Origin of the sequence: Desulforhopalus sp., assembly GCA_030247675.1 — a bacterium.
GTDB lineage: Bacteria > Desulfobacterota > Desulfobulbia > Desulfobulbales > Desulfocapsaceae > Desulforhopalus_A.
The window spans coordinates 980,416-1,095,758 of record JAOTRX010000002.1 but is presented as its reverse complement, the minus strand read 5'-3'; the positions used below and the strand labels follow the sequence as shown (position 1 = coordinate 1,095,758).

The following is a 115,343-nucleotide window of genomic DNA, read 5'->3' as shown; positions in this document are numbered from 1 at the left end:
GGACCGAGATTGCCCTGGTCCCCGATGGTCTGCAGATAGCTGACGGCGATGGCGCTTCCCTGAGCGGGTACAGCGCCGCTTTGTCCGTCGCCGAAAATCAGGGTGGAGATGTCGAGGGCGTCCAGGTCGGCCATGAAATGGCGGCTGTCGGCCAGGCTGTCCTGGAAGTGATCGACCTCGCTCCAGGCGTCGTCCCCCACCGTAACGGTGATGGTGCCCTGGGCGATGACGTCGCCGGTCAGGCGGATGCGCTGGAATGGCAGCCCCGTCGAAGTGAAGGTCTCGGTGCGGCGCACGCCTTGCCGGGCCGGGATGTCCACCGAGAGTAGGCCTCGCGGGAGCAGGCCGTCCTCGACCGTCTCGAAATCCGCCTCGCCGTCACTCAGCAAGGCGCGGCAGGCCGTTCCCGCCGGAATGGTCAGATCCTTGCCGAGCGGGGCGGAGAGCCGGAAACGCAGCGTGGTGGTGGAGGCCACCGGCGAATCCAGCCGGTAGCCGATGAGCTTGCAGAGGTTGATGACGTTCTGGCGCTGGCGGGCCGTGGGCAGAAAGGCCTCGGCCGCCTGGCCGTCCAGGTAGTAGGCCAGCATGTCGCCCACGCCGCAGAACAGATCGAGCAGGACGACGCCGAGATCGGAGTGGTTGAAATCGGTCCAGCGGTCGGTGAGCTGCGGGATCTTCGCCAGCAGCTCCTGACGGATCGATTCGTAATCCTTGTTGATGTATCCGATGCTTGCGCGGCCCATGGTCTCTCCGGTTTTCGGCGGTTATGCGAGAGCGCCTGATGCTCTCGCCACGCCGGTTACTTACCGGAAGGGGCCTGGATGTGTCGGAGGCGGGATGCCTCAGAGCGGGCCGCGCAGTTGCCAGACGGGATTGGGCTGCCCGGATGTGTTGTTGAGGTAGTGGGATTCCTTCTTGCCCTCGAAATAGAACAGACCGATGCGGCCCGGCTCCAACGTGGTGATCCGGTGAACGGTGCCAGCGGCGTTGTCTTCCGCCTGGCTCTGGGTGTCGAAGCCTAGACCGCTCGCGGCCAGATAGAGGGCGTGCTCGGCCTGGGGCGCTTCTGTTTCTGGCGCTCCCTCGAACGTCAGGTAATGGCCGTGGTTGTCACCCGGATCGCTGACGATCCACTTGCCGTTGCGGTCCTGAAAGGCTCCCTCGATGTAGGCGACTTCGTATTCCCCGGCTGGCCAGATCAAGGAGTCGTCCGGATCGGGGCTCATCTCGGCCGCGTCGAACCAGAGCAGATTGAACAGCGTGCGCACGTCCGGCGACAGGCGCACGCTGCGCACCGGCGGCGGTTCTGGCTCGGGCTCCGGCTGGGGATAGCTGGGCGCGGGATTGTTCGGGTCTTCTCTGTAGAAGGGATAGACCAGGTTGCCGTCCACCTGGCTCTGGATCACCCGGTAGGCGATATGCACCAGCAGCAGGTTGCCGTCGATGTTCAGCGGCCGGTCGTCGAAGTGTACCTCCGTGATGATCACCCGCTTTTCCCAGCGCTTGATGGCGTCGATCACGTAATGGCGCAGCAGGCCCTTGAGCACCTCGTCGTTCTGTTCGAACACCAGATCCTTCAGCCGGGAGCCGAACTCCGGATTCATGAACCGTTCGCCGATCCGGGTGCCGAGGATCTGCAGGATGCTTTCGCGGATATGCTCGTGCTCCCGCGAGGTGGCGGTCGAGACCTGGGTGCCGCCGGATACCGACTGAAACCGGAACGGGTAACGCAGCCCCTTGCCGAGAAAGTCGTAGCTCATCAGGTACGCTCCTCGCAGTCGAGGCCGCACTGTCCCGAGCAGCCATTTTCCGGTGCGCCGTCGTCGATGGCTTTTCCCTGGAACCGGACCACCAGATCTAGACCGCTCTTGAGTCCCAGATGGATGGTTCCGTCCGCCTCGATCAGCCCGCCGTGGTCGGACTGGCCGCACTGGAATCCTTTGGCTCCGCCGGAGAGCAGACGGACAGCGATGGTTTCGCCGATGCCCTCGATGCGGCCGATGCCGATGATGTCGATAGGTCCGGCTGGATTGATGAGGGTGATGAACCGCTCCCGGTGATCGACGTCGAGACGGATGCCCTCGGGTAGATCCACCGCGAAGCGTTCCGCGCCCATGGCGGTCGGCTCGATCCCGGCGGGCAGTCCGCTGATACCGGCTGCCTCCTGGGTCGCGCTCAGATAGGACTCGACCAGGGTGTAAAGGCGTCCCGGGGCCACCTCTATGGCCGTGCCGGGTCCGGGGGTGATGACCTGCTGTTCCCCGCCGTCGATAACGCAAATTCGCTGGTCGTCCGTGGTCCGCAGGATCATGCCGTCGGGCAAGGTGAAGAGCCGGTTGCCATCCGGCAGATCCCGGGGTTCGGTGCCCGCTGGCAGTTCGACAAAGGGATAGAAATCGGGCTCCGGCTCGATCTGTACCTGCTCCAGGTACTCCTGGGTCCTGGCCTGCTGGGCTTCCAGATAGACCTGGGCCTGGCCGCGCATCACCTCAGAGGCGGCGTGACCGGCCTCCAGCAGCGTGCGGATGCCGGAAAGCTCCTCACGAATGCCTGACAGGTGATCGCAGAGCGCCCGCAGCACATACTGCTGTTCTCCAGAATCGGTCTGTTCGATGGTGGCCTGCAAGTCGGCGGGTTCTTCGGAAATCATGGACAACCTCCATTACATGCCGACATTGGCGGGTTGGGATTGATAGCTCATGGCGTTGACCGGCGTCACTGTTCCGGTCGCGCCGTCGATTTCGAACACGGTCCAGACCGTGCCCGGGGCGTTGGGAACGGTGAAGGTCTGCTCACGGCCATCGCTCAGGAATACTTTCACCGAGGCTCCGGACTGCGCCAGGCCGGTGCTCGGATTGGCGTTGCGGTTGGTGTAGTCGTGGACCGCGTACCGGTAGACACCTGGGATGAGCCGATGGATGGTGATGGTCTCCGGCCCGTAGGAGCTGGTGTCGTCCACGTCCAATTCCGCCGCCTCGTTTTCGATGGTGTGGGAATAGAACACATGGAAGCGACCGCCCGATGGCGTCGGTCCGGTGAGATGGGAATCGAGATCCCTGGGGTTGAGGCCCCACTGCAACACGATGCGGGCGACCTGGCCGTCGAGCTCGGGCGAAAGAACGATCTGGATGTCGCCGGAGGTGTTGGGGTCGGCGTTCACCCAGCCATGCCAGGCGATGTATCCCGGCGCTGTGACCTCCACGTAATAGAATCCCTCGGGCACGGACAGCTCAAACCCGCCATAGGCGTTGGCGAAGGTCTGAAACGCCGCCGGGCCGGTTTCCGAGCGGCGGAATTCGATCAGCGCGTTGCCGACGCCGCTGGTGTTGAGGGCGTTGACCACCGTGCCACCGAGGAAAACCGATGCTCCGCTGGCAAAGTCCGGGTGGTCGGCGAACCAGGACGGATCGCGGACCTCCACCAGAACATGGCGGAGGCTGTCCCGGGCCGAAGACCGCCAAACCATGAGCACGGCGTTGCCGATGGTCCAGCCGCAGCGAATGACGCCATCCTGCCCGATCTCCGCGACCTCCGGATTGCTGGAGGCAAAGACCGGGGCGTCCACGTCGCCGCGCAGGGAGAGCGGAACCCTTTGCTCGAACTCGCCAGCGGAGAGCCGGATGGAGCGAGGCTGAACCTCCCAGTGGCTGAAGGCTGGTGGGGTATCCGTCATGAAGGGACCTCCACCGGTGCGGAGACGCCGCCGCCATAGACCTCGACCTGAACGTGCCGCAGGCTGAGCCGCTCGGGCGAATCCCAGACCAGGATCATGGCTGCCCCGGGAACGAAGCCGCACTCGACATTGCCGTCCTCATCGACACTGGCCACGTCGGGATTGGACGATTCGAACACAGGCGCTTCGGGCAGACCCCGGATCGAAAGCGGAATGCGCTGGACGAATGGGGATCGCGAGACCCGGATCAGTTTCGGGAAGACATCCCAGTATTGCGGTTCCTGCGGCTGTTCGAGATTGTTCATGTCGGCCCCCTCAGTTGTCGATGGTGTCGGGACTACCGGTGACGATGATGGCTCCGCAGGCGGTGATGTCGCCGATGCGGGCGTTGGGCAATCCTTCGGTGATGGTGTCGAAGCTGCCGGTCACAATGGGCGTCACGCCATGCCCAGGGATGGGACAGACGTGCAGATCACCCATGCGGGCCACCGGCATGCCGTTGTCCAGCGTCCGGCTCGCCCCGGTGATGATGACGCCGCCGTGACTGCTGATGTCGCCAAGTCGAGCCTGGGAGCTCATGGGTTCACCTTCAGCAGCAGATGGATCAGAAAGCCGATGAGTCCGCCGATGGTGCTGCCGATGGTCAGCACCAGGCCGACGATCTTCCACATGGTCTCGGTCCCCATCTTGGAGCCGACCCGGGCGTGCAGCCGGTCGATCTCCTCGGCGTGCCGGTGCAGATCGGAATAGATCGAGCGGACCAGCACCTCGACGTTTTCCTTGTCCGATTTCTTCTCGATTTCACGCTCGATCTTCTCGAGACGGTCCTGGATTTCCCGGCGATGGTTTTCGAGGATGCTGCGGAATTCCTCCCGCCAATGCTCGAAGGTCCGGGCCAGCAATTCCTCGCTGGCCGAGAGCCCGGAGGGCGTTGTTGTTCTTTCTCCCATGCGATGCTTCCTTCAGGTGTTGATCAAGACGGTGTTCGTCGAGCGAATGATGATGTTTCCGGCCACCCCATCCATGAACACGAGGCTGCCGGACTTGTCGGTGGCACTGATACTCTCCTGGCCAGGCGCGGCGTTCATGCGCACCACCTGACCGGCCTTGTCGGTGAGCCGGATCTGTTCGGCGGCGGCGGTGGAGTCGACGAGGATTTCCTGAGTGCCGTTGAGCCCCCAGATGTGAACCTTCTCCCGACCCTTGGTGGTATCGATGAGGATCTTCTGCCAGCGGGAGCGGCCCTTGTCGCACGAGAGGATGTGGACCTTCTCCTTGTCCTGCCAGGCTTCGAGGATTACCTGCTGGCGGCAGAGGTCGGTGAGCTGGATGCGGGCGCGGGAGCCGATGATCTGCGAAGCGATGTCGAGCTGGTCGCCTTTCTCGGCGTCCTTCGTGCCTCGGCGCAGGGCGTTGCCGCTCTGTATCTCGGGCTTCACTTTCCCTTCCATGGTGAGGATCTGTCCGGCGCGGTCGATGATCCGCAGCAGCTCGTCGCCGTCGCGGTCATCGGCCAGAATGGTGTGGCCGGTTTCGGTCTTGAGCAGGACCTTCAGGCGAGGACAGTAATACGGCGGATGGCCGTGGTACTTCTTGTGTTCGAGATCGTCGTGCTGGTTGGCCTGATGCTCGACCTTGTCCTCGCAGTCATGACAGAAGGCGTTCGCGCAGGTGCGCTTCGATTCCTCGGGCTGCTCACCGGGATTGCTCTTGGCCAGCCAGACCCCGGTCCAGATCGGATGCTGGACGACGCCGCCCTCGAACTCGGCCCAGACCGAGGCCCCTCCCTCGGGGACCAGGAACATGCCGGTGTCGTCGTTGCCGCCGTAGGGAAAACAGGGCGCGGCCCATTCGGACCAGTTCTCCCGCCCGCTGCCGAGCACGGCGGGGATTTCCAGACGGACCCGGCCGAGGCGTTCGGGGTCGTTGTTATCGCGCACGAAGGCCCGGTACTTGCCGTACCAGCGGTTGCGGTAGCGTTCCTCGGATTGACGGTCGCGGGTTTCAAGCATGCTCCGCCTCCCGCTTTCGACTGGCGTTCCAGGCCAGCCAGCCGCCCAGGCGAACCGCCCAATACATGAGCTGGCGTTTCCACAGAGGCACGCCCAGGGCCGCCATCAGTTCGAGAAAGAGCCGGTCGGCCGCAAGCCGCGAGACCTTGCCGGTGTGGTAGAGGTAGTCGTGAACGACGGCCGCTGGGGAATATCTCCCCCAGGGCGGCACCACACGCCAAAACAGGCGCGGCACCGAGGCGAAGTCGGTCTCGAACCCGGCGGGCACTTCGATGATGCGGCCAGCGCCGGTGCGGACACGGAACGGCTGGGTCAGCCTGGCGGTCACTCCATTGGGCAGGATCTCCACCCGAAGAGGCCCGGACAGTCCCAGCGCGGTGCCGGAAAACAGAGTCTTGGTTTCGGTGCTCATGACCGCCACCTCGCTTTGCCCGACTGGCGCACGTCGAGATGGACCCAGGATGCGTAGACGCCGATGCCGCCCTCGCGGAAGAGTGGAATCTCCTCGGCGATGACCGCCAGTTCCTCGGGCGAAACGCCTGTGGGACAGCTCACGTCGGCCGCCATGCCCAGCGTGTGGAAACTCTGCTCCGCGCCGCCCACCGCCTTGTTGTGGCGGTTGCAGCGAAAGCCGCTGGTGATGGATAGCGGTTTGCCGATGCGGTCGCGCAGCGTCTGCAGGGCGTCGACCAGGTCGGGATGGACCGCAGCCGAATGGCCGCAGCAGTTCGTGCCTTTGCAGGCGAATTCCGAACGGTTGAAATTCTTGCTGAGATCACCCATTGCCGCCTCCTTGTGTGACCGCGCCGGAATCCGCGTCGATGGTCACCATGGCTGGCGGCTCGTTTTGCGGCGTGGGCGGGGCCTCCTTATCGTTGGGTTTGCCCTGGGACTCGGCGGACTTGTCGCCCGCGCCTTTGCCGAGGGCGTTCTTCTTGAGTTTGAGTTCGCAGAGATAGCCTGCGCTGCTGATGCTGTGGCGCACCGAGTGGCAGTAGTAGATGCCGGAAAACTTCCGTCCCACGCCCTTGATCTCGACGTTCTTCTTGGCGCGTAGCTGGGGAATTCCGATGGTGGCCGCGTCCGCCTCGACCTGCCGCAGCTCGGCCTCACGGAATTTGCCTTCGGCGCTGTCCTGGGCGGGTTCCTGGCGCGGCTCTTCGTGAAAGCCCTCGGAACGGTCGAAGCTGGGCACGATCTGCCCCGTCTCCTGTTCCTTGAAGCTGCCTTCGCCGGTGTTGCCGTCGACCAGATAGGTCTGCTTGCCCAGGGCCGTCCGCTCGGGGGTGGTGGCGTTGTTTGCCTTGTGCTCGACCACGTCCTTCTTGCGCGGGTCGACGCCGACCGTCTTGGTCTCGACACCCGCGCCCTTGGCTCCCTGGGATTGGGTGCTGGGGCGGAACGAGCGCAACAGGCCCTTGGTGTCGGTGAAATATTCGAGGGTCAGAAGCGGCGTCTGGTCGAGCTCGCGGGGGTGGAAATGGAGTTCGTCGTCCTGGATGTAGAAGACATAGCCGCTCACACCGTCGCCATCGCGGTCGCGGGCCTTTCCCGCCAACTCCTTGAGGAACTGGGCGTCCGAGATGTTGCTCTGGGTGACGCGGAGATGGGTTCCCTTGGTGGCCGTGACCACCGGGGTGAGGCCATTGGCGGCGGCGACTTGTTCCGCGATTTCCGAATAGAGGATGCCTGGAGCGGGTTTCTGCCAGACTTTTTGGTTCTCCTTGCCCGCCAGTTTGAAGCCCTTGTCGTAGGCCTTGATGCGGATAGTTGGATCGCCGTTTTCCGGGAAGTCGTAATCGATGTCCTTGATGACCGCCTTCTTGCGCGGAGAGAGGTTCCCCACGTAGCCGAAGCGGGCCACGATCTCGTTGCCTTCCTGGAACAGCGGATCGTCGACGAACTGCAGGTTGCGGTCGGTCACCGACAGTTCGAGGACATCCAGCTCCTCCTCGTTGTCGGTGAAGACGAACGAAGTGATCTCCTGGGTGATGTCCTTCGAGAGGTCTTGCCCCTCGATCTGAATCAGAAATGTCGGCTTGAAGGTATCCAGATCCATGCGTTTCTCCGGCGGTTCGCAGTTCCCTGCTTACTTACCGGAAGGCATGGCGAGGTGTCGGACGCTTCAGTCGAGCAGGCGCATCTGGACGTGTTCGCGAGAGGGAATGCGCAGGGCCAGGCCGGGCTCGAGCGCCAACGGGAAAAAGAGGTCGTTGTAGTCGCAGATGATCCACCAGAGCCGGGCGTCACCCAGATAGCGGTGCGCGAGCAGATCCAGACGGTCGCCCTCGACCACGGTGTGCAGGCGGTCGTCGTGTCTGGGAGTAGCGTCGATGCGCTGGCGCATGCCGAGGGAGGTGCCGTCGCTGTCCCGGTAGAGAACGCAGCGGGCGTAGCGGGAATCGCGGCCAATCATGAGCGCACCTCCGACCAGTTGACGGAACGGTCCACATATTCCTCGAGGACGATGTCCACCTCGGCCCGTTGCGGCAGCAGGTTGTCCCGGTCGAACAGGCCGAAAAAACGCGCCTTCACCTGCCGGACGATGCAGGTCACGCCGGGGTAGAGATCGCCAAAGATGAGCAGTACGCGGTGCGGAGCGTTCTTGAGCATGGTTCCGGCGTGTTCCGGATATTGCAGCGAGCGGAGCCAGTCGACCTTCTGTTTCACCGGCCCCTTGAACAGCTCGACCTTGAAGGCGATCCGGCGCGGTTCCCCGGCGACGTACTGGTAGCGCGGATGGCTCATGCCAGGGATCTTAATCGTCGCGTAGTCGGTCGACTTCTCGTCGCTGATGGAGTTGGGGTTGTACTGGAATTCGAGCCGCTCCCCCGTGTCGGCGTCCACCAGATATCCCTTGATGGGCAGTTGATCCCAGGCCATGTTTTCCTCACAGGGTTTCGTAGTTTCTGATCTTCCGCTCCCGAAGATCCTTGTAGACGGCCTCGGCCACCTTCCGGCCATCGATGTTGGTGGTCACGCTCAGTTCCACCGGGCGGTCGGCCAGACCATCGAGGCGCGAGAGCAGCGATTCCAGCAGTTCGCGCAGCCCCGGACCGCTTTCCTCTGCCCGCAGGGGTGTCGCGGGAGCGGTGCGGGCCGGAGCGATCAACCGTTCGGAAGGCACCGTCTCGATGAGTCCGGATTGCAGGGGCTTCGCTATCGGAGTCGGCGCGGCGGTCATGCGCCGCTCGATCCCGGCTGGAGCCAGAGAGGCATCTCCGTTATCCAGTGGCGGTTCCACCGCGAACGGCTGGATATAGCTCTTACTTACCGGCTCGACGGCCGCCGCGACGGTCTGCACGGTGCCGTTCATCGGTTGCGGAGGCGGCGCGGCAGTGGCCATGACCGGCTGGAGCATCAGCATGGCGCTCAGGGCTTTGGGCACCAGGCGCTCGTCCAGACGCGGCACGAGACTCAGCACGTTTTCGATGATGCGTTGCCCAATCGATTCGGCGGGCTGCGCAGCTCCGAGTGTTTGCTTCTGCTCGGCCACCTGCGGAATCGGGGTCTGAACTCCCAGCATGGCGCGAGCGGAGGAGAGCAAACCGTTGGCGATCCCGGCGCTTCTATCCTTGATCGCCTGAATGCCCGCGCTCGCGCCGCTGGAAAGCCTCTGCCAGAGGGTTTGCCCCTCGGCACCGGCATTGGTAAAGATTCGACCGACAGCGCCGGGCACGGCCGACAGCGTGGCAACGATCCGGTCGCGGAGATTGACGGCTCCCGTGGCCAGCGAGTCCCAAGCATTGACCTGGGGCGGTTTGAGCGCCAATACGGGCGTGTCGCCAAATAGGGATTGCTTGAGACCGCCGAAGATGGCACCAGCCTTGGCCGCGACGGTTTGAGCCCCGGAGGTCAACCCATCCCAGAGTTTTCCAGCCATCTGGAAGGGAGCCGAGGCGGCGTCCATGAGGTTTCCGTCCGCCGTCTTGATCTGCTGCCAGGCTCCCGCAGCGGCTGAGAGAATCCCGCGAGCGGCGAAGCCGAACACTTTCGCGGGCAGCGTCTGGGTAAGGCTCATGCCATCGGCGAGGGTCTTGAGCAGCGCGGAGCCGGAGGCGGTCAGGCTGGCGAGCGGTCCCTCGCGGGCATCGGAGAACGGCAGCAGATTGCGCAGCTTGCCCAAAGCGTTCTTGAGCATGGTGAATGGATAGGTCACCGCCGACCAGATCCCTTCGCCCAGGGTGATGAGCAGCTTCTTGCCCGCCTCGAAGAAGGTGGTGTCCCCGGCGAAGAAGGAGCGCACGGTGGCAAACAGATCCCGCAGGGTGCTGATGATCGGCTGATTCAGAATCGCCTGGCCGATCTGTCCGGCGGCGTCAGCCACCAGGCGTCCGATGGAGGTGAAGATCCCGGAAATGAAATTCCAGACACCGACCACCACATCCCGCGCCCAGCGGAACGGGGTGGCAACAAAATCGTAGACCGCGCCGCCGATGGCCTTGAGACCGTCCAGCAGGGAAATGTCGCCGGTCAGCACCTGCCAGACCGCATAGACGATCTTTCCGGCGGCCATAAATGCTTCGCCGATCATGCGCACGGGCAACAGGAACTTGTAGATAAACTTGGCCGCTCCGACCAGGGACCCGACGATGACCTTGCCGACCCAGACCACGCTGCGCACCACCACCGCCAGGGCTCGGACGATGAGCGACAGGTTCCAGGCCACGATCTTCAGCGCGAATGCCAGCCCCTGCAGAAGCACACCGGCGACGGTGCCGATAACCGTGCCGAAGGTACGCCAGGACGAGCCGTCGGTGGCGCTGGCGGCTACGCCGAAGATCTCCACCACCGAAAAGACCGCGCTGGCCAACGCCGCGTAAGCGCTCATCAGGGTGCGGACGGTCGGTTCGAGGATGGCGCGGATGCGGCCAAAGGCATGAGAAAAAGCGCCCCACAATCCGGCCAGGGCTTCGCGAACGCGATAATAGGCCTTGAAGACGGTGACCACGAAGCCCAACAGCCCGGCGGATTCGAGCTTCTGGGCCAGTTCGGCCGACATCTGCCCGACGCCGCCGCTGAGAGAGCCCACCAGCTCCCTGATCCCCTGGAAGACCAGCGAGACCTTGTTCCAGGCCCCGGTGATGATCTCCTGAATGCCGCCGAAGTTGGTTTCCCAGGCGCGTTTGAGCAGATACACCGACAGGATCACGCCCGCGATGATCGCGGTGACGGGCAGAAAATAGGTCGCGACCGCCGAACCCACCCCGGCGAGCGCGGCGCTTATGGCCAAGAACCCGGCCTTGATGGCGGGCAGCATGAGTCCCACCATGCCCACGGCGGCTGTGACGGCTCCGGCCACGACCAAAATGGTGCCGAGGGCCATGGACAGCCCCAGGACCACCCGGGTCACGCCCGGCATCGATTTGGCCATGCGCTGCAGAAACAGAATGACGCGGGAGACGCCGTTGATCACCGGCGTGACCACCGGCAACAAGGTGCGACCCAGGATTTCGCTGAGGTTGGCCATCTGCTGGCGCAGGAGCAGGAACCGGGCTCCGATGTCCTGGTTCATGGCGTCGGCCATCTGTTCGGTGACCGCCGTGCCGGTCTTCATGGCCCGGCCCACCGACTGGATATTGCCTTCGAGGCTCTCCATGCCCGCCGACATCTGCAGCAGGAACTTGACCGCCTCGTCGGAGCCGAAGGCCTTCTTCAGCTTCACCTGGGCGGCGGCGTTGGAGAGATCGGGGAACTGGCGTTTGATCTCCTGCAGGATGGGAACCACGCCCTTGAGACGGCCGCTGGTGTCGGTGAAGGACAGGCCAAGCTCGTCCCCAGCCTCGGCCGCCTTCATGATGAACGCCTTGTACAGCGTGCCCGCCTCGGAGCCGGGCATGGTGGTCTGGAGCTGGCCGAGCACGGCGAGCTGCTCGTTCAGCGGAATGTTGCTCGCGGCCGCCACAGCGCCGATGTTCTTGATGGCGTCGGCCATCTGGGTGCCGTTGGTCTTGAACGAGGCCACGGTCTGCGCCATGGCTCCGGAAAAGGCGGTCGCCCATTCCATGTCGTTCATGTCGGCCATGATGGGCTTGAAGATCCCGTAGGCCGTGGTGAAGGTGCCGACCATCTCCTGGGTGGTGGCCTTGGTCGCCTTAGCGGTCATGGCGGCCATGGAGGTGAAGACGCCCACCGCCTCGTCGCTGAGGTTGGACAGGGCCGATTTCACGTCGTAGGTGGCGGTGATGAACGCGGCCTTGTCGGCACCGGACCACTGGTTGGTGAAGGATTCTGCGGCGTCCTCGATGGCCCGGAGGTCCTGCACGCCAAGGGACGCCAGCTCGCCCAGGGCCTTCTGGGTCGCGGCGGTGGAGGCGACCAGGGCGGCGGGCACCGCCATCAGGGCCAGTCCCGCCCCCAGCATCATGGTCCCTTGCTGGATGCGGTCCAGGTTGCGGGTCATCCGCTCGCTGGCATCCGCCACGGTGGAATCGAGGTCCATCATGGAACCACGGATGCGCTGCGCGTTCTGCGAGAACGCATCCTTCATCGATACCACTATGCCCAGTCCGAGATCGCCGTTCATCTATCGCCGTTCCGTTTGCTCACGTTCAAAATCAAGCTGCCGCTCGAGGGCCTCGACGAACTGACGCCGGACCCTGAGCGGCAGCGAGCGGGTTTCCGACCAGCCCCAGTGCAGTCCGCCGTAAGCGAGAAAGAATGCGTCGCTTACAAGCGAACTCCGGGGAACAAAAAAGCCGGTTCTGCCTCCAGACGGGTGCGGATCTTGGTGCCGCAGCCATCGCATTCGGTTTCGACCGAGGTGTCGATTCCCGCGTCGACCCGCGACATCTCCTGTCGCAGCGCGTTGCGGTCACGCATCGACATTTCCGCCAGGCTCTTCTTGGAGGGAGCCTTGCCGTCGATGTCGAGGATACGGATGAGCATGGCCGAGCTGATGTTGGGCTCGCGCAGGCTGGCCAAACGCTTTTCCTTGTGGCCGTCGAGATATCCGAAGCGCACGGTTCTTTTCGAGCCGGGCAGCATGAAAGCGAACTCGCGCTCCTCGCCGTAGGGGGTAACCTTGAGATCCTCGAGATTGACGGTCACGAAGTTGGTCATGCGGCAGGCGCTGTTCGGGCAGCTCAGCTCCAGTTCAACCTCGTCACCGAGGGAAATCTGGCGCAGGCGGACCAGGGCGAACAACCGGTCACCCGAGAGCAGGTTCATCACCTCGGAAAGATCGGGGTCGGTCTTCTCGCCCAGCCGGACGAAACAGTTGCGGAGCACCTGGTTGATCGCCTCTCCGGAACGGATCAGGCGCTGGTTGGTAAGCAGTTCTTCCTCGGCCCCGGTCATTTCCCGAAGCTCGAGTTCAGTGCCGCTTGGCAGTTCAAAGCTGTACATGGTCGATCCTCCGGTTTAGGTCCAGTATTGGAAGCAGATGGTGAGCTTCTCGATGGTGTTCTCGGTGTTGCCGCCCTCGAGCTCGTCGTATTCGAGCGCCTTCACCCAGGCCCCGTGCAGGGTCCAGCGGCGGGTCTCGTTGCCGGTGCGGTCGTAGCGGACAACGTCGATGTCGCGCATGTAGTCGGCCGGAAGACCGCCGGTGACGGCGTTCACGTCCACCTGTTTCTTGATCCATTCGCGTGCCGCCTCGTCGGAGCCGTCCTGCAGGTTGCCTTTCTCGAGGGTGATGTCCTCGAACTTGACCCGCCCCGCCACCTTTTGGTCGAACATCGAACCGGCCGGGGCAAAGGCCACTTCCTCGAATTCGGTTTTGGGCTCCTGTCCCTTGTGGAACAGGGCCACGTCGAAGCCGTTTACCTCGATGGCGAACTGCCAGTTCTGGTAAAGGCTCTTGGGCATATTTCCGCTTCTCATAGCCGTGTTCTCCCGTTAGATGATTTCTTTGAAGTCCGCGCCGGTGCTGGTCAGGATGAAGTTCAGCTCGATGAACTCCGCCGTCTTGGTCGGCTTGACGAACACGCGGGCCACCATTTCGTTGCGGTCGATGACCGCCGGGGTATTGGTCTCCTCGTCGCACTGGAAGGCGAAGTCGTAGAGGCCGCCCTTGTCCTTGATGTCCTGCAGGAAGGGGTTGATCAGGCGGCCGAGGGCACGCCAGGTCTGGGGATGGTTCGGCTCGAACACCACGAAGCGGGAGGATTCCGAGATGGCTTCCTCCATGTACATCATCAGACGGCGCACGTTGATGCGGTCCACGGCCGAGGGCTGGCTCTGCAGCGTTTTCTGGCCCCAGATGTTGATGCCGGTGTCGGGGAACACGGCGATGACATTGACCCCTTCCGGATAGAGCACATCGCGCTCGCCACGGCTGGTCTTGTAGGCCAGGGAGAGCGTGTTGAAGATGCGGCCACGGTCGATACCGGCGGGCGCGTTCCAGACGTTGGTCTTCTGGTCGCTGCGGGCGATGCAGCCCGCCACCGCGCCGCAGGGCGGCACCAGCTTCTTGCGCGAGTTGACCGGATCGCTGATCTCCAGCCAGGGGTAGTAGAGCGCCGCATAGGAGGAGTTGAAGGCCGCGTGGCTGTACATCCCTTGTCCCTTGCGGAAGTCGACCGCTTCGAGCGGCTCCAGATACATGGGCGTGTCGGCGATGAACAGCAGATCCTTGCGCCCTTCGGCATAGGCGATTCCGGCGTTGATCACCGGCACCGTGGTGACGCCGGGAACCATCAGCAGGTTCAGGGCGTCGATCTCGTCAAAGCCATAGAGGCCGGTATGCTGCGAGGGATCGCCGATGAAATCGACATCGGCCAGGTCGGTCAGCCCGTTGTCACCGCCGGTGAGTGTGAACACGCCCAATGCCGGACGGTCGCCGGGCGTTCCCGACACGGCTGCCAGATCCTGGACCAGGATGAAATCCGAACGGTCGTTGATCGCCAGCTCCACATGGTTGGGCAGCGTCTCGTCCATGCTCAGATCCTTGAACACCTCGATCACATCGCCTTTGTGCCGGACCACCAGATTGAAATGGTTGGCCGGATCGAGAGAGCCGTCCTCGATGGAGATGGAGAGTCGGTCGCCCCAGACGCCTTCGTTCACGGCCTCGATCCGCAGGGTGTCGGCGGGCGTCGCTTCCCGGTTCTGCAGCACGACGGATGACTTCAGCGCCGTCAGGGTGTCCCGGTCGGTGGGGTCGGTGAGATGGGCGATGCGGGTGACATAGAGGACCGATCCGCCGTTGTCGAAAAACGCCCGGGCGGCGTAGGCCAAATAGCTCTCGTTGATGTAGGAGCCGAAACGGTTGATGAACTGCTCCCAGCTCGTCACCAGCACGGGCTTGTTGATCGCGCCTTTCTCGGCCACTCCGACCATGGCGGCCGACGAGGTCGAGATCTGCTTCACATAGAAACTGAAGTCCGTTTCTCGGGTGTAAATCCCGGGCGATAGATAGGTCGGCATGGTTATTTCCTCCGCTTGCTGGTGGTCTTGGCCTCATCGTTTCCGGCGTCCTCGGTCGCCGTGGGCTTTTCCGGCTCCGGTTCCGCGCCGCCGGTCAGGTCGGTGATGCGCACCAGGCCGCGTTTTCCGGCGGTCTTGATCTCGGCGGAGAGGTCTTTACGGGCGATGCTCTTGCGTTCTCGCGGTCCGAGATGGAGGGTTCCCTGGCCGGAGAGGTTGAACGTCAGGGGTTGGAACTGCAGGTTTCTGATCTCGATCACGGTTGTTCTCCTTTACGGTTGAATGGTTCGTTGCTCTGTCACGTCGCCGTGAAACTGGAAGGTCCGGTCCCGGATCAGCCGACCGTCGCGCAGGTCGCCGTCGTACACCGGGCAGGATTCGATGCGGATGCGTCCGGAGCTCTGCCGGAGATTGGAGAGGTTCACCCGGGCCAGACCGCCCAGAGGAACCAGTTCGGTGAGGTTCAGGCTGCCCTGGTCGGCGATGGCGATCTCCGGGTAAAGCTGAAGGAACCGCGATACCGACTCGTGAAACCCGAGCAGTTCGGCCTCCCGGTCCACGGTCACCACCAGGTCGAAATCGAGGTGATAGAGCCTGGGAAATCGGCACTCCTCGAAACTCAGCTCCGCGACATTCTTCTCGAACAGGCGGCTCTGGCTGCGGCGGAAGCGGTCTTCCGTCAGCTTCGGTCCCTGGAGGATGACGCTGGGGGTACGCTGGACCTCGAACAGGTCATCCGGGAACACCAGCACGGTGTCCGGGTGGATGGCCTGTTTGGCCAGGCGGATCAGGATTTCTGTGACGGTCTGTATCGTGCTCAAAGGACGCCTCCGTTTTCTGCCTGGTTACTTACCGGAAGCGCTGGCGATGTGTCGGAGGCTCAAAGCGCGGAGCGGATCGCCTCGCGATAGTTCTGGAGGATCTGCTCGCGGTACTTATCCATCACCGGATGCAGAAAGGGTCTGGCGGGGATGATGATGGTCGCGCCGTTCGGATGTTTGATGGTGGCCCCGTACTCCATGACGGCACCGATGTTCACCATGTCTTCCCCGTCCTTGTTGACGGTGCCACGCAGTAGGCCGACGAACGCCTTGTCGGCCATGATTTTTTGGGTGATGGCGTTGACGAGAAAGCCGGTGTCGATGAGCGCCTTGCTGGAACCTTTGCGCTCGATGGTGCTTTCGGCGAGTTTCACGAAAGCCTGTCCTCCCGGGGCCTGGGAGCGAATCCCCCGCTGGATCTCGCGCACCAGAAAAAGGGCGTTGCGGATCGTGGCCTGACGCAGGGCCGTGGCCAGGCGCGGCCCCATGCCGGTGGTCAGCTTGGCGCGGGCCTTGTCCCAGTCACCGGTCCGCCTAACGCCCATTGAGCTTCACCAGTTGCAGGTTCTTGTGAGTGACGGTGCCGAAGAAGTGTTCTTCTTCCACACTCTGTATGCGATAGGTTTCCCTGTCGGTGGCCAGGCGGTCTTCACCCCGGACATCGGCATCCGGAAGGACACAGGCGAGCGCGTCGATCTTGCCGCTCAGCTCCTCCGGCGGGGTTTCGTTCAGTTCGAGGGGGATGACGGAGATTTCCGTGTATTCGGCATCGTCGGTGCCGTAGAGCCGCTCGCCGGGAACCACGCGCAGGATGCGTGCGGTCTGGCCCGAGGAGAGGATCAGCCGGGCGACGTCGGTCACGGCTTCGGCGCGTTCCCGGTCATTCAACAACATCGAGATCGATCCCTTGTTCGTAGATGACCGGAGTGAGGCCGCTCGGGGTCAGGATGTAGGCTTCCTGGTCGAGCTGGGTGGCCGGACGCAACTCGGTGAGCCGCTGGCGGTAGTCGGCGAGCAGATCGGCCTCGAGCTTGGCCCAGTGGCCGGGCTGTCCGGTTTTGTCCACTCTCTTGTCGCCGCTGGAAAACGAGAAGGCGTTGGCGGTGGCCGAACGCATGACCTGGCAGGCGTGGATCTGCGCCATGATCACCAGGAGCTCGCGGACCTCGCCGGTGGGATCGGGGGTGATCTCTCCGACCGTGATCGTCAGCGATTGGTCGAGGTCACGGCCGACCCGGAAAACGGCTTTCCGGACGCATCTCTCCAGAGTCAGGTCCTCGAAGAGAGATGCGCCCGGATCGGACAGGTCGAGCCGCAGGTCGGCGATCAGGTCACTCAGCAGCACCTTGCAGGCCCTCCAGACGGCTCTTGAGCGCGTCGATCACCGTGCGGCGTTTTTCGGTTTCCATGTAGCCCTTGAGGGTCTCCGGATTGGCCTCCTCGTTGACCTTGGAAATCGCGTCGGTGGCGGAGAGCTTGCTCAGGTCCACCGGTTCCGCGTCCTGGTCTGGCTCTGGAGGGGCGAGCGGTTCCTGCTTCGGTTTGTCGGCCATGGCCAGGCGGCCGTTCTTGAGCGCCGCCTGGATCTGCTTGGTGAGGCGTTCCACCTCGACTACCTGGCCGGGCTTGAGTTTCAGCCCGGCGTCGGGGATCACCAGAACGCCGGGACGGATATTCTTGATTCGATTCATCTCACGTCACCTCCCGGATTACGGAACCAGTTTGACCTTGGCCATGATGTCAGGGCGGGTAATGCCCTGGCCGATTTCGGACCACACCAGCCAGCCGGTCTTGAAGCGGGTCTTCTGATCGATGGACTCCGTCTTCAGGTTTTCGCGCACCGGCATCTTTCCGACCTCTTCATCCGGGACGATGATGATCTCGTCCAGCGGCATGGAGGCGGTCAGCAGAATGCCGCCGGTGCCGTAGTTCTTGATGACACCCTTCTGGCGCAGCTCGAGCTTGGTCTGGGGATCGAGGTTCCAGCCGCGCATGTCGTTGAACCGGCGGCCGCGCATGACGATGTACTTCACCGACAGCTCCAGGTCCTCGATGATCGAGATGGCCTCGTTCAGCGCCTCTTCGGTGAGCAGGTCGCCGGTGACCTCGATGGTGTTGGTCGCCGGGATGGCCGAGGAGAGCACCGAGATGGTGCGGCGGTCCATCTCCTTGCGGATAGCGTCGGCGGCGCTGGTCTGGATGTCCATCAGCGTGCCGATGTTGCCGTTCTTGAGAACGGAAACGTCCACCATCGGGTTGGAGTGGATGCGGTTGGTGGGGAACTCGACCTCGTCCTTGCCCACCTCCTGCTCCTGGGCGTCGCCGTCCTTGCTGATCCAGTGGGCCTTGACGGTCGGTTTCTTCTGGTAGACCGGACGTTCGCCCTTGGGCAGCGTGTGCTTGGTGAGCAGCAGCGAGGAGATCTCCTTGCGCTTGATCTCCTGTTCGATGGGCGCGGCGATGGCGGCGGCAAGAGCTCGCATGCCTTCGGGCGACTCGAGAGCCTCGCTCATGAGCCGCGCCATGGTTTCCATGTACTCCTGGGAGTGGATCTTCAACTGATTGGTTTTCATGTGCGTTGGCTCCTTGGGTTAGACGAGCAGGCGGAATTTGAGGACGCCGCTCTGTACGGAAATGGCGTGGGCGACCACGTGCTCCCCGGCCGCGACGCCGTTGGTCAGGCGACCGCCCGCTGAAACTTTCAAGTCGTCTCCGGCGACGACGGTTCCTTCGAAGGCGTCGGTCTCGTAGACGCCGCCGTCACAGTAGATGCCGGGCATTTCACCACCGGCGTAGTCCTTGATCAGGATGCCGAAGGAGCGCTTGGTGGGATCGGTGTTGACGGCGAACAGGTCGTCGCCGACCACGCGGACCACCTGGCCGAGCTGGCCGTCGCCCTGGAGGTGGCCGTCGCCATAAGCGAGGCTGCGATGACAGGGATTGATGAATGACATGGTGTTTCCTCCTTATGCGTTGATTTGCGAGTGTTCGGGAGAGTCCTCGCCGACACGGTTGCGGTAAGCGGCCATGAACCCGTCGCGCAGGCGGTCCTCGAGCGACACCTTGCGGTCGTCCACATCGTGGGGCCGGACACCGGCGTCGCTGCGCAGCGGGGTTTCCGTCGATGCCTTGGCGGCGGGCTTGCCGCCCTGGTCGCTGTCGGCGGGTTTCTCTTCCTTGTCCGCTTTTGCCGATTTGGGCAGGCGTTCGTAAGCAGCCTCGGTGGCGGCGAAGGCTTCGTCGGACAGCTCGGCCAGGCGTTTCAGCTCGGCTTCCCGGTCCTCATCGGAAGCGAAGGAGAGTCCCTGCTTCTCCAGACGGGTGAGCAGTTTCTTGGCCCGGGAGCGGCAGGCGGCCGCCTTTTGTTCGGCTTCCAGTTCCTGGACGCGTTTCTGCAGCTCGGCGACCTGGGCCTTGAGCTGCCGGTTTTCCTTTTCCAGGTCGGTAACGCGGGCGGGATCGCCTTCCTGCTGGGCCGGTTTCTTCTTGGCCGCTTCGACGGCCTGGTCATCGGTGGGTTTGGTTTTGTCTTCCATCGTGGAATCTCCTTCGGGTTGGGATTGGTCGGGCTGGCTCTGAAGGGACGCCACCTGCAGAATCCTGGCGTTCTCGTCCGCGCCCTTGCGGTCGAGCAGCCCCAGTCCGGTGAAAGTGACGCCGTGCAGAATTTCGAAAACAGGTTGGCCGCCCACATCACGGCCCTTGAACTTGCGCAGGTGGGTGCAGTAGTCGGCCTTGTTCTGGAAGCGCTTATGGCAGACCGAACATTCGCCTTCCTGGTAGTCGCACTCCATGGAGACTTGGGAGATGATCCCGCGCTTCATCAGCTTGTAGGCCAGCCGGGCGGCCGGGGTGTCGTGGACGTACAGCTCGCCGACGCATTCCACGCGGCCACCGTTGTCGTCCTCCAGGTAGTCGGCGGCGACGATGCCACCGACGATGTCGTTGAACTCCTGCGAATGTTGCAGATCGACCTTCTTGTTCACGGCCGTCATATGCCGACCGGACAACTCCTCGGCGGTGAAGTGATCGCCGTTCTTGTTGGTGCCGGTGCGACAGAGCACGAAGCTGAACTGGGGGTCGCCCGCCGAGCCGACATCCATGGCCTCGGTCGTGAGGCGTTCGCCTTCGCCCAGCCGGATATCCACGGGGATGCTGGTGTGGAAGTTCGCGGCGGCGGCCATCGGAACGGGCTTCTCCTCCCGTTCGGCGCTGGCCTTGGCCCCGGGAGCGCAGACGAACAGACGCTCCTTGGCGTTGGAAGCCTCGCCGTGCTTGGAGGTGATGGCGTAGTGGTGATCCTTGGACTTCATCCGGCTCTGCTTGCCGAAGGAGCCGATGATCCGCTTCATCTCCTGCTCGTTGGGATAGGCGTGATCGCGGTAGGAAATCAGCCAGTGCGGGATGTGCTTTGCATTACCGAGAAAAGTCTGGAAGAACTCGTTGGCGTTGGCCTTGGTGACGGTCTTGTGGTCGGTCTCGTAATACTTGACCTTGGTGTCGGCCTTGATTTCGAGCCCTTCCCAATAGGTCATGAGCCCCTCCACGAAGTGGTAGGCCCGCTCGTAATTGGTGGTCGAAAACTCGGTGGCGTAGGGCGGATCGAAGTAGGCCAGATCCGCCTTGGCTTTCGGCAGCAGGTCGTTGATGTCCTGCCGGTATGCCTTGTTCTCCTTGTCGTTGTCGAAAACCAGGGCGTTGATACGCTGCAGGTTCTTGCGCAAGCGATCCTTGAACTCGTCGGGGGTGTCCTGGCGGCGGCCATAATCGGTGGACGACGAGAAGTGGCCAAAGCCACCCTTGCCGCTCATGCAGGTCTTGCCGAGGCCGAACAGGGCGATGTCTTTCTTGAAGCCGGAGAGCTTGTCGCAGTTGGCGCGGATGGTGTCGATCAGCGCATGGACGCCCTTGGCGAAGAAAATGCCCTTGAAGTTGTCCTGAACGAAGCTGCCCGCCTTGGCGTTGTCGGCCAGGAGTGCCTCGATCTCGTCCTCGCTCAGACGAACCGAGTTGTTCTCTATGATCGCCTTGGCGGCATGGTGGCAGTAGCGGAGCCGGTCGTTGGCGATGACCTGGAGGCCCTTGGTCTTGTACATGTAGGCCACGACCGCAGACCCCGAAAAGGCGTCGAGCACGGTGCCAACGCCTTCCGGGGTATGCTTCCAGATCCAGTCGACGAGCTTCTGCTTACTGCCGATGTAGTTGGTGATGTACTTGGGGCGTTTCTCGGGAGGGAGCTCTTCAGGAGCGGACTGTTCGGCGGCCTCGGTCCCAAGCGCATCGGGATCGAGAGTCAGCGCCGCATCGGCCTCCAGTAGAAACGCCAGCCTTTCCAGGTCTGTGGCGAACAGTTCCATCAACGTCTCCGGTCAGTTTGCTGTGCTCTCCGCGACCTGCGGGGAGCGTTCAGCGGTTACTTACCGGAAGCGTCGGCGATGTGTCGGAGGGTGACGGAGAAATTCAGCGGGTGGGGTTCAGCCGGGCCAGAACGGCCTTGCCGCAGGCGTCGAGGGAGGGGTATTCGTCGCTCTCGGTGATCTCGGAAAAGACCCCGTCATAGGGGGAGCGGGACAGCCGGTGATATTCGAGAAAATTCGCCGGAAGCGAGGTGGCCTCGGCCTCGACCAGACGGTTGACCACCCAGGCTGCCTCGTCCTTGCGGTCGGCAAGCCCGTTCGGCCCCCGGTCGAGGTAGTACATCTCCACATCCAGACCGGGACCCGGCCCCTGAACCCAGACGCCCACGGGCACGTATTCCGGGGCGGTGGCTTGCCGGTCGGCCATTATCGAGTCGATCATATAGCGCAGTTTCATGACCAGTCCTCCGCGATCCGGAGATGCTCGACCAGAAGCTGGGCGTCGATCCGGTGGAATCTTTCGGCGTTTTTCTGACGGTAGGCGATCCAGCGTTGCCAGTCCGCCGCGAGTTCGGGCTCCGAGACCGGCTCGATCATTTCGACATAGTGAGTGCGGCCCAGATCGTCGGTCAGCTCGACAATCAGCCAGCCTTCGGCCTCCTTGCCGTCATGTTCGGCCATCAGGGTGTCTTCGACCCGGACATCGACCACTTTGATGGTGTGGGCGTGCTGAAAACCCTCGTCGTAACCGAGTGCCTTCCACAACAGCCAGAAATCGGTGCGCAGATGGTTGCCAGCAGCGTCGAAATGGGGTGCGATCCGGGTAACGGTGAAGCTGTCCACCAGGGTGTCCAGAAAGAGATCCCCGGATTCTCTGACCGTCATGCGGCTGCCCCGGCTGTTGAACCAGTGCAGCGATTCCTGCAGCCGCCGTTTCTCCTGTTCGATAAAGTCCTTCATGGTCATTGTTTGCGTTTGCTCCAGCTTTGCGAGGTATGGACGATATCCTCCACCTTGCGCCCGTCGGGCAGTTTCTTGATGCCACGCCGGGTGAAACTCTGGATGATCTCCCGCCGTTCGTTGTCGCTTCTGGCCACGATGAACTCGATGTTGTCCAGCAGCGTCACCGAGTATTTGAAGATGGTTTCGTTGCCATGGCGCTGCGAGAACCGCTTCCAGTCGTCGATGCTGGCTCCCCGGTTGCGCTGCACGTAGTCGTCGATCACCTTGCCGTAGGCGTCATGGTCGTAGCTGATGGCGTCCATGCGCCGCAGCATCTGTTTCTTGAAGTAGAGGGCCGGTGAGGCGTCGCTGGCCGGTTGCTTCTTGATCCGGGTGAAGAAATAGCTCGCGCCGCCGGTCTGCATATCGGCCACCGGAGACATTCCGCCCGGAGCCACGCCCATGCGCATCTTCTCGACCGTGCTGACCATGGCTCCGTTGTTCTCCATGATCAAGTCGATGAAGCCGGACATGCTCTCGCCGTTGGTCAGATCGTGGACCAGCGAATAGCCCTTCATCTGTTTTTCCAGGTCCTCCTCGGTGATATCGAACCGGAACTGGTGCCGGTATCCGCCCTTGGCGTCGCGGTCTAGGAAACCCGCCTGATATTCGCCCAGCGGGTTGTATCCGGAAAGCTGGGTGATGTCCTGGACGCCCAGCTCCTTTTGCCAATAGCCGCGCAGGGCCTGGACCCGCTCTGTGGTGGTGGCGTTGCGGTCATCGAGCGATTTCTGCAGCCGTTTGTAATCGGCGCTCTTATCGGTCTTGCGGATGTAGGCAAGCTTTTCGAGGTACATCTGCTCCGCATTTTCCGCCGTGGCCACCCGGGTATCGATCCCAAGCTGTTCGAGCTTTTCCAGCATCGCCTCGACCCGTCCGGGGGTGGCATCACCATCCAGGATCATTTCCAGCTCGCCGCGCTGGGCATAGAGGTTGGTGTCCGACCAGGGGCGATAGCGGACCCGGGTTCCGTCCTCGAAGGTAACGGTGTACTGGTGTCCGTCCTGCATGCGGGAGTTGTGATTGAACAGCGTCCGGTTGTCGATGTCGTCGGCCTCGACGGTGATGGTGCCGGAACCGATCCTGCGCTTGGTGTGGGTCACCTTGCCGCGTTCCACCTTGAACGGCGGTTTCTCCTTGGGTTTCTGCGCGTCGAGCTTGGGTAGATACTGCTCGAAAACGCCGTTGGTAGCCCGATCCCAATCGACGGATTCTTCGATCTCCTTGACCCATTTCAGATAGTGGTCCGCCATCTCCTTGACCTTGGGGTCGGCGCTCTTTTGCAGGGTCTCCAGTTTCTTGCGCAGGCGCAGGGCCTTGTCGATCTTGGTCCGGTTGTACTTGCCGTCGCCCACGTGAAAGTTGACGTTTTTGACGGCGTCAAGAATCGTCGGAAAGAAGCTGTCTTCGACCAGCGGTTGTCCCTTTTCCCCGGCCGCCGTCTGCACATACCTGCGTAGCACCTCGTCGATGCGGCGGTCGGTGTCCGGCCGGATCTTCATCTTGACCACGGTGCGCTTCTTCCCCTTGAAGCTCTCAGTGAAGATCAGCGCATTCTGGTCCTCCACGTCGCCGCTGTCGAAGGGCAGCGTCTTGCCCTGCCAGCCGAGTTTGCGGGCCTCCTCGACCAGGGTCTCTTCGGCGGAGGAGAGCAACTTTTTCTTCCCGGTGGCGGCGCTCAGCTTGTCGAACCGGAAGCCACGATCCCCCAGCACATCGGCGTAATAGCCTTCGAAGTCCAGCCGGAGATTGTGTTTCCGCTCCAAGGCCAGATCGTAGAAATGCCGCAGCCCGGCCGGGTCCTTGGAAAACCGTCCCTCGGCGTAGGGCCGCAGCAGATCGAGGTAATCCTCGTCGGCGATCTTTTCGACTTCCTGGATGTAGCGCAGGGTCGCGTTCGGATCGACCCGTACCTTCCCTTCCTTGGCCGCCCGGAAGACTTTGTTGTAAAACGGCTCTTCCTCGCCGCAGACGCCGTTGGGGTGATAGTCGAGCGAGAGCTTGTCCTGGCCCAGAAACTTGAAGGCCTGGCCTTTGTCGATGCCGTAGACGCGACCGTCCCGGGCACGGATGAACTGCTTGGAATGTCCATCGTGGTTAGCGATCAGCCAATCGACCACATGCTCGCGCTGGATCTGCTCCAGTTCGATGGTGGTCAGATCCTGGGGCAGGATGTTGCGAAAATCGAAGTCGTCCCGCAGATCGGTACGCCATTTCTGGATGGAGCCGGTGCGGCCGTTCAACTGGATGGTGCGCACCTCGATGGAATGGGGGTCGATCAGGCGGCCGATCTTGTAGGCTGCTTCCTCTCCGAAGGCGATGAACTCATCGTCCTTGCGGCCAATGGGCTTGAACAGCCATTTGTCGCCGTTCTCATCGGTCCAGAACTCCTTTTCGTGTGCGCCGCCGACAGCGGCCTTGCCGGATTTTTTGAACTTCGAAGGCGTACTCTTCTGCTGCCACGCGGTATCGATGGTGGCGAACTCCGCGCCTTTCTTGCCGATCTTGGCCTCGGGCGGCTTGACCGGGCTCGGCTGTGGAGCCGGTTTCGGCGGATCTTTCTTCGGCGTGGCGGGCTTGGCAGGAGCGGTTTTCTTCTTGCCGCCATGCTTTTCGGCCCAGGCGGCATGCTTGGTGTCGATGCTGGCCTGAATCGCCTTGATTTTCGCCGGGTCGGTCTCGGTGAAGAGCGTGGTCAGCTCGTCTTTGTTGGCCCATTGCCAATACTGTACCTTGGTCTCCTTGGCGAGCGTCTTGAGCTCCGCCGATTTCAGTTTGCCGACCTGATCCTGGAAGAGCTGTTTTTTAAGGGCGATTTCCTTGCTGTGGGCCGCAAGCAGATCCTGGGGCAGATCGGTGCCGCCGGAAACCGCCTGTTCCGCCTTGGCAATCGAGTCGAGGAAGTCCTTGTAGCCGGTCGGCGTGTCGGGAACGACCACGGCCTTGGCGGCGTCTTCGAGTGCCGTTTTCTGTTTCTGGACCAGCTTCTGCTTGGCCTCGTCGACGGCCTTTTTCTTGACCGACTCGGCCATGTCGGCACCGGCCTTCTTCTGCAGCGCCTCGACGAGCTGCTGCTTGTTTTTGAGGATGCCGATGCCGTGCTTCTGTTTGGCCGCCGCGAGTTCCTTGCCCATCAGGCCGCTGTGATCCACGCCGGGCTCCAGCTTGTCGAGCAGCTCGATGGTCTCCTGTTTGGTCATATTGAGGGAGATGCCGTTCTCCTTCGCCATCTCCTTGAGCTGCTGGGCGGTCATGCCCTCCAGGCCCTCGGCTGGAGGGATCTTTGCCATTTGGGCGGCGAGCAGCTTGGCCTGTTTGAGCTCCGCCTGCTTCAGTCCGAGCAATTCGACCAGTTCTTCCTTGGTCCGCAGCAGGCCGATCTTGTGGTCCTTGAGCTTGGCGCTGAGCGCAGCTCCGGCCAGGTCACCGTGATCGATCCCGGGTTCGGCCAGATCGAGCAGCTTGATGAAATCGGCCTTGGTCCGGGCGATGGCCACGCCGTTCTGTTTCGCCAGGGTCTGGAGCTGTTTGACCGTCAGCGAGCCGAGGTCGGCGATGTCGCCGTTTTCAAAGGCGCTCTTGAGCTTGGCGTTCTCCTTGGCCTGGGCGTCGGCCATGCCTTCCAGTACGTGGGGCGGGAGAATGCAGGCGTCCCCCTGCGATGCCTGGGTGGCTGCCTTGGCGACCATCTCGCTGCCACAGACGGTCATCGGCCAGGCCACGATATTTGTGCAGCGGCAGTGCGGGTGCGCGGGTTGCTGGGGGAACTTGTCGATGGGAAAGGTCTTGCCGTCCAGGCCGCCGCAGACCGGGCACATGCGCTCGTCCTCCATGGCCAGCCATTCCAGTTTCTGGATGCCGACCCGCTCGTGGAACTTGAGCCTGCCCATGTTGTGGGCGCGGAGGACCTCGGTGCGGGCGATCATCTCCATGCGGTACTGGGCCTTGCTGAACACCCGGCTTCCGGCCTGGCGAAAGGAATCCTTGTCGATGATCACCTTGCCCATGTCCCGGACGATGTCGTCGGCTCCCTTGCCCGTGGCGATGCCGTTCAGGATGGTGCGCTTGATGCCGCCTGCGAGTTCGCGGTGAACGTCACCGGCGAGTGTGAGGTTGTACTGCGCCATGAAGTCGAGGGCATTGGTGTCGACGATGGTGAACACCTTGGTGGCCAGCTTATCGATGCCTTCGGGCTTGAGGTCGGCGTAGAACGGCAGCGCCGCGTCGGCGAGCTCTCCGATTCCCTGCTGGATGCCGAGCTTGAAGGAGTCCTTGGTCGTCTTGCGAAAGACCAGGGTCTGCTCCCGCTTGAGCCGCTTCATGCTGTCGTCGAGTTCGAGCTGGAGCTTTTCCAGCCCCTTGAGCGCGGCGAGCTTGTTGTCCGGCAGGGAGCCGAGGGAGCGGTACTGGAGGATGGCGCGGCCGACCTCGTCTTCGGCCTGTTTCAGCGCCTGGGTAAGCTGGGCCGTAACCTGGTCGTTGTAGCGGTTGCGGGCCGTCAGGCTCTTCAGGGTGGCCGCCTGGATGCGCTGCTTCAGGTCCGATGGCATCAGCGGGGCTCCCGGCGGTCGATGAAGCGACAGGCCGGGGCGTCGAAGGTGCGCTCGCTGTTGTGGACCCGGCAGTGGTTGGTGTCAGCAATGAAATGGCTGCATTCGTCGCACACAGCTGCGTCGCCGGTGGACTCCAGGTCGCCCGACCAGACCAAAGCCGCCTCCGCCGTGGGTTCATCGTCCTCGGCCGGAATCCCAAGCATCTTCCGAGCGCGAGGCACGCTGAGAATGCCGGAGACGACCATATCCACCACTGGCTTCACCTGCTTCTCGTCCATCAGGTCGATCTGCTTACGTTCTGTCTCGCGGTTGGCAGCCTCTATGTCCGGGTCCAGATCCATCTTGAGCTGAAGGCTGGAGCGGCTGATGAGCTTGCGGTCGTAGAGTTCGATGAGGAGTTTCTTGAAATCGACCGCGTCGCTGGGGTCGAGGTCGTTGAAGATGAACTGGATGCTCTTGTCGCCGTGGCCGTTCAGATCCATCCAGTCGTCGAACACCCAGTCGAGGAGCTTGCGTGCGGCCTGTTTGATTTCGCGGATCATGACCATCATCTTCTGCATGCTCACCGAGGCGGTGGCGAAATTCGGGCCGTCGCCGGTCACCAGCGAGCGTGAAAGCCCCAGGGCCACCACGATGTCTTCCTTCACCTCCTTGACCTTGTCCTCGACGTTGAGGACCTGGCCGTCGGTGCCGTGGGTTTCGACGTTGACGTAGAACGGGACCACCAGGCCGCTTTTCATGTCCATCTTGTTGACCATGTCACGAACCTGTTCGAGCATCCGCTGGTCCGGCATCACCATCTTCTGGCCGAACGCGCCGCCCACCTTGAGCAGGCGAAATGGCGTGGCCCAGCGCTTGGCGATGGCCTGTTCGGCCCGGCGGTAGTCGCGCAGCAGTTCGATGGCTTGAAAGGCGGGAAGCACGAGGGAGTTGCCCCGGGGCGAAAAGGCCGGTGCGTCCCATTTGAGGTGGACCACCTGCTCGACGGGCAGCGGGATGGATTCCCCGCCGCCGGGGGTGTCCTCGGGAAATTGCCGGGCCTCGATCAGCTCGCCCTGGGCGTATTTGACTTTGACCGAAACCGGGTTGACGCAGACCAGTTCCTCGATGTCCTGGCCGGACTTGGTGAAGCGCTTGAAGCCGATGGCGTCACCTTTCACCAGGAGCTGAAGAACCATGTCCTTGATGAATTGCGTGATGTTCAACCGCCAGGCGGCCTCCAGTGCCTGCTCCTTGAGGGTCTCGTCATCGCTGGTGATTTTGATCTCGTCGCCCACGGCGAAGGTGCGCCAGGAGTTGACGCAATTCTTCACCAGCGGCTCCTCGACGTAGTATTCCCAGGCCTTGCGGGCGCGTTCTTCCCAGGTGGCCGGAATTGCTTCTGCGGCGTTGACCTTGCTGAAGGCGGCCGAGTCGAGCGCGGCCGCTGCGGCCAGCGGCGCGATGACAAAGCCGGTGGTGTCCAGGCTTTCGGGTTGTTCGTCCTGATGGGCAGTGCTTTCCACGTGATCCTCTCGGTAGTTTCGGCCATGACAGCCGCACATCCGGCCCGTGTGGGCCGAACCCGGCTGGATGCTGGTTACTTACCGGAGCGGGGTGGAAAGCGTCGGAGGATGCGATCAGATGAAGACCGGATTGGTGAGGACCGGCTTGAGCGAAACCACCTCTTCGCCGACCGGGTCGAGGTTGCCTTCCTCCCGGATCAGCATGGCGCAGCGCACCGCGTCGATGATGTGGTCGTTGCCCTTGGAATAGATGATTTTGCCGTCCCGCAGGGTGTAGGTGTGGGTGGTGAACTGGTCTTCCACCTCCAGGTCGTCCGAGGGGAAAATGAGCTGCTTGCGTTGCAGAGCTCCGTTGATGAGGCTGGTCATCAGCTCCTTGGTCCGCTTCTTGATTTCCTTGCCGTCCCGCACCGCCAGCCGGGTCATGCCGCCGAAGTCGTATCCCTTGAGCCTGCCTTCCAGCTCCAGCCCTTTGTACTTGTCCAGGGTGAGCAATTCCTGAACCACGGCCAGACCGTTTCCGCCGTTGTCCACGCCGATGCCCGCCGGGGTGTAGTAACGCTCCAGCAGCGCGATGATCTGGGCGATGTGCGGATAGGAAACGTGTTCGAGATGGACGCGCAGGATCATTTTCAGCAGCGTCCGCTCGCCGATCTCCAACTCCTGGAATACGACAATCTCGGTGGGATCGTTGGTGTAGCCCAGGTCGCCGCCGACCCAGAACTGACCGCTGCGGGGCGTGAGGTTAAGCAGCATCTCCAGCCGGTCATGGGCCGCTTCCTCGGTGTCGCAGTCGCGCATCTCGGAATCGGTGATGACGATCTTCTGGTACTCCAGCAGATCCTGCCGACAGAGGTTGAACTGCTCGACATTGAAGGCCCCATAGGAGGGCTTGCCGTGTTCACCGGCCACCTCGTGCTGCCAACCGGAGCTGTCGCGGCCACCGTAGAACTCCAGCAGTTCGGCTTCGCGATCTTCGGTCCACAGGGGGTTGAGCCAGGACGGCCAGCGGAACACATGGAACTGCTCCGATGAGGTGAGCCGGTAATAGGTGGTGTCGCGCAGGCCGTTGGGCGTTGAGTAGATGCGTAGCGTCCCCCCGGCCTTGAGGCACTGGCGCAGCGCCTTCCAGGCCCGTTCGGTCAGCCAGGCTCCTTCATCGACCCAGACGCGGCCCACGTGCAGGGACCGGAAGGCGTCGCCATAAGCCCCGGCCGGGCGGAAATAGAGCACCGAACCGTTGGTGAACTCCAGGCGGAAATAGGGTTTGCGGTGGATCTTGGGCTTGCCGTACTTGGTCAGGGCAATGCTGTTCATCAGATCCGGGTTGGTGTCGAGCTGGAACTCGATCTCCTCGATGATGGTATCGAGGTGCCCCTGGTGCGGAGCCGCGATGAGGCCCTGGCCGCCCCGGGTGGTGAAGGCGTAATGGAGCGCGTCGGTCGAGAGCACAATGGACTTTCCCACGTCCCGGCCGTCGAGGTGGATGATGTTCTTGGCCGGGCAGCGCAGGTCCTCCACCTGGTGCGGCCAGTAGTCGCGGCCTGAGCCATCCCGGTTGTAGAGGTAGGCTTGCCCCCACAACACGGGATCGCTCAGGGTCGCCGCGAGTTTGCGCTCCTTGTCGGTTACCGCCATCAGTGCATTCCCGTCCTCAAGGCGTTGCCGAGGATGGTGCTCACCAGTTCCGTCAGGATCTGCTGCACGGCCAGGGTGTTCTTCCGGTCGTGGACAGCTTCCTGAATGTCGATGATGGCCTGGTCCAACTCCGCCCAGGCCAGGTACTGCTGCTGGGCCGCTTCCAGACGGCCGAGGGCGTTCTCTATCCGTCCAGCCGCCAGCTCGGTGCCGATTTCGACCAGGGCCTCACCGGCCTGGCGGACGGCATCGCTGTTTTCCTGAAGGATCTCTTTCATTGGCCTGCCTCCTGGTTCGAGCCGTTGGCCCACTGGTCAAGGGCGTCCACGGCGGTCTGCAAGCGCAGGCCGACACCGGTCAAGCGTTCGGCGTCCGGGTGGCCGACCTCGCGCAGCGCCTTGTTGGCCTCGGTCACATACTCGGGTGTGTGGCGGTTGACGGTGGCCACCGCCGACTGGATCTGGGCCGGAGGCCGGTAGGTGGCGCAGCCGGTCATGATCCCGGCCAGGACCAGCGGGATGGTCCATTCGAGTGTCTTCTTCAACATGTTGATCTCCTTTGGTTTATGGGTTTGGGGCACATGCAGAAAGATCTCTGCAAACACTTGATTTCCAACGAAATAGAAGCGTCATTGGATGTGACGCGGGATGGTCCCGCATCCAAGAAAACCGGAACCGGAGGCAGGCCATGACCTACGACAGAAACCGCCAGCAGGCACTCAAGGCGTACAGAGAAAAGCAGGAGAACATCACCCGGCTGATAGAGGGCATTCGCGGCAAGCTCGAAGCGGACGCGAAGCAGCCGGACATCACCTGGGCGAGCGTCGGCTCCCTCGGCCACGTCGAGGAACTGCTGCGGGAGCTGGACGAGTTTCTGTCCTGAACACACCGGGCCACCAACAAAGGAGACATCGACATGACCGAATGCACCGTGCATCAAGCCGCAGAGGCTTTCATCGGCTACCTGCGGGAATCCGGAAAGAAAGAGCGGACCCTTTACACCTACCGGAAGGACCTCGACGTGGTGGAGGCCTTCTTCGGCGCGGATCGCCAGCTCGCCGAGATCCGGCTTCCCCAGGTCGGAAAGTTCTACAAGTCCGACCTGCTGCTCAAACTCCCTGACGGCAAGGAGCGGGCCGAGCGCACCATTGCCAAGACCGTCCGGGTTTTCCGCATGATGATGGTCTGGGCCAGGGAGTCGGGGCGCATCGAGGAGCTGCCGCTGCCCAAGAGCACGCCCATGGGCCACAGCCGGGTGAAGGAGTCCAGCGATGACCAACCGAACGGCTGACCTCGATCTGACGGGCGCGACAGAGGCGTTCTGTGCCCGCCTGTCGGCCGAAGGACGCTCCCCGGCGACCATAGCCGCATACCGCCGGGACCTCGCCCTGGTGGCCCGCGTGGCCGGGAAGCTGGTCCCTGGGATCGTCTGCCGGGAGGTCACGGTCGGGTTCCTCGACCAGGTGTTTTCCGCCGGGGCGGTCACTGAGAGTGAGCGAGGCCCACGCTCGGCGGCCTCGCTCCATCGGATGAAGGCGGCGGTGCGGGCCTTTTTCGCCTGGGCCGCCGAGACGGGCGTGGTCGGTAGCAACCCGGCCCGGTCTATCCGCATGCATCGGCTGCCGAGAAAGCTGCCGGTCTTCCTGACTACCGCCGAAAAGAAACGTCTGCTCAAGGAACTCAAGGGGCGGACCGATTTCTCCACGCTGCGCGACCGCGCCATGATCGAGGTGTTGCTGGGCACGGGGATCAGGCTTGGCGAGCTGGCCGCGCTCGACATGGATGACATCGACCTCGACGCCAAGCATCTGCGGGTGCGGGCCAAGGGGAATGTGCCGCAGGTCAAGTTCATCAAGACCGACCTCCGCACATTGCTGCGCCGTTACCTGGCCGAGCGTCGTCGACACGGCCGCCCAGAAATGGAAGCCCTGTTCCTGTCGAACCGGGACGGCAGACTCTGCCAGCGGCAGATAGCCAACCGGCTCGCCCACTGGCTGCGGAAGGCCGGGATCGAAAAGGAACTGACGCCGCACGGGCTGCGGCATACCTTCGCCACCCACCTCTACGGCGCGACCAATGACCTGCTCGTGGTGCAGCGGGCCTTGGGGCACCGGGACGTGTCCACCACCCAGATCTACACCCACCTCGTGGACAGTCAGCTCGAGGAAGCCCTCGAACGCCTTTGATCCTTCCGGACCCGACGATGGGAGCGGCCTCGGCTGCTCCTGTTTTCGTTGGGCGAGACAGTGTCGAAGACAGTGAATGACAGTGCCCGCAGAAGAACACATCCGCCGATGATGAATGATCATGACGGAGGGTCTCTACATCCCGGGTGGGGCGGGAAATATCGATTGACCGGAATTTCTCCTTCGCTGTCTGTCGGCCGCACATCGCTATAACTGCTTGGCTTGTGCGCTCCGGGCGCGGAACACACATGGCAATATCTGCTTGGCATATGCGAGGGCCGTTGCCGAAGGAATGGCTGTTTGCGGGGCTTGTCCGGTTCGGCCTGGGTCTCGACATGCCAATATCTACTTGGGTTATGTGAGAGAGCCCCGGCGTGAACATGCCTATATCTGCTTGGCTTATGCGGTTCGGCTTATGCGCACACATGCCAAGCGGATATCGGGAGCTGCAGGAGGAAGTCGAGGAGTGGAAATGATGATCGACGGCCGGTGAATGCCGATTCCGAAAGTGCAAGGAACACGTCTTATCCGCAATTCCTGGTGAAGCTGTCTGCTGCAAGTCGCCGTGTGCCGGGGTCATCGGAAAAGCCCTCCATGGTGTTATCCGCAATTCTTTCCGCGTTTCTTGCGGCCGGAGGTTTTCGTGGCTGAGGCGTTGGCGGCCTCGGCCACCTTCTCAAGCAGCGCCGCCGCCCATTCCGCCGGAGAGGTCTGCGGACCTTTCGGCTCCTCACCCTCACGGGCGATCTTGGTGGTCTTGAGATCCTTCATGTGGCAGCGGATCATCCGGTCGAGCTTCTCGGCGGCGTCGGTGTTCCCCTCGATCTGGGCGCGGACCAGCTTCACCGAGTAGACGCCCACCAGCTCCACCTGCAGGAAGTCGCTGGACTTGTTGAACTCGAAGTCCTGGTTGAGGCGGTCGATGATCGCGTCGAACATGACCTTCTCTTCCGGCGTCAGGCAACGGTCGGCGAAGATGCCGTGACGCAGCCGGTTCTGGTTGCCCTCGGGCGCACCAGGCCCGCGCCGGGGCGGTTCGGTCTTGCCCTCGTTGCGGTGCCAGCGGTCCAGCGTCTCTTTGTCCGGTTTGTTTAGTGCCACGTGGAAATCCTGCCGAATATTGTTTTCCCAAGCCGGGATACGGGGCGGGAGGCCGATTTAGCCTCCAAACACGCTCCCGCCGGTTCAGGGATTACTTACCGGAAGCGGCGCTCAACTGTCGGTCTCGATCCTGTTTTCGTTCAGCGGCGATGATCTGGTTGACCCGGCGGGTGGTCACACCGGCGAGGTTGGATATCTCCTGGCTGCTGATCCCCTGCAGATGAAGGGCAAGCACCAGGTCGCGGCGTTCCTGGTAAAACCGGCTCGGTGCAGGGACCCAGAGAATTCCGGTGTAATGCTTCTGGATCTGATCGAAGAGTTCCTCGGGCAGGACATCCTTGGCGTTGGCGTAGCGTTTCTTTTTTTTCACGTCTCAATCCTCCATTTTCTTCATCCACGGCTGCGGCACCTCCGGGTTGTAGAATCGCAGCGTGCTGGGACGCCCGGACTTCGGCCCGTGGATAATTTCAATAAAACGCTCGGTGACCTCGCCAATCTCCTGATCGCCATCGACGAAACAGACCAGGCCGTAGTCCTCGCCGCAGGGAAACCGAAACCGGCCCTGGTTCTGATAGAGGCGTGCCTCGGACCAGCCCTTGGCCAGGGCCTCCTCACGGATGGCATCGACCTTGGCGACTGCCTGGGAAGTCACCGGCTGCTTACATTTCCAAGCTTGGTTCCCGGGATAAATCCAGTCCTTTGTGGCAACTACGACAGGTTTCTCCTGGGCCTCGGGACGAAGCGCGGGTGGCCGATAGTTCTTCGTGGAAAAGGAATGCAGTACCCCCTGCAGGTTTTCCTTGCCGAACTCCCGGATGGCCAGCTCCTGCAGGGCGTTGAATCGCTGCCGCAGCGTATTCCAGGCATCCTCGGGGAGCTTTCCGGCCTTGTGCGCGGCTTGGGCGGTGACCATGCGGGAACGTAGCCAGGCAAAGTATTCAGGCGACAGACGGCGACACAGCGTGCCGTTGATCTCCCTGTCTTCAGGCCAGTCGCGGGCGTCCTCGATCTTGTGAACGTCGAGCCCGGTGGAGACATAGATGGCGGGCTGCGGTGGTTGCGGTGGTAATGATGGGGTTTCACATCCAGCCGAGGCGTCCTGCCCTCCGGCGGTGTGCTTGATCATGGTTTTCAGAAGGCTCATGGCTTCAGGCTCCAGAAATACGGGTTAATCGCTTTTCCCGTTACTTACCGGAGCAGCCCTGAAACCGTCGGTGACCATCTGCTGCGGTGGATACGTGCGGTGGCTGCGGTGGTCGTGCGGTGGAAGGTTTTCTCGTCCCACCGCAGGGGATGGTTCTTTGTTTGTTATTTGTTTTTAGATAGTTATGAAGAAAGAGAAGATAGAGTGCGGTGGTTGCGGTGGTATTTGGGGAATGTCTCTCTCGCTGGGTCGGAATTTCTCTAGCGGGGGACGCCGGGTTGGTAGGAAGAAAAAAAATTTCAGCCCATAGGGGGTGAGACCTCTGGATTGACCACCGCAACCACCGCAAAGGCCATGAAAGCTTTGTCTGGTAAGGGTTTGGCGTGCGGTGGTCATCCACCGCAAGAGACAGCGGTGTTCACCGCACCACCGCAAAACCGGAGCTGCGAATACTCAATCCGTTGTCTTTCGATTATCTATAGAAATCATAACGTTCGTTTCATGTTGACCCAGGTGCCACCGTTTACTAGTGACCTGTTGGAGGAAATGCAAATCATGGCTGATCAGCAACAGGCCACAGGGGCAATCTCTCAGGGCATTCTCTAAGCACTCGATTGCTGGAAGATCGAGATGATTTGTCGGTTCATCCATAACAATTAAATGCGGCTGACGAATAATTCCAAGCGCCAATAGCACCTTGCGCAATTCACCTGGGCTGATATCAAGGTTATGTAACAGTCGTTCAGGGCGTGACCCAAGAGCACTCACCACTGTCATGATTTTACCAAGTTGTTCATGGGAAAGGTGATTTACATCTGCCATGATTTTTCGGGTTTTCATCATGTCAATCTCTTGCGGTAAATATACCAAATGCTCATTAGGAATATCTATGTGGTTAAGAATATGTCGAATAAAAGTTGTCTTTCCCATTCCATTTGCTCCAGTAATAGCAATACGATCGTCACGTAGCATTGAAATCTCTGGTATATGCAATTTTCTTGATTCATCGAGAGCGATTATGTCAGCAGGAATAGTAAAGAGGATTCGACGTGGAGAGACGGAACCATCGATCCAGAAATGAGTTGCATAGCGTTTCTTGATTTTTATCTCAGAAATTTGTTCCTGCCCATGCTTTATACGACCTTTTAATTGCTTAGCAAGACGCCCGGCATGACCATCCTGTCCTGAAACACGAGCCAGGTCGATTTTGGCACGCCCATCGCTGTCACCACGTGCCAAATGACGTTTCGATTTCTTTTTGTTGGCGCGTGAGGCTTTAGCGCAGCGACGTTTCGACTCGTCCTTTAATCGTTCCAGGTTTTGTTGCAAACTATGACGTCTATCCTGCAAACTTGATTCTTCCCGTTTAACATCTGCGGCAGCTTTCGTATAATTGCCAGGTTGTATTATGGCTTGAGGGGGGTCGAGAAAAATACATTGCTGGCAAAGAAGGTCAAGCAAATCTCGGTCATGGCTAACCAGCAGACCAATACCACGAAATGATGTAAGCGCTTCTATAAGCAGCTCACGGGCCGTAATATCAATATGATTGGTCGGTTCATCAAGAAGAAGGACATCCGGTTGTTGCCAGAGAGCGACAGCAATTTGAGCACGCTTACGCTCGCCATGACTTAGTGTCTGCCAGCGACTTACCCAATCATCGCCAATCCTTAGCTTTCCACGCAGTACGCATGCCTCTGCTTCAACCGTAGAAATCAAAAGTGATAGCTGTGCCGGAACATCGTCAGTGCGCTGCGGGCAGAAAACTATATGTCCGGACCGTTTGATAGTCCCTTGCTGTACCTGTAGATGTCCTGCCGCAAGTTGCAGAAAAGTCGTTTTCCCTGCACCGTTTGGCCCTACGATTCCTGTCCATCCTTCCGCAAGATGAACTGTGATATCCTCAAGCAATGAGGATATTGCACTATCATAAGAAAAGGTAACGTTTTGAAAAGATATTGACATTGTTGACCTCCAAGCATGCTGTAACAAAACATACTGGACGTCCCATTCCCATGGAATCAGCTAAAATAAAAAATGCCACGTCTTAAACGTGGCATTCAAATCATAAACGCTGAAGCCACCCAAGATCTACGGAAACAGAACGCCATTTTTTGGATAATTTAACGATCCAAAATGGGAACACGAAAATTTCGTGAAGGCTCGTTTCCGTTAGATTCTCAAGGGTATACCTCCATATAAATTTACTTTTAACTTAGCATCACAGGATGATGGCGTCAAGTTTTGCCTTTGATTTTGATAAAGTTCAGTGTCGTCATATCATCCAGTTTGGGCAAAAAAATTCCATTTACCTGCTCTTGTGGCAGATCCGGTACTCGAAGTTCTTGGTGTGGGCGTTGCGCTGCCGGTCGATGTCGAACCCGGCGTCCCGGATGACGTCCAGGTCGTTGCTGATGCGCCGACCGAGCTGAGCGGGCTTCTTGTATTCGAACTCGAGGTTGAATTCCCGGCCGACCCTGCGCAGCGCAGCGAGCAGTCTTCCCGCCGACACCGGTTCCATGGTGTTCTCGTTCTCGAACCTCACCTGGTAGCGTTCGATGAACCCCACCACATGGTTTGCCCGGTCGTCCTCGCCGTAGCGGGCCTTCTCATCCAGCTCCACCGCGTTCTGATAAGCGTGGAAGAGCGACGCCAGCGCCGTTGCGATGGGGTTCGACTCCCGCGCCATCTCCTGGCTGGTGTCGTTGATGGAATGGATCTGCTCGATGAACAGCGGGCTCAGATCCTCGAGTCCGGTGGTCACCTCGTGTTCCTCGGACCCGGCCAGCATCATCAGGTACATCAGGCTCAGATAATCGTTGCACCGGCGTTTGCCATGGGTCGGCATGGTTCGGTGCAGCAGGCGCATGACCTGTTTCTGGGCTCCGTCCCGGATCATTGCCAGCACATGGCTGGTTCGCTTCATGATGGCCGAAATGATCAGATCCCGGTTCTGCTGGATGGCGGAGATGACCTCCGACTCCAGAAAGCAGTCGCTGGCCTGGTTGGCGAGGTCGAAGTTGATGACGAAGGACCTTGACAGTATCTCCGAAAGCTCCCCGCACAGCGGCTCGATGCCGGTGGTGTTCAGCAGGCATTTGGTCCGCTCGGTGATGGTCTCGCTGTCGGTGCCGCTCTTGCGCTTCTCCTTGGCGATGCCGGTGATGCTGGTCAGCATGAAGGTGGTCAGATCCTCGGTCATCTGCTTGACCTCGATGTTGTCGAGGACGATGAGCGGGTTCTGCGAGCCATCGGTGTAGTTCGCCGCGTCGGTGGCCTTCTTGTGCTGGGGCTCGCCGTAAAGCAGCGTCGACGTGATCTTGCTGGCGGTGGTCTTGCCCGATCCGGCCGAACCCTCGAAGCGGGTCATGGGCCGCGTCCCGGCAAAATCGATCAGCAGGAAGCAGGAGAGCCAGGAAAGGATGAGAAAGCGATCCCCCTGCGGGCAGGTCATGTTGCCCACGAGCAGATCGACCAGGAGCCGGTCCGCCTCTTCGAGGTCGGCGTCGGGCAGGAATTTCAGCGGCTTCATCTTGCGCGAGCCGTCCAGGATGATGCCGTCCTCGTTGCCGCCGTTCTTCATGATCTGAATCTTGTCCGGGGTGATCTTGGCGATCTCGTGCTCCGGATTGTTCAGGTTGAAATAGACGGTGTAGGAGGCCACATCGGTGTGCAGCCAGGAAAATTGGTCGCGCACCTGGCCACGGATCATCGCCAGGCTGGGCAACACCTCGAAAAAAGTCCGTCCGCCGTTGGAGGTCGGCACCATGCCCGTATGCTTGTAGAGCATGGCCGCGTAATGGCGCTTGCGACCCCGATCCGGCGAATCCATCCAGTAGATGGCGTTATCGAAATACATGAACGGCTCGCCCTGCAGGGTGTGAAAGAACTGGGCACCGTTGGCGGTGAACCAGTCGTAGGCCGCCTCGGCGGCCAGGGTGTAGTCGGGAGCGCCGTTCTCCAGTTCCGTGTCGATCAGCACCTCGTCGACCCGGGCGCGGCATGATCCGGGCATCGCGCCGGACATCCGCTTGGCCTTTTTCTTTTCGTTCCGGAACTCGACCTTGCGGTCCTTCTGGATGGCGCGGATCTGTTCCTTCAGGGTGGCCATCGAAACGCCACCGCCGATGCGCTCCTGCACCAGCTTCAGCAGGCGGGCCTGTTCCAGCGGCGACTGCTCGGAAATCTCCCCCAGGATCGGTTCGAGCAGGCGGTTGCGTTCCTCCTCTTCAGCGCCCTCGGGCAGCGAGCGCACGCCGAACTCGATGGGCGTGCTGGCCTCGGCGAGCAGGCGTTCGAAATCCTCCCGGGTATGCCCGGCGGCAATGTAATCGTTGACGTCGATCTTTGCGGTGGCGAGAAGCGCCTCGGCCGCTTGGATTTCCTCGGCGGGCCGTCCCGCCAGCAGCTTGGCCAGCTCCTTCGGCCCCACGCTTGCCGTCAGGCCGAAGCGTTCGGTCAGCTCCTGCCGGGCCGAGAGCTGTGTCTCCGACAAGGGCAGCGTCACCAGGCGGGTGTCGATTTTGTGTTCGGCCAGGGTGCGAGCGGTTTGCAGCGCCCCTTTGAGACCGGCCTGGGAGAGTTCGTTGTCCTGGCAGATGTAGACAGTTTCGACGCCGCGCAGCTTGGGGATCAGGCGCTCCCAATCGGCGGCCCGGATGCGGACGGTGACCGGAGATACGGTGGGCAGGCCCAGTTGCATCAGCGCCAAGCAATCGGTCACCCCCTCGGTGATGATCACCTTGCCGGGCCTCGCCAGCAGGCAGTCCTCGTTGAACAGCAGCGCGTTGTTGATGAAGTCGGCGACGTAAGGCCGTTGGTGTTCGTCGTGAACCGGCAGTTTCTTGTATTTCCCTTGCTCCCAGCCAACGTCCGGGGTCCACGGCGTCTTGCGGCCGATCATGAACACCACCCGGCCACGGCTCCAGTAGGGAAAGACGATCCGGCGCTCGAAAAATGGCGTCAGGCCGTCCTGGCTGGTGGGACGGAAAGCGCCGGTGGCGGCGAGCTCCCGCTTGGAGAAACCGTCCTCACCCCCGGTCAGTTGGGCGACCGCGCCGGACGCGTTGTCCGCGTAGCCGATCAGGAGATCGTCGATGGTCTCCTCGCTCAGGGCGTATTTGGATTTCAGCCAGTCGAGGACCTCCGGCGACTCTTTGAGTCTGGCGTGGTAAAGCCTGGCCAGCGAGGTCAGCGCGTCCTTGACCCGCAGTTCGAAGGCGCGGTCGGCCTCCGTCTGGGCGAGACGCTCCTGGCTGAGGCCATAGCGCGACAGCGGCGGCAAGCCCGCCTTCTTGGCGAGATAGTCCCGGGCCTGACGGTGGCTGTCCGGCATCGGACCGGATTGCCCGGCGGTGACCGAGCCCGTCTGAATGAACTCAACGAGCTGCAGCACATCACCGCCGACTCCGCAGCCGAAGCAGTACCAGCCCTGCTTGTCGAGCATCACGTGCAGCGACAGACGCGACTGGCTCTGATGGTTGGGGCAGTCGCACATCAAGCGCTGGCCGGTCTCCTGGGTGATCCGTCCCGGCAGGAGTTCCCGGGCCACGTCACCGATGTCCATCTCGGTGACGTGCCGGTAATACTCCCTGACGTTATCCGTTCCGCCCATACTCATTCGGCCTCCGCGACACGGGCGAAATCGGCCTCCGCGTGCTGGGCGGCGTCCAGAAACAGGGGCAGAAAGGTCCGACGGTCATCCACCTGGCAACGCTTGGCGCAATTCTGGATGCCCCAATGGTCGCCCAGGACAATGGCGGTGCGCCGGGCGCGGGTCACCCCGGTGTAGAGCAGATTGCGGTGGTGCATGAAGGAATGCGCCTTGTGGACCACCACCACGGCGCAGGGGAATTCGGACCCCTGGGTTTTGTGGATGGTGAGCGCATAGGCGAGCTGCAGGTCCTGAAGGTCGGGCGAACCCTTTTCCATCTCCACGGGCATGCCGTCGAAGTCGATGACCAGGGTGCCGTTCGCGAGGACATCGACCACATAGCCGATGGCACCGTTCATCACGTTCAGGTCGTAGTTGTTCCGGGTCTGGATGACCTTGTCGTGCTTGAGAAACGGGGCGCGGCGGCCCATGGCGACCAGCGGTACTTCGGTGTTCCAGAGTTTTCGCTGGATGAGCCGCTGCAGTTCCTCGTTCAATTCCTTGGTGCCGAGCGGCCCCTTGTGGGTCGGCGTCAGCACCTGCACGTCCTTGATGATGTCGAAACCCAGGGCGTCGAGCCGCTCCTGAAACAGCTCCAGCAGGAACGAGCGTGCAGCCATCGGATCGGTGAACTGATCCACCAGGTACCAATCCCGGCATCCGGCCACCGACGCCTCGCTGGTCTTGCGCACCTCGCCCTTGAGAACGGCGGTGCAGTTCTCCTTGAGGACGCCAGCCTGGCGCACGACCTTGTCGAGGATGACCGTGGGGATGGCGCGTGTCTGGATCAGATCGCGCAGTATGTTTCCGGGTCCCACCGGCGGAAGCTGGTTGTGGTCCCCGACCAGCAGCACCGTGGTCCGCGACAAATCGACCGCCTCGAACAGGTGCCAGGCCAGCGGCACGTCGACCATCGAAAACTCGTCGACCACCAGGACGTCGGCATCGATGGGGTTCTCCTTGCTGCGCGAGAAACCCTTGCCGTCATAGCCGAGCAGGCGGTGGATGGTGGTGCCGCTACGGCCGCTGACTTCCTCCAGGCGTTTGGCGGCCTTGCCGGTCGGCGCGGCGAGCACGACCTCCAGATCGCTCTCCTCGCAGATGGTGTTGATGACTGAAATGGTGTAGCTCTTCCCCGAACCGGCTCCACCCGAAATCAGGCTGATGCTGTATTGGAGGGCCGAGCGCACCGCTTCAAGCTGCTTCTCGTTCAGCGTCGCCGCGCAGCGCCGAATCAGGGCATCGAGTTTCTTGACGGACTGGAAATGCAGGTTGGGTGTTTCGGCCTGGCCGAACAGCGAGGCCAACTCCCGCTCCATGCGGACGATCTCCGGCAGAGCGACCACGAAACGACCGCCGTGGGAATCGCAGGCAAGCGCCTGTTCTTCGATGAGCGCGTCGAGGGCGCTCTCGATACGAACCCGGCTGTCCAGGGCATCCATGACCAACAGCAGATTGGCCTGGTCGACCAGATCCTCGTATTCGATCCAGCAGTGGCCATTGTCCAGAGCTTCACGGACGCAGAAATTCAACCCGGCCCGGATACGGGGAACGTGGTCCTTGGGTGTGCCCAGCTTGCGGGCAATCTTGTCGACCTTCTTGAAGCCGAATCCCCGGATCTCCCTAATGAGGATGTACGGGTCTTCCTTCAGGATATCGAGGCAGTTGCCGCCAAGCCTTTCGACCAGGGTGGTGACCTGATGATGGGTCAGGCCGAATGCCGACAGCCAGGCCATGACGGTGTTGACGCTACGGTTCTTCAACCATTCGTCACGCAGCCGCCGGGCCGCGTCCATGGGTAGCCGGGCTTTGAGCGCAATGCGCTCGGGGTCATTCAGAAGGGTTTCTTCAAAAGCGTCGCCGAAACTCTCGACGATCAATCTGGCCTTGGCCGGACCAATGCCCTTGATCTCCGGATGGTTGGCCAGATAGTGGATCAGCCCCTCCGGATCGAGTTCGAGGTCGTGCTCCATCCCGTCGACCTTGAACTGACGGCCGTATTTGGGATGGGTGGCCCACGACCCGAGCAGGACCACAGGCTGATTTTCCCGGGCGAACAAATTGCCCGCGAACTGGACTTCCTCACCGGTCGGGGTGAGCAGTCGGCCTGCGGAGAACTTGGGTCCGGCATAGTAAACGCGCTCTATTCTTCCCCGGAGTCGCGCCGGGTTACTCTCATTTCTTTTTGGCATCTCGCGATCCTCCGGTGAAAACGTGTCAGGTACTCCTCGACAAAACGGCAGGCGGCCTGCCGGTCCGAGCAGAAGTAGACGGGGACACCGAAGTCGACGACGATGGAGGCGACCGTTCCGATCAGCGCATGCGGGTGGGCATCGCTGCGGTAGCGGCCATCGACCAGATCGCGAAAGTTGCACTCGACAACCACGCAGGCGGATTCGTAGGCGGAGAGCTTTTCTAGCTCGCGGTGAAACCGCTTTCGCCCCCGGATGACGGTGGAGACGAAATCCGTCAGGGATTTGCGCTCCACCGCCACCCGTTCCTCAAGGCCGACCAGTGAGTAATCACCGGCGGGCAGCGCCTTGCGAACCGCCGAAACCTTGTCACTATCGAAGCTGTAGGGCTCCTGTTCGCGGGTGTCGACGACAACGGTGATCCGGTCCATCATCAGAACGGGATCATGTCGTCCATCGCCGCGCCGGGAGCCCCGGCATCGTCGGCCATGACAATGCGACGGTTGAAGTAGATGTTCTCGTTTTCACCGCGAGTGCGCTTGGTCACCTCCAGCTTGATGTTGAGAAGCTGCTCGAGGTGGCCCGGCAGGTCGGAGAGCTTCTGGAGCTGCAGCCCGCAGGTGTAGAGGTCCTGCTTGAGCCACTTGATGTTCTCGTTGCTGGCCATGACGTTGTTGCGCCAGAGCAGACGACCCTTGTGGGTCGGCGCGAGAATGCGCAGGGTCCACTTGAGCATGGGGTTGCCCGAGGTCTGGGCGCGGGTCAGTTCGACCCGGTCGACGTTGACCTGGTACTTGCCGTCGGGGACGGCCTCGAACTCGCGTTCCTCGACTTCGGCGGTTTCAAAGGCGTCGTCGAACTGCGCCAGGTCGAGGTTGCTGCTGGATTGGTTTTCGTAGTGTTCCATGGTCGGATCTCCTTACTGTTGGGGTTTCGCCGCCGCACTCGCGGTCGGCTCCGGCTTCGGCCGGGCGGCACTCGCCGCAGCTCCGGCTGCCGTGTTGTTGAACGCTTTCATGAAGCTCGAAAAATCGAGGGGGATGACTTCGGGGAGTCGGCCGGTGCGGTCACCGGCGTCGTAGTTGGGACTGGGCTTGGTGCGCATCACGCGCTGCCAGACCGGCTTGCCGTCTTCGCCGGTTTTCATGTCCAGGTCGCAGAACAGAATCAGGTCCACCAGCCCGGTAACCAGCTTCCGCGCCTTTTCCGGCAGCGTCGGCACGATGCGGGTGTGTTTGCCGGTCCGGGTCTCGATGTCCCGTTCCTGGGAGTGGGAGATCAGGATCAACCCATAGGGCAGGAAGGCGAGCTTGTTGATGACGCGCTGGAACTCGTTGTTGATCAGCGCGTAGCCCTTGCCGTAGCCCAGGTCGGATTCGTGCTCGATCTTGAATTTCTTGCAGACGTAGTCCGAGCACATCTTGTAGGCGTTATCCACCGTGTCGACGACGATGGTCTTGAACTCGTGCTTGCCCTCGGCGATTTCGGCGCAGGCCTGCAGAAGGTCGTCCCAGCAGGTGATCGGGGTCTGGAACACCTCCAGGGCGTTCAGACCCGGCTCGGTCGCCAGGAACAGTGCGTCATTGGCCTTGGAGCACCAGGTGCTCTTGCCGATCTTGCTCGGGCCGTACACCAGGGCGGTGAGGTCCGAGAGCGTGTGTTTGGGTTTGCTTTTGGTCTTGGGAAGCATGGCTTCGTCTCCTTATGGTTGGGATTTCAAAACACCGGAGCGGCGTCTTCACCGGCTCCGTCCCGCAGCTCTTCGTGCGGGGCGATCCGTTGGAAATGGTTTTCGATGACGTTGGGGTTGCCGCCCGAGCGGCAGAGCTGGAAGTAGGCGCAGGGTCTTCCGTACTGGAAGCAGTAGCTGGTGTTGCGGTAGAAGGTGTCGCGCCGACGGGCGTCGAGCATGGCCTTGGAGAGTTCCCACAGCTCCGCCCGCAGTTCCTCGAACTGGTCTCGGGAGATGTAGAGCACCTCGCGATGAAACATGCCCGGCTCGAGGTACTTCTCCTGGAGTCGTTGCTGGAAGGTTTCGTCGTCCTCCGGCAGCTTGCGCTTGGCGCTGCTCTTGCCAGTTTTCGACTTGGCGATCAGTTCGTCTCGGCGGGCTTCGTATTCAGCTTCGGTTTCACCCTTGCCCTGGCGCAGCCGGGCTTTGACCAGGACGTTATAGATGATGCCGCTGACCGTGATGCCGAGGGTCTGCTCCAGGTACCAGGCGTAGAGGATGATCTGGAAATCAGTCCACAGCCGCTCCAGATAGCTGGCGTCGATCTGCGCGGCGGTTTTGTGTTCCAGCAGAAAATACTGGCCATCCTGACGGACGATGCCGTCCACCTTCCCGGCGAGAATGAAACTGCGCGAGGTCGCCCCGGTCGCCGGGTTGACGATGGGACCTTCGAAGGTCTTCTCGAGCGCGACGACCTCGAACTCTTCGGCCGGGTAGTGTTTCGCATAGGCGCTCATCATGGCCCGGGCGAGATGCCAGTCGGCCTGTTGATGGTCGTCCTGCGCCCTGTTCGGATAGGTCCGGTCGATGTGGTCGAGGACCTTGGCCAGATCCCGCTCGCCGTGCCAGCACTCCAGGCAGTCGTGAATGACCGAGCCGAAGGCCAGATTGGGGTCGCGCTCGAGTGGCACCAGCTCGTCGATATAGCGCCACTTGCAGGCCATGCGGCAGTTGCGGAACAGCCGCCACATGGAATAGGTGGTGGTCATCAGCTCGCTCATACCGCCACCCCCGCTGTCGCGGCGGCGGGCGCTGCCCGATGCTTGGAGGCACAGGCGCAACCCGACGGCTGGGATCGTTCGATCAGGACCGAGCGTTCGCCGTATTCCTTGGTGGCGAAGCCGGTGAAGATGCGGGCGAGGTCGCTGCCGACATCGGTGGAGGCGTCGATCACGCAGGTGCGTCGGGCCTTGTCCAGATTGAACCGGCTCTCCATCCGCACACGGGAACGGCCATGCAGGCTTTCGACGGCCAGCATCGCCAGCATGAAAGTGTCTTCCAGTTCCTGGGCCGGGACCGACTCGTCAAAACGGTACTTGTAGGTGTCGTGAGTCATGGTTGAACTCCTCTTTTGTTCAGGTTCTGATTTCCGAGGCCCCGGATAGCCGCACCATGCGGCACGGTGCTTACTTACCGGAGCCAGAGCTGATGCGTCGGAGATCACAGGTAGTCCTCGAGCCCGGCCTCGCGGAACGCGTCCCGGAGCTTGCTCAGCCGGTCGTAGAGGGTGGTTCTGGGAATGCCCATCTCCCGGGCGACTTCGGCCATGGTGCTGTCGTACAGGCGCACGCACAGATCCCGGAGCTCTTCCGGCAGCGAGGCGATGGCCTGGCCGAGATCCATGCGGATCTCATGGGCGAGGCGCTCCCTTGTCTCGCGGGTGCCGCCTCCCAGAGAACCTTCGCTGTCCAGGAACTCGATCCGCTCGGTGGTGTCGCCTTCGCCGTTGTCGAGGGGTTCGTTGAGTGAGGTTTGGCAGAGCCGCCAGTCCCGGCATTGGGCGAACCGGGCCTCCAGGATGGTGGAGATGTGACGTTCGACGATCCGGGCCATGAAGGTGGTCTTCTTGGCCTTGGCGGGATTGAAATGCCGCATCCGCTGCAGCAGATCGATCATCAGTTCCTGTTCGAGGTCGGGTCTGTCGTCCTCGGTGAATCCGGCCTTGCCTACGAGTTGACGTGCATTGTGCCGAATGAGGTCGGCGGCATACTTGTCGATGCCGTCGTAAGAATTTTGTGAAACCATCGGGGCCTCCTCGGAGCGAGGAGGAGGTCCGCGTGGGTGTCGGCACGGGCCAGATCACAGGACAAAGCTGTCGCGTGGGCGAAGGGGTCGCAGGTACGCCGCCAATTGCCGTATTCGGCTCGGCGACACCCACAACAGCCTCCGCCATGCGTCCAGCTTGTTGTCCAGTGTCTAAGGGTTCAGGTCGTTACGTGTTCAGGCTGCCCGTTCCTCGATGCGCATCAGGAACGGGAGACCGTGTTTGATCTCGAGCAGGCAGACTTTTCCGCTGCCCATCTGCGCGAGGTGCTCCAGTAGCGCCACGACCTCTTGCTTGAGGATGAAGTCATCTTGGTCGCGCTCGGGCCGGGGACCGCTTTGTCCGCCCAGCTTGATCTCGCGCTCGATGACCGTGTCAGGGGTGAGTTCCGGCTCGCCGTCGCGGACCGGAATGTTGGTGATGCGGCCGAAGTTGATGTCCTGCATCAACTCGATGAGTCGCCGCTTCGGTGGGGTGAGGTGTGCTTTGTTGACTTGTGCCACTGCCAGTCTCCTTGTTCGGAAGTTCTGGCACGCCCGGTGGCCAACCCTGTGCTGACCAATAAAAAACGCCGGATCGCGCCTTCATTGGGGAAGGCGCTACATCCGGCGTCGCAATGGCTACATTTGGCGTAGCGGAAATATTTTTTAGTTTTTTCTTCCTGGGTGGTCCCGGGTCACTCGTTGACTATCGGGCGGACCTCCCAAACGATCTCCTCTTCGGTCCGGTAGACCGGTTCGTTGCCGCACTTGATGGACTCCTTCAGGTGGGCGGCCAGCGGCTTGTCATACTTGTCCAGATACATGATGGCCCGGTTCACGGCACTCCGGAAGGCGTCGCGGATGTTCTTCCGCTTGTCGTTGGATTTCCGGAGTTTGCCACCCAGACCAACCGCCTCGTTGATTGCGGCGGTGATCTGGGTCATTTCGTTCTCAAGCCGCTGGATTTCGGCATCGTTGTTTTCTGCCCGGGCTTCTTCAATTTCCCGAAGAAGCTCGTGAGCCGTCTCCCGGTATTGCTCGACGGCCTTGCGGTCGGCAACGAAGCCGGTATCACCCAACGGAACCCCCTGGGTGACCTGAAAACCTTCATCGGTCTCATTGGAGTTCAGGACCGCGTTGCAGCTATCGATGGCGAACCCGCAGACGATCTCGTAGACCGAGGTTTCATTGTTCGGCCTTGCCAGGAGGAAATTGATGTACTCGGCCCCTTTATCAACACCCGTCACAAGCACTTCGGCGTTGCCGTTAAAGCGTGCCGCCCAGACACCCCCGCGCTTCCTGAAGTAGTTGTCCGGCTGCTTCTGCTCAACCGGAATGGCGGGGACGGAGATTACCGATCCCGATTCATAGACCGTCCTGAGTAGGCAGTCTCCCGGCAAGGTGCGTTGGCGGATGGCGGTGATGTTGCGGCCAACCATTGTGTCCATTGCATCGCAGACCTCCTTGGCGTGGCGCTTGTAAAGGTCATAGACCTTCTGGGCCACTTTTCCGGAGTTCCCATTAAGGTAGCGGAAGACCCGACTGACCTCGCTGAATCGGGCGATAAACTGGGTGATGTCGTCCTGCTCGCGTACCTGATTGGCACGCTCCAGGTACGCGGCTGTCATGATCTTGTCCTCGTCCTTGCTTCGGCTTTGGGTGAAGATGTCGGCTTTATAGGCTTCCACTGGGTCATATTGATCGGCTTTTGCCGCAATCATGGCAAAACGCCTGTCGATACACTGGGAACAAGTTCCGCAATGCGTATGGTGATTGGTCATCTCCCAGGTATGGGTGCAGGTGGTCGATGCCGCGATCATGTCCTGGCATCCGGCCTTGGTGATCACCTCGATGACACCGGCCTTGGTTTTCCAGATGTAGGGATTCTCAATCGTGAACGGTTCGCCAGCCACCAGGCTGATGATTTCCTGAAAACCTCGGATCACCCTGGGGTGGGTGGTGCGTGTTGCCCGGCCGCCGACTACCTGAGCGCAGACCGGCAGATTCAAACTGATGACCCCGTTTTCGTAAAAACGGACGCTTTTCAGATTGAGCATTTTTGCGATGGTCGCCCCGATAGACACATAGAGGAAGGATCGGCTGCGCTGGGTGTACTCGTAGTTCAGCCCCTTGTTCTTGTTGACCCGGACGCCGATGTGTAGCGGGGCGTTTTCCCCAGCCTTGTCGGCAATCATCTTTTCCAGTCGCCGGTGGCGCGTGTTGAGCTTCGGTGTCGATTTGTGGGTAACAAGGACGACCTTGTGTTTTTCATTCAGAACTTCATCGATGGCTCCCGCCAGCGAGTCCAGCCCACCTGAAAACATCACTACCTGTTCCGGATAGCCGAAGAGCCGTCCGTCATCATCAAATTTCAGATATCCCTGGAATGCCTGAGCCTCTTTCAGTTTGACGAACTCGAAGTGATAGTTGTCGTCAGACAAGAAACCAAGCGTGGAGCGCAGCGCCTGGTGGATATCGTCTCCGTTCCAAAAATCTGGCTTCCGCACCGGGATGATGAAGTGCAGATCCCTGCGCCAGCCATGGCCAAAAGAATCGACGTCGTCGGCCCCTCGTGGGATGGCCTGATCGGCACTGTAAACGTAGGTGGCGATTTCGAGCAGGTCCTGGAAAGAATCAGGCACGTCCTTGCTCATCTTTTTGTGGATGTCTTCAATGCGTAGGGTGATCTTGTCCGGCCCATCCTTGCCCCAAAGGCGCAGGCGCAGATCACGGTCAGGATTTTCTTCAATCCCATCGGTCGGTGCGTTCCCACAGATGATATATCGTTTATCTTGCATCGGCTCGCGCTCCTTCTTTTAGCTCGTCCTTCATCTTTTTCAGCGCGTAAGAGGCGAAGCCATTGGAAGACTCCCTGGAGATGTCACCACCTTCTTCGTACCTGTGCTTCGAAAACCAATCTGCTGAAAACTGCTCGACGATCAGGGACGCCTCTTTACAGTGCGTGTTCAGAGCCTTCTCGAATTGTCCCATTTCATTCATGGTGGCAAAGCGCTGGCCCTCGCCCAGATGGGTAGCCAGCGTTTTTGAGAGGAAGTAGTTCATGCTCTCGTTGGTCAGCTTGGCGAAGAAAGTCCGCGACAGCTCTCCGAACTCCCGCTTTTTCCCGAGCGCTGCCAGTGCGGCCCGAACATCATCTGGCCCGGGGGCGAAGAGAGACGGCAGTTTTGGTGAGATGTGCTCTACCAGGGCTCCGACCAATGCACGCTGAGACATTTCACCGAGGTCGGATCGGCCACCGTTGGACTCCAATTTGTTATCCAGGGCCTCGGAGACTGCGGCTGCAAGATCGGGAAGAGATGTATCCTGCGGCAGGTTGACGCCGAGGGATTGGAGATGCTCGCCGAGGTTCTCCTTTTTTGCGGCAATGGCGAGTTGCGTCATCAACCAGACCGCCTCGGTGAACCCCTTATCGTTGAGCACGAAGGTGAATGCTTTATCGGCTGCCCGGATTGTTGCGTTTGCGATTTGGGACACGTCGGCACCGGCCGTGATCAGGCCGACCACCTCTTTCCATGCCCTCGACCTCGGAAGGCTTCCAAGTCTGACGTGCCCCATGTCGATCTCCTTATTTTTCGCGACCCAGCATCGTTATTCGGGCCTCCTGATGACGACGATGCTTCGGGCCTTACGAGCTTCTTTCTTCAGATAGCCTTTCCGTACCAGTTGAGCGATCTGCTCGTGGGCGCTCGCGTGGCTGATACCAAGGACTTCCGACAATTCTTTCACCGTTGGCGGCAACCCCTTTTCATCGATGATTTGGCAAATGACCCTCAGCGTGTTTGCTTGTGGGTCGGTTATTTCCGATACCTTTTTCTTTCCCATGGCGATTGCTCCGTGTCGTAGCCACTGAGCGGATTAAGCCCAATTTATGACCACAAAATATACGACCTGATGAACATCAGGTCAATCAAAAAAACAGGACTTCTCGTCTGATTCCGTCATCTTGCACGTCCCTCCGGTAGGTAACGAACGCAAGTCCGGTTCAAGCCGGATGTAACCAGATAACCGACCAGAGGCGGAGCTGAGGCGGTTGTGGGTGCCATAGAACGCGCATCCCGACCGCCGCCGTTTTCTGGTATCCACGCCATCCAGCCCCCCGGTCCAACCGGAGGTGTTCGATGTTGGATGTACAGGAAATGAATGATGGGCCAGGGACGGATGACCTTGACAAAAACGGCAAACCCGGCCGCCTGTCGGGTGAGGCGAGGCTCCAGTCAGCCGCCTCCATTCTGGCCACGGCGATCCTGCGCCGAATGGCAAAAAACGCATGTGTGGGCAATGAGTTAGAGGTTTTCGAAGATTCTTCCCCTGTGCTCGGAGAAGGACTTGATTCATTGCCGGAACAGAGCATTCATTCATGACAACTCGTCCGGAAACCAAAATAAGGAGTTGAAAATGAATGAGTTACAGAACGCCGCCACCGGCGGCAAGATCCAGGACCGAACCCGAAACTCAGTCCTTCGGCAGATGGCCCTGCTGCAATCCATGTCCCTGGAGCAGCTCCGGGAAAAATGGCTCGACCTCTACGGCGAAGAGCCGCCCCAGTACAAAAAGCAATTCCTCATCAAGCGGCTGGCCTATCGCATCCAGGAGCTTTTCTACGGCGGGCTGTCCGAGCAGGCCAAGGTCCATCTCCAGCAGGCCGCCAAGGAGGACCCGGTAGCCACTGTCAATCGACGCATCCCAGAAGAGCGGAAATCGAACGAGGCCATCCTGCCCGGGACCAGACTGGTGCGGGTCTGGAACGACCGGCGATATGAGGTGACCGTCCTTGCCGATGGCTACGAGTTCGAAGGCCGCACCTTCCGGTCGCTCAGCGCGGTGGCCAGGGAGATCACCGGGACGCGCTGGAACGGCAAGGTCTTTTTCGGGCTGAAGAAGGTTTACGGCAGAAAAGCCGAGGGAGGTTCAGATGCTTGATAACAGCAATGTCGCGCCGGGAAAGAACAAGACGCTGCGCTGTGCCATCTACACCCGCAAGAGCCACGAGGAAGGTCTCGAACAGGAGTTCAACTCGTTGGATGCGCAACGGGAATCGGCGGAACACTATATCGAAGCCCAGAGAATGCGTGGCTGGACGGCTCTGCCGGATCGCTACGACGATGGTGGTTTCTCGGGTGGGAACATGGAGCGTCCGGGGCTACGCCGCCTGCTGGCGGACATCGATGCCGGGAAGATTGACGTGATCGTGGTCTACAAGGTTGACCGCCTGTCCCGCTCGCTGCTGGACTTCATGAAGATGATCGACCTCTTCAACGAAAAGGGCGTCAGCTTCGTCTCGGTCACCCAGCACTTCAGCACCACCGACCCCACCGGCCGGATGTTTCTCGGCATCCTGATCACCTTCGCCCAGTACGAGCGGGAGGTCATCGCCGAGCGCATCCGGGACAAGGTGGCGGCCGCCAAGCGCCGGGGAAAATACTGCGGCGGCGTACCCATTCTCGGATACGACGTCGACCGGGATAACAAGAAGCTGCTGGTCAACCCGGATGAAGCCAGGACGGTGCAGTACATCTTCCGCCGCTTCATCCAGATCGGCTCGGCCAAGAAACTGGGCCAGGAATTGAACGAACAGGGATACCGCACCAAGGCCTGGACCACCAAGAAAGGTAAGGTGCGCGAGGGCTCAGAATGGAATACAGGCCACATCTACCGGCTGCTGAACAACCGGATCTATATCGGCGAGATTGCCCACAAGGATCGCAGCTACCCCGGTGAGCACGAAGGGATCATCGACCGGGCGTCCTGGGACAAGGTGCAGGCCATCCTGGAGGACAACAAACCGGTCAAGGTTTCCATGGCAAGAACCAAAATGGTCGCCCCGCTGAAAGGCGTCATCCGCTGCGGCCACTGCGGATGCGCGATGGGTCCGACCTACGCCCGCAAGAACGGCCGCCACTACACCTATTACATCTGCCAGAAGGACAGCAAGCGGACCGTGAGCCGGTGCCCCCTCAAACGGATTCCCGCCGGGGACATCGAGCAGGCCGTGGTCGAGCAGTTGAGCGCGGTGTTCCGCACGCCGACGCTGGTGGCCAAAACCTTCTTCGCGGCCCGGGACATCGAGCAGGCGGAGCGGGAGCGGCTGTTCAAGCAGAAAGCCCAACTCGAGATGGAGCTGTCGCAGGCGAGGGAGCAGGCACTCGAACTGATGAAACCCGGCAGCGATCAGCCGGGCAAGGCTGAGATGCTCACGACCGTCAACCGCCAGGCGGTCGAGCTCTCGAAACAACTGACGCACGTGAGCGAGCGATGCAGAGCCTACCGGGGGAACAGCATCACGGAGCAGGATGTCTCGGAGGCCTTCCAGAATGTCGAGGGCTTCTGGGAAGACCTTTTCCCTGTGGAGCGAAACCGGCTCATCCGCCTCCTGGTGGATAAGGTGGAGATCCGGGAGACCGGAATCGACATGGAGCTGCGCACCAACGGGCTGACAACACTCATCGCCGAGCTGGCTGGTCTGGCATGCGAAGTCACCGAACGGAGGGTAAGCCGATGAAAATGAAGCCGACCATTACCGTAGCCGACAACGGCAACCTGCAGATCCACATCCCGATGCTGATCCGGCGCATGCGCGGCCGCAAGACGGTCATCGCGCCCAAGGCCCTGGATGGAGATATCCCCGGGGCGCAGGAGCCGGTACAGTCCGCCGTCCTCCAGGCTCTGGCAAGGGCCTTTTCCTGGGCCGACATCCTCGAATCCGGCCAGATCAAGTCCATCAGCGAGCTTGCCCGTACCCTCGACGTTGATGGCTCGTATGTGGCCCGCATCCTCAAGCTGACGACTCTGGCCCCCGACATCGTGGAAGCCCTGATCAACGGCGAGGAACCCAACGGGCTCTCGCTGGCCAAGCTGACCCAGACCTTCCCCGAAGACTGGGCCGAGCAGCGCCGCCAGTTCGGCTTCGCCACCGACTGACGACCGGACCGGAGACCACCCCAGAGAGCCGACCATCAGCGTCGGCTTTTCTTCTTTTGGGGGGCAGGAAACCGGAGTTGACCACACTTCTTTTCATGGGCGAAGCGGGTGATTTCGAAAAAAACGTCCGGTTGCGGCATCGAGCGATGACCTAAGACAACCGCCAAAAACGGCAACCAGCCGCAAACCCATATCAATCAAGGATGTAGCTTTCCGGACGAGCTTCGGACTTGGTCCGGAGAAAACAGAGAATCAGGGGCCAAACAGAGAAAGAAAGGCTGGAGGATGGGGAGAATCGATGGTGCGGAGAGGTGCTTTGGAAAGATGTGAAATGGGCGCAAACCCTTTAGAAACAAGGGGAAAAAGAAAACCCGTCACCCCGGAGAATGACCCCAGAGAGACGGGTTTGTCTTTTCTAAATGGTGGAGGCGGCGGGAGTCGAACCCGCGTCCGAAAATGCTCCCCTCCCGTATCTACATGCTTAGTTCCGTGCTTTGGTTCTCACTTTGGGAACTCCGTCGGAACATGGATTTCCCGCAGCCAGCCTGTTAAATCTCGTCCCTTGAAAGACAGACGGCCTTCAAGCGACCAGCCCATTGAGTCGACGCCCCGAATCCAGTTCTATGGGCGAGAACCGGTGGAACGGCAGTATGACAGGTTAAGCTGCTACTGCGTAGTTATAATCGTCTGCGATTATATTTAGGTTCTACCGTTTTACGAGCAGATAGAAGCTCGGCATGCAACAGTAAGCTTACACATCCCCGTCGAATCCGTTTCGCCCCCTTATCTTGAAACGACTGTTTTTGTTGATTTTTTAACGTTTGTTATGGTGCATCTCTCTTTGGATCTCGCGGTTACCCTGCTGCTCCTTGAGGGATGCCCTCTTGTCGTACTCTCTCTTGCCACGGGCAAGGCCCAACTCGACTTTCGCCCGACCGTTCTCCTTAAAGTATATCTTCAAGGGGATAAGGGCAAGGCCCTTTTCGTTCATCTTGCCAATAAGTTTGCGGATTTCCCGCTGGTGGAGGAGGAGTTTACGCACCCGTAGCGGATCATTGGGGTTGTGAGTGGCAAAGGTATACATCGAGATATGGACGTTGTACATCATCACTTCGCCTCGGCCGTCGATCTTCACGTAGCCGTCGCGCAGATTGGCCTTGCCAGCCCTGAGCGATTTCACCTCCGGGCCGGAAAGGACCATTCCCGCCTCATAGGTGGCGTCGATATGGTAATCGTGGTATGCCTTTTTATTCTTGGCTACTATCTTGATGCCCAAGTTTTTCTTATCGGTGGCCATTTCGCTTTATTTGCCTCTGCCTTTTGATCACACCGAAGTTGCCCGAAGAGCTTCCTCGTAGGTGGTTATCCCGCGTTTCACCTTACTCCACGCGTCCTCGCGTAAAGTAGTCATTCCTTCGCGGATTGCAACCTGGCGCATTTCCTGGGTCAAGGATTCGCTGGCCACCATCTTCTTTATCTGGGCAGTCATCGGGAAGATCTCAAATATTCCGCATCGTCCCTTATACCCCGTACCCCGGCACTCCCTACAGCCCTTGCCCCGGCGAAGGGTGACAGTGCCCGAATCACCGGCCGGGAAACCGAGCTTCAACAGCTCTTCGCTCTTCATCTCAAAGGTCTCGGCGCAATCGTTGCAGACCATTTTCACCAGCCTCTGCGCCATGCAGCCGAGCAGAGTCGAGGCAACCATGAAAGGTTGCAGACCAAGGTCACGGAGCCTGGCAATGGACGACACCGCATCGTTGGTGTGCAGGGTCGAAAACACCAGATGGCCGGTCATCGCCGCCTGCACCGCATGGGCTGCGGTTTCGTGGTCGCGAATCTCGCCGATCATGATGATGTCCGGGTCCTGGCGGAGGATGTTTCTGAGGATCGTCGAAAAGGTGATGTCGATGAGCGGCTGCACGGCGATTTGATTGAACTCGTCATAAACCATCTCTACCGGATCCTCGACGGTGACCACATTTTTTTCCGGGGTGGCGATCTCCTTCAGCGTCGAGTAAAGGGTTGTCGATTTACCACTGCCAGTCGGCCCTGTCACCAGGATAATGCCGTGCGGTGCGGCAATAAAGGATTTATACACCTCGAGATCGCGCATGGAAAAGCCAAGGCTTTCCACCTGCTGAAAGATCATGTCGGAATCGAGGATACGCATGACCACCTTTTCGCCAAAAGCCACCGGCACCGTCGACACCCGGATCTCCACGTCCTTGCCGCTCTTGGCGCCGATCTTGATCCGGCCGTCCTGAGGCCGCCTTTTCTCGGCAATATCCATCCGCGCCAGAAACTTGATCCGCGAGGTTATGGCCGAGTGCACCGCCTTCGGCAGGTTGTAGATGGTATGCAGGCTGCCGTCTATGCGGAAGCGCACCATGGAGACATTGCGTTTCGGCTCGATGTGGATATCACTGGCCCTTTGCTCGAGGGCGTAGTGAAAGATATGATTGACCGCCGTCTTGATATGCTGGTCAGAGGAGGTGATCTCTTTTGAGGCGGAGATCTTCACATAGCGCTCGAGATTGCCGATATCAATAGAACTGCTGGCCCCGGGCGCTATGCCGAACTGGTCCTCGGCGGCGCTGATCGACCGCTGAAAACCGAAAAACTCGGTGATGATCCGCTTGATATCGGACTTGGTGGCGAGATGCGGACGGATCCTCACCTGATTGGTCTGTTCGATATCGGCCAGTGCCGCCTGGCAATCCGGATGATAGATGGCCGTTTCGAGAATGCCGTCCTCCATCTTAAACGGCAGAATCATCTGCCTGATGGCGAAGTTTCGAGGAATGGTCTTAGTGGCGACATCCATGTCGAGATCGAGGGGATCGAGCTTTTTGAACGGCAGGTCTTTGGCCTTGGCCACCGCCTGCATGATAAGCTCTTCATCGATCAGCCGCCCGTCGCCGCCCAGCAACTTGAGGTTGAAGGCGGTGATAATTTCCACCATGTCCGGATAATCTTTATCGACCTCTCCCTCCTTGCCGGCCAGGCGCAAAAGCTTTTGCCGCTGTTTGCCTTTTTCCAGGACAATAAACTGTCGCTGTTTGGGGCTCAGCACCCGCAGATCGACAAGGACATCAAGGAGTTCGTCGCTGTTTAAAAATTTCATTCAACCACCTTCACCTGGCAAGAGATTACAATCATCGCCCTATTCTCCCCGCAAATAACGATTTTTGCAATACAAATGAATACGTTACTTCTCCTGCGAGAAGAAAATGGCCAACATGCCGGGGCAATGGGCTGCGCCTGGAACCACCCGCCGCAATGCCTCTCCAGCCGCAGACATCAAGGTCTCGCCTGCTGCTTCGCTTCTAGTTCTTTTAGCGATTCCTCGTAGGTCTGCTTCAGGAACCTGGCGATTTGGGCCTGATAGAATCTTCTTTGTGCCGGATCGATGGCGGCTGCCTGTCGTTCGGCGTGCACCGCTTCTTCAACCAATCCGTTGGCCCAGTAGGCGGTGGCCAGGGTATCGTAGATGTGCCCTCTCGCCTGCAAGGAGGCCGCGGCCCTGGCAAGGCTCAGCGCCCGCAGGGGATCGCGCAGCCGGAGGTCCTCACTGGTCAGGAGCAGCCATGCGAGATTGTTCATGATTTCCGGATTGACCGGCTCTAGGCTATAGGCCTTTTCATAGGCGGTGCGAGCCTTTTCTTCCATCTTTTTGGTCATCATCAGGTCGCCGATAAGCCGTTGCCAAAGGGCACGGTCAGGCTCCTTGGTCGCCTTCTGCAGGAGGATCGTCTCGGCGAAATTTTCCTGATAACGCGACGCCAATTGTTCCTTTGGGATCTGGCCGACTAAAACACCGGCGAGAACCACCACCGCCACATAGGAGATAAGGCCGAAACGTACCTTACGGTCATGGCGTTTGATCAACTCGGGCTGCCTCTCCGCCTGGACCAGGCATTCAATGCGCTCACCAATGCCGAAATGATGCCAGTTATGTTCGTCGCGGACGGTGCCGCTGAGCAGAGCAATCTTTTCAAAGGCCGATATCAGATCCCGTCCATGGCCAATTGCCGCAAGGCTGTACAGATCGGCCTGCCGCTCGAAATTACGGACAAAATAGCCAAAAACAAAACGAAAATAAAAAAGCAGAAAGACGACAAGAGGCACCGAACCGACCACGGTCAGAACACTCTCGGCATCGATACCGCTGGCAAGAATCATGGCATTAACCATATCCTGCGCCAGCAGCAGGTAGATAAAGGGCTCAACAAGCATCCCGGCTAAAACGCTGAAACCGGCCAGGAGAAAGACATACAGCAGGAGATGGTACTTTTTTACATGGCCTACCTCGTGGGCAACAACCGCCTCAAGTTCCTTCAGCGACATGGTCTCGATAAGGGCGGGGGTAATGAGAATGTACCGCAAACCGGGGACAATGCCCATGACCCCGGCGGTCAGCACCCGTCCTTCAAAAAGCGGCCACAGATAAAAATCCGCGGAAAAATTCTGGATGGCACAAAAGGCCCGGAGATGGTCTTTCAGGGGGCCTTCCGGCAATGGCCTGCAGCCCCACAACCGGCGAACGAGGGGTGGGAAAAAGAGCGTTACCACAATCAAAAAGACACCAAAGAGCAGCAGATCGCCCCATTTCGAGGCGGCAAATTCCTCAAGACCGGGCACCGGAATAAGGGCGACGACATCATAGAGCAGGGAGATGATGATCCACGGCAGGACAATCGGCAGATTGACCTGTATATTCAGTCGAATAAAGGCAAGGGGCCGGTATTTTTCGCCAAAAACATACTCGTAGTTCCGTTGCCCGGCCCGCCACATCAGGCTCAAATAGCCAATAAAGAGCAGCAGCCCGGCAAGGTTGACCAAGGCCGGCATGGTCTTGCCAAGCGGCAATATCGACAGATAATATTTCGGATCACAGGTGTAGAGGGTCACACCGAAGAAAACCAGGGCGAGGATCGATAACTGCTTCTCCGTCCGGAAATATCCGGCACTCCTGAAGGCTGCCTGCCGGGCGAAAAGCCGCCGGGCCACCTGCCGGTACCCGACAATCAGGGCGACAAAGAGGACCAGGGCCTGCCAGCCGCCCAACCACGGGGTCTGCGGTACGCTCTCCAGCGTGAACAAAAAGATGGCGACCAAAAACAGGAGGAGGTTTGTGTACATCAAGGCTATTCACCAACGTATCTAAATTAATAGGAGAAAACCGGAAAACGATATTGCTTGCAAAATATCCCGAACCACACGGCCGGGCGGACACCCAGAAAACGTCAGTATCGCTGGCTAACCTGCCAATATTTCAAAAGAATACCCAAGCATTCTTGTAGAGTAATTACGCTTTCCCTTTTGACAACCGGACAACCTGATTTTCCATGATTCGGATTGGTGCCTTGCAGTCGGCCTGTCCCCTTGTCGAAAAAATATTTTTATTGACTTTATCAGCCATGTCGATTTATATGAGCTGTTTTATTGTCAGAGAAGCGGGCGTATAGCTCAGTTGGTAGAGCCATCGGCTCATAACCGATCGGTCGTAGGTTCGAATCCTACTGCGCCCACCATTCATACTGCAGCTTCTGACCAGAAACAACGAGTTCCTTGATAACAACAACCGTATCCATACAACAAGGGGAAGGCAGAACACCCCTGGCACATAGGCCGCTCCGGGCAGAACATGCCCGAACCGGCGAGGTGAATCAAAAGGTACATTCCGGGTGGAGTGTACCTTTTTTGTTTTCCAGCTCGAAAAACCAATACAATCAGGTATGACGGTAAGAGTACAAGACATTCTCAAGAGCCTGAACATCCTGGCACCATTCAATCTGGCTGAACCCTGGGACAATGTCGGACTTCTGGTCGGCAACCCGAATCAAGAAGTTACCGCGATCCTCGCCGGACTTGATCCAACCAGCGCCCTCATCGATGAGGCAATAGCCCAGGGCGCCAACACCGTCATCACCCACCACCCGGTCATCTTCAAACCGCTCCAGGCAATCAACACAACAACCCTGGAAGGCCGATTGCTCGAAAAGGCCCTCTCCAACCGTATCGCTATAATCGGCTGTCACACCAATTACGACAGCGCTCCGGCCGGAGTCAGCGCCATTCTCGCCGAGCAGCTCGGTCTCGTCAGCCTTCGGCCTCTCCTGCCGACATCTCCGGAAAAACTGCCGGACATTGGCCTTGGGCGCATCGGCGACTACCCTGCCGCTATATCCTCCAATGATTTTATGCAGCGCGTTCTTCGCGTCCTGCAGTTGGAAAGCGTGCAAATGGCCGGCCCACTGCCGGAGAAGATCCGCACCGTAGCGATCTGTGGCGGCAGCGGTTCAGATCTGGCCCCCCAGGCCCTGGCGCTCGGGGCGCAGGTATATCTTTCAGCGGAAATCAAACACAATATTGCTGTCTGGGCGAATGAGTGCCGCTTCTGTATTATCGACGGCAGCCATTATGCCACGGAAAAACCGGCGGTCCGCATCCTTGTCAAACAGCTGGAGCAGATCTGCCAAAAAGAAAATTGGAATATCAGGATCATGGAAACCACGACGGAGTGTCACCCCTTCGTCACAAAAAATAGAAGTCATCAATAGTCATTGTAACACCCATAGAGGAGAATCATCTTGAAAGAACTGTTAAACCAACTCGTTGCGCTGCAGGCCATTGACATGGAAATTGACCAGATCGACCAGGCCATCAAGGCTGAGCAGAATGCCCTTGATGAACGTATTTCCGCCCTGGCCAAGAGAGAGGCGCTTATCAACGAACTGCAGGAAAAGATCAGCGCCCAGCAGAAGGAAAGCCGGACCCTGGAAGGCGAAATGGCTGATAAGATGACCCACGTCCGCGAGCGTCAGTCGAAAATGATGCAGGTCCAAACCGGCCGGGAACAGACGGCACTTCTCAAGGAAATCGAGGACGCCAAGAAGAGCGCCAAGGAAAACGAGGAAAGCATCGTCGCCATCATGCTGTCCATCGAACAGCTCACCGCCCAGATGAATGAGGAGAAAAACCTGCTGAAAGGCGAAAAAGAGCTGGTTGCCGAGGAGACTGAGAAGGTCAGGGCAAACATCGAGGCCATCAACAAAGGCAAAAGGGAAAAAGACAGCCAAAGAGGCGACCAGGCCACCAAGATCAAGGCCCCGACCCTTAAAAAGTACGACACCCTCCGCCTGCGCCGCAACGGCGTAGCGGTGGTTAACGTGGTCGATGGTGTCTGCCAGGGCTGTTATATGGCCATTCCACCGCAGCTTTTCAATCGATTGCTGCGTGGCGACGAGCTCTTTGACTGCCCAACCTGCCAGCGGATGATTCATTACGCACCGGCCGCGGAAGAGAAAAACTAAGGGTCACTTTTCCCTTTCTTCTTTCGCACTTTCCAACTACATTGCTGATCGGAGCGGGCGCATGATCGCTCCGGCTCAGGCCGGGGAGGAAAGTCCGAACTCTACAGGGCAGGGTGGTTCGTAACGCGAACGCCGGGCGACCGGGGGAAAGTGCCACAGAAAACAAACCGCCTGATCCGTCAGGTAAGGGTGAAACGGCGAGGTAAGAGCTCACCGCTTCCGTGGTGACATGGAAGGCACGGCAAACCCCACCCAGAGCAAGACCAAATAGGGAGATGTTTGAGGGCGGCCCGTCCGAGATCTCCGGGTAGGTTGCACGAGATGTTGAGCAATCAACATCCTAGTCAAATGATCATGGCCTCTTTGCCGAGGTACAGAATTCGGCTTATAGCCCGCTCCGTTTTTCTTTCGTTTCCGAGACTTTAGCGCAGCCATCTCCCATGACCCAACGAGCCGCTGTTATTATTCCGGCCGCCGGTTTCGGCACCCGGATGAAGCTTGATCAGCCGAAACAGTACCACCTGCTTTCCGGCATCCCGATTCTTGTCCGCACCGTCTCCGCCTTCTGCGATAAAGACTTCCTCACCACCATCGTCGTTGTCGCCCCTGCCGCCATGGCCGAACAAACCCGGCAGCTTCTCGCAGACCATGGCCTGACCGGGGACAACTTACTGATAGTGGCCGGCGGACGGCGGCGCCAGGACTCGGTGAAGGCCGGTCTAGACGCCCTGGATGACGGCATCGAAATCGTCCTGGTGCATGACGGGGCCCGGCCGCTGGTCAGTGGCGACCTCATAAACAGGTGTTACCAGGCAGCCCTGACCAGCGGTGCCGCCATCGCCGCAATCCCGGTAAAGGACACCTTGAAAAGGTCCGATGCCACCGGCCGAGTTCAGGACACCATCGACCGAAGCGCCCTGTGGCAGGCCCAGACCCCCCAGGCTGCCCGAAGGGAATTCCTGCACAGGGCGTATCAGCTGAATGGCGACGCCGACGTCACCGATGAATCGTCGCTTCTGGAAAGGGCCGCCATCCCGGTAACCATCGTCGAAGGCGCCGAGACCAACATCAAAATAACCCGTCCGGAGGACCTTCTCTTGGCCGAACACATTCTTGCAGGGTCTCGGCCGGCACCGGCCTTGCGCATCGGCCACGGCTACGATGCCCATCGACTCGTCGAAAACCGCAAACTGGTGCTGGGTGGCGTCACCATCCCCCATAGCCACGGCCTGCTTGGCCATTCCGATGCCGATGTTCTCACCCACGCCCTGTGCGATGCCCTCCTCGGGGCCCTCGGTTGCGGCGATATCGGCAAACACTTTCCCGATTCGGACGACAAGTTTGCAGGCATCTATTCGATTCACCTTCTCGAACAGGTCATAGCCCTGGCCAGGGAGAAAGGTTATGCAATGGTCAATGCCGACATCACCCTGGTCTGCCAGGCCCCCCGGCTTTCCCCGTTCCTGCCACAAATGCGGAAAATTCTCGGCCGGGCCTGTCAAGTCGGCCCGGATGTCATTAATATTAAGGCGACCACCACCGAAGGATTGGGATTCTCCGGCAGGAAGGAGGGGATCGGCTGCCATGCCGTCGTTCTTCTGCAAAAATAATATTGGGTTATACAGGTTGTCTGCTCAAACGAAACCTGCCCTTGCGGCACAAAAGAAAAAGGATCACCTATGAACATTGCAATTAACCGGGAACGGCTAGCCGCCACCTTTACCGAATTATGTGAGATAAGTAGCCCGTCTCGCCAGGAAGGGGCGATATCCGCCCATCTCAAAAGGGTTTTTGCCGAACTCGGCGCCGACACAATTTATGAAGATGATTCCGCTGGCCAAACCGGCTCGGAATCGGGAAACCTCATCATCCGCTTTAACGGCAACATGGCGGACCGGGACGGCTTGTTTCTGTCCTGCCACATGGACACCGTGGGACCAGCCGACGGTGTCAAGGTGATCAGAAACGGCGATATCTTTACCAGCAGAGGTGATACCATCCTCGGCGGCGACGACAAAGCGGGTATTGCCGCAGTCCTTGAACTGCTCACCCTTCTGAGAGAAAATAATGCCCCCCATCCAACCATCGAGGTGATTATCACCACCTGCGAGGAGATCGGCTTATTGGGTGCCAAGAGCCTCGATTACCAAAAGCTGCAAACCGCTTATGGCTACGCCCTTGACTCCACCGGTAACAACGATGTCATCATCGGCGCCCCGGCCGCCAACAAGTTCACCATTGAAATTAAAGGTTTGGCCGCCCATGCCGGGCTCTGCCCGGAGGCCGGCATCAATGCCCTGACGATTGCCGCCCAGGCCCTGGCAGCCCTTCGCATAGGCCGGCTTGACGAGGAATCGACCTGCAATTTCGGCAAGATCCAGGGTGGGGTGGCAACCAATATCGTACCGGAACGGGTCATCTTGCAGGGAGAGGTCCGCAGTCACTCAGATAAAAAATTGGCGAGTTATACCGAAGAGATATTCAAGGCCTTCGAAAGGGCAGTAGCCGATTGGCAGGGCAACCCGGCAACCGGTGACAATAAACCAACGGTATCCATCGAAATCGTTGACGACTATCCCCTGCTGGCCATCGCCCCTGATGCCCCGGTGCTGCAACGCATTGAAAAGGCGGCGCGCGCCTGCGGCAAAGACCTTCGGCATCTTGTTGCCGGCGGCGGCAGCGATGCCAACATTTTCAATGGCTACGGCCTGCCCACTGCCATAGTGGCAACCGGCATGGACAAGGTGCATACAGTAAACGAGCAGATGAATCTCAACGATCTGGTGAACCTCACCGAGCTCCTGTACGCCCTGGTAACCGAATAGGAGAAGCCAGCTCAGACTATCTTTTTCCAAAGCCTTCAGATCTTTCTTGTTGAATTTGGGGAATACTTGTTATAGATTTCCGGTTTTGGGATTCCCAAGAAAAGGCACAAAGAGAAGCTCTTTGTGCCTTTCCCTATTTTTGGCAATTACTGAAAATCACTAAGACTAGGACAGTACCTGGACAATGCACCAACCAACCGATTTTCAAGACAATTAAGGACTTTCTCTCGATGCCGCAAAACACCCGCAGGAACCTTTCAGACGGCCGCCCCACCCATGAGTGTGGAATTTGCGGTATTTATAATCACCCGGACTCCGCTAAACTCGCCTACTTCGGGTTGTATGCGCTGCAGCATCGTGGCCAGGAAAGCGCCGGAATTGTCACCTCCGATGGCAGCAAGGTGTCCATGCACAAAAACATGGGGCTGGTGCCCGAGGTTTTTTCCGAGGCCATAATCCAGAAACTGCAGGGCCATCTGTCTATCGGTCACGTGCGCTACTCGACAACCGGGGCGTCAAATCTCACCAACGCCCAACCGCTCCTTGTCACCCACAAGGGAACGACCATGGCGGTTGCCCATAACGGCAATCTTGTCAACTCCATTGCCCTCCGCGCCGGCTTGGAAGAGCGCGGATCAATTTTCCAAACCACCATGGACAGCGAGGTGGTCCTGCATCTCATGGCCCGCGCCGCCCACCTCGGCCTGGAACAGGCCCTCAGCCAGACCTTCACCGCCCTCAAGGGGGCGTATTCCCTCCTGCTCATGACCCAGGACACCATGATCGCCGTCCGCGATCCCGATGGCTTTCGCCCCCTTTGCCTCGGCAAACTCAAGAACGGTGGCGGCAACGGCTGGATCGTCGCCTCGGAAACCTGTGCTCTTGACTTGGTTGAGGCGGAATACATCCGGGACATCGCGCCCGGCGAGATACTGCTGTTCAGAGACGGGACAATGACCTCGATCTTCCCCTGGCCAAAACAAAACAGCCATTTCTGTATCTTCGAGCAGGTCTACTTCGCCCGCCCCGATTCGGAGATCTTCGGGATCAATGTCTACCAGGCACGTAAGCGGATGGGCGAGATCCTCGCCGAGGAAGCAAAAATCGACGCCGATTTCGTCATGCCCTTTCCCGATTCCGGCAACTACGCCGCCCTCGGATATTCGCAGGCCTCCGGTATTCCACTGGAAATGGGCGTGATCCGCAATCACTATGTCGGGAGGACCTTCATCCAGCCGACCCAGTCAATGCGCGACTTCAACGTCAAAGTCAAACTCAATCCGGTTCGCTCCTTTCTCAAGGGAAAACGGTTGATTATCGTCGAAGACTCGATCATTAGGGGGACAACCGGCAAAAGCCGGGTGCGGGCCCTGCGGGAGGCAGGCGCCAAGGAAGTCCACATGGTGGTGAGTTGCCCCCCCACCAGGCACGCCTGCTACTACGGCATCGACTTCCCGTCGGCCAGCCAGCTTATCGCCAACAAGAAAACCATCGCCGAGATCGCCGAATATCTCGGCCTCGATTCCCTGCATTATTTAAGTCTTGAAGGTTTGGTGAAGGCTACGGGGATGACCAGCGAGGACTTCTGTCTCGCCTGTTTCAACGGGAAATATCCGGTTGCACCGGACACGAGCTTCCACAAGGATGCCCTTGGTTGATGCCATCCGGCACAAACCCCGCCGACAGTCCACCGGCGGCGGGAAGAAGGCAGACCGTCAAATCCTGGTGATCACGCAGTTCTTGCCGCTCTTTTTGGCATCATACATGGCCTGGTCGGCGCGCTCCTTCATGGCCCGTTCGTCTTCTTCCTTGGGTATTCGTTTATTGCGCCTGCAGGAAACTAGGCCTATGGAAAGAGTGGTGCCGGAAAAGTCCTTTTCGATGAAGGTCAGAAGAATCCTCTGGACAATTTCCGTCCCCTGGCTGGCGGTGGCCTGGGGGAGCAAAACGGCAAATTCGTCGCCACCCAGGCGAAAGCACAAATCAACGCTCTCCCTGGTGCACAATTTCATTATTTCAGCGAGGCCTACCAAGGCCTTATCACCTTCCTGGTGGCCGAACTGATCATTGTACTCCTTGAAATTGTCGATATCGATACTGGCCAGCATCAGCGGATAGTTCTGCCGGCTGGCCCTTTCCACCTCGTAGGAAAAGCGCTCGTCAAAGGCCCTCCTGTTGAGAATCCCCGTCAAGCTGTCCTGCTTCGACAAAAGTTGCAACTTGCGGATAAGGCTGCGTTCGCGGACGGCCCTGGCCAGTTTGGCCTCAAGCTCAGCCTGGTCGATAGGCTTTTTAATGAAATCGATGGCTCCCGCCTTTATTACCGCGGCATAACTGGCTTTTTCATGAAAACCGGTGGAGATGATAACATCGGTTTCTTTGTGTTCCTTATGGATATGGGCTAAAAGCTCTAAGCCGTCCATCCCCGGCATGACGATATCGGTCAGGACAAGATCGACGGGAGTTGATCGCAGAACGGCAAGCGCCTCGATGCCGTCCCCGGCAACCAGGCAGTGATAGCCGAGGGAGCCGACCAGGACACTCAAGGCCATACGCACCAGCTCGTCGTCATCAACGATCAACACAACAACGGAATCTACCTTTTCTGCCATCTCACTCATCTACGGTTTTTGCGATGATTACAAAGATCTGAGGCCCAACCTGCTTTGCCGATTTCCAATGTTTTACCTAAAAAAGATTACTTGCAAAAGAAGATAAAGTCCAGACAACACGTTATTATTTCCATTATCGTACGATTCTGATGCGACAAATCGACGGGCATCGACCGCATGAACGACCCAGGCAAAGAGACTTTCCGTGAAAAAAATGTTTCTAAAAAGGAGAGTTTGCCATATCCTACCGGGAAATGATAGAATGTGTGGAAAACGTGGCGACATTACACCTGAACTTTCCAGAGCGGACATGGACAATAAATATATTTCATATCTTTTCGAGGGCAAACTGACCGGTACTCCCCTCGATGAAATTCTCTCGCTCGCTAAAAATGTCAGCCATGGTGCCGATCTTCAACTCATCCGCGAGGTGCATAACGACCTGGCGGCATTCTTTGGCGGTGCTCATCCCGATTTCCAGAAAAATACCCTGCCCTACCACAACCTCCGCCACAGCCAGATGGTTGTTCTGGCGACTATCCGTCTCTTCGACGGACTGCACTGCAATTCCGTGCCGATTACCGCCGACATGCTTTTGCGAGGCCTCCTCGCCGCCTATTTTCACGACACCGGGATGCTTCTTGTAGAGGGAGACACCGCCCATTCCGGCACCGAATATCTGGCCAACCATGAAGAGCGATCGATCCTCTTTCTCAAGCGTTACGCCGCACGCAAGGGCTTGAGCGATGATATCGCCGAAGACTGCACGACGATCATCAAATATACCGACCTGAACAGCGACCCCTCAACCTTTGAATTTCATAGCCGGGACATTCAGCTCATCGGCCAGATAGTCGGGTCGGCGGATATCCTGGCGCAAATGGCCGACCGCTATTACCTGGAATGCCTCCCCCTGCTGTATAACGAGCTGCACGCCGGTGGCGTCAGCGAACACGGTTCGGCCCTTGAACTGATGGAGCATACCGCGAATTTTTACCACAACGTCGTTCTCAAGCGACTCCTTACCACCTTCTCGCATACCTCCGAGGCGATGCAAACCCACTTTCGCGAGAGGCACGGTATCGATCGCAACCTCTATATTGAGAATATTGACAAGAATGTCGCCTATTTGAAAAAAATCATCAAGAAGTGTCGAGATATAAACTGCCTGCACAAATACCTCAAACGCATCCCTCCGACTATTTGATCCGCGGATCCTTCCCCGTTTCAAACATTTCAAACAGATCATAGAAGAGCTTGGTAACCGTACTGAAGTGGGTCGCCGAGCCGGAACTGGCATAGGCCTTGGTCAGCTCCATTGCCTTGGCAATACTCTCCTGACTATCGGTGCTGTTGGGATCCTTCAGAGCTTGCACAAGTTTTTTGCCGATATCTTCTTCCACGAGGATCTTCCTTTTCTGGGAACTTGGAGGGAGGGGCACTCCGCCGTCTTGAACGGGATACGTTCCCGGCAGACGACAAAGAGGTTCAGACGTACAGTGTTTCACCGCAGGTCATGTGTTCTTGCGGTTGCAGACATTGACCACCTTGCGATTCAGATTTTCCAGGAACTTCGAAAATTTTTTCTCAGCATTTTTGATAAGGCTGGCAATCTTCACCTCATCAAGGGCCCCGACAACCGTGCCGCAGGCCACGCATTGGATGAGACAAAATTTTTGCCCGGTCTTGGTAGTGACGGGAACGGCTTCAAATTCGTGATATTCGCAGGATGGGCACTTCGACCTCGCCATATTTTCACCTTCTAAATAGGTTATTAACAACTCACCGGATAAAGATAACGCTAAACCCCCACCTGTTCAAGGAGCTCTTCTTCTTTTTCCGTTTCCGGACTCGGATGCCGGCATGGGCTGGAGGCGGATCGCCAGCCCATGCCGACGGCTTGCGCGCTGCGAAAGCGCAATAGCAATTTACATTTATGTCATATTTTAATAATTAGCTCTACAAAAACGTACTGCATTTTCATTGCAAAACACCCGAAAATCTTCAATCCAAACCACAACATAGCCATAAATAAACCGTAATACAGCGAGTTACAAGTTCGTTCCAGAGATGGCATATCCCTTGCTTTTACATGGTCATGAACGTCACAAAGGGTGACATATTTTCAACCAAGGAAGAAAGGAGAAGCCACATGAAGATGAAGGCATTGGCGAGTTACCTGGCTGGCGGGCTGCTGGCTGGCGCCCTGCTGGCCGGTCCGGCCGCAGCCGAAGACACCATCAAGGTCGGGATTCTGCATTCCCTGTCCGGAACCATGGCGATCAGCGAGACGACGCTGAAGGACACCATGCTCATGCTCATCGACGAGCAGAACAAGAAAGGCGGCCTGCTCGGCAAGAAGCTGACCCCGGTGGTCGTCGATCCGGCCTCCAACTGGCCGCTCTTTGCCGAAAAGGCCCGCGAGTTGATCCAGAAGGAAAAGGTGGCGGCCACCTTCGGCTGCTGGACCTCAGTATCCCGCAAATCGGTTTTGCCAGTCTTCGAGGAGTTGAACAGCCTGCTCTTCTACCCGGTACAGTATGAGGGCGAGGAATCGTCGGTGAACGTCTTCTACACCGGCGCCGCGCCAAACCAGCAGGCCATCCCCGCCGTCGATTATCTGATGAACGATATCGGCGCCAAACGCTGGGTCCTTGCCGGTACCGACTACGTCTACCCGCGCACCACCAACAAGATTCTCGAGGCCTACCTGAAGGCAAAAGGTGTTGCCGCCGAGGATATCATGATCAACTACACCCCTTTCGGGCATAGCGACTGGCAGTCGATCGTCGCCGATATTAAAAAGTTCGGCTCCGCCGGCAAGAAGACCGCGGTGGTATCGACGATCAACGGCGACGCCAACGTCCCCTTCTACAAGGAACTGGGCAATCAGGGTATCAAGGCCGACGCCATCCCGGTCGTCGCCTTCTCGGTGGGTGAGGAAGAGCTTTCCGGTATAGACACCAAACCCCTGGTCGGCCATCTCGCCGCCTGGAACTACTTCCAGAGCGTGCAGAGCCCGGTGAACAGCGCTTTTATCAAGGCCTGGAAATCCTTTATCAAGAACGACAAGCGGGTCACCAACGACCCGATGGAGGCCCATTATATCGGCTTCAATATGTGGGTGAAGGCGGTGGAGAAGGCCGGCACCACCGACCCGAAGGCAGTGCAGGAGGCGATTATCGGCGTCACCGTGCCGAACCTGTCCGGCGGCTACTCGGCGATGATGCCCAACCACCATATCACCAAGCCGGTCCTGATCGGCGAAATCCAGGCGAACGGCCAGTTCGAGACGGTCTGGCAGACCTCGGGCCTGGTGGTCGGCGACGAGTGGTCGGACTTTCTTGAGGGATCAAAGGATCTCATCTCAGACTGGCGTAAACCGCTATCCTGCGGTGCCTATAATGTCGTGACCCATAAGTGTTCGGGCACCAAGTAAGTGTCATGAAAAGGTCCCGGGGCTGTTGCCAGCCCCGGAATTGGCAAACAAGGTGGACAAAGTGCACCCTACGGAAAACCCCAACTTGGGTGCTCAGTCGTAGGGTGCGCTCCGCGCACCTTTGAAAAGCAAAGCGGTGCACAATATGCACGGAAAGCCCTCAAACCTCAGCCGCTAGCGACGATGAAAAAGACACCAAGATCAATATCCCGGCTGTTGCCGACCCTTCTCCTCCTCCTGCTCGCCCTCTTTCCCGAGACCTGCCTGGCGACGGCCGAAGAGGGCTTCTCTGAGGGAGTGGTGCTGCTTGCCACCAAGGGCTTTGCCCAGAAGTCGGAAGGTGCGGAGAAGATTGCCGCAAGCGGCGACCAGCGGGCGGGCAAGATCCTCCGCGCCTGCCTCGACGGCCAGCTCTACCTGACCCGCGAGGGGCAGAACCTCGTCTACGGTACAGCGGAAGGTGACAACCTACAGGTCAGCGACGCCCTGACCGGGGCTCCTCTTAGCGTGATGAATGCTGGGCAACTCACCAAGGTCACCATCAACAACCAGCTGCGCGGCCAACTAAAAACCCTGCTTGCCCGCCTCAGCCTGAAAAACCCCGACCCGGCGATTCGACTTGCCGGAGTCCGCGAGATGTTTGCCGATATCACCCCGGAGACCGCCAAAGTCCTTGACGATCTGCGACAAAGCGAGCAGGACCAGCGGGTGCGTGAGGCCCTGCAGACCGCCCTGGCCCTGGCCGGGGTGCGCGGCAATGACCCGACCGAACGAAAGAAGGGCCTTGCCGACCTGGCGGGCAGCCTCGACCCCGAGGTGCGCAACGAACTGACCCGGCTGATCGCCGAAGAAAAGGACCCGGCCGCGCTTCGCGAGGCAAAACGGTCGCTCGCCAAGATCGAGGACAGCCTGTCCTGGTACGCAAAACTCGAAACGCTGTTCTTCGGGCTCAGCCTCGGCTCCGTCCTGGTGCTTGCCGCCATTGGCCTGGCCATCACCTTCGGGGTGATCGGCGTCATCAATATGGCCCACGGTGAGCTGATCATGATCGGCGCCTATACCGCCTACGTCATGCAGCAGCTGCTACCGCAGAGCATCGGCCTGGCCCTGGCGCTTTCCATACCTGCGGCCTTTATCGTCGCCGCCCTGGTCGGCATCGCCATCGAGCGCTCGGTCATCCGCTTCCTCTACGGGCGACCGCTGGAGACCCTGCTTGCCACCTTCGGCATCAGCCTTATTCTCCAGCAGGCGGTGCGCTCCATCTTCTCGCCTCTCAACCGCAGCGTCGTCACACCGGCGTGGATGAGCGGCTCGATCGCCATCAATCCGGTATTGTCCTTTACCAGCAACCGCCTCGTCATCTTCGTCTTCGCCATGCTGGTCTTTGCCGGACTGTTCCTGCTGCTGAAAAAGAGCAGCCTCGGCCTGCAGGTCCGGGCGGTGTCGCAGAACCGGGCGATGGCCCGGGCCATGGGAGTCAGGGCCTCGCGGGTCGACGCCCTGACCTTCGGCCTCGGCTCTGGCGTTGCCGGCATCGCTGGCGTGGCCCTCAGCCAGCTGACCAACGTCGGCCCGAACCTCGGCCAATCGTATATCGTCGATTCCTTCATGGTTGTGGTCTTCGGCGGCGTCGGCAACCTGTGGGGCACCCTGGTCGGCGGCCTGGCTCTGGGCGTTGCCAACAAGTTTCTTGAGCCGTGGAGCGGTGCGGTGCTTGCCAAGATCGTCATCCTCGTGCTCATCATCCTCTTCATCCAGAAGCGTCCCCAGGGCCTGTTCCCGCAACGGGGCCGGGCGGCGGAGTAAATTACCATGAACCGTTTTCTCACAGTTTTACAAGACGACAAGCCCGGCTCGGCTCTCCTCCTGGTGCTTCTGGCGGCAAGTGTCATCGTTCCGGCCAGCAACCTGCTGCTAGCCGAAACCAACCCCTTGCATCTGCCGACCTACAGCATGACCCTGTGGGGCAAGTACCTCTGCTACGCCCTCCTTGCGGTGGCGGTCGATCTGGTGTGGGGCTATCTCGGCATCCTCAGCCTCGGCCACGGTGCCTTCTTTGCGCTTGGCGGCTACGCCATGGGCATGTACCTGATGCGGCAGATCGGCGACCGCGGCGTCTACGGCAACCCGGTGCTGCCTGACTTCATGGTCTTTCTCAACTGGCAGGAACTGCCCTGGTTTTGGCACGGTTTTCAGAGCTTTTGGTTCGCGGCCCTCATGGTGGTAGCGGTACCCGCCGCCCTCGCCCTGGTCTTCGGCAGTCTTGCCTTTCGGTCGCGGGTGACCGGCGTCTACCTGTCGATCATCACCCAGGCCCTTACCTTCGCCCTGCTGCTTGCCTTCTTCCGCAACGAGATGGGGTTCGGCGGCAACAACGGCCTCACCGATTTCAAGGATATCCTCGGGTTTAACCTCCAGGAGGACACCACTCGGGCGGCGCTCTTTGCTCTATCGGCCCTAGCTCTGGCCGGCGGCTACCTTGCCTGCCGGCTGATCACCACCTCGCGGCTCGGCATGGCCTGCACCGCCATCCGCGACCAGGAGTCGCGCCTGCGCTTTGTCGGCTACCGGGTGGAAAATATCAAATTGTGGGTCTTCACCTTCTCGGCGGCGCTCGCCGGGGTCGCCGGCGCCCTCTACGTGCCGCAGGTCGGTATCATCAACCCTACCGAGTTCTCGCCGCTCAACTCCATCGAGATCGTCATTTGGGTGGCGGTGGGCGGCAGGGCCAGCCTCTACGGCGCCGTCGCCGGGGCGATACTCGTCAATGCCGCAAAGAGCTGGCTGACCGTGGCCTTCCCCGACGCCTGGCTGTTCGGCCTGGGTGCCCTGTTCGTCCTCGTCACCCTCTTTCTGCCGTACGGCGTAGTCGGCCTTATCCAGCGCAGGGGGGGAAGAGCATGAACACCAGAGATCGCATGCGCGCCATCTTCGGCATCGAAGACCCGATCGTCTTTCCCTTGCCGGAAAGCTCGGAGGATCTCGATCTCCGCCACGGAGTCATCCTCTACCTTGAAGGAATCAACGTCAGTTTCGACGGCTTCAGGGCAATCAACAACCTCAACCTGTATATCGACGACGGCGAGCTGCGCTGCATCATCGGCCCGAACGGCGCCGGCAAGACGACAATGATGGACATCATCACCGGCAAGACCAGACCGGACAGCGGCTCCGCCTGGTTCGGCGGTACCATCGACCTGCTGCAACTCGACGAACCGGGCATCGCCCAGGCGGGGATCGGCCGTAAGTTCCAGAAGCCGACGGTCTTTACGGAGCTCCTGGTCGACAATAACCTCGAACTGGCCATGGCCGGCGACAAGGCGCCGTGGCCGACCTTTCGCGCCAAGCTGACGAGTGAGGAGCGTGACCGGATCAACGACATCCTGAAACTCATCGGCCTCCACCAGCTAGCCGGCACCAAGGCAGGGTCCCTGTCGCACGGCCAGAAACAGTGGCTGGAAATAGGCATGCTGCTGATGCAGAACCCCAAGCTGCTGCTCATCGACGAGCCGGTGGCCGGCATGACCCAGCAGGAGATGGAACGCACCGCCGAGCTTTTAACCAGCCTTGCCGGCAGCCATTCGGTAGTGGTGGTCGAGCACGACATGGACTTCATCCGTTCCATCGCCCGCAAGGTCTCGGTGCTCCACCAGGGCTCGATCCTCGCCGAGGGCACCATGGACGAGGTCCAGAACAACCAACAGGTCATCGAGGTCTATCTGGGGGAATAATTATGCTCAACGTTACCACACTCAACCAGTTCTACGGCGAGAGCCACACCCTCTGGGATATTGACCTGCAAGTGGCCGCCGGCAGATGCACCTGCCTCATGGGCCGCAACGGCGTCGGCAAGACGACGCTGCTCGCCTGTATCATGGGCCTCATCGCCCCGCGCTCCGGCCAGATCCTCTTCCAGGAGAAGGATATCACCCGGGTGGCCGTTGAGGGGCGGGCCGACATGGGGATCGGCTATGTGCCCCAGGGCCGGCAGATCTTTCCCCTGCTCACCGTCCGGGAAAACCTGGAGATCGGTCTTGCCTGCCAAAAAGGCAAAAAGAAGGCAATCCCCGAGGTGATCTTCGAGCTTTTCCCGGTACTGAGGGAGATGCTCGGCCGGCGCGGCGGCGACCTGTCCGGCGGCCAGCAGCAGCAACTGGCCATCGGCCGCGCCCTGGTGCTTGAGCCGACACTGTTGATTCTCGACGAGCCGACGGAGGGCATCCAGCCAAACATCGTTCAGGAGATCGGCGAGATCATCCACCGGCTGCAGCGGGAACTCGGTATGACCATCCTCCTGGTCGAGCAGAAACTGAAGTTCGTCCGGGCGGTGGCCGACTGTTTCGTCATCCTCGACCGCGGCCGGGCGGTGGCCGAGGGAAACATCGACAGCCTGCATGAGGGACTGATCAAGGAGTATTTAACGGTATGAGAACGGCAACTGCGGAACTGGCAACACCTGAAGAAGAAAGTGGCTGGCGGGCGGAACTGGCCCTCACCTACGCCGCCCAGAAAGACACGACTATCCTCGCCGACAGCCGCCATCAGGGGCCGCTGCGGGTCCAGCGCCCCCTGTACCCGGAGGGCGGGGTCTGTCACACCTGCATCCTCCATCCACCGGGCGGAGTGGTCGGCGGCGACAGCCTGCACCTTGACGTGACCGTGCGGGATACTGCCCACGCCCTGATCACCACCCCGGGCGCTACCAAATTCTACCGCTCCGCGGGCAGGGCGGCGGTGCAGCGCCAGATGCTTGCGGTACACGGCGGGACCCTTGAATGGCTGCCCCAGGAGGCCATTGCCTTCCCGGGGGCCGAGGCGGAGCTGCTCACCGAGGTGCGGCTTTACGGCAAGGCGCGGTTCATCGGCTGGGAGGTCCTCTGCCTGGGTCTGCCCGCCCGCGGCGAGACCTTCTCCCCCGGCCGCTTTGACGGCTGCCTGGCCCTGTACCGCGACGGCCGGCCGCTGTTCTTCGACCGCCTGCGGGTGCGCAGCGAGCGGGATCTGGCAAGCGTCGTCGGCCTGCGCCGCCACCCGGTAAGCGGCTGCTTCCTTGCCACCGGAGTCAGCCGGGAGACCGCCGCCGGGCTCGGCGACCTGGCATCGCGGACGGACGGCGAGCTGACCGGCCTCACCCTCCTCGGAGAGGTGCTGGTGGCCCGCTATCTTGGCTATTCGGTGGTCGCCGCCCGGGAATTTTTTAGCGAGCTGTGGGCACGGCTGCGGCCCTCGCTTATCGGTCGCCCGGCCTGCCCACCGAGGATCTGGGCAACATAACGCCGGGTTGCGCGCTTGCCTGCTGCGAACGAAACCTGCCCTTGCAGTCTCTTTCCATATCTAAGTCAAGATGAAAAGGAAGCTGCAAGCGAGCAGCGACGAGACAGTACAGTGTAGTACGGCGAGGAGCCGCGCAGCGCGGGAGCTGAAGTTAACGCTTGATTTAGAATTGGAAAAAACAAAAGGGACAACGACAATGGAACTCACCCCACGAGAAAAAGACAAGCTCATCCTGTTTACCGCCGCCCTGCTCGCCGAACGGCGCATGGCCCGCGGCCTGAAGCTCAACTACCCCGAGGCGGTGGCCTTTATCAGCGGGGCGCTGCTGGAGGGTGCCCGCGACGGCAGGACGGTCGCCGAACTGATGGCCGACGGCCGCAACCTCCTCAACCGCGACCAAGTCATGGATGGCGTGGCGGAGATGGTCGAGGAGGTGCAGGTCGAGGCGACCTTTCCCGACGGCACCAAGCTGGTGACGGTGCACAATCCGATTCGATAGACAAGGAGAACCCTATGATTCCCGGTGAAATAATCACAATGGAAGGCGACATCGAACTGAACGTCGGCCGCGAAACGGTGCTGGTCGAGGTGGCCAATACCGGCGACCGGCCTATCCAGGTCGGCTCGCACTACCACTTTTTTGAGACCAACGAGGCCCTGGCCTTCAACCGCCCGGCGGCGCGGGGCTTTCGCCTGAACATCGCCGCCGGCACGGCAGTGCGCTTCGAACCGGGCCAGACCCGGCGGGTGGAACTGGTGGCCTTTGCGGGACAACGGGAGGTCTACGGATTTACCGGCAAGATCATGGGACCTCTGGAGGAACGGCAATGACAACGATAAGCAGAAGGGCATACGCCGAGATGTTCGGACCGACGGTGGGCGACAAGGTGCGGCTCGCCGACAGCGACCTGTGGCTGATGGTCGAAGAAGACCGGACGATTTACGGCGACGAGGTGAAGTTCGGTGGCGGCAAGGTCATCCGCGACGGCATGGGACAAAGCCAGCGGACTTCGGCTGAGACCTGCGACCTGGTCATCACCAACGCCCTGATCCTCGACCACTGGGGGATCGTCAAGGCCGATATCGGTATCAAGGACGGCCGGATCAGCGGCATCGGCAAGGCCGGCAACCCCGATATTCAACCGGGGGTGACCATCGTCATCGGCCCCGGCACCGAGGCCCTGGCAGGAGAAGGAATGATCGTCACCGCTGGAGGCATCGACTCGCACATCCACTTCATCTGCCCGCAGCAGGTGGAGGAGGCCCTGGCCATCGGCATCACAACCATGATCGGCGGCGGCACCGGACCGGCCACCGGCACCAACGCCACCACCTGTACGCCGGGGCCGTGGAACATCGCCCGGATGCTCCAGGCGGCGGAAGGGTTGCCAATGAATCTCGGTTTTTTAGGCAAGGGCAATGCCAGCCTGCCGGAAGGCCTGATCGAGCAGGTGCGGGCCGGGGCGATGGGTCTGAAACTCCATGAAGACTGGGGGACGACGCCCTCGGCCATCGACAACTGCCTGGCGGTGGCCGACGACATGGACGTCCAGGTCGCCATCCACACCGATACCCTCAATGAGTCGGGCTTTGTCGAGGCGACCATCGCCGCCTTCAAGGACCGGGCCATCCACACCTACCACACCGAGGGCGCCGGCGGCGGCCATGCCCCGGATATTATCCGCGCCTGCGGCCGGTCAAATGTCCTGCCGTCATCCACCAACCCGACCCGGCCGTACACGGTGAACACCATCGACGAGCACCTCGACATGCTCATGGTCTGTCACCACCTCGACCCGAAGATTGCAGAAGACGTCGCCTTCGCCGAGTCGCGGATCCGCCGCGAGACCATCGCCGCCGAGGATATCCTCCACGATCTCGGGGCCTTTTCGATGATCTCCTCCGATTCCCAGGCGATGGGCCGGGTCGGTGAGGTGATCCTGCGCACCTGGCAGACAGCCAGCAAGATGAAGAGCCAGCGGGGCAGCCTGGGGAGCGACCCGGCCGGCCATGACAATTTCCGCATCAAACGCTATGTCGCCAAATACACCATCAACCCGGCAATCACCCACGGCATCGCCCACGAGGTTGGTTCGATAGAGGTCGGCAAACTCGCCGACCTGGTGCTGTGGAAACCGGCGCTTTTTGGGGTAAAACCGAGCCTGATTGTCAAGGGCGGCCTGATCGCCATGGCCGCCATGGGCGACGCCAACGCCTCCATCCCCTCGCCCCAACCGGTCCACTACCGGCCGATGTTCGGCGCCCTTGGCCTCGCCCTGCCGGCAACGACCATGACCTTTATTTCCCGGGCCGCTGCCGCTGACGGGGTGGCGGCGCGGCTCGGTCTGCGGTCACTGATCGGGGTCGCCGGGAATTGCCGGCAGATCGGCAAAAAAGACATGGTCCACAACGACTACCTGCCGCACATCGAGGTCGATCCGCAGACCTATCAGGTGCGGGCCGACGGCATGCTACTGACCTGCGAACCGGCCAGGGTCCTGCCCATGGCCCAAAGATACTTCCTGTTTTAATGGCAGCACCTCACTCACCACCACCTATGGGAGGAAATAAGCCGACATGATGACATTTATCACAAAGAGTAAGGCTGCGGCCGATGTCCGGCTGAGCCTGTGCCTGCCCTGGGAAAAGCGGATCAAGAGCCGACTGCGGGTGCACCTTGACAACGGCGACGAGGCCATGGTTCTCCTGCCGCGCGGCACGGTGCTGCGCGACGGCGACGTCCTGGCCACCGAGGACGGGGTAACGGCGGCGGTCAAGGCGGCGGCGGAATCGGTGTCGACGGTGCGCACCGCCGGGCCCATTCGCTTTGCAAGGCTGTGCTATCACCTCGGCAACCGCCACGTCGACGTGGAGATCGGCGGCGGCTATCTCCGCTACCTCCACGACCATGTCCTCGACAAGATGGTCACCGGGCTGGGCGGCGAGGTGGTGGTCGAGGAGGTCCCCTTTGAGCCGGAACGCGGTGCCTACGGGGGACATGGAGCCGGGACCGGACATGGCGGACACCAACATGCGCACCCCTGACACGGGGCTGATCCGCCTCTTCCAGCTGATCAGCCCTGGCCTGCCCACCGGCGCCTTCAGCTACTCCCAGGGCCTGGAATGGGCGGTGGAGGAAGGCTGGGTGCACGACAGGGAGAGTCTTTCGGAATGGCTTGGCGAGGTGCTGCGCCAGGGTCTTGCCCGGGTGGATGTCCCAATCCTCGGCCTGATGCACCAGGCCTGCCGGGAGGGCGACCTCGGGGCCCTCGACAAACGCTGCGACCTGCTCCTGGCCTGCCGGGAAAGCCGGGAATTTTTGGAAGAGGAAGGCCAGCGCGGCCGGGCAATGGCGGTGCTCCTCGCCGGCTTGGAGATGATTACCGACAGCCGCTGGAAACAGGTACTTGCCCGCAGTCAGCTGGCCGGGTTCGCCTATGCCGCCGAGGCCTGGGGTATCAGTCCACGGCTGGCGGCGACCGGCTATCTATTTTCCTGGCTGGAAAACCAGGTGCTCACCGGGGTAAAGATCATCCCCCTTGGCCAGACCACCGGCCAGCTGCTCCTGGTCGAGCTGGGCGGCATCATCGAGGAGGTCGCCCGGCGCGGCCTGTCCCTTGGCGAGGACGAGATCGGCGGCACAACCCCTGCCCTGGCAATGGCCTCGATGCGCCACGAGCAGCAGTACACCAGGCTATATCGTTCGTAGTCAGAGTAGTCGTAGGGTGCACTCCGTACACCAATGACTGGTGCGTAAAACGCACCCTACGGTGGCCCGGGACCGCTAATTAAGTAGAAAATCCAACAGAGACTGTGGAGGATGCAAATGAATAAAAACAGTGTACCCACACCCTTGCGGGTAGGCGTCGGCGGGCCGGTAGGCTCGGGCAAGACCGCCCTCGTCGAGGCCCTGTGCCGAAGGCTTTCCGACCGCTATCGTCTGGCGGTGGTAACCAACGATATTTACACCCGGGAAGACCAGGAATTCCTCATCCGCAGCAAGGTCCTGCCGGCCGAGCGCATCGTCGGCGTCGAGACCGGCGGCTGTCCGCACACGGCAATCCGCGAGGACGCCTCCATGAACCTGGCGGCCATCGACGGCCTGATCGAGCGCTTCCCCGACCTCGAACTGATCTTTGTCGAGAGCGGCGGCGACAACCTCAGCGCCACCTTCAGCCCGGAGCTGGCCGACCTGGCGATCTATGTCATCGACGTCTCCGCCGGCGACAAGATCCCCCGCAAAGGCGGCCCGGGCATCACCCGCTCCGACCTCCTAGTCATCAACAAGGTTGACCTCGCCCCCCTGGTCGGCGCCTCGCTCACGGTCATGGAGACCGACAGCAAGCGGATGCGCGGTGACCGCCCCTTCATCTTTGCCAATATGAAGACCGGCCTCGGTCTGGACGAGATTATCGCCTTTATCGAGCGGGAGGGAATGCTCGGCCTGTAGTAGAGAGACACTCTACACACCTACAGCCCAGCAGGATCTTGAGCAGGGCGATCTGCCCCGCGCCCAGATACCCATTGGCAACCGGTCTTTTCAGTTCGCTTGACCTGATGATAGCAGCACAGAACTTCACCCATCATTTCCATACGCTTCCGGCTAGGATTTAGCCGGAACCCCGGTATGTTTCCGTTTTACTTTCCATGAGATAGGTATTAGTATCAAGGCCTGTGGATGGATAGGAATTCCGATCTTATAATTGGGTGGCCTGATCAAATTTTCTTGTCTTTCAGGCTTCCAAATCACAATACGTGGAAAGTTTGATCATCTATAAGAGGCGATATGCCAGATACTCCTAACTTATTAAACTATTGGTAACCAAATGAAAAATTTTATTTATCGGCTGCTGTTTATTCTTGTATCTGTAAGCGTTTTTATTGATGTCTCTACTTGGCTTATGCTCAAAGCAGGGCTTAGAGCAGGCTACCTTTTGATGACAAATATAAGTTTTGCCCTTTTCTCAGAACCAATCCCGATCTTTGTTGTTCAAATTCTAGGCTATCGGTATGGCTTGACTGTTGAGTTATTTTCTAAGGCATTAATGCTATTTCTGGTGACAAGAAGGTTATTTTTTATTTTTAAAAATCGGACATTTGAAGCAAGCTCTAATAATTTTTCCCAGGCCACTTATGTAATGGCGTTAATTGGTTTAGGAGCTCTATTGCTGTCAATCACACCCCTTGCAATTCCAGGTTCGAGTGAAGGCAAACTTGTAATGCTCAGCTTATGGTTTGTTCTAGCATTTGCGGTGGCAAAATTTTTGATACCTTTCACGTTTCTCGTTAACGAACTCTGGTTGTTACGTAAAAATCATGGTAACAAAGCACTAACACCTTGAATCATCAGAATATTATATATTAGGACTAGGCATATCTTCCAACAACCATTCCAACCGATATCGGGAAGGCTGCGGTGTTCAATTTTCAAGTAGATGGCCCAGCACGGTTGACCACCACGCTGAACAAACACTTGATGAAGAATAAACTGAGATATGCAATCGCTTTTGGTTCCCTTTTGATCTTGGGGCTAGTTGTCTATAGCTTTCTATTTGGCAAGCTATTCCCTTATTCCCCGCTTATAATCGGTTTCTCTATAAATGAACTACCAAACACAATAGTTTATGTTCAAGAAGGCGCCGAACACCCTGATCTCAATAAGATTGATTCATTAATTCCCAACGTTGAAAAGTTTCATGAATGGAAGTTTTTTAAAAAACCAAGAATATTCATTTTTAAGGACAAAAACAGTTATCATAAACGTTCAATATCAAATACACGATTTTGCGCTTTCTATAATGGTGACTTAATTATTTCCCCATGGGCATTACAAGAAGCTGAAAAGGGTGAAATCTCATTAGAGATTTATCTTACACATGAATTGTCTCATTGTTTACTGCATCAGCATTCAGGTATTTCAAGAGCTTATAATTACCCGGAATGGTTGCTTGAGGGGATCGCTGTTTAAAGTGCCAATCAAATGGGAACATCTTGGTATCCTTCAAAAAAAGAAACCTACAATTATATACAAAAAGGCAATTTCATGCCTCCCGAATATTTCAAGACGAAGAAAGAAGACCGGATTAATCTTGATGTTCAATACAGAATTACATTCATGTATTCCGAATTTGCCTGCATAGTTGATTATCTCATAGAAAAATTTGGAAAGGAAAAATTTTTATCATATATGAAAGAACTCACAACTATCAGTGACCATGATAAAATTTTTAAGAAAATTTATGGCATTGAGTTTGGTAAATGCATCACGAATTTTAGAGAGTCAATAACGGGCAAATCATAAAATATGGATCACGGAAGTGGTCAATCTTGACATATGGATATATGTTCATAGGAAAACGGAACCAGAATTCATTTAATTACCGTGATGCATGAATTTTTAATTTGATTCTGGCCCCAATTACTTACTTGGGTTTTAACACCATGGGTATATCTAGACGTTTATAAAAATATCTGATTTCCGGTAACTATTGGTACACCTGTAAAATGCAATGAAAGTATTTCTTGAAAAGGACTACCAGTTTTTAGCTTTTTCTTTGAGCGTGGTATTGGGTGGAGGGTGCTTTCTCTTCCTGGGGCAAGCTAATCATTTCTTGTTGTCGGGTGGTGTACTCCTCATTATCGTCGGATGTGTGGTCTACGTTCTTAATTCTTTATCTTCATATCGGTACGAACATCCTGTCTTGATATTAGATGATGAAGGTATATCATTTGAAGGTTTGGGTTTTAAAAAACTTCCATATTCTGAAATAGAAAAAGTTGAGTTTAACAGGCCAGGATTAATAGCTCTTAGAGTATCAAACCGTGCTGACTACCTAAGTGTTTCAACTTCGGATAAATTCTTTGGTTCAGAAAATTGGCTGTATATCCGTCCTGGACGCTATGTTTCATATACAGTAGACCTGAAATACCTGTCTGAAATTATTTCAGAAAAGCGAAATTCGTTAAGCACTCCCCTCGGGGAAATTATAAGTAAAAAATTAATTGAAACCTCTGCCAAATACGCACTTTCAAAAGCCAAGCGCATCTTTTTCATTTGTCTTTCATTCGCATTTGTATTTTTCGGACTTTTTTCAAAAAAGATTTTTGTTCTAACAGGTCTTCTTGACGAACATACTGGAACATATGGTTTGAATGCAATTTTGATCCTCGGCGGAGCATTCTCGTGGGCGGCGTACTTTGCCTTAAATTTATTTGATCAGTATAACCGGAATGATGGTAAGAATAGATATAGACAAATTCAGAGATATTGCGCTCATGTAGGAACTTTTGCAGCGTACATTTTCTTTGTTCTTCTCTTGGTACAAGATGCAAAATACACGATTTGCCAAAACAACATCTTGCAAATGGCTTCCTCTGAAGCGGGATCTAAAGCCTTTGTATTTGAGCGTTATTGTGCAATTGGCGATGCAATGAAAGACACAAAACCAGAGGTAGGCGTTTCAGCGTATCTCGATGAAACAGTTCAGCTCCCCAATGAGCCTCCCAATACAGCATATCTTTGGCACAGTAAGGGGGGCTATCCAAAAAATGAGGATTGGGAGGACTTTGTTACAATTGACAACATTCATTGGGAGGGAAAAGATTTGTTTATTGAATACTCTGTGGTCAATGGGAAATACTCTCGTTACCGCTTACAGGTGCAAGCAAGACCTCCTGTAAAAACAGTTATTAAAAGAAATAACTTACCATCCCAAAAAAGAAAGATCGCTGAGTTTTAAATCCGAGCCAAGGTGTCTATGATGGCCGATTTACACCTTACCTTGGCACACTGCATGATCCCGGATAGGCCAGAAAGAAGCGAGCCAAGATGTTTGAAACGTACACCCAAACCTTGCCAATTGATGACGAGGCCAAGACACGGAATGAAGGAGATTCAACATCGGAACAGATACCGGACAGAATCACCTTAAATTAGCGCCATTCGATTCTGACTCCAACTACTCTCAATTACTGCATTGACTTCTTCCTCGCATAAATGATCATCACCATGGACATACCACGAATATTCAACATCACCGAAAGTGCGCACCGCATCCACAACCCGATCACCGCCGATCAGCTGGCAACGCTTGGCGCAGCTCTCCGTCTAAAAACCGGGGACCGGTTGCTCGACCTCGGCAGCGGCTCCGGGGAAATGCTGTGCACCTGGGCACGCGATCACGGCATCGTCGGCACCGGTATCGACATGAGCCGGTTGTTTACCGAGCAAGCGAGGCTCCGTGCCGTGGAACTCGGCGTCGCCGATCAGGTCCGGTTCATCCATGGCGACGCCGCTGGCTATGTCTCCGACGAGAAGGCCGACGTGGCAGCCTGTGTCGGCGCCACCTGGATCGCCGGTGGTGTCGCCGGCACTATCGAGCTTCTGGCCCGCAGCCTGCGCAGCGGAGGAATCATCCTCATTGGCGAGCCCTACTGGCGGCAGGCCCCGCCGACGGAAGAAATTGCCAGGGGGTGTCTTGCCACCTCGATTGCCGACTTTCTTCCGCTTCCGCAACTGCTGGCGTCGTTTAGCCAGCATGGCTGCGACCTTGTCGAAATGGTGCTGGCCGATCAAGACGGCTGGGACAGATACGAGGCGGCCAAGTGGCTGACCATGCGTCGATGGCTTGAGGCCAATCCCAGCGACGAGCTGGCGGAAGATGTCCGTGCCAGACTGACCTCGGAACCCGTGCGCTACGCCACCTACACCCGTGAATACCTGGGCTGGGGGGTGATCGCGCTGATGCCGCAGTGATTCTTTGGCGCTTGTGTCAATGGAAATACCGCAGCTGATCAGGCTGTAATCGCCTAAACACAAATATCACCGTGGCGACGGGCCTGCCCATGAGGGCAGGACTGCACCCAATCTTCAGGTGGACGGATGAGACAGAAAGGAAAAATCATCAAATGGCAAAGGGGCAAGGGCTTCGGATTCATTCAGCCGGTCAATGGGAAGCCTGATATTTTCTTTCACGAGAATTGCTTCGTCAATCAGTCCAGAGACCCGGTTGTCGGAGACGAAGTCTCGTTTACAATAGCGACAAGTCCGGAGGGCAAACCCAGAGCGGAGAGGATTTTGTTTCGAGGAGAACGGGATCCAAGGAGATGGGACCATTTTTTCGATATTTTTTATTCGAGCCTGTCCGTCTTATTTTTCTTTTGCATTGGTTATTTCGTCATTTCTAAACAATTGGCCCCTGTTATATTGATAGCCTATCTGTTGTTAAGCATCTTTACATTTGTTCTTTATTGGTGGGATAAGCGAAAAGCACAAAATGACCAACGGCGAACGCCGGAGAAGATACTTCATTTTTTCAGTATGATCGGCGGGTGGCCGGGCGCCCTGATTGCCCAAAGATGGCTTCACCACAAATCGAGAAAAGTATCGTTTCAAGTCGTATTTTATCTCACCGTCCTCCTCAATGTTTCCGCCATTTCACTGTATTTGTATTCGGCATCGCATGTTCCGGGCTACCAGGCGGTCCAGCAGAAATTCAATGTGCTTACCAGCGAATTCACCAAAAGTTCTCAAAACACGCGCACCCAGAAACAACAAGGGCCGGTCTACAGCTGGACAAATAAAGATGGCAAAAGAGTCTATTCAAACGTCGGCTTTCCGACCAACGAACCATACCGTGATGGGAAAATTGAGTGGCAGTGACCACAGACAGCCACAACTAATAGTCTGATCACGTTTTCTAATAGTATCTCGCAGATATTGCATCTTGGTGTAATTTCCATATACTGAGAAAAGCGATTGCCGTATGCCGAACTGCCGGGCTGATAAACCGGGCAGTTCGGCTGTCAGAAGAAAGTTCCCCCATGTCTCACATACAGGAGATGCCGATGCCTCGCAGGATTGACAAACCGCTTACCCTAAAGATGCCCGTCGAGGAGAGATTCATCCCCCTTGCCGCCGGCTTTGTCGGCCAGGCGGCAAGGGGCCTTGGCCTCGACGAGGAGGCTGCGGATGAAATGGCGCTGGCCGCCGAGGAGGTGGTTGCCTACCTCAGCGGCCTTGGCGTCGCTGGCCAGGAGCTGGCCGTACAGTGCCTGGCCGGCAGCCACTTTATCGAGACGACGTTTACCCTGCCAGTGCCGCACCTGCAGTTGCGCGCCTTCAACATGACGACCACGGTGAACGTCGACGACGAGGCCGGCCTTGACCAGATGGGCCTGCTCATCGCTTCGCGGATGACCGACCGCTTCCGCGTCCTGCGGCCGACCAGCGGTAACCTGCAGCTGGTCCTCGATAAGGAGCTGCGCTACCCGGAGATAGCGGCGGAGTCGCCGACACATCCGGCCAAAGCCCTGTCGCGGTTCACCATCCAGTCGCCCGACGCGGCGCAGATCAAGTGGTTTATCCGTCTGGTAAACGGCTGCTGCCCGTCCCGCTTCTTCCCACTCGATTTCCACTACCCCGGCAAGATCGTCGATATGGCGGCGGCCGGCGACATGCGCATCCTCCTCGCCGTCGGTCCGGCCGGCGAGATCGGCGGCGGCCTGGCCTGGCAGTGGCAAGGCACGAAGACCGTCGAGCTCTATGGCCCCTATGTCTTCCACCCGGACAGCCACCCGGATATGGCCCGCCAGCTGCTGGAAACCTGTATCGGCGACGTGGCACGGACTCCGGCCCTGGCCCTGATCTGCCGTATGCCGACGCCGCAGCTGCCGGAGGGCTACCTGGAGGTGCTGGACAGCGTTGACGGCGGAAGCCAGGATGGCGACGCCACGACCGCCGAGGCGCAGTTCCGCCTGATGCACGAGGACACCGGCAGCGTCGTCTGGAGCCACCCGGAACTTGTATCCTTCCTTGAGGGCGAGTACCGGCGGCTGTTCTTTCCCCGCGACATCCAGCCGGTGACAGCCGACGGCGAGGAGCAGGAGGCGTTTTCGGTACTGAGCGTCGACACCGACCGCCGCCTGCATCAGGCCACCCTCCGGCCGATCTGGCCGGGGGCGGACAGCACCGCCAATCTCGCCGCCCATGTCGAGCTTCTCCGCCAGGAGGAAATCGGCTCGATTTTCTTTGAGATGGACCTCGGCGTCTCCTGGCAGTCGGGTTTTACCCCGGGCCTGTTCAGCCTTGGTTTCGTTCCCCGGCTGATCCTCCCCTACGCCGGCGTCGCCGACATCGTTGTCTTTGCCCTGGCAGGTACCCCATGACCGGTGCGGCAATGATCAACAAACCAAATATCGAGCTGCTGGTACCGGAATACATCAAGCACTTCTCACCCTACATCCCGAGCAAGCCCGACGACGTGCTGATGAAGATGGCCGGCTGCTCCCGTTTGTACCGTCTCAACAACAACGAGAATCCGCTGGGGCCGCCGCCGGAGGCCAGGAAGATCATCGAGAGCTACCCGGCGCCCCGCGCCTCGGTGTATCCGAGCGGCGACGCCTATCACCTACGCTGCCGGCTGGCCGACATCTTCGGCCTGCACCCCGATCAGTTCCTGGTCGGCAACGGCGCCAACGAGGTCATCAGCTTCGTCATCAAGGCCTTCTGCCAGGAGGGCGACAACATCATCACCGCCGACAAGACCTTCGCGGTCTACGAGTGGGTGGCCACCTTCTCGGGCTTTGAGGCGCGCCTGGTGCCGCTGCGCGACTACGGCTTTGACGACGAGGCGATGCTTTCCCGGATCGACGAACGGACGAAAATCCTCTTCGTCTGCAACCCCAACAACCCGACAGGCAGCTACTGGAACGAGGCGCAGCTGCGGCGCTTTCTCGACCGGGTCGCCGGCCGGCAGATCGTCGTCATCGACGAGGCCTACTGCGAGTTCGTCGAAAAAGACGACTTCCCGGACGGCATGCAGCTGCTCCGCGAATACCCCAACCTGGTGATCTTCAGGACTTTCTCAAAGATGTACGCCCTTGCCGGGCTGCGCATCGGCTACCTGGCCGGCGATATGGAGGTGGTGGACATCATCCGTCGCACCTGCGTCGTCTATTCGGTCAACGGCCTGGCCCAGGAGGCGGCCCTGAAGGCCATCGACGACAAGGAGCATGTCCTTGCCACCAGGAAATTAGTCGCCGAGACAAAAACCCGACTGCAGGGCGAACTGGCGGCCCTCGGCCTCACCACCGTCTGCGGCGAGGGCAATTTCCTCATGGTCCGCCTGCCGATGAACGACAGCCTCGCCTACCGCAAGCTAATGATGCACGGGGTAATGGTGCGCGCCATGGCGGGTTTTCGCTTCCCCAACTGGATCCGCATAACCGTGGCCCTGCCCGAGGCCATGAACGCCCTCGTTGAGGCGCTGTATCAGGTGATGAAAAATGGCCGATAACAAACGGGTATTTCAGATCGGCGAGGCGATGATCCGCCCGGACGCCCTCACCAAGGTCACCGGGGCGGAAAAATTTGCCGTCGATGACTACGAACCGGATTTCCTCTGGGCCGGGGCAAAACGGGCGGGCGTCCCCCATGCCCGGATTGTCGACATCGCTACCGAGGCCGCCCTGCAGGTACCGGGCGTGGTGGCGGTGCTGACGGCAAAAGACGTCGGCGGCAGCAACCGCCAGGGAGTGATCCGCCGCGATCAGCCGGTGCTGGCGGACGACAAGGTGCGCCATTGCGGCGACGCCGTCGCCCTGGTGATAGCCGAGAACATGACTGCTCTCCAGGCGGGCCTTGCCCGGATTGTCCTTGATCTTGAACCCCTGGCGGCGGTCTTCGACCCCGAGGAGGCGCTTAAGGAAGGCGCTCCGCTTCTCCACGCCGACCATCCGGGCGGCAACGCCCTCTTTGCAGCGGAAATTCGTCAGGGCGATGTTGACGAGGCCTTTGTCGGCTGCGATGCAATCGTTGAGGCTTGTTTTGATCTACCCTGGCAGGCCCACGCCTTTCTTGAAACGGAAAACGGCTGGGCGATTGCAAGAGAAGACGGTAGCCTGGAGATGACCATCTCCACCCAGACCCCCTTTCGCGACCGCTTTGAGGTGGCCGAGGCCCTGGGCCTTGCGGTCGATAGGATCCGCATCAAGGCTCCCTACTGCGGCGGCGGCTTTGGCGGCAAGGATGGCATCACCGTCCAGGGTCTCTTGGGTCTTGCGGCGCTCCGCATCCCCGGGCGGCCGGTGAAGATGTGGTGGCAGCGGGAAGAGAGCTTTGTCGCCGGCGCCAAACGCCATCCGGCCCGCCTCTATTACCGCCTGGGGGCTGAGAAAAACGGCAGGCTGAAGGCCTTGTCCGCCCGGATCTACTTCGATACCGGCCCCTACGATCACCTGGGCGGGGCGGTGGCGGCACTCGGCATCGAGCATGCCGGCGGGCCGTACCGCATCCCCCACAGCCACCTCAGGGTTTGGGCGGTCTATACCAATAATCCGCTATCCGGTGCCTTCCGCGGCTTTGGCGTTACCCAAGTGGCCACCGCCATGGAGTCGATGATCGATATGCTGGCGGCACGACTCGGCATCTCGCCCCTTACCATCCGCCTGCAGAACGCCCTGGTCCGTGGCGACCGTTGTCCGACCGGCATCACCCGCCAGGGCTCCATCGGCCTTACGGCCTGTTTGGAGACAGTGCAGAACCATCCCTTGTGGCAGGAAAGATCGACCTGGCAGGCAGCCGCCCCGCCGCTCCACAAAAGGGGTACGGGCCTTGCCTGCGTCTTCCACGGTATGGGCTACGGCCCGGTGGTGCCGGATTCGGCGACTGCGGGGATCGAGCTTACCGAGGAGGGCCGGTTTCGCATCCTGGAAGGCGTCGTTGATATGGGCCAGGGCAATGCCGCGACCTACCTGCAGATGGCCGGAGACATCCTCTCCCAGCCGCCGGACAATATGGTCCTGGTGCTTCCCGATACCGAGCGAACCTTCCCCTGCGGCTCGGCCTCGGCCAGCCGGACCACCTACACCTTCGGCAACGCCCTCATTGCCGCCGCCGAATCGCTGAAAAAGCGCCTCCTGGCCAGGGCCGCCGACATGTTGATGATCGCAGACCCTGAGGAATTGCTGCTGGCTCCGGGCATCATTTGCCATCTGCCTTCAGGCAAAGAGGTGCCGCTTGCCCGGCTGGGACAGCTTTTGAACCCTGCCGAGCGCCTGGCAACCAGCCATTTCCGGGCGCCGGTCTCAAAGGAAGCAGCAAATCCCGACACCAACCTGCGCATGCACGGTTTCCCCCACACCATCTTTTCCCATGCGCTGCACCTGGCGCGGGTGGAGGTGGACGAACTGACCGGCAGGATCGCGGTGATCGATTACCTGACGGTCAGCGACTGCGGCCGGATCATCAATCCGCAGATCTTTGCCGGCCAACAGGAAGGCGGCGTGGTCCAGGGACTCGGTTATGCCTTGACCGAGGACCTCATCGTCCATCATGGCAAAATGCAAACCAGGGATCTCACCACCTATATTATCCCAACGGCAGCCGATGTACCGAGGATCGAGACCATTGCCCTGCCTATCGCTGAGCATTCCGGCCCCTATGGCCTGAAGGGCGCCGGAGAAATCGGCATCGACGCCCCGGCCGCAGCGGTCGCCAACGCCCTGTACGATGCCTGCGGCCTGCGGCTGTGCCACTTTCCCCTGACTGCCGAGCGGGTACTGACAGCCCTATCAAAAGGTGGTGTTGTATGAAGATTTCCTTTGAACTGAATGGGGCAACCAAAACGCTAGAGGCCCCCGCCGACCGCCGAGTAATCGATCTGTTGCGAGAGGATCTGGGGCTGACCGGCAGCAAGGAAGGCTGCGGCACCGGCGAATGCGGCGCCTGCACCATTTTGGTTGATGGCCGCAGCCGCTTGTCCTGCCTGATGCTGGCCGGCCAGTTGCCGGGAAAAAAGCTGACCACCATTGAGGGCTTAGCCCAGGGCGACAACCTGCATCCGCTGCAGGCTTCTTTCGCCGCCAAGGGAGCGGTGCAGTGCGGCTTCTGTACGCCCGGCATGGTCCTGACAGCAGCAGACCTGCTGGAACGCAAGCCAAGGCCTGCGCGACAGGAGGTGGTCGAGGCGATCAGCGGCAACCTCTGCCGCTGTACCGGTTACCAGAAGATTATCGAGGCCATTGAGGACGTTGGCGAAGTTGCACCGATATCGCTGCCCAGACAGGAAGAAGCTGCCCTGACCCATCCGTCTCCTGCCGTGCAGGGCAAAGCGGGGTCGTCGCGGCCGGTCTTCCTGCCCGAAACCCTTGAGGAACTGTGGCGGCTGCGCACAGATCACCCTGGGGCCCAGCTGTTTGCAGGCGGTACCGATCTGCTGGTGTGGCTGCGCAGCGGACGGATCAATCCGCCGGCCCTGATTGGTTTGGAGAAGATTGGCGAGCTGCAGGGCATTGTCGAAGGTGACGAAGGTCTGCACATCGGCGCAGGTGTCACCCATGAGTCGCTGCTGGATAGCGAGAAAATCAAAGGTATGTTCCCCGTCCTCAGCCAGGCCCTGAAAAAACTGGGCTCGCCCCATATCCGCCGCACCGGAACCCTCGGCGGCAATATCATGACCGCCTCACCGGCCGGAGACAGCCTGCCGCCACTCTCCGTCCTCGGGGCAAGGGTTTTGCTGCAATCGCCCCAGGGCAAGCGGCAGCTGCCGCTGGAAGCCTTTATCCTCGGGCCGGGACGAACCGCCCTTTTGCCGGGGGAGATCCTTACCGCCATCTTCATACCAAGGCCTGCCGGCATCACCTTCCAATACTTTGAAAAGGTCGGCCTCCGTGAGGCGATGGCCTGCGCGGTTGCCAGCCTCGCCGCCGTACTCGGCGTTGCCAGGTCCGGGCGGATTGACACGGCCCGTCTCGCCTGGGGCAGCGTCGGCCCAACGGTGGTGCGTCTGCCGGACATTGAAGCGGCCCTTATCGGCCGGAATTTCACCACCGAGACCATCGCAGCGATAGTTCCCCTTGTGCAACAACAACTTGCTCCGATCAGCGATGTCCGGACCAGTGCCGAGTATCGCCGGCTGGTTGCCGGCAATCTGCTGTTGCGCCTGCCGACCGTTTACTCCGCCACCCAGGCTCCCGACACCACCGGCCAACACGCGGAGGACGAAAAGTGATGGAGTCCAAAGCACCTTCTCCGGCAACTGAAAACCCCGAGACTTCCGTCCTCGGACAGCTCCTTTCCCGGAAATTCCTGTGCCTGATGGCTGCTGCCTTCCTGGCCTACGCCAATATCTCGGTCTTTTTCGGCTTTGTCGATTATCTGCATACCTTGCCGATCCTGCCCGCCGATTACGGTCTGCTCATCGGTGTCCTTGCCGCGGTATCGCTTATCGTCCGGCCGATCATCAGTCCTTTTTTTCATTCCGGCAACGCCCGGCCCTTGCTGTTTCTCGGCACCGGCCTGGCCGTCTGTTCTCTTGCCGCCTACAGCCTGGCAACCGGCTTTTGGAGCATGATCCTGGTGCGCTGTCTGCACGGTATTTCCTTCGCAGTCCTCGGCACCGCCCTTATGACCCTCGTAGTCGATGTCATCCCCAGGGAAAAAAGTGCGCAGTTTTTCGGCTATCTGGCGGTGGCAACCCTTTTGCCCAACACCCTCGTCCCCCCTTTCCTGCCGTTTTTAGAGACGCATCTGGGTGGATTCACTCGGATACTCCTGCTCTTTGCCGCCCTCACCCTGCTGATCATCCCCTTGATCTTCGCGGTCTCCGGCAAGGGCCAGAACCGAAAGGCAGAAGGCAGCGCATCGGCCCTTACCGGCAGCGAAATCCTTCAAAACCTTATGGATTTCAATATCCTCCGCATTCTTTCCGCCATGCTGCTGCTGTATTGCGGCCACGCCCTGGTCTTCTTTTTCCTCGACGGCTACGGACAATTTCTCGGCTTGGCCTTTACCGGGATCTTTCTGACCCTGTCGACGGTGGGTGAGATCGGTATCCGGGTCGTCGCCGGTTCGGTTTTCGACCGGATGCATAAAGGCCATCTGGCCGCCTGGAGTCTTCTCGCCCTGGGGCTCGCCTATTTCGTCCTCGCCTATGTGCCAGGCAAGTGGCTCTTCTTTGCCTTGGGGCTGATCTTCGGTCTGGGCTGGGGGATCGCCATGCCGGTCTTTAACGGCTTGATGTTCGATGTCTCGAAGCCCCGGGTTCGCGCCTTCAATATCAACCTTGGCCTGCAGATGTTCCAGGCCGGTTTTTTTCTCGGCCCATTGATCGGCGCGCCAATGCTCGCCGGTCTTGGTTACCAGGCACTCTATATATTCTGTGGCGGCATGAGTTTGTTGGCCGCGATCCTTATGATCATAAAAGGAAAAACCAAAAATGACGACTCCAGCACAACCGGACCGTGATATCCCGGCAGGCCAGGAATGGCAGGTCCAACGGTTTCAACCGGAGGATGCTGAGGGCTTGGTTCGGCTCTTCATCTCGGTTTATGGCCGCAACTATCCGGTCAGAACCTATATGGAACCACAGCTGCTGATTGCCGAAAACGCCGCCAACCGGACCATTTCCAGCGTCGCCAAAACCGCCACGGGAGATATCGTCGGCCATAACGCCCTCTTCAATAGCGCGCCCCATCCGGGAATCTATGAATCCGGTGCCGGCGCGGTCCATGCGGCCTACCGAGGCGGCAAAGGCATTTTCACTCAAATAATTGCACACAGCTTTGACCTTGCCTATACGGTGCCGGGCGTTGACATTGTTTTCGGCGAGACGGTCTGCAACCATCTCTACACCCAGAAACTCACCGCCCGCTTTTTCTTTACCTCCAGGGCACTGGAGGTGGATCTGATGCCGGCCGCAGCCTATGAAAAAGAGGCCAGTTCCACTGGGCGGGTTGCGGCCTTTCTCGATTTTCGGACCTACCGAAAAAAGCCCCACAGGGTCTATCTGCCGAAGATCTACGAGGAGGAACTGCGATTTTTCTATGAGGACTTGAGCGATGAGCGGGAAATGCTTTTCGTTGAAGACGGGGTAATAACCGGGAGTGCCACCGACCTGCGCACCCAGGTCTTTGACTTTGCCCGGGTCGCCAGGGTCGCCATCCACGTCGCCGGCCCTGATTTTCCGGCAAGGCTTGCAATGCTTGAGAAAGAACTTGAGGAAAAGGGTATACTGGTCATTCAGATGTGGTTAAATGTCGCCGGGCCGTGGGTTGGCGGAGCGGTAGAAATTTTGCGGCAGAACGGCTATTTTCTTGGCGGAGCCCTGCCGCGCTGGTTTGACACTGATGGCCTGCTGATGCAGAAAATCCGCAAACGCCCCGACTGGGAGGGGATTTGCACCGCCAATGATCGTTATAAGACAATTCTCGACATGGTTCGAGCCGACTGGGATAGATCAAGCAAGGAGAAACACAATGGAAATTGAAGTACAGGTGGAAGGAAAGGCCCTGGTTGCCCGTATTTGCGGCCGGGTGGACACGGTCTCGGCCCCGGCCTTTGAAAAGGGGCTGGCCGAGGCCCTCGGCCGAGAGGAAAAACTGCTGGTGTTCGATCTTGCCGGCTTGGAATATATCAGCAGCGCCGGCCTGCGGGTCTTTCTCACCGCCGCCAAAAAGCAGAAGGCCAAGGGTGGTGACATCCGCCTGGCGGCGACTCAAGGCTCGGTGAAAAAGGTCTTTCAGATCTCCGGCTTCTTCACCCTTTTCAAACATTTCGATACCCGGGATGACGCCCTTGCCAGCCAATAATCCGCCTGGAGAAGCCGTATTCACCGAGCTTCCGGCGAAACTGGAAAACCTGCCGCTTCTCATCGGTCCGGTGCTTGCCGCGGCGCGGGCGCTGGGGGTAACCGAAGACCGCTGCAACGACCTGGAGCTGGCGCTGGAGGAGACCCTGGTCAATATCTGCAGCTACGCCTACCCTGACCGAGAAGGCAGGGTACGGATCTCCTACAAAGCGGAAAAGGACTTCCTCTTGGTGTGCATTGAGGATGACGGGATCGCCTTCTCCCTGGTTGATGCCGCCGGCCCGGACCTGTCGGTGGAGCTTGCTGCCAGGACCATTGGCGGCTTAGGTGTCCACCTGGTGCGTAGCCTGATGGATGATGTTCGGTATAGGCGGGAAAATGGCCGCAACCTCCTGGAACTGGTGCTCTTTATTGAAGACCCGGCGGTGCGCGAATGACCAGGCCCGGGCCATCCATCCTCAAATATCTCTACCTTACCTGGCTGCTCCTCTGCTCTTCCCTGGCCCTGGCCGCAGAGCCGCCCGAACTGAAAAAAGTCACCTTCCTGCCGCAATGGCTGCCCCAGGCGCAGTTTGCCGGATACTACATGGCCGAGCATAAGGGTTTTTATCGCCGGCACGGCATCGAGTTGACCATGATCCAGGGCGGTCCGGCACACTCACCCATCGACTATCTGCGGGAGAAGAAGGCCGATATCGTTACCCTCTGGCTTTCTTCGGCGCTTCAGCTGGCCGACCGGGGATTGGAGGTGGTCAATATCGGCCAGATCATCCCGCGATCGACCCTGATGCTGGTGACCAAAACCAGCTCGGGCATCAAGCAGCCGGCCGACATGCACGGCAAAAAAATTGCCCTGTGGCCGGCCGACTTTCAGATCCAGCCCCAGGCCTTTTTCGATAAGTTCAATCTCAAGGTGCAGATTGTGACGACCGACAGCCCGGTCAACCTCTTCCTCCGTGACGGGGTCCAGGTCGCCTCACTGATGTGGTACAACGAATATCACACCTTGCTCAATTCCGGCCTCGACCCAAAGGAGATGCAGCTCTTTGCCTTCGACGACTACGGCCTCAATTTTCCGGAAGACGGCATCTATCTGCTGAAGGAATCCTTCGACCGCGACCCTAAAACCGCCTGTGCCTTTGCCGCTGCCTCCATGGAGGGCTGGCGCTACGCCTTCGCCCATCCCGACGAGGCGGTTGACCTGATGGTGCGGGTCATGGATGCCGCCCATGTCCCGGCCAACCGGGTGCATCAACGCTGGATGCTCGACCGGATTCGTGAAGTGGCTACCTCGGGGCCGCCAGGCGCTCAGCTTGGTAATTTGCCTGCCGAGGACTACCAGCGGGTAGGTGATATCCTCGTTGCCAATGGGCTGATAACGGCAGTTGCCCCCTTCACCTCCTTCTCCCAGAGGTGTGCTGATCATGATTAAACGGGGCGGTATTGCCTTTCGCATGGGGGCGTCGGTTCTGACCGGATCGGCCCTGGTATTCCTGGTGATCTTCACCGTCGGCTATCTCAATTCCCGGGAAACCATCCTCCACAATGTCGAGGAAAATGCCCATAACCTCGCCAGGCGGATCGCCCACCGCATCGAATTGGAACTCGCCCCTGTCGAAAAGGTGCCGGACAACCTCGATGTGGTGCTGGAAACCTTTGCCATGGACGAGTCGAAGATCATCGGTGTGCTGCGCGGCACCCTCCATATCAACCAAAACGTCTTCGGTTCGGCCATCGCCTTCGAGCCCTATGCCTTCGACCCCGCCCGCCTCTACTACTCCCCCTATTTATCCCGCAAAGGCACGGGCTTTCAGATAACCCATCTGGGCGGCAAGGGCTATCACTACTTCTACCAGGACTGGTATCAAATCCCCCGGGAAACCGGCAAATCAAGCTGGAGCGAGCCCTATTACGACGAGGGCGGTGGCGACATCCTCATGGCCACCTACTCCCTGCCCTTTTACCGCGAGAAGGAGGGCAAGCCCTATTTTACCGGCGTTATCACCGCCGATATATCTCTTGAATGGTTGGAAAAGATTGTCTCGGAGATACGCGTCCTGCAAAGCGGCTACGGCTTTCTGATCTCCCGGAACGGTTCCTTTATCACCCATCCCGAGAAAGGCTGGGTCCTCAACGAAACGATCTTCAGTATCGCCGAGGCCAGAAACGACGCGGAACTTCGGGCCATCGGCAGACGGATGCTGGCCGGGGAATCGGGCTTTTTCCCCTTTACCGGCGACATCCAGAAACGGTCGGGCCTGGTCTATATCACCCCGATCGGCTTCAGTAAATGGTCGCTGGGGATCTTCTTCCCGGAAAAAGAGCTGATGGCCGACCTCGATGCCTTCAGAAAAACTGCGATATCTCTTGGCATCTCCGGACTGCTGGTACTGATCCTCATGGTCTGGCTGGTGTCAAGAACCATCACCCGCCCGCTGCGAAGCCTTTCCGCCGTCGCCCGCGACATGGCCACCGGCAATCTGGAGGTCACCGTGCCGGCCCTAAAGAGCGGTGACGAGGTGGCCGTCCTTGCTGAATCCTTTACCTTCATGAAGAATTCCTTGAAGGAGCATATCCGCGACCTCCTGGCCAGCACCATCGCCAAGGAGCATATCGAGAGTGAATTGAGCATCGCCACCGATATTCAGATGAGTCTGCTGCCGAAGATCTTTCCGCCCTTTCTCGACATTCCGGACTTCGACCTACACGCCCTGCTCAAGCCGGCCCGAGAGGTGGGCGGCGATCTCTATGATTTTTGCCGTATCGATGACGAGCGTGTCTGCTTTTTCCTGGGCGATGTCTCCGGCAAGGGCGTTCCCGCCGCCCTCTTCATGGCGGTAACCATGACCATGCTCAAGGCAACAGCGGCAAAAGGACTCAATCCGGACCAGATTCTCCGCGAGGTCAATGACCAATTGAGTCGCGACAACACCACCGGCATGTTTGTCACCCTCTTTTGCGGTATCGTCAATATCCGCACCAGGGAACTGCTCTACGCCAATGGCGGCCATAACCCGCCAGTGTTGCTGGGCAGAGGCGGTGAGGCAGTCTTCCTTGAGGGAACCGACGGGGTATTGCTCGGGGCAATGGAGGATATGGACTACGCGATGAAGCGGGTGACTCTGGCTGAAGGCGAAGGACTCTTCCTGTATTCGGACGGGGTCACCGAGGCCATGGATGAAGAGGACAGATTGTATTCCGATGAGCGGTTGTTGGGTGTCCTCAAAGACATGGGCGAACTGTCGTCGGCCAAGGTGGTGGCAGGTGTTGTCGAAAGCGTCCTCGCCTTTGCCGGCAAGGCCCCCCAGGCCGATGATATCACCGTGATGATGGTTAGGTTTTAGGGGGCCCGCTCTTTAAAACCTTGAATACGCTAGACCGATGCCCCTGACACTGCCCACCGCTGCGATTTTTATATCGCCGCCATCCCTGTTGTAATCCCCCCCCAAGTGATACCCTCAGTTGTTTTTCAATACCAGGGCGTCTCGAAGAAGGAACAGCAGCTCCTAGCGAATAAACGGTCTCGATTTACGACACTGCTGAACTGTAGAAATTGAGACCTGATCTGACAATTTTCACTAACAAGCCTTAACCACATCTTACAGATACCCACCTATGAAAATTCTTGGCGTGATGTGAAATGTCGAAGATCACCTTCACGCCTGGCAATATAATGGCCAATCAGAGCGAACAATCTTAACCTGAAATCTAGTTGAGCTAAGGTTTAGGTGAACAACAGTAGTCTCATGTTTGTGTGATTGCAGAGTATTAGAGCTTATCACCGCGAACATCTGCGGTTTGTTCGCAGAATGTTTTGGTTGAAATAAAGAATGCTGTCCCTTGAACACCGTCTATTTTCTAGATTCAATCGGTGGAATACTCTCAGTGAATTACTGGAGATAATATAAATCAACGCAGTCGCTCCACTACCTTAGAGTGCCAAGGGTTCATGTTAGATAAACAGGTAGAATATTCATTGATAAGCCTTTCATCGCTCGAAATTAATGCAGTTTTAAGTCCTTTAAGACATTCTATTTCTTCTTTCGCCTTTTTTAACTCGCTTGGATTGCATAGTTTTGACGATAAGGATGATAGCTTGTCAAGATATGAATCCATATCTTTTGAAAAGTTACCGGTTCTATAGGAGGAGTCTTGGGATGCTTTCTTTATTGTTTCCAATGTTGCCGAGAAACATTTATTATAATCAACTTGCAGGTTGGCACATTTGGAGTCTCCACAACTTGATAGAAAAATTAAAGAAATGGAAATAATAATCAAATTGCAATAAAATTTCATAGAACATTCCTCCGAATATTATTCAGAATTAACCTCGTTAAGTGTCTCTGCGCCTATCTTTTTTTAGAGTTTATTGTTTGCTATTATCGTTAAATTTTTATAACTTTAATATTTTTATCCCAGTATCGTAGTACTCATATGATGTGCAAATAACAATGCAAAGCGTTGACTTTTATTGTTCGTGTTCAGTTCAGCACATAGTTTACAGTTGTGTCATCACATCGTTTACACATTATTCCTCTTTAGCCTACCTAATTCATCCTGTATTCTTAACGAATTTTCATCAAAATAGCCTAGCATTTTCTGCCTGAAATACACGCGCCATAATCCTTCCCCAATCTCTTCTAGGCCGACGTTCTTTTCCATAAGACTGGTAGATATCATGACCCATTTGGTGGAGCGCCAGCGCAATGCTCCATTTCTACATACTCTGCGTACCTGACAGTAGCTCGGATACACCCACTCGTCTATCTTTTCCTTATACTGCCGCCGTGAACTCACATGTACCGAACCAGGGGTATCTAATTCCAGGGCAGCATGAGGCCGTTCGTAATTGTATTCATGGACAAAGGAATTCAGCTTGCGCTGCTGTGCTCGCAAATCATATCCAGGAGGCCGCACATAAAACAGGGCCAGAGTAAAATAAACCGTTGTTTAATTTTACTCTGACCCCAGTTTACCGGTAAACCGTGCTGGTCAGCCGCACCGGGCCACTGATGTAAGAATTCAAAACCGTGGTCTTCCCGGTGTCGGCTGGACTGGCTGTTCCGCCATTAATTTGGATCAGGCTGCTTTCAGCATGAAATCTACATGTACAGCGTCAAAAGGAAAGACGATACGGCCATCGTCAGTTTTTTGTAATAAGCCTGTATTCAAAAGAGTATGCACGTCGCTATGCACGGCTTTTACATCTCGCCCTATTCGGCGTGCTGCCTCACGAATTGTTATCGGTCCAGCACCAGTCATGATTTTCAATAACTCCCAGCGCTTGCCAGAAAGCGTTTTGAAAAGAAGGGCGGGGGAGTCGAAGCTAATAAACTCCCCTTGAGGTTCACCCTCAAATGCCTGCAAAAATCGTTTGTTGATTTTCTCTCGAGAAGAGATTTCCAAAGTTACGGTATGCATTTTAGAACCTCCAATTATCGACGTCATTCCAGAAATCATTCAACAATGCTTGAGGCGTAGTAAAAATGTAGGGAATTTCGCGTTCACCTATGTGTTTGTGGTCGCCTTTACCCGCTTCGTTATCGTAGCGAAGCTCGCAAGAGCCGTTTATAACAAGAGCGAGTCGATACTTGAATTCGTGAATACTCCCAGAAATTGGTGATGGCAAGCGCCATACTACCATTTCAACAAAGGCGTTTTCGGAAATCGGCTGACGTTGGTTGAGTAATAGTTGCGCCTTCATGTTGGAGAATTTAACAACAACAGAATGTGTTGTCAATGCTTACAACACTCAGTCGTTATCTTCGGTGTTGCTAGGCGAACGAGTCTGTAGAAAAAGTCTATTTCAAAATCCCATATTCTCAGATGCTGAGATAACTCAATCGGAAATAGAGAAATCCGAAAATTATCTTATACAATCCTCTGCTTCTAAAACTTCATTCCCAGCTACTTATTTCCTGTAAAACATGGCCTTATAAACGCCGATCCTATCTCTTTCTGTGGGTATTTATGCAAATCCCACCCCATACCTGAATATTTTTATGAGATTATGGACAATGCAGAAAAGATTCCATTGGGTGTTGACCTTTGCCTTCCCTCGTAAAGTAAAACTATCAAGGCCTAGCGCCGAACGGATATGGGCGAAGGGTGGCTCGCCCACCGCCAGGCGCATGCCATAGATGGCTCTGCCTTTGGCTGAGTCGATCTTTTGTTTCATCTTCCCGGTGAAGCGTTGTTTGCCTGTACACATAAAACAGGGTCATCCATGATAAGTTTAGTCAAGGGGAAAACGGAGATTTCCCTTACCCACCAAGCATGGTCAAATCACACAACTTCCTCGGCGGCTTGAAATAGCACTGAGGGAGTGGAAGATCAAGAGGATACGCTCCGAGAATGGGCGCCAGGCAGGCTGGCTCGTCGGAGGAACGTATCCTCTTGATCTGGAACGGTTTCTTGCCGATATTCTCCCTTCGATTGCTATCTTACCTACTGAATTCAGACCTTTTTTCTTCTCGTCAAAGGGTCAGCATCGATCATGCGACCAGTCATCCATTTGCTGCATTCCGAAATCTGGGTGGGGGAAAAATTCCTCATCACCGGATACGACTTCCGCAGAAGATTGAGTTTGGGCCAACCCACCCGCCTCGAAACAGAGTAATGTTGCATTGCCAATTGTGCATGCAAAGACCCCAATTCAGCGAGGACGGGCGGGAAGATCATCAGTTCAGCAGGGAATATGTTTTTTTCAGGCCGCCTTCTGTACCTCCCGGGTGATAAAATCACTTACAGCTTTGTCTACCGCCAACATGTACGCAACCAGCTTTCTTGCAACAGCAAGGGTTGCCCTGTTTCTGTTGCCTCTTTGTAGCTCCCGTTCATGAATGGCAGCCAGTTGCGGATTCCAATGCGGAGCTATCTTCGCCGCTTCAATGAGCATAGTTTGCAAATGTTTGTTGCGTTTCTTGGAAATCGGACCCCTTTGCTCCTTGCCGGCCGATTCCCGTTGTGCGCTGCACAGGCCGCAGTAGCTGATGGCTTGCCGAATTGAATCAAATCTTGCCGGTTCGCCTATTTCCAGTACCCAGGTCAATGCGGTTACTTCGCCTACTCCCTGGATCGTCATGAGCTTTCCAACTCGGTCCTGTATCAGACTGTTTGTGCGCAATGCCTTCACCAGCTGCTTTTGGATTGCATGAAACATCTCGAAACCGGTACGACTCAATTGCAAAAGTTGTTTCACCGATTGTGGAATGTCCTCGACCGTCTCCAGCAGTCTGGTGAAATATCTTTTTCCCTTCAAGCGAGTCTTGTTGTATTCAGCCCCTACTTCCAGTAAGAGCCCGGCCATTTTGTTCTGCATCTTTACCGAAGTTCGCACAATGTGATTGCGGTACCGCAGGATCCGCCGTAACTCGCGGATCTCTTGTGGCAGCATGTAGCATTCCGGCAGGAGGTTTACCCGCAGGAGATCAGCGATTCTCGCAGCATCGGCGCGGTCGTTCTTCTTCTTGGCAGCGGTGATTGCCTTGAGCATCTCGGGATGTGCAACTTTCAACTCTACGGCATGCTGCGCCAGGTGGTCATAGATCCAACCAGTGAAGATAGTTGCCTCCATAGCTCCAACCCATGGCCCTGGCAAGCTATGGACCCATTCGTCTACAGCCTTCCTGTTTGCCGCAATCATCCCTTCTCCAACGAGACGACCGTCTATCGCTTTAATGCAGTATGCAATGACTTTCTTGTGAATGTCCAACCCGATGTAGTAAAGTGTCGTCATGGGAACCTCCTTGCGGGATCATTTTTGGGCGGATCCTATCGTTGGATACGACCCACCAGTTTGTGCGCTACACAAACATTGTGAACCGCTTGGAGGTTTCCTGCAATGACCTCTCACTTATGCATTCAAACAGAGTAAAATAAACCGTTGTTTAATTTTACTCTGACCCCAGTTTACCTTACCTTCCGGCACCAGCCGCGACAAGCCGCATAAGATGCCGGTCGGCAGCGAGATCATGGATATGACCCAGGTAATCTGCGACAACTACCGGCACCATAACCTTGATGCGCTGATCTGTATCGGCGGCGGCGGTACCCAGAAAAACGCCTACCGCCTGGCGCAGAAGGGTCTGAATATCCTGACCCTGCCCAAGACCATCGATAATGATGTGGCGATGACCGATATCACCTTCGGTTTTGACACCGCCATGGAGATCGCCACCGAGGCCATCGACCGGTTGCACTCCACCGCCCATAGCCACCACCGGATTATTGTCGTCGAGATCATGGGCCATAATGCCGGCTGGCTGGCCCTTGGCGCCGGCATTGCCGGAGGTGCCGATGTCATCCTCATCCCGGAGATTCCCTACGATCTGGAGGCGGTGACCGCAGCCATTCGCAAGAGAAAGCAGCGGGGCACCAACTTCAGTATTGTCGCCGTAGCCGAAGGGGCGCTATCTCAGGCTGATTACCAGCGCTACACCGGTCTGAAGACTGCCAAGTCCGAGGCCAAGGAAAAGGCCGACGCCAAGGCACTGAAGAAGATCGAGGAGGATCTCCTTGAGTTCACCACCCACCGCAGCAATCATACCCTCAGGCTGTCCCAGGAGTTGGAAAAAATGACCGGCTTGGAGTCGCGGGTGACCATCCTCGGCCACTATCAGCGGGGCGGCACACCGTCGGCCGCCGACCGGATGCTCGCCACCCGCCTGGGCAGTGCCTGCGTCGAGTGCATCGAGCGGGGTATCGGCGGGGTGATGATCGCCGCTGACCGCAACGGCACCAAGGCGGTGCCGCTGTCCGAGGTCGTCGGTAAAAAGAACCTGGTGCCCAAAGACCATCCAATGGTGCAGGCCGCTAGGAGGGTTGGCACCTGCATGGGCGATTGACGGGTACCGAAAAAAAACGGGAGAGAGCCTGCGGGGGATACGACAAGACGATTATTTGTTCTTTGACTCCAATAGCTACAAGAAGGGCGCCCGGATGGACTGAGAAGAGAGGATTTTTTTAATTTTCTCTGACCCCAAAAAATATATTTGCAGAAAACACCGGTTACGGCTTTCCACTCGCATGAGCGAGAGCCGTAAGAAGCTGGTATTTTTTGTGATTAACCAGAACAGGAGGCACTTTGATATTGAAATGTTATTGTCGTCGTGCTTTGGAAAACACCATTATCGAAAAGCGTCAGAGTTGCGTTAAGACCTTTGGCTGAAATAATCTGGAAGGTAAGAGTGAATGTCCAATCACCCGCGGCAGGCGAATGATCGTATGGAACGCCGGAGGTTACTCCGCTTAAAAGGGAACCTGACAAACCACCAGGAGACCAAAGGCCTCCGCCGGTAGTGGTATCTATAGCAACATCGGAGAGAAACGTCACGGATCCATTACCTGTAACACATATCTCAAAATTGTACGCAACAAAGACTAATATTGGTGCTGCAACTGCATCCGCGACGAGGAAATTACCCAGAGTATCGAGAAAGCCTTTGGAATTTATGACGATTCCAGTAGAAGCCAAGTAATATCCAGGATCAAGGGATCCACTGGTTTGAGCATGGGCCGGAAGGGTTATTTGGCCTATTATCGGCCGGGTCCACTTCTCAGGAAGAATTGAAACACCAGCCAAAACCCCCACACCTACAGCAATTTTGCGAATGGCACTTCGCCGACCTTTATCAACTGTAGAGTCAGCAATATTTCCAGATTTCGATTCTTCATATTTCATCCTAAGCCCCCCCCAAGATTGAGATTCATTGAGATAGTTGAAAAGAAATTGTGCAGCCTTTGAATGTTGTAGCAATGCAATATTTAATGTGATTTTTCAAGGGGATTCTTCCCTTGCGATACGTCGCCGCGCATAAAGTGTGTGAGTAATTAAATGGGGTCATCCATGATAAGTTTAGTCACGGGGAAAACGGAGATTTCCCTTACCCACCAAGCATGGTCAAATCACACAACTTCCTCGGCGGCTTGAAATAGCACTGAGGGAGTGGAAGGTCAAGAGGATACGCTCCGAGAATGGGCGCCAGGCAGGCAGGCTCGTCGGAGGAACGTATCCTCTTGATCTGGAACGGTTTCTTGCCGATATTCTCCCTTCGATTGCTATCTTACCTGCTGAATTCAGCCCTTTTTTCTTCTCGTCAAAGGGTCAGCATCGATCATGCGACCAGTCATCCATTTGCTGCATTCCGAAATCTGGGTGTGGCGTAAAACAGGGTCAGAGTAAAATAAACCGTAGTTGATTCTTGCTCTGACGCCAGTTTAGACCCTGAGTCATTCTAATCATCCCAAGGATTGATAACGTTGACACCTGCGGCTTGGAATGGTTGGACATCTCGTGTCGCGACACTAAATCGATTAGTCGCCGCAATAGACGCAATGTATCCATCTGCTGCAGCTATTGCTAAACCGGCAGATCTGGCTTTTGCCATAAGCTCAGCATAAGCGGTCGTGCAGCCCATATCAAACGAACATACACGTCCGGCAAACAGCGGCAAAATTTGATTTTCCAGGCTGGTTTGCAGTTCATATTGTCGCTTTCCAACTGGAAGGCTAGCAACTCCAAAACGCAGTTCTGCCACGGTTATCGCAGATAAATAGAGCGTTTCCAGTGATTGCGCATCAATCCATTTAATAACACGGGCGTCAGGAGCACGACGCAACGGTTCCGAGATTACATTTGTATCTAACAGTATCATTCAAAATCCACCGGTTTGGCTGGAGATTTATCTCGGCTCTGCTCAAAGATCGAAAATTCATCATCGCTCATATTGATTTTGCGACCAATGCCGGCAAGTAAAGAACCAAGTTTTACCCTTCCTTCTGGCTGAACGGCATTTTCCAGTATCTCACGAATTTCAGCTTCGGCGCTTCGGCCATGCTGTGCGGCCCTAACCCGCAACGCGCGATGAACCTCATCCGGTACGTTTCTGACTGTGATTGATGGCATGATTTCACCTCCCTCTTAGGCTTTATTTGCTTGCATTATACAACAATGCAAGCAAATAAAGCAATAGTCACCCCACTTTCCTAAAAACCCGTGATTGATGAGGTAGCATGATTAAGTAGCCAAAGCAGGATTTTTGCACTGGCAATCTAAGCCCATTAAATGGTGTACTAAATTGACCTTATTTCCGGACTATCGTGGACGGCACATGAAGCTTTCAAGTACATAAGACAGAATGAAGAATACGGATTCGCGATGGAAATTGCGCCAAATTAAGTGGCACGATAGTTTTTTTTGCGCCAGAAGAACGATTTATTATGGCGCGATTCCAATAATCGCGCCATAATAAACGCACTATGCCAAAACATATCTCCCAAAACGACCTGGAAAACATTGTAAAAGCGGTGGGCATCTTCACTAGCGGAGCTGGCATTGAAGAAATCTATTCCGCGCTTGAGGGCAGAGTGCCTCGTCGGACCTTGCAGAGGCGTCTGGCATTACTGGTAGAGCAAAAGCGCCTCAAAAAGGAAGGTCAGGCGAGAGCCAGTCGATATCATTTGCCTGGAACCACCGATAAGGCAAATCCAAGAGAAGAACCCGATATTTCCGTCGCAGGCGGAGATGTCTCTATTCCACTCTCACCAGAAGGAGAGGAGGGCAAAAAGGCTGTTCGCAAGCCTATCCAAGGCCGTCAGCCTGTTGGATATAATCGCACCTTTCTTGATTCATACCGGCCGAACAGCACATTCTATCTTCCTGTGGAAACTCGGCAGAGGCTTTGTGAGATTGGGCGTTCGCCGGAAGAGCAGCGGATTGCTGGAACCTATGCCCGGCAGATCTTTAATCGCTTATTAGTTGACCTTTCATGGAATTCCAGCCGATTGGAAGGGAATACCTATTCGCTTTTAGAGACTGAACGCCTCCTTGAGCAAGGCGAGGCAGCAGAAGGCAAAAATGTAATGGAAACGCAGATGCTCCTGAACCACAAGGACGCCATCGAATTTTTAGTGGAGCAGGCCGCCGAGGTGGGATTCAACAAATACACCATTCTTAGCCTGCATGCCTTGCTGTCCAACAATCTTCTGGCAGATCCACGGGCATGTGGCCGATTGAGAACAATCCCGGTAATGATCGGAGGGTCTGTGTATCACACTCTGGAGATACCGCAACTGATAGATGAATGTTTTGGGCAATTCCTTACCCTTGCGTCAGAAATAGAGGATCCGTTCGAACAGGCCTTTTTTTCGATGGTACACCTACCCTATCTGCAGCCGTTTGTGGATGTAAATAAACGTGTTTCGCGGCTTGCCGCCAATATCCCATTGGTCCGCCGGAATCTCTGTCCTCTCTCATTCCTTGATGTTCCGGATCGGGCCTACATTGACGGCACCGTGGCTGTTTATGAGTTGAACCGGGTGGAGCTCCTGCGTGGTATCTTTTTCTGGGCCTATGAACGATCATGTGCGCGTTATTCTGCTATTCGACAGTCTCTCGGCGAGCCCGATCCTTTCAGGTTACGATACCGGCAGCAGATAAAAAAGCTCGTGGCCGAGGTGGTGCGTGGTTGCATGGATAAGCGAAACGCCGCGCACTGGATAGCAAGGCGGTCAGAAATAGCGCTCCCACCCAGCGATCAGTCACGTTTTATTGAAGTGGTCGAAACGGAGCTGAGCAATCTGCATGAGGGGAATTTTGCCCGTTACGGATTACGCCCGTTGGAATTTGCGGATTGGCAGAAGGTATGGCGTTAAAGTGCTGTATTTCTGAAAATATAAAGCAACTTCATATCATTCAAAATTCTCATACGCATCTCATATTGAGAATATAACTGGCGATGCTCAATTGAAAATGAATTGCATAAATTGAGTGTCTTCCTGACCTGTTCCAAACACTGCACCAAGTAATATCTACCCCAAAAAACTGTCCCCAATAGCTCCACTTGGAATGATTCCTTTGGACTGACACCTTCATTCGATCCAGACACTGATAGCCGTGCATACCTTGCGGCTGTCAGAAATGATCAGAGCCCAAACACAGCCCGTCATACCGGATCTCAATTGTTACCGTTGTGCCAATAGAGACCTAACTGACTTGTAACCAAACACCAATATTTCTCCTGTAAATAAAGGCATCAACTGGATGATGTAGAGAAAAAATTCCCTTAGGAGAACACGCCATGCAAACCCAGGCAGTTGCAAATGTCGAGACCTTAAAACAAGAGATCTACCAGCTAGAAAGGCAAACAGCCGATTTCAACACCTATGAAGATCTGAAGACCATGCTTTTCAGGGTCAATGCCGTGCAGCGAATCATCTTTGAAGAACTCAACCGGCGCACTGCGTATCTCCTCGGCAAAACAGATTAAAGCTCAGTTGAGCTGCTTGTCTTCTTAACCGAAATTGTATGCCCTAGCGGTATATAGCTGAGTTGAGCAGCTTGTCTGCTCAAACGAAACTCATGCCCTTGAGGTATAAACCAAGGGATGCGACGGTTTGACCTTCAACAAAAACCACTTTTTGCAGATCCAGGAGAATATAATGAACAGTAACCGGAGACGTTATCTCGCAAGCCTTGGTGCAACTGCCCTCATCCTTACCCTCACCACCCCGCTGGTGGCCAATGGCGACACCGGGCAGGGCCATGGAAGCCGGGCTAAATATGTATTTTTCTTTGTCGGTGACGGCATGGCCATACCGCAGGTGAACGCCGCCGAAATCTACAAAAATGCCTCAGCCAACTCCGACATCAAGGTCGCACGACTGTCCTTTACCCAGTTTCCAACCAGCGGCCTGACCACCACCTATGATGCCGGTTCCTTTATCACCGATTCGGCCTCAGCGATGACCGCCATGATGACCGGCCACAAGACACTTTCCGGCGTCATTAATATGGACACTAAGAAGACCGAGAAATATAAAACCATTGCAGAATACGCAAAAGAAGGCGGCTATAAGGTCGGGGTCGTCAGTTCGGTGTCTCTCGACCACGCCACTCCGGCGGCCACCTACGCCAAGGTTGCCTCACGGGGCGAGATGTACAGCATCGATGTCCAGCTTGCCGGGTCTTCTTTTGATTATTTCGGCGGTGGCGGTCTGACCCAGAAGGGTAAAAAAGATGGTGACGCCGATGTCTTCGATCTCGCCCGCAAAAATGGTTTCACCGTGGTTAGCGATAAGGCGACATTCGAGGCATTAAAACCCGGGGTCGGCAAGGTCCTGGCCCATAACAAGGTCCTCCAGGACGAATCGGCACTTTCCTATGAAATGGACCGGAGCAAGGACGACCTCAGCCTCGCCGATTATACCCGCAAGGGCATTGAACTTTTGGATAATCCCAAAGGTTTCTTCATGGTGATCGAGGGTGGCAAGATCGACTGGGCCTGCCATGCCAATGATGCCTCCGCCGCCATCAAAGACACCCTGGCCTTGGATGATGCGGTGGTCCAGGCGGTGCAGTTTGCCGATGCCCATCCGAACGAGACCCTGATCGTCGTTACCGGAGACCATGAAACCGGCGGCATGACCATCGGCTTCTCCGGCACCAAGTATTCGACATTCTTTGACAAAATTGCCCTGCAGAAAGGCTCATACATTGCCTTCAATGATAAGGTCCTGGCTCCGTACAAGAAGACTCACAGCAAAGACACGGCCAAGATCGAAGACATAACAGCCGATGTGGAAAAGTATTTCGGCATTAAATACAAAGAATTACACGATGCCGACAAGGAACTCCTGGACCGGGCCTTCCGCCGCAGCCTCGGTGGCGAGGTCGAGCGTGTCGCCCAGGAAAATATTTACAATCTCTATGGCAGCTATGAACCCCTGACCGTCGCTCTCACCCATATTCTCAATCAACAGGCAGGGATCGGCTGGACCTCCTATTCCCACACCGGTGTGCCGGTTGCCACCTTTGCCAGAGGGCCGGGAGAAAACCTGTTTGCCGGCTATTACGATAACACCGATATCTTCAAGAAACTCAGTAAAGCCATGGAATTGCCGGTACCGGTAACCGTGGCAGCGAAATAGAAAATTCAGCACTTGAAGGTGTACGGAGTCCACCATACCCTGCCACAATGGTTTGGGGTTACGCGTAGGGTGCATTCCATGCACCTTCAATTACTGGCTTAAGTTACTGATATTGAATTGGAACACCTGGCAATGGAACAAGCCCTTCACTTTTTCCGGAGAATATCCGGACTGGTTACACCGCTAGCACCCGCTGCCAGGCTGTCCCGAGATACGATTTTTACCATCGTCGTAGGATGCCTGACTCTTGTCCTGATCTGCATGCCCAGCGGCTTTGAGAGGCCGTCGGTGCATGGAGTCATGGCCCGGGCAGAGATTCTCAGCGTCGATAATCACGGCGTGAAGCAGATTGGTTTTATCAGTGTAGGGGCACAGCTCACCAAAATTCGGGTTTTGGACGGACCCTACGCCGGGACCGAGGTCGATGGCTCTAATACCCTCGTCGGCAAGCTGGAAATGGATAAGTTCTTCCGGCCAGGCGATACCGCACTGGTCGGCCTTGATGTCAACCCGGCGACCGGCAAGATCGCCTATGCCAACGTCATCGACCATTACCGGCTGTATGTCGAGGCACTGCTCTTCGCCCTATTTGCCTGCATCCTCCTGATCTTTGCCGGGATGACCGGGGCCAAAGCCCTGGTGTCCTTTGTCTTCAGCATCTTCATGGTCTGGAAGGTACTACTGCCGCTGTTTCTGAAAGGCTACGAACCGGTGTTTTTATCTCTTGGCGTCACCATGAGTATAACCGCCGTCATCATCTTTCTCGTTGGCGGTTTGACCCGCAGAGGAAGCGCAGCCTTTCTTGGCGCCGCCGTCGGCATCGGCAGTACCTGCGTGCTGGCAGTGGTCTTTGGCTACGCCTTCCATATTCATGGAGCGGTGCGGCCGTTTTCCGAGACCTTATTGTACTCCGGCTATGAGTTCCTCGATCTTACCAAGATCTTTTTCGCCGGCATCTTCATCGCCTCTTCCGGGGCGGTTATGGACGTGGCCATGGACGTAGCCGCCTCGATAGAGGAGGTCCATCTTGCCGACCCCAGCCTGTCCCGGACCGCCCTCATTGCCTCGGGGATGAAGGTCGGCCGCGCCGTTATCGGTACCATGACCACTACCTTACTCCTTGCCTATTCCGGCGGCTACACCGCCCTCCTTCTGGTGTTCATGGCCCAGGGAACACCGATTATCAATATCCTCAACCTTACCTACGTGGCCGCCGAGATCCTCCATACCCTGGTCGGCAGTTTCGGGGTCGTCCTCGTCGCCCCGGCAACCGCAGTCATTGGCGGTTTTTTGTATGGCAGGAGAACGCCTTCTCCCAGGTGATCAGGTTTCAATATACAGATCTCATTGATTTTACCCTCAAAGGATACCCATGTTTGTTATGCAACTCACCGATCAATTCCCCCGGATGCAAGCGGATATGTCGGAAAAAGCCCCGACCCACAGGCGATTAGTTGACGAAACACTGTCTGCTCTTCTTGACAAGAATGGGCTTACCTGCCATTTCCAGCCCATCATCAACCTGCCGCAAGCGGGTATCTTCGCCTATGAAGCCCTGTGTCGCACCGTCGGGCCAAACCCCTTTGATACTATTGAGGACCTTTTTCTCCAGGCGGCCGTTTCCGACAAGATACTCCCCCTCGATATGCGCTGCCGGCAAAACGCCATGGGCTTAGCAGCAAGCCAGGGCTTAAATGACAAGAATGCCCTGCTTTTTATCAATATCTGCCCAACCAGCCTGCTCCACCCCGACCACAGTGCCGGAACGACGGGGATGCTGGCGCATAAGTACGGCATCCCACTACATAACATCGTCCTGGAGATCACCGAGCATGAAGCGGTGTCCAACTACAATCTGTTCCGCCAGGCGATAGATCATTATCGCAAAAAAGGTTTTCGCATCGCCATCGATGACTTTGGAGCCGGCTATGGCGGGCTGAAGATGCTTTCCGTCCTTGAGCCGGATTTTGTCAAAATCGATCGGCATTTTTTCAAGGAAAGACAGAAATGCAGCATCAACTTCAACCTCATCGACTCCATCGCCACAGCCTGCCACCGCATTGGTATTGAGGTCATCGCCGAAGGCATTGAAACTCCCAAGGATCTGCGGATATGCCGGGACATTGGTATCGATCTGGCGCAGGGATATCTCCTTGCAAGGCCTGCGGCGGAACTCATCACCTATGACAAGCTGGATATTCCCTTGCAGGCCAAGCCGCAAAAATCGGCGACGAACCTCTTTGATGAAATCATGTGCGTCGGCGACATATCGACATATGTTGCGCCTCTTGCCGCCTCGGACCGCATCCTTGAGGCCCTGGACATATTCAACGATAATCCCGATATGTTGTGCCTGCCGGTGGTCAACAAGGGCCAGTTGTGCGGCTTGCTCAGCCGGCGCCGGTTCATGGAAACCCATATGGTCGGGCGATTTGGCTATGGCCTCAGTCTCAACTACTACAAAAAGATAGAAGAAATCCTTGAAGATGATTTCCTTGAGGTCCCCCATTTTTTATCGGTAGAAGACGTCGCCAGAAAGATTCATCTGCGCAGCCGGATCTCGGTCTATGATGATATCTGCATCACCCGCAGCGGCAAGTACATCGGCATTGTCGCGGTCAGCGCCATCCTCAATGCCGTCACGGAAAACAGCATGATGCTCGCCCGCGGCGCCAACCCTTTGACCGGCTTGCCCGGTAATGAATACATCCAGCGGAAAATCGCCAAGATGCTTTCCCAGTCGATCCATTTTGATGTCTGCTACATCGATCTAGACAGCTTCAAACCCTTTAATGACTGCCACGGCTTTGAAATGGGCGACCGGGTCATTAAGGCGGTCGGCGACCTGATGGTTGAGGCCCTGGCGAAATGGGAGGGACAGTCTGTTGGTTTTGCCGGCCATATCGGCGGCGATGACTTCATTCTTATCACCAGACCGAAGAATTCAACCACGGTTTGTCAATATCTCATCGACCGGTTCACGGAAAAGCTCTGTCTCTTCCATTCCCCGGAGGAGTGCCGCGAAGGTTCGTATTCAAGCCTTGATCGCCAGGGCAACAAGCAGCAATTCAACTTGCTGTCCCTGTCGATCGGCATCGTCAGCACCGAAATCCACCGTATCAATTCCTTTGCCGAGGTGTCTTCAATTGCCACTGACCTGAAAAAGAGGGCCAAGGAAATTCCGGGATCGGTAATTGTCCGCGACCGTCGGACACCTGAACCGGGCAAGCGTTAATGCCGGACTTATACTTTTCATATTTTTCAAATCCTGGAGCAACAATGGCAATCATCAAAAAGGCCCGGACCCGACTGGCCAGCGTCGGAGTCAAGATCCTGGTGGGCGTGGCCCTGGCATCCAATCTATTCATCGGCGCACTGCTGTATGTGCACTTGCAATCGACTGCCACCGTTGCCGAAAAAGTCAACGAGGTGCTTGCCATCAAAGAGAATTTGAGCGCCAATCTGCGCATGGCGATCGTCAAACTGCAGGACGAGTTCCTCTCCCTCCCCAACTTCTTCAGGATAGATCCCAAAATTGCCATCATTGAAGCAGTGGAAGAGGTCTTTCAGATAACCGACCGACAAATTCTCAAGGGACGAGAGGCCTATAGCCATCTCTTTAATCGTGATGAACGGCGGAACCTTGCCAAAAACAATTTCATCATCCAGACCAACAAGGACAAGGCCCTGAGATTGGCCTTGGGTATCTTTGACGGCAAGGGCAATTTTCAAGACGCAGTCGAATACCTGACCCTTGCCGGCAGTAATCCCGTCGAAGACGGCCAAAGACTGCGGACGATACTCGATGCGGTTGTTGCGAAATCAGCAAGCGGCGCCGACCTCAGGCAAAAAATAACTGAGCTTAGTGCGAAAATGGCCGATGCCGGCCTGGCCGCCGAGACCACCCGCAACGAAATCCTCCAACATGTTGAAGAAATCAGCACCATGGAGCAGGATCTTACCGCGCTTCGTCACGAGCAGCGGCAATTTTCCCTTATCATGGCAGGTCTTGCCGTCTTCGCCAACATGATTGTCCTGTTTTTCTTGGTGCGAATTATCGTCGAAAAACCGCTGCATACCCTGACGGACACGCTTGACGCCATCAATTCCGGCAAATCCCCGGACATGCCCTACAAGGACCGCCAGGACCAGATCGGCGTCTTATCAGAAGCAATCAGTAATTTTCGTGAGGCACTGCTGAAAATCAGACATGAAAACGAGCGCAAGGCCCACGAGAAGGTGCTGGTTGATGAGATGTTTGCGACCATTACCGAGGTTGTCAACACCCTCGATGGCCGCGCCAAAGAGCTGGTGGACACGGCCAATTCTTTGCAAGAATTGGCAAGTTTCACGGAAAGTCGGGCAGAAACCGTGTCGCTGCGAGCAGGCGAAACAGCCAAACACACCGACGACGTCTCAGCCTCGACGGTTTGTCTGCAGTCGGCCTTTCAGGGCATCAATGCGCAGATCCAGGACCAGAACGGTATTGTCGCTTCAATCCTTGAAAGCAATGACAGGTCCCGGCAGCATATTGCTGAGCTGAACACCTCCGTCAGAGCCATCGGCAGCATAATCGCCTCAGTCGAGGAGATAACCGACCAGACGAAACTGCTTGCGCTCAATGCTACAATTGAGGCCGCGAGAGCAGGAGCCGCCGGACAAGGATTTGCCGTGGTGGCTGGTGAGATAAAACAATTATCTCTGAAAACGCAACAGGCAACAGGTGACGCCCTGAAGAAGGTCGAGGCTATTGAGAAAGCACGCTCCGTGCTGTTCACCCATTTACAGGAAATTGACCTACGAATGCAGGCCCTCAATGATCGAACCGGCAATATCGCCGGGGCGGTTGCCAAACAAAAAGCGGTAACCGACACCATCGCCGACCTGGCCGCTCGCACCTCGGAAAACACCCGCAAGGTCTCGATGAGCATTGCCGAAGTCAGCAATGACGCCGCTACCAACCGCACCCTCGCCGCCAAGGTCCATGAATACTCAAATGAAATTTCCGGCCGGCTGACCAACCTCCTGCAGAACACCACCGCCCGATTGGAACAATTAGGGCAAGCCAGTACAACTTCGACTCAGAAGGTGAGTGCAGCAAAGGCTGAATCCAACCGTCCCGCCGCTGCCACCCTCGCCAAGGGACGCCCTGCTGCGGCGTACACCCTTCCTGTATCGCGTCTTTCTGCAGAAAACCTTGTGTAATTTGAGCTACGATCAGGCAGGCTCTGTTTTTCGGGTTTGATCGCTTTTGACAACCTGGAGGTCTATTCAGCTTTCAAGGTCCGATTTGCAAGTATCAGCCCAATGGAATGATGAAAAATGGAGCAGTTTTCAACAATCTTTTGAATCTGATCTTGCTTGACTCAGTGATCCGGACATCACAGGAAGAACCTCTGCTATCGGCCCCTGCATATACTATGAGCTTGCCGAAGGATATCTCAATGATCGCTGGATGCTAGGTCATCATCACCGGTAAATCTACTTCGATACTCACTCGGTGAAAGGCCGTCTTTAAAATTCTGTCCCGGTTTTTCGGTTTTTTGTAGGCATCTCACAGAATTTATAGGATATTTTCCATTGTCGGGTGAAGGCGATCCCACATAACCCTCCAACTGTGTTTTTGATAAACGGGAACCTTCAGTTTCTGTCAAAAATCGAACAAATATCGTTACCAAGACTGCCAGGGATTCAAAATCGATGAGTTGCGTTGCGTTAGCATCCAGCAGCACGGTTGCGCGGGCAGGAAACTCATCGTCTTTATCGTAGAAGATAAGCTGCAGTAATATGCTGGGCAGTACATCAAAAATAACGCTTACGGAACCTAATCCGGAAAGGCCCCCCTGCAGGCCACCGATAGATTCCGCAATCGATAGAAATTCTGGAATGCGTCCCTGGAATCGTTTAATTAAAGGGCCTTCTAAGGCACCTTGGGAATAACTGCTTTGTTTGAATAATGGCCCGGCCAACTCTGCCAAGGGAACAAACTTCCCCGCTGGACGACTGCTGCTGCCTGCCAGTAAATAGTGGATCAAAACACTTCCCGTGGTCTGCGGGAAACTTCTTTGGTCCCTTCTCCGAACACCTTGGTTGGATATCAGGTACGTTTGACCCAAAAATGGAATCTCGGCTTCCCCGGTATTGTTAATCGGCAGATTGAGATGTCCGGCTAATCTGGCAATATCCGCACTTGCCAAACGCTTGAGAAGATCGGCATAGATTTTTCTGTGGCCACCAAATCCTGAGGTCTCCATTCTGGTTCGATCCTATTCTCCTTAATTTTTATAAAGAATACGCCTCTTTGATACACTCTGCTTTAATCGAGCAGTTACCAGCTGCCGGTAGTTTCAGGGACTTCTCGTTTCACTTTGCCGGCACATGGTTCGTAGTCACATCGGCAATCAAACGGTCTTTCTTGCCGTAGACGATCGTTCGCACGACATTGACCTTTTTTCCCTTCTTTACGAAAGAAGCGACTGCCCTGAACGTCCCCTCCTTCTGGTTGCTGATAAAGTTCGCGTTCAGCGTTATGGCAAGCGGAAAGCCCGACATGCCTTCCGTGGGAAAGGATGATGAGCCCAGTGCCAATATGGTGGCGGTGACATCCGCCAACCATAGGATTGCCCCCGCATGAACAACACCATATGGATTCATTACACCGGGCTGAATGGGCATTTCGGAAACAACCCGCTCAGCCACGTGTTCCACTACATCGAATTCTATTTGTCCTTCAATTTTCAGAAGATCTCCCATTTCATTCTCCCTCGCAATATACTGTTTTTATTTTAAAATCTGAGTCGCAGCTCGTAAGCGATACTCAGGATTGCAATTCCGCGGAACATGTCCAGACTCCTTCTTCAGCAACGGTGAGGGGCTGCTTCACTTTGAACCAGATTGCATAAAGAGCCGGCAAAAAGAGCAGGGTCAGAATCGTTCCGACTCCGACTCCGCCGATCAACACATAGGCCAGTTGTCCCCAGAAACTGGAAAAAGTCAGGGGAATAAAGGCAAACATCGCGGCCACGGCGGTGAGCACCACCGGGCGTGCGCGACGGACGGTGGATTCGACAATGGCCTCGTAGTCACTGAGTCCCGCTGCCTGATCGTGACGAATCTGATCGACGAGAATCAGGGTGTTACGCATGATGATCCCCGCAAGGCCAATCAATCCCAGAATGGCGTTGAAACCGAAAGCCTGGTGAAAAATGAGCAAGGTGGGCACGGCTCCAACCAAGCCGAGAGGCGCCGTGGCGAACACCATGAACATCGTGGCGAATGAGCGGACCTGAAGCATGATGAAGATCAGCATCAGGAGCGCCATCGGCGGGAAAAGCAGCCCCAGTGCCGTATCGGCCTTTTTGCTTTCTTCCACGGAACCACCTGTTTCTATGCGGTATCCTGGGGGAAGCACTGCTTTGAGGCTTGTCAGTTTGGGGAGAATCTGCGCCGTTACAT

Annotated in this window: 112 protein-coding genes, 1 tRNA gene, 2 other RNA genes and 1 pseudogene (2 of these 116 only partly in view); 49 read left to right on the top strand and 67 right to left on the bottom strand. The window is 57.7% G+C overall.

What is annotated here, in order from left to right; genetic code table 11:
- From OEL83_04840 to OEL83_04680, 33 genes are all read right to left on the bottom strand, one after another.
- Positions 1-746 carry the 5' portion of a baseplate J/gp47 family protein gene (locus tag OEL83_04840; GenBank protein MDK9706356.1) on the bottom strand. Its footprint begins 664 nt before the window's first position, so 746 of the gene's 1,410 nt are visible here — the first part of the coding sequence; its start codon is at positions 744-746; its stop codon lies off the left edge, out of view.
- Between the two features lie 99 nt (positions 747-845).
- The gene (locus OEL83_04835; GenBank protein MDK9706355.1) at positions 846-1,763 is read right to left on the bottom strand and encodes a GPW/gp25 family protein; all 918 of its coding nucleotides are present in this window, start codon (positions 1,761-1,763) and stop codon (positions 846-848) included.
- Entirely contained in the window at positions 1,763-2,653 is an 891-nt protein-coding gene (locus OEL83_04830; protein MDK9706354.1) for a hypothetical protein, read from the bottom strand. Before OEL83_04830 ends, OEL83_04835 begins: the two co-directional genes overlap by 1 nt.
- A 12-nt stretch (positions 2,654-2,665) precedes the next feature.
- Positions 2,666-3,676 (bottom strand): hypothetical protein, encoded by a 1,011-nt coding sequence (locus OEL83_04825; GenBank protein MDK9706353.1) that lies wholly within the window; start codon positions 3,674-3,676, stop codon positions 2,666-2,668.
- Positions 3,673-3,981, bottom strand: coding sequence for a hypothetical protein (locus OEL83_04820; protein ID MDK9706352.1), 309 nt, complete (start codon positions 3,979-3,981; stop codon positions 3,673-3,675). The genes OEL83_04825 and OEL83_04820 overlap by 4 nt, the downstream gene beginning before the upstream one ends.
- Before the next feature lie 10 nt (positions 3,982-3,991).
- Positions 3,992-4,255: a PAAR domain-containing protein gene (locus tag OEL83_04815; protein MDK9706351.1), complete on the bottom strand. Its 264-nt coding sequence runs from the start codon at positions 4,253-4,255 to the stop codon at positions 3,992-3,994.
- A complete protein-coding gene (locus OEL83_04810) occupies positions 4,252-4,626 on the bottom strand; it encodes a hypothetical protein (GenBank protein MDK9706350.1) in 375 nt (124 codons plus the stop codon). Before OEL83_04810 ends, OEL83_04815 begins: the two co-directional genes overlap by 4 nt.
- Positions 4,627-4,638: 12 nt before the next feature.
- Entirely contained in the window at positions 4,639-5,688 is a 1,050-nt protein-coding gene (locus OEL83_04805; protein ID MDK9706349.1) for a phage baseplate assembly protein V, read from the bottom strand.
- Entirely contained in the window at positions 5,681-6,100 is a 420-nt protein-coding gene (locus OEL83_04800; protein MDK9706348.1) for a DUF1353 domain-containing protein, read from the bottom strand. Before OEL83_04800 ends, OEL83_04805 begins: the two co-directional genes overlap by 8 nt.
- Positions 6,097-6,471, bottom strand: a complete 375-nt coding sequence (locus OEL83_04795; protein ID MDK9706347.1) for a D-Ala-D-Ala carboxypeptidase family metallohydrolase — start codon at positions 6,469-6,471, stop codon at positions 6,097-6,099. The genes OEL83_04800 and OEL83_04795 overlap by 4 nt, the downstream gene beginning before the upstream one ends.
- The gene (locus OEL83_04790) at positions 6,464-7,747 is read right to left on the bottom strand and encodes a hypothetical protein (GenBank protein ID MDK9706346.1); all 1,284 of its coding nucleotides are present in this window, start codon (positions 7,745-7,747) and stop codon (positions 6,464-6,466) included. The genes OEL83_04795 and OEL83_04790 overlap by 8 nt, the downstream gene beginning before the upstream one ends.
- A 66-nt stretch (positions 7,748-7,813) precedes the next feature.
- Positions 7,814-8,104, bottom strand: a complete 291-nt coding sequence (locus OEL83_04785; GenBank protein ID MDK9706345.1) for a hypothetical protein — start codon at positions 8,102-8,104, stop codon at positions 7,814-7,816.
- Entirely contained in the window at positions 8,101-8,571 is a 471-nt protein-coding gene (locus tag OEL83_04780) for a hypothetical protein (GenBank protein ID MDK9706344.1), read from the bottom strand. The genes OEL83_04785 and OEL83_04780 overlap by 4 nt, the downstream gene beginning before the upstream one ends.
- Positions 8,572-8,578: 7 nt before the next feature.
- Complete coding sequence (locus OEL83_04775; protein MDK9706343.1) at positions 8,579-12,214, bottom strand: phage tail tape measure protein; 3,636 nt, start codon at positions 12,212-12,214, stop codon at positions 8,579-8,581.
- Positions 12,215-12,357: 143 nt separating this feature from the next.
- Positions 12,358-13,035, bottom strand: coding sequence for a hypothetical protein (locus OEL83_04770; protein ID MDK9706342.1), 678 nt, complete (start codon positions 13,033-13,035; stop codon positions 12,358-12,360).
- A 15-nt stretch (positions 13,036-13,050) separates the two neighbouring features.
- Complete coding sequence (locus OEL83_04765; protein MDK9706341.1) at positions 13,051-13,512, bottom strand: phage tail protein; 462 nt, start codon at positions 13,510-13,512, stop codon at positions 13,051-13,053.
- Between the two features lie 15 nt (positions 13,513-13,527).
- Positions 13,528-15,057: a phage tail sheath subtilisin-like domain-containing protein gene (locus tag OEL83_04760; GenBank protein ID MDK9706340.1), complete on the bottom strand. Its 1,530-nt coding sequence runs from the start codon at positions 15,055-15,057 to the stop codon at positions 13,528-13,530.
- Positions 15,058-15,059: 2 nt separating this feature from the next.
- Complete coding sequence (locus OEL83_04755; GenBank protein ID MDK9706339.1) at positions 15,060-15,317, bottom strand: hypothetical protein; 258 nt, start codon at positions 15,315-15,317, stop codon at positions 15,060-15,062.
- Between the two features lie 12 nt (positions 15,318-15,329).
- Entirely contained in the window at positions 15,330-15,878 is a 549-nt protein-coding gene (locus OEL83_04750; GenBank protein ID MDK9706338.1) for a hypothetical protein, read from the bottom strand.
- Between the two features lie 59 nt (positions 15,879-15,937).
- On the bottom strand, positions 15,938-16,423 hold the full coding sequence (locus tag OEL83_04745; protein ID MDK9706337.1) for a hypothetical protein: 486 nt from the start codon (positions 16,421-16,423) through the stop codon (positions 15,938-15,940).
- Positions 16,413-16,772, bottom strand: coding sequence for a hypothetical protein (locus OEL83_04740; protein MDK9706336.1), 360 nt, complete (start codon positions 16,770-16,772; stop codon positions 16,413-16,415). Before OEL83_04740 ends, OEL83_04745 begins: the two co-directional genes overlap by 11 nt.
- Positions 16,759-17,223, bottom strand: a complete 465-nt coding sequence (locus OEL83_04735) for a hypothetical protein (protein MDK9706335.1) — start codon at positions 17,221-17,223, stop codon at positions 16,759-16,761. Before OEL83_04735 ends, OEL83_04740 begins: the two co-directional genes overlap by 14 nt.
- A complete protein-coding gene (locus OEL83_04730; protein ID MDK9706334.1) occupies positions 17,210-17,569 on the bottom strand; it encodes a hypothetical protein in 360 nt (119 codons plus the stop codon). The genes OEL83_04735 and OEL83_04730 overlap by 14 nt, the downstream gene beginning before the upstream one ends.
- Positions 17,570-17,587: 18 nt before the next feature.
- Positions 17,588-18,451, bottom strand: a complete 864-nt coding sequence (locus OEL83_04725; GenBank protein ID MDK9706333.1) for a hypothetical protein — start codon at positions 18,449-18,451, stop codon at positions 17,588-17,590.
- 18 nt (positions 18,452-18,469) lie between these two features.
- Entirely contained in the window at positions 18,470-18,832 is a 363-nt protein-coding gene (locus OEL83_04720) for a hypothetical protein (protein MDK9706332.1), read from the bottom strand.
- 12 nt (positions 18,833-18,844) lie between these two features.
- Positions 18,845-21,235 (bottom strand): DNA adenine methylase, encoded by a 2,391-nt coding sequence (locus OEL83_04715; GenBank protein MDK9706331.1) that lies wholly within the window; start codon positions 21,233-21,235, stop codon positions 18,845-18,847.
- 103 nt (positions 21,236-21,338) lie between these two features.
- Complete coding sequence (locus tag OEL83_04710; GenBank protein MDK9706330.1) at positions 21,339-21,692, bottom strand: hypothetical protein; 354 nt, start codon at positions 21,690-21,692, stop codon at positions 21,339-21,341.
- Positions 21,689-22,201: a hypothetical protein gene (locus OEL83_04705; GenBank protein ID MDK9706329.1), complete on the bottom strand. Its 513-nt coding sequence runs from the start codon at positions 22,199-22,201 to the stop codon at positions 21,689-21,691. Before OEL83_04705 ends, OEL83_04710 begins: the two co-directional genes overlap by 4 nt.
- A complete protein-coding gene (locus tag OEL83_04700; GenBank protein ID MDK9706328.1) occupies positions 22,198-26,787 on the bottom strand; it encodes a minor capsid protein in 4,590 nt (1,529 codons plus the stop codon). The genes OEL83_04705 and OEL83_04700 overlap by 4 nt, the downstream gene beginning before the upstream one ends.
- Entirely contained in the window at positions 26,787-28,295 is a 1,509-nt protein-coding gene (locus OEL83_04695; protein ID MDK9706327.1) for a phage portal protein, read from the bottom strand. Before OEL83_04695 ends, OEL83_04700 begins: the two co-directional genes overlap by 1 nt.
- 114 nt (positions 28,296-28,409) lie before the next feature.
- Positions 28,410-29,933, bottom strand: coding sequence for a hypothetical protein (locus OEL83_04690; GenBank protein MDK9706326.1), 1,524 nt, complete (start codon positions 29,931-29,933; stop codon positions 28,410-28,412).
- Positions 29,933-30,211, bottom strand: coding sequence for a hypothetical protein (locus tag OEL83_04685; GenBank protein MDK9706325.1), 279 nt, complete (start codon positions 30,209-30,211; stop codon positions 29,933-29,935). The genes OEL83_04690 and OEL83_04685 overlap by 1 nt, the downstream gene beginning before the upstream one ends.
- The gene (locus OEL83_04680) at positions 30,208-30,480 is read right to left on the bottom strand and encodes a hypothetical protein (GenBank protein ID MDK9706324.1); all 273 of its coding nucleotides are present in this window, start codon (positions 30,478-30,480) and stop codon (positions 30,208-30,210) included. Before OEL83_04680 ends, OEL83_04685 begins: the two co-directional genes overlap by 4 nt.
- Before the next feature lie 140 nt (positions 30,481-30,620).
- On the opposite strand from OEL83_04680, the gene OEL83_04675 reads away from it, so the two are divergent.
- Genes OEL83_04675 through OEL83_04665 form a run of 3 tightly spaced genes read left to right on the top strand, consistent with a single transcriptional unit; the run spans position 30,621 to position 32,118 of the window.
- On the top strand, positions 30,621-30,815 hold the full coding sequence (locus OEL83_04675; protein MDK9706323.1) for a hypothetical protein: 195 nt from the start codon (positions 30,621-30,623) through the stop codon (positions 30,813-30,815).
- Between the two features lie 33 nt (positions 30,816-30,848).
- The gene (locus tag OEL83_04670; GenBank protein MDK9706322.1) at positions 30,849-31,223 is read left to right on the top strand and encodes a hypothetical protein; all 375 of its coding nucleotides are present in this window, start codon (positions 30,849-30,851) and stop codon (positions 31,221-31,223) included.
- Positions 31,204-32,118 carry a tyrosine-type recombinase/integrase gene (locus OEL83_04665; GenBank protein MDK9706321.1) on the top strand — a complete coding sequence of 305 codons (915 nt, stop codon included), beginning with the start codon at positions 31,204-31,206 and terminating at the stop codon, positions 32,116-32,118. The genes OEL83_04670 and OEL83_04665 overlap by 20 nt, the downstream gene beginning before the upstream one ends.
- Before the next feature lie 600 nt (positions 32,119-32,718).
- On the opposite strand, the gene OEL83_04660 is transcribed toward OEL83_04665, so the two are convergent.
- The 16 genes from OEL83_04660 to OEL83_04585 form a co-directional block, all read right to left on the bottom strand.
- A complete protein-coding gene (locus OEL83_04660; protein ID MDK9706320.1) occupies positions 32,719-33,219 on the bottom strand; it encodes a hypothetical protein in 501 nt (166 codons plus the stop codon).
- 91 nt (positions 33,220-33,310) lie between these two features.
- Positions 33,311-33,589 carry a hypothetical protein gene (locus OEL83_04655; protein ID MDK9706319.1) on the bottom strand — a complete coding sequence of 93 codons (279 nt, stop codon included), beginning with the start codon at positions 33,587-33,589 and terminating at the stop codon, positions 33,311-33,313.
- A 3-nt stretch (positions 33,590-33,592) separates the two neighbouring features.
- Positions 33,593-34,363: a hypothetical protein gene (locus tag OEL83_04650; protein ID MDK9706318.1), complete on the bottom strand. Its 771-nt coding sequence runs from the start codon at positions 34,361-34,363 to the stop codon at positions 33,593-33,595.
- A gap of 453 nt (positions 34,364-34,816) precedes the next feature.
- Positions 34,817-36,328: an ATP-binding cassette domain-containing protein gene (locus OEL83_04645; GenBank protein ID MDK9706317.1), complete on the bottom strand. Its 1,512-nt coding sequence runs from the start codon at positions 36,326-36,328 to the stop codon at positions 34,817-34,819.
- A 343-nt stretch (positions 36,329-36,671) separates the two neighbouring features.
- Positions 36,672-39,977 carry a CHC2 zinc finger domain-containing protein gene (locus OEL83_04640; protein ID MDK9706316.1) on the bottom strand — a complete coding sequence of 1,102 codons (3,306 nt, stop codon included), beginning with the start codon at positions 39,975-39,977 and terminating at the stop codon, positions 36,672-36,674.
- 2 nt (positions 39,978-39,979) lie between these two features.
- Entirely contained in the window at positions 39,980-42,208 is a 2,229-nt protein-coding gene (locus tag OEL83_04635) for an AAA family ATPase (GenBank protein ID MDK9706315.1), read from the bottom strand.
- Positions 42,160-42,642, bottom strand: a complete 483-nt coding sequence (locus tag OEL83_04630; GenBank protein MDK9706314.1) for an ERCC4 domain-containing protein — start codon at positions 42,640-42,642, stop codon at positions 42,160-42,162. Before OEL83_04630 ends, OEL83_04635 begins: the two co-directional genes overlap by 49 nt.
- Positions 42,642-43,115, bottom strand: a complete 474-nt coding sequence (locus tag OEL83_04625; GenBank protein ID MDK9706313.1) for a DUF669 domain-containing protein — start codon at positions 43,113-43,115, stop codon at positions 42,642-42,644. Before OEL83_04625 ends, OEL83_04630 begins: the two co-directional genes overlap by 1 nt.
- Positions 43,116-43,127: 12 nt before the next feature.
- Positions 43,128-43,898 carry an ATP-binding protein gene (locus OEL83_04620; protein MDK9706312.1) on the bottom strand — a complete coding sequence of 257 codons (771 nt, stop codon included), beginning with the start codon at positions 43,896-43,898 and terminating at the stop codon, positions 43,128-43,130.
- A gap of 26 nt (positions 43,899-43,924) precedes the next feature.
- On the bottom strand, positions 43,925-44,941 hold the full coding sequence (locus OEL83_04615) for a PD-(D/E)XK nuclease family protein (GenBank protein ID MDK9706311.1): 1,017 nt from the start codon (positions 44,939-44,941) through the stop codon (positions 43,925-43,927).
- Entirely contained in the window at positions 44,938-45,276 is a 339-nt protein-coding gene (locus OEL83_04610) for a hypothetical protein (protein ID MDK9706310.1), read from the bottom strand. The genes OEL83_04615 and OEL83_04610 overlap by 4 nt, the downstream gene beginning before the upstream one ends.
- A 104-nt stretch (positions 45,277-45,380) precedes the next feature.
- Positions 45,381-45,965: a sigma-70 family RNA polymerase sigma factor gene (locus OEL83_04605; GenBank protein ID MDK9706309.1), complete on the bottom strand. Its 585-nt coding sequence runs from the start codon at positions 45,963-45,965 to the stop codon at positions 45,381-45,383.
- Between the two features lie 195 nt (positions 45,966-46,160).
- The gene (locus OEL83_04600) at positions 46,161-46,487 is read right to left on the bottom strand and encodes a hypothetical protein (GenBank protein MDK9706308.1); all 327 of its coding nucleotides are present in this window, start codon (positions 46,485-46,487) and stop codon (positions 46,161-46,163) included.
- A gap of 173 nt (positions 46,488-46,660) precedes the next feature.
- On the bottom strand, positions 46,661-48,763 hold the full coding sequence (locus OEL83_04595) for a 7-cyano-7-deazaguanine synthase (protein MDK9706307.1): 2,103 nt from the start codon (positions 48,761-48,763) through the stop codon (positions 46,661-46,663).
- A complete protein-coding gene (locus OEL83_04590; GenBank protein MDK9706306.1) occupies positions 48,753-49,541 on the bottom strand; it encodes a hypothetical protein in 789 nt (262 codons plus the stop codon). The genes OEL83_04595 and OEL83_04590 overlap by 11 nt, the downstream gene beginning before the upstream one ends.
- Before the next feature lie 33 nt (positions 49,542-49,574).
- Complete coding sequence (locus OEL83_04585) at positions 49,575-49,808, bottom strand: MarR family transcriptional regulator (GenBank protein MDK9706305.1); 234 nt, start codon at positions 49,806-49,808, stop codon at positions 49,575-49,577.
- A gap of 296 nt (positions 49,809-50,104) precedes the next feature.
- Between OEL83_04585 and OEL83_04580 the strand changes: the two genes are divergently transcribed.
- From OEL83_04580 to OEL83_04565, 4 genes are read left to right on the top strand one after another with little or no spacing between them, the layout of a single operon-like run.
- Positions 50,105-50,347, top strand: a complete 243-nt coding sequence (locus OEL83_04580; GenBank protein ID MDK9706304.1) for a hypothetical protein — start codon at positions 50,105-50,107, stop codon at positions 50,345-50,347.
- A gap of 34 nt (positions 50,348-50,381) precedes the next feature.
- Entirely contained in the window at positions 50,382-50,906 is a 525-nt protein-coding gene (locus OEL83_04575) for a DUF2924 domain-containing protein (protein ID MDK9706303.1), read from the top strand.
- Positions 50,899-52,485 (top strand): recombinase family protein, encoded by a 1,587-nt coding sequence (locus OEL83_04570; protein ID MDK9706302.1) that lies wholly within the window; start codon positions 50,899-50,901, stop codon positions 52,483-52,485. The genes OEL83_04575 and OEL83_04570 overlap by 8 nt, the downstream gene beginning before the upstream one ends.
- A 2-nt stretch (positions 52,486-52,487) precedes the next feature.
- A complete protein-coding gene (locus OEL83_04565) occupies positions 52,488-52,904 on the top strand; it encodes a hypothetical protein (protein MDK9706301.1) in 417 nt (138 codons plus the stop codon).
- Positions 52,905-53,324: 420 nt separating this feature from the next.
- Here OEL83_04565 and ssrA read toward each other — a convergent pair.
- From ssrA to OEL83_04545, 4 genes are all read right to left on the bottom strand, one after another.
- Positions 53,325-53,687, bottom strand: a transfer-messenger RNA (tmRNA) gene (gene ssrA / locus OEL83_04560).
- Positions 53,688-53,718: 31 nt separating this feature from the next.
- Positions 53,719-54,201, bottom strand: a complete 483-nt coding sequence (gene smpB / locus OEL83_04555; GenBank protein MDK9706300.1) for an SsrA-binding protein SmpB — start codon at positions 54,199-54,201, stop codon at positions 53,719-53,721.
- 27 nt (positions 54,202-54,228) lie between these two features.
- Entirely contained in the window at positions 54,229-56,031 is a 1,803-nt protein-coding gene (locus OEL83_04550; protein ID MDK9706299.1) for a GspE/PulE family protein, read from the bottom strand.
- A 176-nt stretch (positions 56,032-56,207) separates the two neighbouring features.
- Positions 56,208-58,049 (bottom strand): M48 family metalloprotease, encoded by a 1,842-nt coding sequence (locus tag OEL83_04545; GenBank protein ID MDK9706298.1) that lies wholly within the window; start codon positions 58,047-58,049, stop codon positions 56,208-56,210.
- A gap of 316 nt (positions 58,050-58,365) precedes the next feature.
- Here OEL83_04545 and OEL83_04540 point away from each other — a divergent pair.
- From OEL83_04540 to purF, 7 genes are all read left to right on the top strand, one after another.
- Positions 58,366-58,441 (top strand) — tRNA-Ile (locus OEL83_04540).
- A gap of 204 nt (positions 58,442-58,645) precedes the next feature.
- Positions 58,646-59,470, top strand: coding sequence for a Nif3-like dinuclear metal center hexameric protein (locus OEL83_04535; GenBank protein ID MDK9706297.1), 825 nt, complete (start codon positions 58,646-58,648; stop codon positions 59,468-59,470).
- 30 nt (positions 59,471-59,500) lie between these two features.
- The gene (locus tag OEL83_04530) at positions 59,501-60,223 is read left to right on the top strand and encodes a C4-type zinc ribbon domain-containing protein (GenBank protein MDK9706296.1); all 723 of its coding nucleotides are present in this window, start codon (positions 59,501-59,503) and stop codon (positions 60,221-60,223) included.
- A 49-nt stretch (positions 60,224-60,272) separates the two neighbouring features.
- An RNA gene (gene rnpB / locus OEL83_04525) (RNase P RNA component class A) lies at positions 60,273-60,627 on the top strand.
- A gap of 36 nt (positions 60,628-60,663) precedes the next feature.
- Positions 60,664-61,833, top strand: coding sequence for a 2-C-methyl-D-erythritol 4-phosphate cytidylyltransferase (gene ispD / locus OEL83_04520; protein ID MDK9706295.1), 1,170 nt, complete (start codon positions 60,664-60,666; stop codon positions 61,831-61,833).
- A gap of 69 nt (positions 61,834-61,902) precedes the next feature.
- Entirely contained in the window at positions 61,903-63,048 is a 1,146-nt protein-coding gene (locus OEL83_04515) for a M20/M25/M40 family metallo-hydrolase (protein MDK9706294.1), read from the top strand.
- Positions 63,049-63,278: 230 nt separating this feature from the next.
- Positions 63,279-64,706 (top strand): amidophosphoribosyltransferase, encoded by a 1,428-nt coding sequence (gene purF, locus OEL83_04510; GenBank protein ID MDK9706293.1) that lies wholly within the window; start codon positions 63,279-63,281, stop codon positions 64,704-64,706.
- Positions 64,707-64,763: 57 nt separating this feature from the next.
- Here the strand turns inward: purF and OEL83_04505 are convergent, their stop codons facing one another.
- Positions 64,764-65,660, bottom strand: a complete 897-nt coding sequence (locus OEL83_04505; GenBank protein MDK9706292.1) for a diguanylate cyclase — start codon at positions 65,658-65,660, stop codon at positions 64,764-64,766.
- A 262-nt stretch (positions 65,661-65,922) separates the two neighbouring features.
- Here OEL83_04505 and OEL83_04500 point away from each other — a divergent pair, with 262 nt between their 5' ends.
- On the top strand, positions 65,923-66,867 hold the full coding sequence (locus OEL83_04500) for a hypothetical protein (GenBank protein ID MDK9706291.1): 945 nt from the start codon (positions 65,923-65,925) through the stop codon (positions 66,865-66,867).
- Here OEL83_04500 and OEL83_04495 read toward each other — a convergent pair.
- Positions 66,860-67,063: a hypothetical protein gene (locus OEL83_04495; GenBank protein ID MDK9706290.1), complete on the bottom strand. Its 204-nt coding sequence runs from the start codon at positions 67,061-67,063 to the stop codon at positions 66,860-66,862. The two genes, OEL83_04500 and OEL83_04495, sit on opposite strands and share 8 nt — an antisense overlap.
- Before the next feature lie 111 nt (positions 67,064-67,174).
- Entirely contained in the window at positions 67,175-67,411 is a 237-nt protein-coding gene (locus OEL83_04490; protein ID MDK9706289.1) for a hypothetical protein, read from the bottom strand.
- Positions 67,412-67,812: 401 nt separating this feature from the next.
- Here OEL83_04490 and urtA point away from each other — a divergent pair, with 401 nt between their 5' ends.
- The 27 genes from urtA (at position 67,813) to OEL83_04355 (ending at position 96,304) form a co-directional block, all read left to right on the top strand.
- Positions 67,813-69,099, top strand: coding sequence for an urea ABC transporter substrate-binding protein (gene urtA, locus OEL83_04485; protein MDK9706288.1), 1,287 nt, complete (start codon positions 67,813-67,815; stop codon positions 69,097-69,099).
- A gap of 183 nt (positions 69,100-69,282) precedes the next feature.
- The gene (urtB, locus tag OEL83_04480; protein ID MDK9706287.1) at positions 69,283-70,905 is read left to right on the top strand and encodes an urea ABC transporter permease subunit UrtB; all 1,623 of its coding nucleotides are present in this window, start codon (positions 69,283-69,285) and stop codon (positions 70,903-70,905) included.
- A gap of 6 nt (positions 70,906-70,911) precedes the next feature.
- A complete protein-coding gene (gene urtC / locus OEL83_04475) occupies positions 70,912-72,003 on the top strand; it encodes an urea ABC transporter permease subunit UrtC (protein MDK9706286.1) in 1,092 nt (363 codons plus the stop codon).
- A complete protein-coding gene (gene urtD, locus OEL83_04470) occupies positions 72,000-72,830 on the top strand; it encodes an urea ABC transporter ATP-binding protein UrtD (protein MDK9706285.1) in 831 nt (276 codons plus the stop codon). Before urtC ends, urtD begins: the two co-directional genes overlap by 4 nt.
- Before the next feature lie 2 nt (positions 72,831-72,832).
- Positions 72,833-73,528, top strand: a complete 696-nt coding sequence (gene urtE, locus OEL83_04465; protein ID MDK9706284.1) for an urea ABC transporter ATP-binding subunit UrtE — start codon at positions 72,833-72,835, stop codon at positions 73,526-73,528.
- Entirely contained in the window at positions 73,525-74,373 is an 849-nt protein-coding gene (locus tag OEL83_04460) for an urease accessory protein UreD (protein MDK9706283.1), read from the top strand. The genes urtE and OEL83_04460 overlap by 4 nt, the downstream gene beginning before the upstream one ends.
- A gap of 196 nt (positions 74,374-74,569) precedes the next feature.
- On the top strand, positions 74,570-74,872 hold the full coding sequence (gene ureA / locus OEL83_04455; protein ID MDK9706282.1) for an urease subunit gamma: 303 nt from the start codon (positions 74,570-74,572) through the stop codon (positions 74,870-74,872).
- 14 nt (positions 74,873-74,886) lie between these two features.
- Positions 74,887-75,204 (top strand): urease subunit beta, encoded by a 318-nt coding sequence (locus tag OEL83_04450; GenBank protein ID MDK9706281.1) that lies wholly within the window; start codon positions 74,887-74,889, stop codon positions 75,202-75,204.
- Positions 75,201-76,904: an urease subunit alpha gene (gene ureC / locus OEL83_04445; protein ID MDK9706280.1), complete on the top strand. Its 1,704-nt coding sequence runs from the start codon at positions 75,201-75,203 to the stop codon at positions 76,902-76,904. Before OEL83_04450 ends, ureC begins: the two co-directional genes overlap by 4 nt.
- Before the next feature lie 46 nt (positions 76,905-76,950).
- Complete coding sequence (ureE, locus tag OEL83_04440) at positions 76,951-77,418, top strand: urease accessory protein UreE (protein ID MDK9706279.1); 468 nt, start codon at positions 76,951-76,953, stop codon at positions 77,416-77,418.
- Positions 77,390-78,082 (top strand): urease accessory protein UreF, encoded by a 693-nt coding sequence (locus tag OEL83_04435; GenBank protein MDK9706278.1) that lies wholly within the window; start codon positions 77,390-77,392, stop codon positions 78,080-78,082. The genes ureE and OEL83_04435 overlap by 29 nt, the downstream gene beginning before the upstream one ends.
- A gap of 117 nt (positions 78,083-78,199) precedes the next feature.
- Positions 78,200-78,823 carry an urease accessory protein UreG gene (gene ureG, locus OEL83_04430; GenBank protein ID MDK9706277.1) on the top strand — a complete coding sequence of 208 codons (624 nt, stop codon included), beginning with the start codon at positions 78,200-78,202 and terminating at the stop codon, positions 78,821-78,823.
- Between the two features lie 376 nt (positions 78,824-79,199).
- The gene (locus OEL83_04425) at positions 79,200-79,715 is read left to right on the top strand and encodes a hypothetical protein (protein ID MDK9706276.1); all 516 of its coding nucleotides are present in this window, start codon (positions 79,200-79,202) and stop codon (positions 79,713-79,715) included.
- Between the two features lie 74 nt (positions 79,716-79,789).
- Positions 79,790-80,341 carry a hypothetical protein gene (locus tag OEL83_04420; GenBank protein ID MDK9706275.1) on the top strand — a complete coding sequence of 184 codons (552 nt, stop codon included), beginning with the start codon at positions 79,790-79,792 and terminating at the stop codon, positions 80,339-80,341.
- A gap of 541 nt (positions 80,342-80,882) precedes the next feature.
- Complete coding sequence (locus OEL83_04415; protein MDK9706274.1) at positions 80,883-82,112, top strand: hypothetical protein; 1,230 nt, start codon at positions 80,883-80,885, stop codon at positions 82,110-82,112.
- A 269-nt stretch (positions 82,113-82,381) separates the two neighbouring features.
- Positions 82,382-83,128 (top strand): class I SAM-dependent methyltransferase, encoded by a 747-nt coding sequence (locus OEL83_04410; protein ID MDK9706273.1) that lies wholly within the window; start codon positions 82,382-82,384, stop codon positions 83,126-83,128.
- A gap of 126 nt (positions 83,129-83,254) precedes the next feature.
- Positions 83,255-84,034, top strand: coding sequence for a DUF1294 domain-containing protein (locus tag OEL83_04405; GenBank protein MDK9706272.1), 780 nt, complete (start codon positions 83,255-83,257; stop codon positions 84,032-84,034).
- A 185-nt stretch (positions 84,035-84,219) separates the two neighbouring features.
- Positions 84,220-85,539 carry a hypothetical protein gene (locus OEL83_04400; protein MDK9706271.1) on the top strand — a complete coding sequence of 440 codons (1,320 nt, stop codon included), beginning with the start codon at positions 84,220-84,222 and terminating at the stop codon, positions 85,537-85,539.
- Complete coding sequence (hisC, locus tag OEL83_04395) at positions 85,536-86,669, top strand: histidinol-phosphate transaminase (GenBank protein MDK9706270.1); 1,134 nt, start codon at positions 85,536-85,538, stop codon at positions 86,667-86,669. The genes OEL83_04400 and hisC overlap by 4 nt, the downstream gene beginning before the upstream one ends.
- Positions 86,659-88,965, top strand: coding sequence for a xanthine dehydrogenase family protein molybdopterin-binding subunit (locus OEL83_04390; GenBank protein ID MDK9706269.1), 2,307 nt, complete (start codon positions 86,659-86,661; stop codon positions 88,963-88,965). The genes hisC and OEL83_04390 overlap by 11 nt, the downstream gene beginning before the upstream one ends.
- A complete protein-coding gene (locus OEL83_04385) occupies positions 88,962-90,383 on the top strand; it encodes an FAD binding domain-containing protein (protein MDK9706268.1) in 1,422 nt (473 codons plus the stop codon). The genes OEL83_04390 and OEL83_04385 overlap by 4 nt, the downstream gene beginning before the upstream one ends.
- Positions 90,383-91,618 carry an MFS transporter gene (locus OEL83_04380; protein MDK9706267.1) on the top strand — a complete coding sequence of 412 codons (1,236 nt, stop codon included), beginning with the start codon at positions 90,383-90,385 and terminating at the stop codon, positions 91,616-91,618. Before OEL83_04385 ends, OEL83_04380 begins: the two co-directional genes overlap by 1 nt.
- Positions 91,590-92,639, top strand: coding sequence for a hypothetical protein (locus OEL83_04375; protein MDK9706266.1), 1,050 nt, complete (start codon positions 91,590-91,592; stop codon positions 92,637-92,639). Before OEL83_04380 ends, OEL83_04375 begins: the two co-directional genes overlap by 29 nt.
- Positions 92,629-92,961 carry an STAS domain-containing protein gene (locus OEL83_04370; GenBank protein MDK9706265.1) on the top strand — a complete coding sequence of 111 codons (333 nt, stop codon included), beginning with the start codon at positions 92,629-92,631 and terminating at the stop codon, positions 92,959-92,961. Before OEL83_04375 ends, OEL83_04370 begins: the two co-directional genes overlap by 11 nt.
- A complete protein-coding gene (locus OEL83_04365; protein MDK9706264.1) occupies positions 92,939-93,397 on the top strand; it encodes an ATP-binding protein in 459 nt (152 codons plus the stop codon). Before OEL83_04370 ends, OEL83_04365 begins: the two co-directional genes overlap by 23 nt.
- Positions 93,394-94,392, top strand: a complete 999-nt coding sequence (locus OEL83_04360) for an ABC transporter substrate-binding protein (protein MDK9706263.1) — start codon at positions 93,394-93,396, stop codon at positions 94,390-94,392. Before OEL83_04365 ends, OEL83_04360 begins: the two co-directional genes overlap by 4 nt.
- The gene (locus OEL83_04355) at positions 94,385-96,304 is read left to right on the top strand and encodes a SpoIIE family protein phosphatase (GenBank protein ID MDK9706262.1); all 1,920 of its coding nucleotides are present in this window, start codon (positions 94,385-94,387) and stop codon (positions 96,302-96,304) included. Before OEL83_04360 ends, OEL83_04355 begins: the two co-directional genes overlap by 8 nt.
- Positions 96,305-96,869: 565 nt before the next feature.
- Here OEL83_04355 and OEL83_04350 read toward each other — a convergent pair.
- The 5 genes from OEL83_04350 to OEL83_04330 all read right to left on the bottom strand — a co-directional run bounded on the left by OEL83_04350 (position 96,870) and on the right by OEL83_04330 (position 100,698).
- Positions 96,870-97,256 (bottom strand): hypothetical protein, encoded by a 387-nt coding sequence (locus tag OEL83_04350; GenBank protein MDK9706261.1) that lies wholly within the window; start codon positions 97,254-97,256, stop codon positions 96,870-96,872.
- A 783-nt stretch (positions 97,257-98,039) separates the two neighbouring features.
- Complete coding sequence (locus OEL83_04345) at positions 98,040-98,381, bottom strand: transcriptional regulator (GenBank protein ID MDK9706260.1); 342 nt, start codon at positions 98,379-98,381, stop codon at positions 98,040-98,042.
- A gap of 1 nt (position 98,382) precedes the next feature.
- The gene (locus OEL83_04340) at positions 98,383-98,700 is read right to left on the bottom strand and encodes a DUF6516 family protein (protein MDK9706259.1); all 318 of its coding nucleotides are present in this window, start codon (positions 98,698-98,700) and stop codon (positions 98,383-98,385) included.
- A 228-nt stretch (positions 98,701-98,928) separates the two neighbouring features.
- Complete coding sequence (locus OEL83_04335; GenBank protein MDK9706258.1) at positions 98,929-99,171, bottom strand: transposase; 243 nt, start codon at positions 99,169-99,171, stop codon at positions 98,929-98,931.
- Positions 99,172-99,666: 495 nt separating this feature from the next.
- Positions 99,667-100,698 (bottom strand): IS110 family transposase, encoded by a 1,032-nt coding sequence (locus tag OEL83_04330; protein ID MDK9706257.1) that lies wholly within the window; start codon positions 100,696-100,698, stop codon positions 99,667-99,669.
- A gap of 199 nt (positions 100,699-100,897) precedes the next feature.
- Between OEL83_04330 and OEL83_04325 the strand changes: the two are divergent.
- Positions 100,898-101,806, top strand: a pseudogene (locus tag OEL83_04325) (ATP-dependent 6-phosphofructokinase).
- Positions 101,807-102,024: 218 nt separating this feature from the next.
- Here OEL83_04325 and OEL83_04320 read toward each other — a convergent pair.
- From OEL83_04320 to OEL83_04310, 3 genes are all read right to left on the bottom strand, one after another.
- On the bottom strand, positions 102,025-102,642 hold the full coding sequence (locus tag OEL83_04320) for a hypothetical protein (protein ID MDK9706256.1): 618 nt from the start codon (positions 102,640-102,642) through the stop codon (positions 102,025-102,027).
- A gap of 553 nt (positions 102,643-103,195) precedes the next feature.
- Entirely contained in the window at positions 103,196-103,615 is a 420-nt protein-coding gene (locus tag OEL83_04315) for a type II toxin-antitoxin system VapC family toxin (GenBank protein ID MDK9706255.1), read from the bottom strand.
- Positions 103,612-103,866 (bottom strand): Arc family DNA-binding protein, encoded by a 255-nt coding sequence (locus OEL83_04310; GenBank protein MDK9706254.1) that lies wholly within the window; start codon positions 103,864-103,866, stop codon positions 103,612-103,614. Before OEL83_04310 ends, OEL83_04315 begins: the two co-directional genes overlap by 4 nt.
- A gap of 353 nt (positions 103,867-104,219) precedes the next feature.
- Between OEL83_04310 and OEL83_04305 the strand changes: the two genes are divergently transcribed.
- The 6 genes from OEL83_04305 (at position 104,220) to OEL83_04280 (ending at position 113,093) form a co-directional block, all read left to right on the top strand.
- Entirely contained in the window at positions 104,220-105,614 is a 1,395-nt protein-coding gene (locus OEL83_04305; protein MDK9706253.1) for a Fic family protein, read from the top strand.
- Positions 105,615-106,039: 425 nt separating this feature from the next.
- The gene (locus tag OEL83_04300) at positions 106,040-106,228 is read left to right on the top strand and encodes a hypothetical protein (GenBank protein MDK9706252.1); all 189 of its coding nucleotides are present in this window, start codon (positions 106,040-106,042) and stop codon (positions 106,226-106,228) included.
- 172 nt (positions 106,229-106,400) lie between these two features.
- Positions 106,401-107,888 (top strand): alkaline phosphatase, encoded by a 1,488-nt coding sequence (locus tag OEL83_04295; protein MDK9706251.1) that lies wholly within the window; start codon positions 106,401-106,403, stop codon positions 107,886-107,888.
- Between the two features lie 132 nt (positions 107,889-108,020).
- The gene (locus OEL83_04290) at positions 108,021-109,211 is read left to right on the top strand and encodes a YibE/F family protein (GenBank protein MDK9706250.1); all 1,191 of its coding nucleotides are present in this window, start codon (positions 108,021-108,023) and stop codon (positions 109,209-109,211) included.
- Positions 109,212-109,260: 49 nt separating this feature from the next.
- Positions 109,261-111,123 (top strand): EAL and GGDEF domain-containing protein, encoded by a 1,863-nt coding sequence (locus tag OEL83_04285; GenBank protein MDK9706249.1) that lies wholly within the window; start codon positions 109,261-109,263, stop codon positions 111,121-111,123.
- A 44-nt stretch (positions 111,124-111,167) separates the two neighbouring features.
- Positions 111,168-113,093 (top strand): methyl-accepting chemotaxis protein, encoded by a 1,926-nt coding sequence (locus OEL83_04280; GenBank protein ID MDK9706248.1) that lies wholly within the window; start codon positions 111,168-111,170, stop codon positions 113,091-113,093.
- 236 nt (positions 113,094-113,329) lie between these two features.
- Here OEL83_04280 and OEL83_04275 read toward each other — a convergent pair whose 3' ends face one another.
- The 3 genes from OEL83_04275 to OEL83_04265 form a co-directional block, all read right to left on the bottom strand.
- Positions 113,330-114,142, bottom strand: a complete 813-nt coding sequence (locus tag OEL83_04275; GenBank protein ID MDK9706247.1) for a DUF3786 domain-containing protein — start codon at positions 114,140-114,142, stop codon at positions 113,330-113,332.
- 109 nt (positions 114,143-114,251) lie between these two features.
- Positions 114,252-114,641, bottom strand: coding sequence for a PaaI family thioesterase (locus OEL83_04270; GenBank protein MDK9706246.1), 390 nt, complete (start codon positions 114,639-114,641; stop codon positions 114,252-114,254).
- 64 nt (positions 114,642-114,705) lie between these two features.
- Positions 114,706-115,343: the 3' portion of an efflux RND transporter permease subunit gene (locus OEL83_04265; protein ID MDK9706245.1), read on the bottom strand. 2,464 nt of this gene lie beyond the right edge of the window; the window shows 638 of its 3,102 coding nt (coding positions 2,465-3,102); its start codon lies off the right edge, out of view; its stop codon occupies positions 114,706-114,708.

Bases quoted from the DNA above. Each gene is read 5' to 3' on its own strand.
- OEL83_04835 (MDK9706355.1), bottom strand. From the start codon at position 1,763: ATGAGCTACGACTTTCTCGGCAAGGGGCTGCGTTACCCGTTCCGGTTT.
- OEL83_04830 (MDK9706354.1), bottom strand. From the start codon at position 2,653: ATGATTTCCGAAGAACCCGCCGACTTGCAGGCCACCATCGAACAGACC.
- OEL83_04825 (MDK9706353.1), bottom strand. From the start codon at position 3,676: ATGACGGATACCCCACCAGCCTTCAGCCACTGGGAGGTTCAGCCTCGC.
- OEL83_04820 (MDK9706352.1), bottom strand. From the start codon at position 3,981: ATGAACAATCTCGAACAGCCGCAGGAACCGCAATACTGGGATGTCTTC.
- OEL83_04815 (MDK9706351.1), bottom strand. From the start codon at position 4,255: ATGAGCTCCCAGGCTCGACTTGGCGACATCAGCAGTCACGGCGGCGTC.
- OEL83_04810 (MDK9706350.1), bottom strand. From the start codon at position 4,626: ATGGGAGAAAGAACAACAACGCCCTCCGGGCTCTCGGCCAGCGAGGAA.
- OEL83_04805 (MDK9706349.1), bottom strand. From the start codon at position 5,688: ATGCTTGAAACCCGCGACCGTCAATCCGAGGAACGCTACCGCAACCGC.
- OEL83_04800 (MDK9706348.1), bottom strand. From the start codon at position 6,100: ATGAGCACCGAAACCAAGACTCTGTTTTCCGGCACCGCGCTGGGACTG.
- OEL83_04795 (MDK9706347.1), bottom strand. From the start codon at position 6,471: ATGGGTGATCTCAGCAAGAATTTCAACCGTTCGGAATTCGCCTGCAAA.
- OEL83_04790 (MDK9706346.1), bottom strand. From the start codon at position 7,747: ATGGATCTGGATACCTTCAAGCCGACATTTCTGATTCAGATCGAGGGG.
- OEL83_04785 (MDK9706345.1), bottom strand. From the start codon at position 8,104: ATGATTGGCCGCGATTCCCGCTACGCCCGCTGCGTTCTCTACCGGGAC.
- OEL83_04780 (MDK9706344.1), bottom strand. From the start codon at position 8,571: ATGGCCTGGGATCAACTGCCCATCAAGGGATATCTGGTGGACGCCGAC.
- OEL83_04775 (MDK9706343.1), bottom strand. From the start codon at position 12,214: ATGAACGGCGATCTCGGACTGGGCATAGTGGTATCGATGAAGGATGCG.
- OEL83_04770 (MDK9706342.1), bottom strand. From the start codon at position 13,035: ATGTACAGCTTTGAACTGCCAAGCGGCACTGAACTCGAGCTTCGGGAA.
- OEL83_04765 (MDK9706341.1), bottom strand. From the start codon at position 13,512: ATGAGAAGCGGAAATATGCCCAAGAGCCTTTACCAGAACTGGCAGTTC.
- OEL83_04760 (MDK9706340.1), bottom strand. From the start codon at position 15,057: ATGCCGACCTATCTATCGCCCGGGATTTACACCCGAGAAACGGACTTC.
- OEL83_04745 (MDK9706337.1), bottom strand. From the start codon at position 16,423: ATGGGCGTTAGGCGGACCGGTGACTGGGACAAGGCCCGCGCCAAGCTG.
- OEL83_04740 (MDK9706336.1), bottom strand. From the start codon at position 16,772: ATGTTGTTGAATGACCGGGAACGCGCCGAAGCCGTGACCGACGTCGCC.
- OEL83_04730 (MDK9706334.1), bottom strand. From the start codon at position 17,569: ATGAATCGAATCAAGAATATCCGTCCCGGCGTTCTGGTGATCCCCGAC.
- OEL83_04725 (MDK9706333.1), bottom strand. From the start codon at position 18,451: ATGAAAACCAATCAGTTGAAGATCCACTCCCAGGAGTACATGGAAACC.
- OEL83_04720 (MDK9706332.1), bottom strand. From the start codon at position 18,832: ATGTCATTCATCAATCCCTGTCATCGCAGCCTCGCTTATGGCGACGGC.
- OEL83_04715 (MDK9706331.1), bottom strand. From the start codon at position 21,235: ATGGAACTGTTCGCCACAGACCTGGAAAGGCTGGCGTTTCTACTGGAG.
- OEL83_04710 (MDK9706330.1), bottom strand. From the start codon at position 21,692: ATGAAACTGCGCTATATGATCGACTCGATAATGGCCGACCGGCAAGCC.
- OEL83_04705 (MDK9706329.1), bottom strand. From the start codon at position 22,201: ATGACCATGAAGGACTTTATCGAACAGGAGAAACGGCGGCTGCAGGAA.
- OEL83_04700 (MDK9706328.1), bottom strand. From the start codon at position 26,787: ATGCCATCGGACCTGAAGCAGCGCATCCAGGCGGCCACCCTGAAGAGC.
- OEL83_04690 (MDK9706326.1), bottom strand. From the start codon at position 29,933: ATGGCGGTAACCGACAAGGAGCGCAAACTCGCGGCGACCCTGAGCGAT.
- OEL83_04685 (MDK9706325.1), bottom strand. From the start codon at position 30,211: ATGAAAGAGATCCTTCAGGAAAACAGCGATGCCGTCCGCCAGGCCGGT.
- OEL83_04680 (MDK9706324.1), bottom strand. From the start codon at position 30,480: ATGTTGAAGAAGACACTCGAATGGACCATCCCGCTGGTCCTGGCCGGG.
- OEL83_04675 (MDK9706323.1), top strand. From the start codon at position 30,621: ATGACCTACGACAGAAACCGCCAGCAGGCACTCAAGGCGTACAGAGAA.
- OEL83_04670 (MDK9706322.1), top strand. From the start codon at position 30,849: ATGACCGAATGCACCGTGCATCAAGCCGCAGAGGCTTTCATCGGCTAC.
- OEL83_04665 (MDK9706321.1), top strand. From the start codon at position 31,204: ATGACCAACCGAACGGCTGACCTCGATCTGACGGGCGCGACAGAGGCG.
- OEL83_04650 (MDK9706318.1), bottom strand. From the start codon at position 34,363: ATGAGCCTTCTGAAAACCATGATCAAGCACACCGCCGGAGGGCAGGAC.
- OEL83_04645 (MDK9706317.1), bottom strand. From the start codon at position 36,328: ATGTCAATATCTTTTCAAAACGTTACCTTTTCTTATGATAGTGCAATA.
- OEL83_04640 (MDK9706316.1), bottom strand. From the start codon at position 39,977: ATGGGCGGAACGGATAACGTCAGGGAGTATTACCGGCACGTCACCGAG.
- OEL83_04635 (MDK9706315.1), bottom strand. From the start codon at position 42,208: ATGCCAAAAAGAAATGAGAGTAACCCGGCGCGACTCCGGGGAAGAATA.
- OEL83_04630 (MDK9706314.1), bottom strand. From the start codon at position 42,642: ATGATGGACCGGATCACCGTTGTCGTCGACACCCGCGAACAGGAGCCC.
- OEL83_04625 (MDK9706313.1), bottom strand. From the start codon at position 43,115: ATGGAACACTACGAAAACCAATCCAGCAGCAACCTCGACCTGGCGCAG.
- OEL83_04620 (MDK9706312.1), bottom strand. From the start codon at position 43,898: ATGCTTCCCAAGACCAAAAGCAAACCCAAACACACGCTCTCGGACCTC.
- OEL83_04615 (MDK9706311.1), bottom strand. From the start codon at position 44,941: ATGAGCGAGCTGATGACCACCACCTATTCCATGTGGCGGCTGTTCCGC.
- OEL83_04610 (MDK9706310.1), bottom strand. From the start codon at position 45,276: ATGACTCACGACACCTACAAGTACCGTTTTGACGAGTCGGTCCCGGCC.
- OEL83_04605 (MDK9706309.1), bottom strand. From the start codon at position 45,965: ATGGTTTCACAAAATTCTTACGACGGCATCGACAAGTATGCCGCCGAC.
- OEL83_04595 (MDK9706307.1), bottom strand. From the start codon at position 48,763: ATGCAAGATAAACGATATATCATCTGTGGGAACGCACCGACCGATGGG.
- OEL83_04590 (MDK9706306.1), bottom strand. From the start codon at position 49,541: ATGGGGCACGTCAGACTTGGAAGCCTTCCGAGGTCGAGGGCATGGAAA.
- OEL83_04585 (MDK9706305.1), bottom strand. From the start codon at position 49,808: ATGGGAAAGAAAAAGGTATCGGAAATAACCGACCCACAAGCAAACACG.
- OEL83_04580 (MDK9706304.1), top strand. From the start codon at position 50,105: ATGTTGGATGTACAGGAAATGAATGATGGGCCAGGGACGGATGACCTT.
- OEL83_04575 (MDK9706303.1), top strand. From the start codon at position 50,382: ATGAATGAGTTACAGAACGCCGCCACCGGCGGCAAGATCCAGGACCGA.
- OEL83_04570 (MDK9706302.1), top strand. From the start codon at position 50,899: ATGCTTGATAACAGCAATGTCGCGCCGGGAAAGAACAAGACGCTGCGC.
- OEL83_04565 (MDK9706301.1), top strand. From the start codon at position 52,488: ATGAAGCCGACCATTACCGTAGCCGACAACGGCAACCTGCAGATCCAC.
- smpB (MDK9706300.1), bottom strand. From the start codon at position 54,201: ATGGCCACCGATAAGAAAAACTTGGGCATCAAGATAGTAGCCAAGAAT.
- OEL83_04550 (MDK9706299.1), bottom strand. From the start codon at position 56,031: ATGAAATTTTTAAACAGCGACGAACTCCTTGATGTCCTTGTCGATCTG.
- OEL83_04545 (MDK9706298.1), bottom strand. From the start codon at position 58,049: ATGTACACAAACCTCCTCCTGTTTTTGGTCGCCATCTTTTTGTTCACG.
- OEL83_04535 (MDK9706297.1), top strand. From the start codon at position 58,646: ATGACGGTAAGAGTACAAGACATTCTCAAGAGCCTGAACATCCTGGCA.
- ispD (MDK9706295.1), top strand. From the start codon at position 60,664: ATGACCCAACGAGCCGCTGTTATTATTCCGGCCGCCGGTTTCGGCACC.
- OEL83_04515 (MDK9706294.1), top strand. From the start codon at position 61,903: ATGAACATTGCAATTAACCGGGAACGGCTAGCCGCCACCTTTACCGAA.
- purF (MDK9706293.1), top strand. From the start codon at position 63,279: ATGCCGCAAAACACCCGCAGGAACCTTTCAGACGGCCGCCCCACCCAT.
- OEL83_04505 (MDK9706292.1), bottom strand. From the start codon at position 65,660: ATGGCAGAAAAGGTAGATTCCGTTGTTGTGTTGATCGTTGATGACGAC.
- OEL83_04500 (MDK9706291.1), top strand. From the start codon at position 65,923: ATGTGTGGAAAACGTGGCGACATTACACCTGAACTTTCCAGAGCGGAC.
- OEL83_04490 (MDK9706289.1), bottom strand. From the start codon at position 67,411: ATGGCGAGGTCGAAGTGCCCATCCTGCGAATATCACGAATTTGAAGCC.
- urtA (MDK9706288.1), top strand. From the start codon at position 67,813: ATGAAGATGAAGGCATTGGCGAGTTACCTGGCTGGCGGGCTGCTGGCT.
- urtB (MDK9706287.1), top strand. From the start codon at position 69,283: ATGAAAAAGACACCAAGATCAATATCCCGGCTGTTGCCGACCCTTCTC.
- urtC (MDK9706286.1), top strand. From the start codon at position 70,912: ATGAACCGTTTTCTCACAGTTTTACAAGACGACAAGCCCGGCTCGGCT.
- urtD (MDK9706285.1), top strand. From the start codon at position 72,000: ATGAACACCAGAGATCGCATGCGCGCCATCTTCGGCATCGAAGACCCG.
- urtE (MDK9706284.1), top strand. From the start codon at position 72,833: ATGCTCAACGTTACCACACTCAACCAGTTCTACGGCGAGAGCCACACC.
- OEL83_04460 (MDK9706283.1), top strand. From the start codon at position 73,525: ATGAGAACGGCAACTGCGGAACTGGCAACACCTGAAGAAGAAAGTGGC.
- ureA (MDK9706282.1), top strand. From the start codon at position 74,570: ATGGAACTCACCCCACGAGAAAAAGACAAGCTCATCCTGTTTACCGCC.
- OEL83_04450 (MDK9706281.1), top strand. From the start codon at position 74,887: ATGATTCCCGGTGAAATAATCACAATGGAAGGCGACATCGAACTGAAC.
- ureC (MDK9706280.1), top strand. From the start codon at position 75,201: ATGACAACGATAAGCAGAAGGGCATACGCCGAGATGTTCGGACCGACG.
- ureE (MDK9706279.1), top strand. From the start codon at position 76,951: ATGATGACATTTATCACAAAGAGTAAGGCTGCGGCCGATGTCCGGCTG.
- OEL83_04435 (MDK9706278.1), top strand. From the start codon at position 77,390: ATGGCGGACACCAACATGCGCACCCCTGACACGGGGCTGATCCGCCTC.
- ureG (MDK9706277.1), top strand. From the start codon at position 78,200: ATGAATAAAAACAGTGTACCCACACCCTTGCGGGTAGGCGTCGGCGGG.
- OEL83_04425 (MDK9706276.1), top strand. From the start codon at position 79,200: ATGAAAAATTTTATTTATCGGCTGCTGTTTATTCTTGTATCTGTAAGC.
- OEL83_04415 (MDK9706274.1), top strand. From the start codon at position 80,883: ATGAAAGTATTTCTTGAAAAGGACTACCAGTTTTTAGCTTTTTCTTTG.
- OEL83_04410 (MDK9706273.1), top strand. From the start codon at position 82,382: ATGGACATACCACGAATATTCAACATCACCGAAAGTGCGCACCGCATC.
- OEL83_04405 (MDK9706272.1), top strand. From the start codon at position 83,255: ATGAGACAGAAAGGAAAAATCATCAAATGGCAAAGGGGCAAGGGCTTC.
- OEL83_04400 (MDK9706271.1), top strand. From the start codon at position 84,220: ATGCCTCGCAGGATTGACAAACCGCTTACCCTAAAGATGCCCGTCGAG.
- hisC (MDK9706270.1), top strand. From the start codon at position 85,536: ATGACCGGTGCGGCAATGATCAACAAACCAAATATCGAGCTGCTGGTA.
- OEL83_04390 (MDK9706269.1), top strand. From the start codon at position 86,659: ATGGCCGATAACAAACGGGTATTTCAGATCGGCGAGGCGATGATCCGC.
- OEL83_04385 (MDK9706268.1), top strand. From the start codon at position 88,962: ATGAAGATTTCCTTTGAACTGAATGGGGCAACCAAAACGCTAGAGGCC.
- OEL83_04380 (MDK9706267.1), top strand. From the start codon at position 90,383: ATGGAGTCCAAAGCACCTTCTCCGGCAACTGAAAACCCCGAGACTTCC.
- OEL83_04375 (MDK9706266.1), top strand. From the start codon at position 91,590: ATGACGACTCCAGCACAACCGGACCGTGATATCCCGGCAGGCCAGGAA.
- OEL83_04370 (MDK9706265.1), top strand. From the start codon at position 92,629: ATGGAAATTGAAGTACAGGTGGAAGGAAAGGCCCTGGTTGCCCGTATT.
- OEL83_04365 (MDK9706264.1), top strand. From the start codon at position 92,939: ATGACGCCCTTGCCAGCCAATAATCCGCCTGGAGAAGCCGTATTCACC.
- OEL83_04360 (MDK9706263.1), top strand. From the start codon at position 93,394: ATGACCAGGCCCGGGCCATCCATCCTCAAATATCTCTACCTTACCTGG.
- OEL83_04355 (MDK9706262.1), top strand. From the start codon at position 94,385: ATGATTAAACGGGGCGGTATTGCCTTTCGCATGGGGGCGTCGGTTCTG.
- OEL83_04350 (MDK9706261.1), bottom strand. From the start codon at position 97,256: ATGAAATTTTATTGCAATTTGATTATTATTTCCATTTCTTTAATTTTT.
- OEL83_04345 (MDK9706260.1), bottom strand. From the start codon at position 98,381: ATGCATACCGTAACTTTGGAAATCTCTTCTCGAGAGAAAATCAACAAA.
- OEL83_04335 (MDK9706258.1), bottom strand. From the start codon at position 99,171: ATGTGTACAGGCAAACAACGCTTCACCGGGAAGATGAAACAAAAGATC.
- OEL83_04330 (MDK9706257.1), bottom strand. From the start codon at position 100,698: ATGACGACACTTTACTACATCGGGTTGGACATTCACAAGAAAGTCATT.
- OEL83_04320 (MDK9706256.1), bottom strand. From the start codon at position 102,642: ATGAAATATGAAGAATCGAAATCTGGAAATATTGCTGACTCTACAGTT.
- OEL83_04315 (MDK9706255.1), bottom strand. From the start codon at position 103,615: ATGATACTGTTAGATACAAATGTAATCTCGGAACCGTTGCGTCGTGCT.
- OEL83_04310 (MDK9706254.1), bottom strand. From the start codon at position 103,866: ATGCCATCAATCACAGTCAGAAACGTACCGGATGAGGTTCATCGCGCG.
- OEL83_04305 (MDK9706253.1), top strand. From the start codon at position 104,220: ATGCCAAAACATATCTCCCAAAACGACCTGGAAAACATTGTAAAAGCG.
- OEL83_04300 (MDK9706252.1), top strand. From the start codon at position 106,040: ATGCAAACCCAGGCAGTTGCAAATGTCGAGACCTTAAAACAAGAGATC.
- OEL83_04295 (MDK9706251.1), top strand. From the start codon at position 106,401: ATGAACAGTAACCGGAGACGTTATCTCGCAAGCCTTGGTGCAACTGCC.
- OEL83_04290 (MDK9706250.1), top strand. From the start codon at position 108,021: ATGGAACAAGCCCTTCACTTTTTCCGGAGAATATCCGGACTGGTTACA.
- OEL83_04285 (MDK9706249.1), top strand. From the start codon at position 109,261: ATGTTTGTTATGCAACTCACCGATCAATTCCCCCGGATGCAAGCGGAT.
- OEL83_04280 (MDK9706248.1), top strand. From the start codon at position 111,168: ATGGCAATCATCAAAAAGGCCCGGACCCGACTGGCCAGCGTCGGAGTC.
- OEL83_04275 (MDK9706247.1), bottom strand. From the start codon at position 114,142: ATGGAGACCTCAGGATTTGGTGGCCACAGAAAAATCTATGCCGATCTT.
- OEL83_04270 (MDK9706246.1), bottom strand. From the start codon at position 114,641: ATGGGAGATCTTCTGAAAATTGAAGGACAAATAGAATTCGATGTAGTG.